96 protein-coding genes (1 of these 96 cut by a window edge) are annotated in these 115343 nt (G+C 43.4%); 28 read left to right on the top strand and 68 right to left on the bottom strand.

What is annotated here, in order from left to right:
• The 5 genes from argB to dprA form a co-directional block, all read left to right on the top strand.
• Window positions 1-556: the 3' portion of an acetylglutamate kinase gene (gene argB, locus DN752_RS02600; protein ID WP_112782538.1), read on the top strand. It extends 245 nt beyond the left edge of the window; the window shows 556 of its 801 coding nt (coding positions 246-801); the start codon falls outside the window, past its left edge; the stop codon is at window positions 554-556.
• A gap of 88 nt (window positions 557-644) precedes the next feature.
• Window positions 645-1706 (top strand): M20 family metallo-hydrolase, encoded by a 1062-nt coding sequence (locus DN752_RS02605; RefSeq protein ID WP_112782539.1) that lies wholly within the window; start codon window positions 645-647, stop codon window positions 1704-1706.
• A 362-nt stretch (window positions 1707-2068) separates the two neighbouring features.
• Window positions 2069-3403: an argininosuccinate lyase gene (gene argH / locus DN752_RS02610; protein ID WP_112782540.1), complete on the top strand. Its 1335-nt coding sequence runs from the start codon at window positions 2069-2071 to the stop codon at window positions 3401-3403.
• Between the two features lie 250 nt (window positions 3404-3653).
• Window positions 3654-4007: a MerR family transcriptional regulator gene (locus tag DN752_RS02615; protein ID WP_112782541.1), complete on the top strand. Its 354-nt coding sequence runs from the start codon at window positions 3654-3656 to the stop codon at window positions 4005-4007.
• On the top strand, window positions 3988-5112 hold the full coding sequence (gene dprA, locus DN752_RS02620) for a DNA-processing protein DprA (RefSeq protein ID WP_112782542.1): 1125 nt from the start codon (window positions 3988-3990) through the stop codon (window positions 5110-5112). The genes DN752_RS02615 and dprA overlap by 20 nt, the downstream gene beginning before the upstream one ends.
• Before the next feature lie 522 nt (window positions 5113-5634).
• Here the strand turns inward: dprA and DN752_RS02630 are convergent.
• Entirely contained in the window at window positions 5635-6480 is an 846-nt protein-coding gene (locus DN752_RS02630) for a hydroxymethylglutaryl-CoA lyase (RefSeq protein ID WP_112782544.1), read from the bottom strand.
• A gap of 1093 nt (window positions 6481-7573) precedes the next feature.
• Here DN752_RS02630 and DN752_RS02635 point away from each other — a divergent pair.
• Genes DN752_RS02635 through DN752_RS02655 form a run of 5 tightly spaced genes read left to right on the top strand, consistent with a single transcriptional unit; the run spans window position 7574 to window position 13839 of the window.
• Window positions 7574-10009, top strand: a complete 2436-nt coding sequence (locus DN752_RS02635; RefSeq protein ID WP_112782545.1) for a YfhO family protein — start codon at window positions 7574-7576, stop codon at window positions 10007-10009.
• Complete coding sequence (locus tag DN752_RS02640) at window positions 9993-10703, top strand: class I SAM-dependent methyltransferase (protein ID WP_112782546.1); 711 nt, start codon at window positions 9993-9995, stop codon at window positions 10701-10703. Before DN752_RS02635 ends, DN752_RS02640 begins: the two co-directional genes overlap by 17 nt.
• A 16-nt stretch (window positions 10704-10719) precedes the next feature.
• Window positions 10720-11577 carry a glycosyltransferase family 2 protein gene (locus DN752_RS02645; protein WP_112782547.1) on the top strand — a complete coding sequence of 286 codons (858 nt, stop codon included), beginning with the start codon at window positions 10720-10722 and terminating at the stop codon, window positions 11575-11577.
• Window positions 11578-11628: 51 nt separating this feature from the next.
• Window positions 11629-12345 (top strand): class I SAM-dependent methyltransferase, encoded by a 717-nt coding sequence (locus DN752_RS02650; RefSeq protein WP_112782548.1) that lies wholly within the window; start codon window positions 11629-11631, stop codon window positions 12343-12345.
• A 3-nt stretch (window positions 12346-12348) separates the two neighbouring features.
• Entirely contained in the window at window positions 12349-13839 is a 1491-nt protein-coding gene (locus DN752_RS02655) for a lipopolysaccharide biosynthesis protein (RefSeq protein WP_112782549.1), read from the top strand.
• Between the two features lie 62 nt (window positions 13840-13901).
• Here DN752_RS02655 and DN752_RS02660 read toward each other — a convergent pair whose 3' ends face one another.
• The 6 genes from DN752_RS02660 to DN752_RS02685 all read right to left on the bottom strand — a co-directional run bounded on the left by DN752_RS02660 (window position 13902) and on the right by DN752_RS02685 (window position 22611).
• A complete protein-coding gene (locus tag DN752_RS02660; RefSeq protein ID WP_112782550.1) occupies window positions 13902-15002 on the bottom strand; it encodes a DegT/DnrJ/EryC1/StrS family aminotransferase in 1101 nt (366 codons plus the stop codon).
• Window positions 14977-16287: a glycosyltransferase family 4 protein gene (locus tag DN752_RS02665; protein WP_112782551.1), complete on the bottom strand. Its 1311-nt coding sequence runs from the start codon at window positions 16285-16287 to the stop codon at window positions 14977-14979. The genes DN752_RS02660 and DN752_RS02665 overlap by 26 nt, the downstream gene beginning before the upstream one ends.
• Before the next feature lie 99 nt (window positions 16288-16386).
• Window positions 16387-17541, bottom strand: coding sequence for a glycosyltransferase family 4 protein (locus tag DN752_RS02670; protein WP_112782552.1), 1155 nt, complete (start codon window positions 17539-17541; stop codon window positions 16387-16389).
• Between the two features lie 164 nt (window positions 17542-17705).
• Window positions 17706-20654: an FAD-binding and (Fe-S)-binding domain-containing protein gene (locus DN752_RS02675; RefSeq protein ID WP_112782553.1), complete on the bottom strand. Its 2949-nt coding sequence runs from the start codon at window positions 20652-20654 to the stop codon at window positions 17706-17708.
• Window positions 20655-20822: 168 nt separating this feature from the next.
• Window positions 20823-22166: a DUF2254 domain-containing protein gene (locus DN752_RS02680; RefSeq protein WP_112782554.1), complete on the bottom strand. Its 1344-nt coding sequence runs from the start codon at window positions 22164-22166 to the stop codon at window positions 20823-20825.
• A 64-nt stretch (window positions 22167-22230) separates the two neighbouring features.
• Window positions 22231-22611 carry a VOC family protein gene (locus DN752_RS02685; RefSeq protein ID WP_112782555.1) on the bottom strand — a complete coding sequence of 127 codons (381 nt, stop codon included), beginning with the start codon at window positions 22609-22611 and terminating at the stop codon, window positions 22231-22233.
• A gap of 308 nt (window positions 22612-22919) precedes the next feature.
• On the opposite strand from DN752_RS02685, the gene DN752_RS02690 reads away from it, so the two are divergent.
• Window positions 22920-25556 carry a glycoside hydrolase family 2 protein gene (locus DN752_RS02690; protein WP_112782556.1) on the top strand — a complete coding sequence of 879 codons (2637 nt, stop codon included), beginning with the start codon at window positions 22920-22922 and terminating at the stop codon, window positions 25554-25556.
• Window positions 25557-25620: 64 nt separating this feature from the next.
• On the opposite strand, the gene DN752_RS02695 is transcribed toward DN752_RS02690, so the two are convergent.
• The 8 genes from DN752_RS02695 to DN752_RS02730 form a co-directional block, all read right to left on the bottom strand.
• A complete protein-coding gene (locus DN752_RS02695) occupies window positions 25621-26367 on the bottom strand; it encodes a DUF1835 domain-containing protein (protein ID WP_112782557.1) in 747 nt (248 codons plus the stop codon).
• 780 nt (window positions 26368-27147) lie between these two features.
• Window positions 27148-27576: a PH domain-containing protein gene (locus DN752_RS02700; protein WP_112782558.1), complete on the bottom strand. Its 429-nt coding sequence runs from the start codon at window positions 27574-27576 to the stop codon at window positions 27148-27150.
• Window positions 27573-28628, bottom strand: coding sequence for a serine hydrolase domain-containing protein (locus tag DN752_RS02705; protein ID WP_112782559.1), 1056 nt, complete (start codon window positions 28626-28628; stop codon window positions 27573-27575). The genes DN752_RS02700 and DN752_RS02705 overlap by 4 nt, the downstream gene beginning before the upstream one ends.
• A 429-nt stretch (window positions 28629-29057) precedes the next feature.
• Window positions 29058-29792 (bottom strand): flavodoxin family protein, encoded by a 735-nt coding sequence (locus DN752_RS02710; protein ID WP_112782560.1) that lies wholly within the window; start codon window positions 29790-29792, stop codon window positions 29058-29060.
• 304 nt (window positions 29793-30096) lie between these two features.
• Window positions 30097-31005 (bottom strand): helix-turn-helix domain-containing protein, encoded by a 909-nt coding sequence (locus tag DN752_RS02715; protein ID WP_112782561.1) that lies wholly within the window; start codon window positions 31003-31005, stop codon window positions 30097-30099.
• A 1-nt stretch (window position 31006) separates the two neighbouring features.
• Window positions 31007-31519: a hypothetical protein gene (locus DN752_RS02720; RefSeq protein WP_112782562.1), complete on the bottom strand. Its 513-nt coding sequence runs from the start codon at window positions 31517-31519 to the stop codon at window positions 31007-31009.
• Between the two features lie 167 nt (window positions 31520-31686).
• Window positions 31687-32640: an SDR family oxidoreductase gene (locus DN752_RS02725; protein ID WP_112782563.1), complete on the bottom strand. Its 954-nt coding sequence runs from the start codon at window positions 32638-32640 to the stop codon at window positions 31687-31689.
• A 112-nt stretch (window positions 32641-32752) separates the two neighbouring features.
• The gene (locus DN752_RS02730) at window positions 32753-34633 is read right to left on the bottom strand and encodes a mucoidy inhibitor MuiA family protein (RefSeq protein ID WP_112782564.1); all 1881 of its coding nucleotides are present in this window, start codon (window positions 34631-34633) and stop codon (window positions 32753-32755) included.
• Window positions 34634-34824: 191 nt separating this feature from the next.
• On the opposite strand from DN752_RS02730, the gene DN752_RS24335 reads away from it, so the two are divergent.
• A complete protein-coding gene (locus DN752_RS24335; RefSeq protein WP_162633082.1) occupies window positions 34825-35088 on the top strand; it encodes a hypothetical protein in 264 nt (87 codons plus the stop codon).
• Window positions 35089-35189: 101 nt separating this feature from the next.
• On the opposite strand, the gene DN752_RS02740 is transcribed toward DN752_RS24335, so the two are convergent.
• From DN752_RS02740 to DN752_RS02750, 3 genes are all read right to left on the bottom strand, one after another.
• Window positions 35190-35795, bottom strand: a complete 606-nt coding sequence (locus tag DN752_RS02740) for a hypothetical protein (protein ID WP_112782566.1) — start codon at window positions 35793-35795, stop codon at window positions 35190-35192.
• Between the two features lie 112 nt (window positions 35796-35907).
• Window positions 35908-36525 carry a TrmH family RNA methyltransferase gene (locus DN752_RS02745; protein WP_112782567.1) on the bottom strand — a complete coding sequence of 206 codons (618 nt, stop codon included), beginning with the start codon at window positions 36523-36525 and terminating at the stop codon, window positions 35908-35910.
• Between the two features lie 225 nt (window positions 36526-36750).
• Window positions 36751-37698: a DUF4625 domain-containing protein gene (locus tag DN752_RS02750; protein ID WP_112782568.1), complete on the bottom strand. Its 948-nt coding sequence runs from the start codon at window positions 37696-37698 to the stop codon at window positions 36751-36753.
• A 398-nt stretch (window positions 37699-38096) separates the two neighbouring features.
• Between DN752_RS02750 and DN752_RS24835 the strand changes: the two genes are divergently transcribed.
• On the top strand, window positions 38097-38243 hold the full coding sequence (locus DN752_RS24835; protein ID WP_245949434.1) for a hypothetical protein: 147 nt from the start codon (window positions 38097-38099) through the stop codon (window positions 38241-38243).
• Window positions 38244-38392: 149 nt separating this feature from the next.
• Here DN752_RS24835 and DN752_RS02760 read toward each other — a convergent pair whose 3' ends face one another.
• The 7 genes from DN752_RS02760 to DN752_RS02795 all read right to left on the bottom strand — a co-directional run bounded on the left by DN752_RS02760 (window position 38393) and on the right by DN752_RS02795 (window position 45079).
• Window positions 38393-39631 carry a hypothetical protein gene (locus DN752_RS02760; protein ID WP_162633083.1) on the bottom strand — a complete coding sequence of 413 codons (1239 nt, stop codon included), beginning with the start codon at window positions 39629-39631 and terminating at the stop codon, window positions 38393-38395.
• A gap of 118 nt (window positions 39632-39749) precedes the next feature.
• Window positions 39750-40472, bottom strand: coding sequence for an IS21-like element helper ATPase IstB (gene istB, locus DN752_RS02765; protein ID WP_112782570.1), 723 nt, complete (start codon window positions 40470-40472; stop codon window positions 39750-39752).
• 18 nt (window positions 40473-40490) lie between these two features.
• The gene (istA, locus tag DN752_RS02770; protein WP_245949435.1) at window positions 40491-42047 is read right to left on the bottom strand and encodes an IS21 family transposase; all 1557 of its coding nucleotides are present in this window, start codon (window positions 42045-42047) and stop codon (window positions 40491-40493) included.
• Window positions 42048-42482: 435 nt separating this feature from the next.
• The gene (locus DN752_RS02780; RefSeq protein ID WP_112782573.1) at window positions 42483-43481 is read right to left on the bottom strand and encodes a TolB-like translocation protein; all 999 of its coding nucleotides are present in this window, start codon (window positions 43479-43481) and stop codon (window positions 42483-42485) included.
• Between the two features lie 94 nt (window positions 43482-43575).
• Window positions 43576-43908 (bottom strand): helix-turn-helix domain-containing protein, encoded by a 333-nt coding sequence (locus DN752_RS02785; protein WP_008615527.1) that lies wholly within the window; start codon window positions 43906-43908, stop codon window positions 43576-43578.
• Between the two features lie 10 nt (window positions 43909-43918).
• The gene (locus DN752_RS02790; protein WP_112782574.1) at window positions 43919-44251 is read right to left on the bottom strand and encodes a type II toxin-antitoxin system RelE/ParE family toxin; all 333 of its coding nucleotides are present in this window, start codon (window positions 44249-44251) and stop codon (window positions 43919-43921) included.
• 231 nt (window positions 44252-44482) lie between these two features.
• On the bottom strand, window positions 44483-45079 hold the full coding sequence (locus tag DN752_RS02795; RefSeq protein WP_112782575.1) for a hypothetical protein: 597 nt from the start codon (window positions 45077-45079) through the stop codon (window positions 44483-44485).
• A gap of 706 nt (window positions 45080-45785) precedes the next feature.
• On the opposite strand from DN752_RS02795, the gene ltrA (DN752_RS02800) reads away from it, so the two are divergent.
• Window positions 45786-46859: a group II intron reverse transcriptase/maturase gene (ltrA, locus tag DN752_RS02800; RefSeq protein WP_245949436.1), complete on the top strand. Its 1074-nt coding sequence runs from the start codon at window positions 45786-45788 to the stop codon at window positions 46857-46859.
• Complete coding sequence (locus DN752_RS24840) at window positions 46856-47098, top strand: hypothetical protein (RefSeq protein WP_245949437.1); 243 nt, start codon at window positions 46856-46858, stop codon at window positions 47096-47098. The genes ltrA (DN752_RS02800) and DN752_RS24840 overlap by 4 nt, the downstream gene beginning before the upstream one ends.
• An 84-nt stretch (window positions 47099-47182) precedes the next feature.
• Here the strand turns inward: DN752_RS24840 and DN752_RS02805 are convergent, their stop codons facing one another.
• From DN752_RS02805 to DN752_RS02860, 13 genes are all read right to left on the bottom strand, one after another.
• Complete coding sequence (locus tag DN752_RS02805; protein ID WP_112782576.1) at window positions 47183-48208, bottom strand: hypothetical protein; 1026 nt, start codon at window positions 48206-48208, stop codon at window positions 47183-47185.
• 133 nt (window positions 48209-48341) lie between these two features.
• Window positions 48342-48560 (bottom strand): hypothetical protein, encoded by a 219-nt coding sequence (locus DN752_RS02810; protein WP_112782577.1) that lies wholly within the window; start codon window positions 48558-48560, stop codon window positions 48342-48344.
• Between the two features lie 580 nt (window positions 48561-49140).
• Window positions 49141-49350: a hypothetical protein gene (locus DN752_RS02815; protein ID WP_112782578.1), complete on the bottom strand. Its 210-nt coding sequence runs from the start codon at window positions 49348-49350 to the stop codon at window positions 49141-49143.
• Between the two features lie 186 nt (window positions 49351-49536).
• Complete coding sequence (locus DN752_RS02820) at window positions 49537-49746, bottom strand: hypothetical protein (RefSeq protein ID WP_112782578.1); 210 nt, start codon at window positions 49744-49746, stop codon at window positions 49537-49539.
• 262 nt (window positions 49747-50008) lie between these two features.
• Window positions 50009-50554, bottom strand: a complete 546-nt coding sequence (locus DN752_RS02825; RefSeq protein ID WP_112782579.1) for a hypothetical protein — start codon at window positions 50552-50554, stop codon at window positions 50009-50011.
• 157 nt (window positions 50555-50711) lie between these two features.
• The gene (locus DN752_RS02830) at window positions 50712-51230 is read right to left on the bottom strand and encodes a hypothetical protein (RefSeq protein WP_112782580.1); all 519 of its coding nucleotides are present in this window, start codon (window positions 51228-51230) and stop codon (window positions 50712-50714) included.
• A gap of 122 nt (window positions 51231-51352) precedes the next feature.
• The gene (gene ltrA, locus DN752_RS02835) at window positions 51353-52408 is read right to left on the bottom strand and encodes a group II intron reverse transcriptase/maturase (protein WP_211324216.1); all 1056 of its coding nucleotides are present in this window, start codon (window positions 52406-52408) and stop codon (window positions 51353-51355) included.
• A gap of 6 nt (window positions 52409-52414) precedes the next feature.
• Complete coding sequence (locus DN752_RS24715; protein ID WP_211324121.1) at window positions 52415-52573, bottom strand: hypothetical protein; 159 nt, start codon at window positions 52571-52573, stop codon at window positions 52415-52417.
• 709 nt (window positions 52574-53282) lie between these two features.
• The gene (locus DN752_RS02840; RefSeq protein ID WP_211324122.1) at window positions 53283-54317 is read right to left on the bottom strand and encodes a DUF2268 domain-containing putative Zn-dependent protease; all 1035 of its coding nucleotides are present in this window, start codon (window positions 54315-54317) and stop codon (window positions 53283-53285) included.
• A 476-nt stretch (window positions 54318-54793) separates the two neighbouring features.
• Window positions 54794-56050, bottom strand: a complete 1257-nt coding sequence (locus tag DN752_RS02845; protein WP_112782581.1) for a DMP19 family protein — start codon at window positions 56048-56050, stop codon at window positions 54794-54796.
• 118 nt (window positions 56051-56168) lie between these two features.
• A complete protein-coding gene (locus DN752_RS02850; RefSeq protein WP_112782582.1) occupies window positions 56169-57251 on the bottom strand; it encodes a tyrosine-type recombinase/integrase in 1083 nt (360 codons plus the stop codon).
• A gap of 88 nt (window positions 57252-57339) precedes the next feature.
• Window positions 57340-57969, bottom strand: coding sequence for a cation transporter (locus DN752_RS02855; RefSeq protein WP_112782583.1), 630 nt, complete (start codon window positions 57967-57969; stop codon window positions 57340-57342).
• A 430-nt stretch (window positions 57970-58399) separates the two neighbouring features.
• Complete coding sequence (locus DN752_RS02860) at window positions 58400-58771, bottom strand: hypothetical protein (protein ID WP_112782584.1); 372 nt, start codon at window positions 58769-58771, stop codon at window positions 58400-58402.
• A 211-nt stretch (window positions 58772-58982) separates the two neighbouring features.
• Here DN752_RS02860 and DN752_RS02865 point away from each other — a divergent pair, with 211 nt between their 5' ends.
• Entirely contained in the window at window positions 58983-59336 is a 354-nt protein-coding gene (locus tag DN752_RS02865; protein ID WP_112782585.1) for a single-stranded DNA-binding protein, read from the top strand.
• 969 nt (window positions 59337-60305) lie between these two features.
• Here the strand turns inward: DN752_RS02865 and DN752_RS02870 are convergent.
• The 5 genes from DN752_RS02870 to DN752_RS02890 form a co-directional block, all read right to left on the bottom strand.
• Window positions 60306-60938: a carbonic anhydrase family protein gene (locus tag DN752_RS02870; protein WP_112782586.1), complete on the bottom strand. Its 633-nt coding sequence runs from the start codon at window positions 60936-60938 to the stop codon at window positions 60306-60308.
• A 120-nt stretch (window positions 60939-61058) separates the two neighbouring features.
• Entirely contained in the window at window positions 61059-62708 is a 1650-nt protein-coding gene (locus DN752_RS02875) for a SulP family inorganic anion transporter (RefSeq protein ID WP_112782587.1), read from the bottom strand.
• A gap of 136 nt (window positions 62709-62844) precedes the next feature.
• Window positions 62845-63165 carry a hypothetical protein gene (locus tag DN752_RS02880; RefSeq protein WP_245949439.1) on the bottom strand — a complete coding sequence of 107 codons (321 nt, stop codon included), beginning with the start codon at window positions 63163-63165 and terminating at the stop codon, window positions 62845-62847.
• A 327-nt stretch (window positions 63166-63492) separates the two neighbouring features.
• Complete coding sequence (locus DN752_RS02885) at window positions 63493-64452, bottom strand: aldo/keto reductase (protein WP_317048516.1); 960 nt, start codon at window positions 64450-64452, stop codon at window positions 63493-63495.
• Entirely contained in the window at window positions 64412-65398 is a 987-nt protein-coding gene (locus tag DN752_RS02890) for an aldo/keto reductase (RefSeq protein WP_112782589.1), read from the bottom strand. Before DN752_RS02890 ends, DN752_RS02885 begins: the two co-directional genes overlap by 41 nt.
• A 189-nt stretch (window positions 65399-65587) precedes the next feature.
• On the opposite strand from DN752_RS02890, the gene DN752_RS02895 reads away from it, so the two are divergent.
• Together DN752_RS02895 and DN752_RS02900 are read left to right on the top strand one after the other, a co-directional pair.
• A complete protein-coding gene (locus tag DN752_RS02895) occupies window positions 65588-65980 on the top strand; it encodes a Dabb family protein (RefSeq protein ID WP_112782590.1) in 393 nt (130 codons plus the stop codon).
• A 405-nt stretch (window positions 65981-66385) separates the two neighbouring features.
• The gene (locus DN752_RS02900) at window positions 66386-69109 is read left to right on the top strand and encodes a tetratricopeptide repeat-containing hybrid sensor histidine kinase/response regulator (RefSeq protein ID WP_112782591.1); all 2724 of its coding nucleotides are present in this window, start codon (window positions 66386-66388) and stop codon (window positions 69107-69109) included.
• 866 nt (window positions 69110-69975) lie between these two features.
• Here the strand turns inward: DN752_RS02900 and hslV are convergent.
• Together hslV and DN752_RS02915 are read right to left on the bottom strand one after the other, a co-directional pair.
• A complete protein-coding gene (hslV, locus tag DN752_RS02910; protein WP_112782593.1) occupies window positions 69976-70518 on the bottom strand; it encodes an ATP-dependent protease subunit HslV in 543 nt (180 codons plus the stop codon).
• A gap of 306 nt (window positions 70519-70824) precedes the next feature.
• The gene (locus tag DN752_RS02915; protein ID WP_112782594.1) at window positions 70825-72495 is read right to left on the bottom strand and encodes a pyruvate dehydrogenase complex dihydrolipoamide acetyltransferase; all 1671 of its coding nucleotides are present in this window, start codon (window positions 72493-72495) and stop codon (window positions 70825-70827) included.
• 123 nt (window positions 72496-72618) lie between these two features.
• Between DN752_RS02915 and DN752_RS02920 the strand changes: the two genes are divergently transcribed.
• The 8 genes from DN752_RS02920 to DN752_RS02955 all read left to right on the top strand — a co-directional run bounded on the left by DN752_RS02920 (window position 72619) and on the right by DN752_RS02955 (window position 82664).
• On the top strand, window positions 72619-73578 hold the full coding sequence (locus DN752_RS02920) for a YheT family hydrolase (protein ID WP_112786400.1): 960 nt from the start codon (window positions 72619-72621) through the stop codon (window positions 73576-73578).
• Between the two features lie 26 nt (window positions 73579-73604).
• Window positions 73605-74303, top strand: a complete 699-nt coding sequence (locus tag DN752_RS02925; protein ID WP_112782595.1) for an SOS response-associated peptidase — start codon at window positions 73605-73607, stop codon at window positions 74301-74303.
• A gap of 198 nt (window positions 74304-74501) precedes the next feature.
• Entirely contained in the window at window positions 74502-75500 is a 999-nt protein-coding gene (locus tag DN752_RS02930) for a 3-oxoacyl-ACP synthase III family protein (RefSeq protein ID WP_112782596.1), read from the top strand.
• Window positions 75501-75509: 9 nt separating this feature from the next.
• The gene (locus DN752_RS02935) at window positions 75510-76079 is read left to right on the top strand and encodes a hypothetical protein (protein ID WP_112782597.1); all 570 of its coding nucleotides are present in this window, start codon (window positions 75510-75512) and stop codon (window positions 76077-76079) included.
• A gap of 101 nt (window positions 76080-76180) precedes the next feature.
• Entirely contained in the window at window positions 76181-77767 is a 1587-nt protein-coding gene (locus DN752_RS02940; protein ID WP_170134441.1) for a toxin-antitoxin system YwqK family antitoxin, read from the top strand.
• A gap of 291 nt (window positions 77768-78058) precedes the next feature.
• Entirely contained in the window at window positions 78059-79297 is a 1239-nt protein-coding gene (locus DN752_RS02945) for an ROK family transcriptional regulator (RefSeq protein ID WP_112782599.1), read from the top strand.
• 73 nt (window positions 79298-79370) lie between these two features.
• Complete coding sequence (locus DN752_RS02950; protein WP_112782600.1) at window positions 79371-81698, top strand: PIG-L family deacetylase; 2328 nt, start codon at window positions 79371-79373, stop codon at window positions 81696-81698.
• Window positions 81699-81788: 90 nt separating this feature from the next.
• Window positions 81789-82664, top strand: a complete 876-nt coding sequence (locus tag DN752_RS02955) for an ROK family protein (RefSeq protein WP_112782601.1) — start codon at window positions 81789-81791, stop codon at window positions 82662-82664.
• A 481-nt stretch (window positions 82665-83145) separates the two neighbouring features.
• On the opposite strand, the gene tnpA is transcribed toward DN752_RS02955, so the two are convergent.
• The 23 genes from tnpA to DN752_RS24340 all read right to left on the bottom strand — a co-directional run bounded on the left by tnpA (window position 83146) and on the right by DN752_RS24340 (window position 112990).
• Window positions 83146-83253, bottom strand: a complete 108-nt coding sequence (gene tnpA / locus DN752_RS25280) for an IS66 family insertion sequence element accessory protein TnpA (RefSeq protein WP_394337165.1) — start codon at window positions 83251-83253, stop codon at window positions 83146-83148.
• A 192-nt stretch (window positions 83254-83445) separates the two neighbouring features.
• The gene (locus tag DN752_RS02965) at window positions 83446-83769 is read right to left on the bottom strand and encodes a type II toxin-antitoxin system PemK/MazF family toxin (protein WP_112782602.1); all 324 of its coding nucleotides are present in this window, start codon (window positions 83767-83769) and stop codon (window positions 83446-83448) included.
• On the bottom strand, window positions 83760-84005 hold the full coding sequence (locus tag DN752_RS02970; RefSeq protein ID WP_112782603.1) for an AbrB/MazE/SpoVT family DNA-binding domain-containing protein: 246 nt from the start codon (window positions 84003-84005) through the stop codon (window positions 83760-83762). Before DN752_RS02970 ends, DN752_RS02965 begins: the two co-directional genes overlap by 10 nt.
• 368 nt (window positions 84006-84373) lie before the next feature.
• Window positions 84374-84664 (bottom strand): helix-turn-helix domain-containing protein, encoded by a 291-nt coding sequence (locus DN752_RS02975; RefSeq protein WP_112782604.1) that lies wholly within the window; start codon window positions 84662-84664, stop codon window positions 84374-84376.
• Entirely contained in the window at window positions 84661-85029 is a 369-nt protein-coding gene (locus tag DN752_RS02980; RefSeq protein ID WP_112782605.1) for a type II toxin-antitoxin system RelE/ParE family toxin, read from the bottom strand. The genes DN752_RS02975 and DN752_RS02980 overlap by 4 nt, the downstream gene beginning before the upstream one ends.
• Before the next feature lie 291 nt (window positions 85030-85320).
• On the bottom strand, window positions 85321-86043 hold the full coding sequence (gene istB / locus DN752_RS02985; protein ID WP_112782570.1) for an IS21-like element helper ATPase IstB: 723 nt from the start codon (window positions 86041-86043) through the stop codon (window positions 85321-85323).
• Window positions 86044-86061: 18 nt separating this feature from the next.
• Window positions 86062-87618, bottom strand: coding sequence for an IS21 family transposase (istA, locus tag DN752_RS02990; RefSeq protein ID WP_245949435.1), 1557 nt, complete (start codon window positions 87616-87618; stop codon window positions 86062-86064).
• 502 nt (window positions 87619-88120) lie between these two features.
• Window positions 88121-89008: a TlpA family protein disulfide reductase gene (locus DN752_RS03000; protein WP_112782606.1), complete on the bottom strand. Its 888-nt coding sequence runs from the start codon at window positions 89006-89008 to the stop codon at window positions 88121-88123.
• A 192-nt stretch (window positions 89009-89200) separates the two neighbouring features.
• Window positions 89201-90178, bottom strand: a complete 978-nt coding sequence (locus tag DN752_RS03005) for an HNH endonuclease signature motif containing protein (RefSeq protein ID WP_112782607.1) — start codon at window positions 90176-90178, stop codon at window positions 89201-89203.
• 3 nt (window positions 90179-90181) lie between these two features.
• Complete coding sequence (locus tag DN752_RS03010) at window positions 90182-90604, bottom strand: hypothetical protein (RefSeq protein ID WP_112782608.1); 423 nt, start codon at window positions 90602-90604, stop codon at window positions 90182-90184.
• 254 nt (window positions 90605-90858) lie between these two features.
• A complete protein-coding gene (locus DN752_RS03015; protein ID WP_112782609.1) occupies window positions 90859-91560 on the bottom strand; it encodes a CBS domain-containing protein in 702 nt (233 codons plus the stop codon).
• Between the two features lie 406 nt (window positions 91561-91966).
• The gene (locus DN752_RS03020) at window positions 91967-92479 is read right to left on the bottom strand and encodes a cupin domain-containing protein (protein WP_112782610.1); all 513 of its coding nucleotides are present in this window, start codon (window positions 92477-92479) and stop codon (window positions 91967-91969) included.
• A gap of 51 nt (window positions 92480-92530) precedes the next feature.
• Window positions 92531-94837: a GH92 family glycosyl hydrolase gene (locus DN752_RS03025; protein ID WP_112782611.1), complete on the bottom strand. Its 2307-nt coding sequence runs from the start codon at window positions 94835-94837 to the stop codon at window positions 92531-92533.
• Window positions 94838-95263: 426 nt separating this feature from the next.
• A complete protein-coding gene (locus DN752_RS03030) occupies window positions 95264-96673 on the bottom strand; it encodes a sugar MFS transporter (RefSeq protein ID WP_112782612.1) in 1410 nt (469 codons plus the stop codon).
• Window positions 96674-96871: 198 nt separating this feature from the next.
• On the bottom strand, window positions 96872-97753 hold the full coding sequence (locus tag DN752_RS03035) for an ROK family protein (protein WP_112782613.1): 882 nt from the start codon (window positions 97751-97753) through the stop codon (window positions 96872-96874).
• 32 nt (window positions 97754-97785) lie between these two features.
• The gene (locus DN752_RS03040) at window positions 97786-100080 is read right to left on the bottom strand and encodes a GH92 family glycosyl hydrolase (RefSeq protein WP_112782614.1); all 2295 of its coding nucleotides are present in this window, start codon (window positions 100078-100080) and stop codon (window positions 97786-97788) included.
• Window positions 100081-100797: 717 nt separating this feature from the next.
• Complete coding sequence (locus DN752_RS03045) at window positions 100798-102426, bottom strand: RagB/SusD family nutrient uptake outer membrane protein (protein ID WP_112782615.1); 1629 nt, start codon at window positions 102424-102426, stop codon at window positions 100798-100800.
• A 12-nt stretch (window positions 102427-102438) separates the two neighbouring features.
• Window positions 102439-104139, bottom strand: a complete 1701-nt coding sequence (locus DN752_RS24845; RefSeq protein WP_245949440.1) for a TonB-dependent receptor domain-containing protein — start codon at window positions 104137-104139, stop codon at window positions 102439-102441.
• Window positions 104136-105509, bottom strand: a complete 1374-nt coding sequence (locus DN752_RS24850; protein WP_245949441.1) for a carboxypeptidase-like regulatory domain-containing protein — start codon at window positions 105507-105509, stop codon at window positions 104136-104138. The genes DN752_RS24845 and DN752_RS24850 overlap by 4 nt, the downstream gene beginning before the upstream one ends.
• Window positions 105510-106464: 955 nt before the next feature.
• The gene (locus DN752_RS03055) at window positions 106465-107499 is read right to left on the bottom strand and encodes a LacI family DNA-binding transcriptional regulator (protein ID WP_112782616.1); all 1035 of its coding nucleotides are present in this window, start codon (window positions 107497-107499) and stop codon (window positions 106465-106467) included.
• A 504-nt stretch (window positions 107500-108003) separates the two neighbouring features.
• A complete protein-coding gene (locus tag DN752_RS03060; protein WP_112782617.1) occupies window positions 108004-109608 on the bottom strand; it encodes a SusD/RagB family nutrient-binding outer membrane lipoprotein in 1605 nt (534 codons plus the stop codon).
• 2 nt (window positions 109609-109610) lie between these two features.
• A complete protein-coding gene (locus DN752_RS03065; RefSeq protein WP_112782618.1) occupies window positions 109611-112730 on the bottom strand; it encodes a SusC/RagA family TonB-linked outer membrane protein in 3120 nt (1039 codons plus the stop codon).
• 113 nt (window positions 112731-112843) lie between these two features.
• Window positions 112844-112990 (bottom strand): hypothetical protein, encoded by a 147-nt coding sequence (locus DN752_RS24340; protein ID WP_162633084.1) that lies wholly within the window; start codon window positions 112988-112990, stop codon window positions 112844-112846.
• Between the two features lie 482 nt (window positions 112991-113472).
• Between DN752_RS24340 and DN752_RS03070 the strand changes: the two genes are divergently transcribed.
• Window positions 113473-114756: a DUF6600 domain-containing protein gene (locus tag DN752_RS03070; protein WP_112782619.1), complete on the top strand. Its 1284-nt coding sequence runs from the start codon at window positions 113473-113475 to the stop codon at window positions 114754-114756.
• A gap of 356 nt (window positions 114757-115112) precedes the next feature.
• On the top strand, window positions 115113-115292 hold the full coding sequence (locus DN752_RS03075; protein ID WP_112782620.1) for a histone H1: 180 nt from the start codon (window positions 115113-115115) through the stop codon (window positions 115290-115292).
• The last annotated feature ends 51 nt before the right edge of the window (window positions 115293-115343 follow it).

Genomic DNA, 115343 nt, shown 5'->3' on the forward strand with positions numbered 1-115343 from the left:
AATCGTGGCCAAACTCCAGCACTTGGAGCAAAATGCCATGGGCTTCACTGGAGCTGATGGCAACCTTATCCGCTCAGTGAAACGCCCTGTATTGGATATTGACTATGGGTTTGTGGGTGATGTAAAAGAAATCGACACGGAGTTACTGGATGTGCTATTGAAAAATAATATAGTCCCTGTTTTTTCCGCCATTACACATGATCGAAAAGGCAATCTCCTCAACACCAATGCAGACACCATCGCCTCCGAAATAGCCACATCCATGGCGGTAAAACATACGGTAAGGCTGTATTTTTGCTTCAATAAAGCCGGTGTACTGATTGATGAAAACAATGATGATTCGCTGGTCCCCAAAATCAACGAGGACATTTATGATGAACTCAAAAGAGATAATGTCATCCACAGCGGCATGATTCCTAAGCTGGACAATGCCTTCAGTGCCCTTCATAAAGGCGTGAGCAATGTGTGGCTGGGCAAAGCAGAAAACCTGATCCTAGCCTCCAAAGGCAAGAAATCAGGCACCGACATCGAAAGACACCGGTATGATCTTTATTGATCACCTTATATTAAGTTAAACAAATCCCCAATACCTTTCAAGTTTTAGATTGCTAGAAGGTATTGGCCCTAAAACTATCCACGGTTTCATGCAGCAGTTAAAGGAGGAAGCCAAACAACTTCTACAACAACTAATAGCGACCCCTTCCCTAAGTCGGGAAGAAGAAAACACCGCTCAGGTGCTGGCAGATTACCTGACCAAAAAAGGCGTACAGGTGAAGCGCTCACAAAACAATGTGTGGGCGACCAACAAGCATTTTGACCCTAAACTGCCCACTGTCCTCCTTAATTCCCACCATGATACTGTAAAGCCCAACAACGGCTACACCAAAGACCCGTTCAAGGCCATTGTGGAAGACGGCAAACTCTACGGACTGGGCAGCAATGACGCTGGTGGATGCCTTGTCAGCCTTATCGCTGTTTTTGTCCATTTCTATGACCGCAAACTTCCTTTTAACCTGATTTTGGCAGCTACTGCGGAGGAAGAAGTAAGTGGAAAAAATGGCATTGCCTCGCTACTGGGAGAATTTCCTACCATAGCGCTGGCCATCGTCGGAGAACCGACATTGCTCGATGTGGCCGTTGCTGAAAAAGGGCTGATGGTCATCGATGCCACCGTGACGGGAAAAGCCGGCCATGCCGCCAGAGATGAAGGCATCAATGCACTTTATGAAGCACTTCCCGACCTCAATGCACTTAAAGATTATACTTTCAAAAAAGTATCCGATTACCTGGGCGAAAGTAAAGTTTCGGCCACTATCATTCAGGCAGGATCACAGCACAATGTCGTTCCCGACAAATGCGTCTATACACTGGATGTCAGGGTCACGGACAGCTATACGCTTCAGGAGGCCTTGGATGAACTCCAGGAATTCCTCAAAGCCGACCTCCAACCAAGATCCATGCGGCTCAACTCTTCGGCATTGCCAAAAGATCACCGCATCTGGGAAGTGATCGACCAATTATCACTCAAATGCTATGGCAGCCCCACCCTATCTGATCAGGCATTGATCCCCTACCCCTCGATCAAAATCGGCCCCGGTGATTCTGCCCGTTCACATACACCGGACGAATTCATCCATTTGGAAGAAATAGACCAAGGAATCGAACGGTATGTGGCTATTTTAGATGCATATGCGAACTTGAAATAAAACACCAGGTGGTCAACGGAAGTTTGGTGGTCGGTGACCAAATAAATAGTGATCAGTAATCAGTGGTTAGTGATTAATGAACAGTGGTTGTTCTACTTACAGCTTAAAATGAAATCAAATTATATTCTTTATATTCATTTATGGAATACGTGAAAGCTTAAAAACCATTAAGAGAATTGACATGGAATATATTTAAGAAATCAATCGACAAAATGCTATGATGACTAAATCAGCATCATTCTGTAGTTAACAGCAAAATGAAATGGGACTGAATGGCGACCGATGAATACTGACCATCCCAAAAGGAAAAGATTGAAACAGCAGTTTTCGAATAAAATAACATTAACGACAAAAATCCCCCAATGAAACTTTGGCAAAAAAACACCACCAGCACCAAGGAAGTAGAACAGTTCACCATTGGACGTGATCCCGAATTTGACATCGTGCTGGCACCTTTTGATGTATTGGGTTCTTTGGCGCATGCCACGATGCTCGAAAGCATCAACCTGCTTACCAAAGAAGAGCTGACGACCCTTAGAAAAGGACTAAAGGAAATCTATCAGGAAATCCAGGAAGGTACTTTTAAAATTGACCCGGGGGTCGAAGATGTCCATTCACAAGTGGAGTTTTTACTGACAGAGCGCTATGGTGACGTGGGCAAAAAACTGCACAGTGGCCGGTCTAGAAACGACCAAGTAGCTGTGGACCTGAAATTGTACTACCGTGCGGTCATCCAAGAGGTACTGGAAGATGCCAAGTCACTCTTTGACCTACTGATCAGTTTAGCGGAGAAGCATAAAAATGACCTCATGCCGGGCTATACCCACACACAGTTGGCCATGCCGTCCTCTTTTGGGCTGTGGTTTGGTGCCATGGCAGAGTCACTGGCAGAAGACCTGGAACTCTGGCTGGCGGCTTACAATCTCGCTGACAGAAACCCGCTAGGTTCTGCAGCAGGCTATGGTTCATCGTTTCCATTGAACAGGACCATGACCACCCAGCTACTTGGCTTCAAGGACATGCACTTTAATGTCATCAATGCCCAGAATAACCGCGGCAAGACAGAAAAATCCATTGCCTTCGCCATGGCAGGGATGGCAGGTACGCTGAACAGGCTTTCGGCAGACATCATCATTTTTATGAACCAGCATTTTGGTTTTGTAAAATTTCCTGACAACCTCACCACGGGATCCAGCATCATGCCGCATAAAAAGAACCCTGATGTCTTCGAGCTGATCCGTGCCAAGGCCAATCAGATCCAAAGTGGCCCCCAAAACCTGATGATGCAGATGACCAATACCACCACAGGCTATCACCGTGACCTGCAACTACTGAAAGAAACGACCTTTCCGGATTTCGAAAAACTCAAAGACTGTCTGCAGATCACCAAGTTTATGCTGGAGCATGTCGAGATCAAATCAGGCATTCTGGATGATAAATTCTACAAACACCTCTTCAGCGTAGAAGTGGTCAATGAACTGGTTTTGCAAGGCATGCCCTTCCGTGACGCTTATAAAAAAGTAGGCCTCGACATCGAAAGTGATGATTTCTCACCACACCACGCTGTCAATCACAGTCATGAAGGAAGCATCGGACAGCTGTGCCTTGACGAAATCAAAGAAAAAATGGAAACATCTTTGGCGAAATTTGACTTTAGTGCCATCGAAGCGAGTTATCAGGAATTACTGGAAGCATAACCAATGGGATTGGAGCGGAGCAAGTTAATCAGCCTCCGCTTCGCTCAGCCTACGGTCTTCTTTACTTCATCGCTACTCGCGGATTACAAATTTCCCTTATCCGACATCCAGATCACATAGCTGGATGGGCAATAGTTATCTTTGCTCTTTCTTTTTATCTCTTTACACTGATCTTGCTACTAAATAACCACTTTCCATTGCCATCTTTATCCAAAATTCGTTATTTTGAGTTTTAAAACATTTTTGCCAAGTGCCGTACAAGGAAAGAGAAATAGAAAAGAAATACTACTCCATTGGTGAAGTAGCCGAAAAATTTAACGTAGCCACCTCGCTGATCCGTTATTGGGAAGGGGAGTTTGATATCATCAAGCCCAAAAAAGACAAAAAAGGCAATAGGAGGTTTACCAAAGAAGACATCGAAAAGATCGGCCTGATTTTTCACTTGGTAAAGGAAAAAGGCTATACGCTCCAAGGCGCCCAGGAAATCATTAAAAAAGACCAATACGAGGTTTCTGACAAAGCAGGAATGGTCAACCGCCTAAAAGAAATCAGGGATTTTTTGTCAGAAATCCGAAACAACATCCATGCAGAAGACAACTCATGAAACACTACTTTACACCATTGCATTAAGTCTGATTCCCAAATTGGGACCTTACGCCTTCAAGAACATCGTCAGTTATTGTGGGGCAGCAGCTAATTTTTTTACCATGCCAAAGGGACGGGCCGCAAAAATCCCTGGAATTGGCAGCAAGCTACTGGCTATCCGAAACCAAAAAGACACCTACCTAAAACAGGCCGAAAAAGTATTGGAGGATTGTGAAAAACACCAGATTACGATCCATACTTACCTTGACCCTTCCTATCCAAGCAGGCTGAAATCCTTCATGGATGCTCCTGTCCTACTATTTACAAAAGGGAGTATTGACCTCAATCCCAAAAGAAGCATCGGCATTGTGGGCACGCGGAATGCTTCTGATTATGGAAAAAACACCACCCGAAAGATCGTCGAAGGGCTGGCTCCTTTTCAGCCAACGGTCATCAGTGGCCTAGCTTATGGCATCGACATCACCTCACACAGGGCAGCATTGGAATTTGAACTCCCTACCATTGCGGTACTGGGCAATTCACTGGAAAGCCTCTACCCTGCCGCCCACAGAAGTACTGCTGAAAGCATGTCGGAAAACGGAGGAGGATTGATTTCAGAATATGCCGTTGGCACCGCAGTACATCCAAGTAATTTCCCCGCTCGAAACCGGATCATCGCTGCGCTATCAGATGCCCTGATCGTGGTGGAAGCTGCCAAAAAAGGTGGTGCGCTGATTACAGCAGAAATTGCCTACAGCTATAACCGGGAAGTTTTTGCCGTACCCGGAAACCTCCAAAACACCTACAGCGAAGGATGTAATAACCTGATCCGATCGATGAAATCCAGCATCTATACTGGTCCTCGCGACATCCAAGAAGCATTATCTTGGACCACCAGTGAAGAAAATGCTTCCCAAATTGCCAAAAGCAACATTGACCTCGATCAATATACAGAACAGGAACAGCACATACTCCGCATCCTTCTGGAAAAGAATCCTTTGGAAATCGACCAACTGAGCTGGCAAAGCCAACTTCCGGTCTCCCAAGTGGCTTCTCTCTTGCTCAACCTGGAATTTCAAGGTGTCGTCAAAGCACTTCCTGGCAAGAAATACCAGCTAGTTTAAAATCGGAATATCCATTAGCCTATCTATTTCGACTTGATCCGTCGCGGCGGACGCTTCCATAAACCGGGCAATGTCGTTTAGTTAAGAAGATTTTCCAATACGGATCGTCCATTGAGAGAATTATGGTTTTAATCCATGGCCTTTTTAAACATGTATAAAATGGATCCGCCTTGCAGGTATTGGGCGTTAAGAAATTAAAAAGTGGGCGGGCAAAATGGCAGGCTTGTTTGACGAAATGCTGCCCAAAAAGAATGTTGGCTGCTAAAAAGGAGGAGTTTGCCTGCATGAGGGGAGGTTATAATTTTAGGCCAATAGATGCACAGCGGCGGGGTTTTTTGGTTACTTTTTTGACCTGCAGCAAAAAAGTAACAAAGGTAAAGAGATGAAAACTATCTTGGGATTTAGCAAGAAAAATAATTAAACCAATATTTCCAGACACATACTAACTAAACAACATTGATAAACCGGATTAAAATCGGAAAATGCTAAGATTACAAAAAATCCGGTTATCCGTGAACAACCTTACTGGAAAACAAAATTAGCCAGCTTCATAGCCTCTCCAAACTCCTCTTTGTTCAGCCCAAAGTCTCCGTGGTTTTTCTCCAACACACCTATCAGCGTTTCCGTGGCCACATTGCCTACCAGCTCATCATTGGCCATCGGACATCCACCAAATCCTTTGATCGCTCCATCAAACCTTTTGCACCCTCCCCTGAGCCCCGCTTCTACTTTCGCGGCTATGCCTTCAGGTCTGCTGTGAAAATGGGCGCCAAATTCAATATGCGGAAAGGCTTCGATATTGGTCGTAAAAATCTTTTCAATCATGGTAGGCTCAGCCACTCCAATGGTATCGGACAAAGCGATGATCTTAACGCCACGTTCATCGAGTTTACCGACAAATTGGGCGACAATATCAGCAGAAAAGGGCTCCCCGTATGGATTTCCAAATCCCATGCTTAAATAGGTCACCAATGTCTTCCCCTTCACCTCACACATATTTTGAAGGTTTTCGACCAGCTCAAGTGCCTCGGTTATGCTCTTGTTGGTATTCCGCTGCTGAAAAGTCTCTGATATGGACAATGGGAAGCCCAAGTAATCGATCTCTTCAAATTGCATGGCATCTTGCGCACCACGGACATTGGCCACGATGGCCAGCAGTTTGGACTTCGAATGGAACAAATCCAGCAGGTCGAGTACTTCGGCGGTGTCGCGCATCTGCGGCACGGCCTTAGGACTCACAAAACTCCCAAAATCCACCGTGTCAAATCCTACTTCCAACAGCTGATTGATATAAGCTGCCTTGATGGCCGTATCGATAAATTCCGCACGTCCCTGCATAGCATCCCTGGGGCATTCGATGATTTTCATGATTGTAAATTAATGCGTTGATGACAGATCGAAGGTATAAAATTTATCTAACTATCCGGGACTTACTTTTAACCAATGTGGACGGTTTTTGAGTAACCACATTGGAGGGCACAATAGGGATGATTCACCGAATCAGCTCAGCGGAATTATCAGTGTTATAGTCTGGTATTAAGGGTAGGCCACAAAGGCTCTAAGGTCCTATGTTTTTTTTGAAATAGAGGTTCCAACTGCTTGACACCTCACATCCTAGTGTTTCGATAGCTGTGCTGTGGAACCACTAGCAGTGATTTTTTAACTCAAACTTGGTTCTTTCGGACTTGATTTGATATTGCCCACAAAAGGAAGATAGCTAACGTTATTTCTCCTACACTAAAACAATGAGATTATTTTTGATACTTACCATGGGCGTTGCCTAGAGCTAAGAATGTTGCGCCCTTTCAGGGCTTATTTTATGCTTGGCTTTTCCAGTTTTTGATTATACGCTTTCTTGTCAGTAGTTTTTATTTCTCGCGGAACGCACAGAAAACCTAAAATGAAACAACGCCTTTCCGTGATTTCTGTGAGGACCTATTTCATATCTCTGTGATTACTGGTATCATTGCGGATATACATAAAAACTAAAAAAGCTATGAAACAACGTCTCATAGCCTTAGTCAATTAATAATAAACCCATAAGTTAAATTTCGGACGTTGTCTCTGAGCAGTAAAGAAGTACTTCAACTACTTTCATCTTCACTACAACTCAAATATTAGACGCCAATCCCAACGCCCTTACATCCAACTAAGTTAATTATCCAAATTTATAATAAATACCCATACCAATCTTTAGTTATTAAAAATATTTTATACTTCAATATAAGATTTTTAAAAAAATTAAATAATTAGAAATAAGAAAAGTAATATACCGAAGCCTCTTACTCAAAATTTGGAGCTACATTCCGTTATCATTCAAGCATAAATCAAACAAAGATAAAATTGCCCAGATACAGGTACTGAACACCACATAACATCTCGCTCATTTTCCTTATTAGAAATCGCTATTAATTTTTAATTTGCATATCGTTTTGATATAGCGCTAACCAAACCAGCAAGCATGCAAGTCAACTTTAAGCAGCAAATTCTGCCGCACCTTTTAGGAATCGTTTCTTTTTATGTCCTGATCGTAATGTACTTCTCTCCGATCGTATTTGACGGAAAGATGATCTTCCAAAATGACATCCTCCAATGGGAAGGCTCCGCAAAGGAAATGATTGACTTCAGGGAGGAAACAGGCGAAGAAGGATTATGGACCAATAGCATGTTTGGCGGAATGCCGGCCTATCTGGTCAACACCGAATACCCTGGTGATATTTCCAGAGCGGTGATCAGCACGTTGACTTTAGGGCTTCCCCACCCCATCAATGGACTATTCTTTGGCATGGTCAGCATGTACATTCTACTACTGACGTTTCGGGTAAGGTCGGAGATTTCGGTCATGGGTGCTTGGGCATTTGCTTTTAATACCTTCCACATGCTCAGTCTGGAAGCAGGTCACAATGCCAAAATATGGGCCATTTGCCTCGTCCCGTTGATCTTGGCAGGGATAAACATGGCCTTTAACGGAAAAAAACTCTTAGGTGTCGCCATTACGGCCGTGGCCTTGATGCTGCAGATCCGCTTCAATCACCTCCAGATCACCTACTACACCTTGATCGTCGTCCTGATCTATGCCATTGGCCAATTAACGTATTATATCAAAGAGAAAAGATTGCCGGAATTTGGCAAAATCGCCGGAATCCTCATTATCGGCGGATTGATTGCTGTGGGAGCGAATGCCAATAGACTTATCTCTGTGCTGGAATACGGGAAATACTCCATACGAGGTGAAAAGCTTCTGGAATCCGCAGGAGACAATGAAGCAGGGTTGAGCAAGGAATATGCCTTTAGCTGGTCGCAAGGCAAATTGGAATCCCTCACCCTCTTGGTGCCCAACTTCTCCGGTGGTGCCAGCCAGGAAGGGATCGGGGCCGATTCCAATGCCGCTGAAGCACTCAGACAAAACGGCGTCTCTGGTGCGCAATTGTCCAATTTCCTTCAAGGAGCTCCTACCTATTGGGGTGACCAGCCCTTTACCGGAGGTCCTATTTACGGTAGTGTCATCATGGCATTTCTCTTTGTAATTGGTATTATTTACGCTCCCAAACGGTTTAGGAATATCTTTGTGGTAATCACCGTGCTATCACTTATGCTGGCTTGGGGCAATAACCTTGCTTGGTTTAACTACACCTTATTCGACATACTTCCCGGCTACAATAAATTCAGGGCGGTTTCCATGGCGCTTGGGATCACCTTGTTTGCAGTGCCTGTTTTAGGATGTATTGGCTTGGAACATTTATACGCAGACCGCAACCAACAAAAGAAAACCAAAGCCCTATTGCTTTCCGTTGCCATCGTGGGTGGATTTGTTTTGTTATTGATCCTATTGGCTGGAGTTTTTGGATTCAAAGGTGCCGCAGACGCCAGCTTCCCTAGCTGGCTGACAGATGCCCTGCGTGAAGATCGCAAAGCTATGCTGCGTAATGATGCCCTTAGAAGCTTAGCTTTTATCCTTCCCAGTGCCTTGCTGATCTTCTTTGCTATCAAAGGCAAAGTCAACTATCTCTATGCTACCTTGGGAATTGCCATTTTGGTCGTCGCAGATGTATGGACAATCAACAAACGCTACCTGAATGATGACTCTCTGAAAAAAAGCCCAAGTGAAAGTTATTTTGCCCCTACTCCTGCCGACAAAAAAATCATGCAGGATGACGGCTACTTCAGGGTGCTCAACCTCCAGAACACTTTCAAAGAAGCCAGAACAAGTTACCGCTTCCAAAGCATCGGAGGTTACCATGGTGCCAAAATGAGACGTTACCAAGACCTGATCGAAAGGGTACTACAAACAGAAATTTCCGGCTTTGTAAAGAAAGCCCAAGAAGGCAATTTTGACTATGCCAATCTCCCTGCACTCAACATGCTCAACACCAAATACATTCTGGCTGGCAATAGCGAAAAGGCAGTTTTCAAAAACCCAGAAGCCAATGGACCGGCATGGTTTCCCCAAGAAATCGTAGCAGTAGGTAGCAATGATGAGGAAATAAGTGAAATCCCGCAAATCAACACCAAATCCCAAGCCACGGTCAATACCAACGAATTCGAGGCGGAAGCTGGTGCAGGAACGGTTTCTATCAAAAACCACCAACCCAACAAGTTGGAGTACACCGTCAATGCATCCAAAGCGGGGCTAGTGGTATTTTCCGAAATCTATTATCCAGAAGGATGGACAGCCACCATCAATGGTGAAAAAACAGAAATAATACGTACCAATTACCTATTAAGAGGACTGTTAGTGCCAAAAGGTCAGTCGGAGGTGTCATTTAAATTTGAACCAACCAGCTATTATCGTGGTTCTTTTATTGCGGTTTCATGCCAATATTTTATTATATTACTCTTGATTGTTAGTCTTGTTTTACCGTTTACCAAATTCGCTAACTATGGAAGAAAAGGATAAATACATCAGTTTTTATGATCAATTTTCTACTGATTCCCGAAAAAAGGAAGTCAGTGCACTGAACGTATATATTCTGGAAAAACTAGTGGCAGAAGGGCTTAAATCCAACCACAAGATCGTCGAAGGAGGCTGTGGGCTAGGTGAACTGAGTCATTTGCTGGCCAATAAGGCCAAAAGCGGTAAAGTCCTCGGGGTAGACATCAACGAAGACACCGTCCAACGTGCATCAGAACTTTGGAAAAAACAAAAGAACCTGTCTTTTGTAAAAGCTGAGATGAAGGCTTTTGAAAACCGGGGGGAAACGTACGACTTCTTCGTCCTCACCGACATCCTACAGCAAGTATCGACGGATAAACATTTGCGTCTCATCGAAGCCGTAAGGAGGCATTCCCATGAAGACACCACGGTTTTTATCCATCTACCGACACCTCGGTTTTCTGAATGGCGTGCACACAATGATCCCGAAAGTCTCCAGTTTATCGAACCTTCTGTGAACATAGCTGGACTCGTCGAAAGCCTCACGTTGAACGATTTTTACCTTGAAAAAGCGGTTTCTTACAGTGTCTTTTACGAAGAAAACGATTACCAGTATTTTATTTTCAAGCCACTTACAAGAATCGCTGCTCCTACTCCAAAGAAAAAGTGGGCAAACCTCAAAGAAAAATTGCCAACCAACTTATTGGGCTTGCTATAGTAAGCCCGCTCCAGCCATGCTAGACTACTGTGTCATTATTCCTGCGCACAACGAAGCGCAGTATATATCCTATTTGCTTGATTCCCTTACCAAGCAGTCACTCCTCCCCAGGCAAGCAGTCATCGTTAACGATAATTCCACAGATCAAACAGCGAGTATCATCGACCGATATGCGAATGACTTCCCTTGGATCACCAAGGTCAATAGCCAGACGGAAGCTTCCCGCCTACCGGGCAGCAAAGTAGTGGCGGCTTTCGAAAAGGGAATGGAGGAGATCAACCAGCCATTTGATTTTATAGTAAAGTTGGATGCTGACCTTATTCTTCCGTTGGATTATTTCGAAAAGATCTCAGGTTTTTTTCAAACCAGCCCCAATGCAGGCATCATTGGAGGATTCGCTTATGAAAAGGAAGGTGATCAATGGAAGCTCAACCACCCCATGGGCAACGACCATGTCAGAGGAGCATTCAAGGCTTATCGTAAAGCGTGTTTTGATAAAATGAATGGATTGCGATGCTCGATTGGCTGGGACACCATGGATGAGCTTTTGGCACGCTATCATGGGTTTGAAGTAATTACTGTTCCAGAGCTGAAAGTCAAGCACCTCCGCCCTACGGGCTCTTCCTATTCCAAAAAAGCTAAATATATGCAAGGGCAGGCCATGTACAAGATGCGCTATGGATTTGGCATCGCTTTCTTATCCATGGCAAAGGTCAGCTGGAAACAACAAAAACCGCGGTACCTCTGGGACAGCATGATAGGATACATCACTTCGTTTTTTGATAAGACCGAAAGGGCTGTCACTAAAGACGAAGGCAAATTTATTCGTTCTTATAGATGGAAAAACATCTTTCAAAAGATCAGCGGTAAATAACCCGATTTTTTATAAGTTTGACCACCAAAAGCAAACGGTTCCTAATCAAGCATGGCAAATCCCATCATCGAACAACTAAAAATAGCCCAACAAAAAAGTATCCTTCCCAATACCAACTGGCAACGAGACAAAAGTGCCGGGCTGGAATACTTCCGCTACAGGCTTTGTCGCCCACTGATAAAGGGGGTGTTTTATACCTACAGATGGTGGAATAAACCCAGCCCTTGGTTTGCTCCTTCCGCTGTCAACTTTCTGAAAAAATGGCTGGAACCGGAAATGGTAGGATTGGAATTTGGCAGTGGAGCCAGTAGCAAGTTCTTTGCTTCCCGGGTCAATAAACTGGTGAGCGTAGAGCACCATGAAGGCTGGTACACCCATGTACACCAGTGGATGGATGAAAATGGTCTGGAAAACATCGATTACCGATTAATTACTGAAAAAGAAATCGATGAACCAAAAAACCTCCCCGCCTTCTTCAAAACGCATCAATTAACCAAAAAAGACTATCCCTACAAAACAGAGTTTTGGGACTATTTCCATGTGGCAGACGAGTTTTCAGATGGGTATTTTGATTTCATTTTGGTGGATGGACGCGCCAGAGTGGCCTGCCTGCTCAATTCACTTCCCAAACTCAAATCCGGCGGACTGATGATTCTGGACAATTCCGATCGGCCTAGCTATCAGCTTGCCTATAGGGTGTTGAAGGATTGGGAGCATTTCACCTGCACCACGGGACTCTCGGACACCACTTTTTGGATCAAACCATAACCTATGGGCACCATCAGGACACAGTCTTCACAAACGACCATCATCGCCTATGCAGGTATCCTGATCGGCTTTGTCGGTTCTGCATTACTGCGTCCTAAAATCCTCTCAGAGGGTGAAATTGGCATGCTCCAACTGGTGCTAAATACTACTGCTCTTTTTGCTTCCATCTTTACCTTGGGCACCAACCTCACCACCCTCAAGATGGTACCGGAGTTCAAAACCAAGCCTGAAAAGAAAAGAAGTTTCATTACTTTTTCACTATTGGTGGGAATGGTGGGTTTACTATTGGCGGTACCCGTTTTTCTACTTACCAAGACATTTATCTTCCAAACCCAAGATGGGGGATTTGAAGGATTTGACTACAATAATGAATTTTACCTTGGTATGCTAGTGGTCATTGGCTTTAGGATTTTCCAATACATTCTGGACGCCTATCTCCGCACCAATCACCAGCCACTTCCTGGTGTGATCGCCGAGAGCATCATACAAAAGGCGTTGCCTATTCTTGGCTTGGTGTTTTTTTATTTTCACTTGATCAATTTCCAGCAACTCATTTACCTTAACCTGGCCATTTTCATCCTTCCAGTCACCATCTCCTTCGTCATGCTAAAGCGTGCCAAGGTATTTACTCTTGGAAAGCCGGGGCCTTTTACGCCGGATGAAAAAAAGACCATTGCCGGAATCTCCTCCTCGGGAATTTTGGAAATCTTAAGTGGTGGTTTGGTCCTGTACATTGACACCTATATGGTACAGTGGCTGATGGGTGAAGCTGCGGTGGGCGTCTATACCACACTGTTCTTTTTTGGCGTGGTCATCAGTGTCCCTGCCAAAGCCATCAGGAGAGTATCTATCGTGACCATTTCAGAATCCATGGCGCAAGGTGACTATTCCACGATCCAGTCGATCTACAAAAAAAGTAGCCAAACATTGCTGGTGGTAGGAGGACTGTTGTTTTTGGGCATTTGGTGCAATCGCTACAGCGTAGGAGCCTACCTTGGAGAAAGCTACGCCGTGGCTATCCCCATCTTGCTTTACATTGCGCTGGCCCAGCTGGTGGATTGTATCACCTCGGTCAATTACCAAATCATCGCTGTATCGAAGCACTATTATTATAATCTGTTTATGGGCTTCTTGACCCTTGCCTTGCTGATCACTACCAACTACCTCCTGATCCCGATCATGGGTGTCATCGGTGCGGCGGTGGCTTCACTTATCATTATGACCCTGATCAATGGCCTCCGCTACTTCTTTCTCCGTCAAAAATACCAGCTCAGCCCATTCACCACCGAAAACCTCAAAACCATCCTGATCATAGCGCTGGTATGGGCAATAACGGACTGGATTCCGAATGTTGAAAATATTTACCTCAATTTGATCCTAAAAGGAGCCACCGTACTGCTCCTGTACATCCCCGCAGTATATTTCACCAAATGCTCCCCAGACTTCAATGTCGTGGTCAATAAGTACTTGAGAAAAACCGGTATCGATCTGTAAACGCTGGCCAAGGACTCATTATTTAGATCACAACTCCAAAAAAAGCCTTCCGACTTTAGACCTTACCTTATTGAAAAAAATCGTTGTACCTCCTCACAGACTCTCCTTACATCATCTTCGTGAAGATAAGGATGCAAGGGAAGTGAAAGGGTGAGATTGGAAAGCCTGGAGGCTACAGGGAACTTCTTATTCACTTCAAAAGCCTCCGTGGAAGGAACGGGAAGCGGGTAGTGCACAGCAGTACCAATTCCCCTTTCTGCAAAATAGGCCTTCAGCGCATCCCGCTGCTCGGTCTGTACGGTAAAAAGGTGGGCATTGTGCTCCTCTTGAAGAATACCTGACGGGACAGTCATCCTCTTTAGGTGCTGCAGATGGTCGAGGTAGACCTTTGCCAACGCTTTACGTTTTTGCTGCCAGACCGTGAAATAGGAAAACTTCACGTTTAAAAAAGCCGCTTGAAGTGTATCGATTCGGCTATTTCTCCCGATGACTTCATGGGTATCCCGACGAGGTTGTCCGTGATTGGACAGCAACCGTAACCTCTCTGCCAATGAAGGGTCATGGGTACTCAATAGTCCCGTTTCACCAAGTGCACCGAGGTTTTTGGTAGGGTAAAAACTAAAGCAGCCAATAGCTCCAAAGGCACCTGCACTCCTGCCCTTTTGGAACGCCCCAAAAGCTTGTGCCGCATCTTCTATCACGTGGATTCCAGTATTTACGGTTAGCTTGAGCAGCCGCTCCATGTCTACCATTTTTCCATAGAGATGCACGGGGATGATGGCCCTTGTGCGAGCAGTCATCAAGCCAGGAAGCTGTAATAGATCCATCAGGCCATGACCATCCACATCGCAAAAAACCACCTTTGCGCCCACCATGCTGACCACTTCCGCTGTGGACACCCAGGTCAACGCCGGCACGATCACCTCATCGCCGGGACCAATCTCCAACGCTCGCAATGCCAGCTCCAGTGCGTCCGTTCCATTGGCGCAGGGGATGGCGTGAGGTACGTTTAAATACTCCCGCATCGTTTTCTCCAGCGTATCAACTTCCTCGCCGCCAGAAAACAGGCCTTTTTCCAACAGTTTGGCAAACTTCGACTTCAGCTCATCGGCCAGGTCGGCGTGCATGGGCGCTAGTTCAAGAAATGGAATCGATCTGCTCATCAAGCAACAGGGCTAGTTTTTTGGTCAATGTCTTGCGCTCAAAGCGCGTAATGTCACGATCGGCCGAAGTCTCTTCTTCCATCAAAGCCTGATCAGTGAGGTATTGCCTTACTCCGGGCACATCTTCGTGGGAAAATACACGACCTGCTCCGGCTTCGTTGATAATCGTGGCAGCATCCCCTTTTGGATCTCCCAAGGCTACGATATTTCTCCCCGTGGCAATGTACTCAAACAATTTTCCAGGGATATTTCCCTTTGCATTCTTGGTGTTCGTCAGGATCAATAGCAGCATGCTTGAACGTTCGTAAAAAGCAAAAACCTCCTCATGAGGCACATATCCTGCAAATTCCACTCGCTCCGAAAGCCACGGATCACCTTCGATATAGTGCGTGACTTTTTCACTTACGCGCCCCACAAAGGTCAGCTTCACCTCTCGGTCACCCGCTTCGAATGCAGCTTTAAATGCTTCCAAAAAGGGTAATGGATTGCGTATAGCGTCGATGATCCCGGTGTAAACAATCTCCAACACCTTGCTTTTATCTTGCTCCTTTTTGAATCCAACAGGCAAGTCGTCAGAATCAAAACCATTCGTGATCAGATCGATGCTGCGACCTGCAATCTTCTGCAGTTCTCCTTTAAAGGTGGGTGAAATCGTCACTACCTTTTCGGCTTCTTTGAACACCGACTTTTCTAGCTTCTCATGTCTTCGACGGATACTTTTCATCATCGGAAGGGTATCCAAAAACTCCCAAGTGGACCACGGATCCCTAAAATCTGCAATCCATGGCAACCCAGTCTTCCGCTTCAGGTTACGTCCGATCAAGTGCATACTGTGGGGCGGGCCTGTGGTGATGATGGCCTTGATATTGTTGTTCTTTACAACGTCCTCCAAAAACTCCACAGATGGCTTCACCCAAAAGACCCTGGGATCTGGTACGATGGCATTGGCGCGAAGCCAAATTGCTGTCTGATCAAACCAATTTTTCTTCCGCTTTTCGATCAGCTTGGAAGGATCGGCTTTTTTGCCTTCTTTCTTTTTCTTCAAAAAACGGAAAACCCCATAAGGTTCCCAAATGGGGAATTTGATGATCTCCCAATGAGGGGAAACCTCCTTGTTCATCGTCTCATCTTTTAGCTCAAAATCAGGATTCTCCGGTGTAAAAATCACTGGCTCCCAGCCAAAATCAGGTAAGTATTTCGCAAATTTCAGCCAACGCTGTACGCCAGACCCAGCGCTTGGTGGCCAATAATAAGTGATGATCAATACCTTCTTGGTGTCTTTCATAGGGTAAAGATAGAAGGTTATTGGAAGAATGTAGATTCGAAAATTGTAAAATTCGGAATGGCTATGCAGTCAGCAATCTATAGTTTACTGAATACTTGGTTACTGATGCCCGGTCAATCTGTGGTATTTTTCCAAAATCAATGCATGCATCCTTCTTCTGTCGAACTTTTCGACCACTTCCTTGTATAATGTATCCGCCAATACCTGCATCGATTCTCTCTTGACATAGGCAAATTCCAAGGCATCTTTCAGCACCGACACGCTCTTTACCGGAAATACCAACCCGGTTTTCTTGTTGCGAACGATGTCCGTATTGCCAGGGATATCAGAACAGATCACCGGTACCTGCATGGCTCCTGCTTCCAAAATAACATTTGGAAAACCCTCCCTGTGAGAAGCATGGACCAGCACATCGGATATGGCCAAGTAGTGCTCCACATGGTCTGACCAACTCACCTGCACAATTCTGGGGTGATCTTCTATTTTCCGAATGACATCTTCATCCACCGGGTCCAAGTGCTGCTCATAATCGCCCAGCAGTACCAATTTGGACTTATTTACGATCCTGGATTTTAAGAATGCCTCCACTAATTCCTGGATACCTTTGTCCTTCACCAGCCTTCCTACAGCCAAAATGATAAAATCATTCTCCCCGGGCATCACCCGCATCGTGGCTGCCACTAAGTGGTTTTCTTTCAAATTTTCTCGGCTAAAACGAACGAGATCTACACCATTGGAAGAACCATTGCCCAGCACTTCCAGCTTTTCCGGTCGGGCCAGTTGCTCTTTTTCTATAAATGACTTGAGGGACAGGGAATTTGGCCAGACATGTGTGGCATATTTAAAGGTCCACCGTTCAGCATTTTCCAGCATTTTACGTTTGTTGTCTTTGGTCACCACATAAGGTAATCCAGCCACAGTATGAATCCGGGTCTTCACTCCTGCCAGCTTCGCCGCCAGCATCCCCAATAGTCCGGCCTTCGGTGTATGGGTATGGACAATATCCGGCTGCTCGCTCTTTAGGAATTGGTACAGCTTCCAGAGGCATACCAAATCCTGCAAAGGCGTGATCTGTCGAGTAAATGGAATGCTTTGGTGCTCGCATCCCTCTTTGGCAATGACTTCATTGACTTCTTTTCCATCTGCACTTACCATCTGCACATCCCACCCAGCGGTCTTCATGTACTTCATTTGACCCGAAAGCAGCAACTTTAGTGAAAGGGGAACAGTGGTAATCCGTATCAGCTTTGGCATGAACTTTTACTTTAAAAGCACAAATATATACCTAAAAAGTGAAGGAATATATTTTATTTGGTGAATAATAACAAGAACAAAAGGGACACCCTCAAATATGTTACCAAAGAACAAAAAATAAGTATAAAAGATTGGCAGGTGTAAAAAACCTGCCAATCAAGGGATTACAATCCTGCAGCTTCAAACAACACCTCCACTGGATGTAAGGCTTTTTTACCAGTCCCATCTGCGATTTGATGTCTACAGCTAGTCCCGGGAGCTACCACCACCGTGGCCTCATCGGCCTTCCGAACAGTGGGGAAAAGCACCAGTTCGCCCACATTCATGCTCACCTCAAAATGCTCCTCCTCATATCCAAAGGAACCTGCCATTCCACAGCAGCCGGAAGGTATCGTTTCTAGGTGGTAATTCTCCGGTAATGTCAACAGCTTTTGGGTAAAAGACACAGAAGAAAGGGACTTCTGGTGACAATGGCCATGAAGCAAAATCTTCTTGCTGGCTTTGGTAAACTGCTCAGCAGAAATGTTTCCACGCATGGCTTCTTTAGCCAAAAACTCGTCCACCATCATGCTATGGCGCTTCAGCTTTTTGGCATCATCTACTAAATCCTGGTTCACCAAACGAGGGTATTCGTCCTTGAATGTCAGGATCGCTGATGGCTCCACACCTATCAGGGGCTCATCCAAAGTCACCTTATCTTTAAAAAGGCTGACATTCTGATTGGCCATCTTTTTTGCCCTGTCCAACAGCCCTTTGGAGATCGCCCCCCGTCCACTTTCCGGATGATCGGCCATCTTCACCTCGTATCCCAGATGATGCAGGAGCTTGATGGCCTTGATGCCGATTTCAGTATCATTAAAGTTGGTAAACTCATCGCAGAAAAAGTTCACTGCCCCCACTTTCTTGGATGGGGCAGGTAGATTGTTGTAGTGTTTTTTGTACCACTTTCTAAGGTTGACTTTGGAAATCGTGGGTAAGTTTCGCTTTTCGGCCACGCCTAGGACCTTCTTCATCATACTTCCTGTAGACTTATTGGTCATCAGAAAATTGGTCATTCCCGGCACCAAGCTGCCCAGTTCATTCAGGTTATTGATATAAGCAAAGGCCTTGCTCCGCAGCGGTATGCCGTGTGTTTTGTGGTATTGGTGAAGAAACTCCGCCTTGAGGCTGGACATGTCCACATTGGAAGGGCACTCGGAGGTACAGCCTTTACAGGACAGGCAAAGGTCCATTACTTCTTTGATCTCCGGATGGTCAAATGGATTGGGCTGGGTATTTTTGGTCAAAAACTCCCGCAATGTGTTGGCACGACCACGGGTGGTGTCTTTTTCGTTCTTGGTTGCCATGTAGCTCGGACACATCGTACCACCAGAAACAGGTAATTTTCGACAATCCCCAGATCCATTACACTTTTCAGCTGCCCGCAAAATCCCTCCCACATGGCCAAAATCCATCGTGGTCTGAAATTCCGGTGTTTCCATGTCACGCTCATAGCGCAGGAAGCTGTTCATCGGAGCCGTGTCCACGATTTTTCCGGGATTGAAAATATTATTGGGATCCCAGGATTTCTTGATCCTGCGGAAAAGTTGATAATTTTCTTCCCCGACCATGATGGGGATAAATGCCGCCCTCACTCGGCCATCACCATGCTCACCACTGAGTGATCCATCGTATTTTTTCACCAGTTTTGCGACCGCCTCGGTGATTTTATAAAAATCCTCCACATCCTCGGACTTTTTCAAATCCAAGATGGGACGCAGGTGAATTTCGCCAGCTCCAGCATGGGCATAGTGTACCGGCTTTTGGCCATAGCCTTTCATGATCTCCCCAAATTCGGCAATAAAATCGGCAAGATCGTCTATATCCACAGCCGTATCTTCAATACAGGCCACGGCTTTTCTGTCCCCGGGAATATTGGCGAGCAAGCCAAGCCCTGCACTTCGTAGTGTCCACACATTTTTGGTCCGCTCACCTGTGATGATCGGGTAGGCGTACCCTAATCCGGCCATCTTCATGGCATCGATCATCTTTTGGGCTTGCTGGAGCGCTTCTTCTTCTGTCTCTCCCCTAAACTCCACCATCAGGATTCCCTCCGGATCGCCTTCCACGAAGTAACGGTTCTTACTTTGCTCGATATTCTCTTTGGTGCAGTCCAATATGATTTTGTCCATCAGCTCACAGGCTGTCGGATGGTGCTTCATCGCCAGCTGGGTCGCCTTCATGGACTCATGGATCGTCCCAAAATGGGCAGCTACCACCACATCCTTGGGTGCTGGAAGCGGATCCAAGTGGATTTTGATTTCGGTAGTAAATGCCAGCGTTCCTTCCGATCCACACAGTAATTTACAAAAATCAAAAGCCGTATCCTTCTCCGAAAACACCGCGGTCTCCAACAAATAATCCACCGCATACCCCGTGTTGCGGCGCTGAATAGAGGGCTTGGGAAATTGCTTTCTAATATTCTCCTGATGAGCTGGCTGACTGAGCTCTTCATAAATCTCCTGATAAAGCTTCCCTTCTAGGTCATTTTGCTTCCTTTTATCTTCAAACTCCTCTTTCGAAAGCTGGCTGAAAGTCACCTCAGACCCATCACTCAAGATGGTCTGCAATTCGAAGGTGTGCTCGCGAGTGGAGCCGTAGATAATGGAGGTGGTTCCGCAGGAATTATTTCCCACCATTCCACCGATCATCGCCCTATTGGCAGTCGATGTCACGGGGCTGAAGAAATACCCATGGGGTTTTAGGAAAGCATTTAGCTCGTCCCTGACCACACCTGGCTGTACCCGTACCCAGCCTTCTTGTTTATTGAATTCAAGGATTTCGGTAAAATATTTCGAAACATCCACCACGATGCCATCTCCCACACACTGCCCCGCCAGAGAGGTACCTGCTGTTCGGGGAATCAGGGATGTTTTGTGGGTGTTGGCAAAATGGATGAGCTTTTTGATATCATCTTTGGTCTTTGGTAAGGCTACCGCCAAAGGTAATTCCCTGTACACCGAAGCGTCTGTCGCATACAGGGTTCTCATGAGTTGATCGTAATGTAAATCACCTTCCAATTCTTTGGCTAATTCAGCCAAAAAAGGTGACAAATTCGCTGGTTCGTTAGACATGCCATAAAATTAAAACAGTTCGCGCAACTAATAAATAATAAAATGAAATATCTGAGGAAAAAAGTCGATAGTCCACCGCCCACTTACCAAGGTAAGCCTAGGACAGCCCTGCTGATTGGGCTAACTGCCAACTGAATAGGAATTATAAATATGGCCCATCTTGAAACGTTATGCTTTATCTTTTTGGCTGGCATGGGCCGAAGTATCCAACTGCTGATAGCGCTCTTCCAGGTCATTAAAGTCATTTCGTTCGCCAAAGTGCTGCTTGGCCGCTTGATGGATCATTTTTGCATGTTTTAAGATCACCCGTTTGTGCTCAGGCCGCTGTGACAAGTTATGGATGGTGACCATAGCGCCCATCAGATGAATAAGGACAGCGGGACTACTTTGCCCAAATTGGCGAATCTGGTTAAATGCCACACTGACTACACCATCAAAGCTCATTGTATTTAGGATCAAGCGGAGTTTTTTGTCTTCATCAAAACGATATGGCCCCGGCAAATCCACTGCTGTCAAATAGCAAATGGAATCGGTCAGTTTGTCAATGCACGTGATGGCCGTATAGGGGTCATTTACACCTGGGGACAGTGCACGGGAAGCCACTTCCACCATTTGCCTCACGGCAAATTCACTGTCTTGGGTCGAATTCCTCTTGATGCCTATAATGAGCACAGATAAAAGCCGGCTTTCAAATCCTTCTTCCAACTCCTTCTCACCATACACTGTAAAAACTTCCTGCCCCTCCACCAAAAAATGACCGGCATGTTTTTTCACTTCGATAAAGCCTTCTATTTCCTTCGCAAGATTGATCAACCGTTCCCTGTTGACTACTTGGAGGTAACCGCTCCTTTTTACCTTATAGACCTCCTTATAGCGGGCATTTTGCTTTAATCTTTCGATTTTTGAATCAGCAATGTCCAGTACCTCTTCCTCCTCTTCTGCCTTGGGAAACAACCTCCGAAAGTGATGGTTCAAACTGCTATTGACATTAGAAACCACTTGGTCAGCTTGGATACTTATGGAAATGTGGTGAATAAAAATCACCAAGAGAAAAATATTGACCAAGGCCAAAATAATGGAAAAACCTACCGAAATAGTCGGCAGAAACTGCAAACTATCACTGGACTTAACAGTACTCAGCACTACCAAGCAATACGTAAAAGTGGCAATGTAAGACCCCAAGACCACCTGATTGAGCTTATCATGCATGAAATTCTGCAAAAGTCTCGGACCAAACTGGGAGGATGCCAAAGTCAAGGCTACCAATGTGATGGAAAACACCGTACCCGCCACGCCTATCATCGCCCCAGCTATGGTGGACAATACACTTCTGGCAGAATCTGCACTCCCGATCAGAAAATAGCTGAAAACCCCAGAAGGCTCTACTTTTACCGCATCATCCAAAAAAACCAATCCAAATGCTGCCAAAATAGCACAGAGGATAAGAATCAACGGTACAAACCAAAAGCTGGATTGGATATTGGACCAAAAATAAATGAGTTTTGCTTTCAATTGTTGATCATTTTATGGTTACTGTTTGAAAATCACCTTCGGTTGATATGGCCACAAAGGAAAATTATTGGGATACGTGAGATAGTAGGTTGATCGTCGATCCACTGGGCTCTTTCACAAAAAAACGCCTGACACCCCAGCTCTCATCCCGAATATCATAGATAATAGGATAGTTCATGTCCTTGGCACGCTGGTACATCATGTCAATATCCGAAACTTCCACGGACATAAAGACCGCTTCATTATTGACCGGAACGCCGCCTTCATGTTTGAAAAGGTTGATTTGGGCAGTGGGATTCTCCGTGGAGACGAATGTCACCACCCAACCTAAATCCATGGCCAGTTCCATTCCTAAAAACTCAACGAAGAATACTTTCGATGCCTCTACTTGATCGGAATAGATATTTGGGACAATTCTTCGTATTCCCACTCTTCCTTCTTTCATGGTTCATGTAGGTTTTGGTCTTCAGAAATAAGCTAAATTCCTCCTCCACAGCTACCTCTTATTTGCTGTTTCGTTATTGTTCAAAATCAAACTAACAAAAAAATCTCAATTCCACCTCCAAAAACCTCTCTAAATACCCACTACCATTTTTTTCAAAAAAGTGCTTCCCTACCCTTTCCAAAAAAACGACCTACTCTAGTTATTGAAATTTTTATATTAATAAGGCATTCAAAAACACCTTTTATCAAATAACCCAATGTATTTATTCTATTTTTTCGTTAATTTTATCACTAACCTACACCAACCTTATGAAAACTACCTTTCAGGTCCTAAAAGTCTGTTTGTTATCGCTTCTATTTGTTCAATTTGCCACGGCTCAGCAGCGATATGAACTCAATACAGATTGGTATTGCCATCCAATAAAAGACACTCAAGCAAAAGGCCCAGTACTATCCCAGATTTCCTTCCCACTTCGGGATTGGATGCCAGCCACTGTTCCCGGCACGGTACTCACCACCCTGCTCAACAACGGCAAAGTACCCGATCCCTTCTACGGCCTGAACAATGAAAAAATCAAGGATATTTATGACACGGGAAGGGAACATTATACGTATTGGTTCGTCAACGATTTTACGGAAACCGCCCAAACAGGAGAACAGGTATGGCTGAATTTTAGGGGGATCAATTACAGCGTTGATATTTTTCTCAATGGCCAAAAGGTAAACCAAACTCCATACAAAGGCATGTACCTGCGTAAGCAGTATAACATCACCAAATTTCTCTCCAAGGACGGCAAAAACCGATTGGCAGTATTGGTACATCCAGCTGACCATGTAGGCAATCCCAATGGCGGACAAGGAGGCGACGGCACCATCGCAAAAGGTGTAGCCCTCCAATATACTGCCGGCTGGGACTGGATCCAGCCAGTGCGTGACAGAAACACCGGAATATGGGACAAGGTATTCGTCGAAAAGACCAAGGCTGTCAACCTCAAAAATCCCCACATCGTCACTTTGGTAGACGGTCAGCGTATGCCCGGGGCAAAACAGGATCCTGCCACCATCCAAGTAACCACCGAACTGCAAAACACCCAAGACAAGCCCATCAAGGGAACCCTTCAGTATACCCTAGAAGGAAAAACTGTCAGCACGGAAGTCACGTTAACGTCACAGGAAACAGCAGAAGTAGCTTTGCCCGATCTCACGTTGGAAAACCCAAAGCTCTGGTGGCCGAATGGTTATGGGGAGCAACCCTTATACGATATCGACCTTCAGTTCATCATGGGCGAGGAGATTTCTGACCACGAAAAAGTCACCTTTGGCATACGTGAAATCCAGACGGAATGGAACGATCACACCCGCAGTAAACAGGTCGCTGTCAATGGCCAAAAGATCTTTATCAAAGGAGGCAACTGGATCATTTCTGATGCCATGCTGCGATTTTCGGAAGAAAGGTACGACGCCGAAATCCGCTTTCATAAAGATATGAACCTTAACCTGATCCGTATCTGGGGCGGGGCTTTGCCTGAGCGGCCTGAGTTTTACGAGGCTTGTGACAAGTATGGCATGCTGGTCATTCAGGACTTTTGGATGTCCGGTGACTGTAATGGAAGATGGCTGGACCCGAAGAAAAAAGAAGATCAATGGACGCGCCGGCAATACCCTGATGACCACGGGCTGTTCATCGAATCTGCTGCGGATGTCGTAAAAATGCTTCGAAATCACCCTTCCCTAGCCATGTGGTGCGGAGGAAACGAGATCACCCCTCCTGCTGATATTCTCAAGGCCCTTAAAGAAGACGTCTTGCCAAAACTGGACGGCACGCGCTGGTTTATCGATTATTCCAACTCAGATGAGATGTCCTATAATTTCAAGGGAGGCAATGGCGATGGTCCCTATGGTATTCAGGACATCTCCACCTTCTGGGCAGAAAAAACCTGGCCCTTTAATTCAGAAGTCGGCTCTGTCGGTACAGGTGATGCCGTATCCCTCAAGCGCTTTATTCCAGAAGAAAACCAGGTCATCCCAATCGAAATGGACGGCACGGAAAAGGTGCGGGACGAAGTCTGGAGCTATCATAAATACATCGATTATGGCGATGCCATGGAGCCTTATGGCACTCCATCAGACATGGTGGATTTTGCCACCAAGGCACAATTGGTAAATTATAACCAGTACAGAGGACTAATCGAAGGGTTTTCTGCGCACATGTGGGACTGGTACACGGGGGTGATCATCTGGAAAACACAAAACCCTTGGACTTCCCTACGGGGCCAAATGTATGATTACTACCTGGATCCCAATGCTTGCCTGTACGGATTGCGCACCGGCAGTGAAGTGCTTCATGGGATGTACGATCCCGTTAAGGGCAATATCATGATCGCCAATAATACCTTTGAACAGCAACACGACATCATGCTTCGCGTGACGGCTTATGACATGGAGGGCAACGACCAGCAACTTACACAGGTATTTTGCTATATCGAACCATCCAGCGTCCGCCTGATCATGTCGTTACAACAGCGCATACAAGAACTCAGCGCTGAAAAAGGCATGTTCCTTTCTGTCCAACTGCTCGACACAGAGCAGGAAGTCCTCAGCGACAATTTCTACTGGCTACCAGATGCAGCGGGTAATTACTCCGGCCTACAAAACATGGCCAAAGCTCCTGTCCAAGCAAAAGCCACCAAAATAGCAAAGGATAAAATAAAACTGCAGCTGACCAACCCATCTGGAAATACAGTTTCTTTCTTTAACCGTATTTCCCTCATTGATGCCTCCACAGGAGAACGACTGCTGCCTACCTTCTACAGCGATAACTACGTTTCTTTGGTGCCAGGGGAAGAAAAATCCATCACCCTCACGTATGCTGAGTTGGAAAAGATCAATGCCCAAATTGAAATTGGTGGGTGGAATGCCCCAAAGCAGCTCGTCCAGATTGAATAGATGATTGATCAATCAAGGAAGAGCAGGAAATGATGGTTACATTCACCCCTGCTCTTCCTTAATATTAGATTTCATCAAAAAGCCGCTTCACTTGCAAATCACCAAACCCATAAATGCTCTCCCGCTTGTGGAATTCTTTAAAAACAGGCACAAACTCCTTTGTCCCCAATTCCTTCATAATTTCCAGTAATGCCTCTTTAGGCCTTCCAAGGTGATCTCCTTTGGGAATCCTGGCCAGATGTGCTTCCACCGCAGTAAGAATAAAAGGAAAAACGTCCTCCAATTCCCGTGCACCTTGCCATAGCAATTCACAATCATTAGCTTGGTACCTGTCCCAGAGCTGGGCTATCTTGGCCACCTGCTTGATTTCCATCCGATCCTCAAAAGCCTTCTGGAGCCCCTTTTGATCAAGCCCCGCAAAACCAAGAAAAAGACTCGTCTTTGGCCTGACCAAATACACCTTGCATTGCGGTATTTGGTTAAGCAGTAAATTTACGACAAACCAAAAATTAACTTGACAAAACAGGTCCTCTTCAAACCATAGATAAATGGAAGATCCGGGCGGAATTGAGCTGATTTTTTCCAATTCAGCCACCGTTTTCCTATAGTAGTCCTCTTCCGAAAAACCACCATAAGCGTCGGCGATAAATGCCGCCCTTTTGGCGAAAAAATCTTTTAAATTTTCACTTTTTACCTCACCATCTATCAAACATTCACGCATGACAATCACTTCCCCAGCGACTTCTTTGGGAAAGCGGTCTTTGAGTGCATCGCCATTAAGAATGTGATATTGCCCCTCTATTGGAGTCATCTTTGTGAATGTTGGGCAGTGGAATCGGTCGTTGCTTCTCTCTTCCTAAAAGTCCACTTTACCTTTTTCCAATTGGTAAACAAGGCTGCGAATATCATTTCTATCAGTACGGCCATAATTGAAGTGTTTTTAATTTATTATACGTAAAAGTTAATAATAATTGTTCATTTTATCGGCCACTCAGGGCAAATGCGTCTAGTGTTTCGAAAGGAAATAATTTTCATGGAGGCATTGCTATCATCCGTGCCGCTGGCACTCCTTCTGGAGGCTGGGGAGATGTCAAACCTCCTGCGGATGAATCCGCAGGTTACAACATTCATCGTGCCGCTGGTACTTTGCATCGATTTGTGCATTGGGAATCGCAGTAGCCTAGCTTGCTGAATGTCGAGATAGGCTGAAAGATTGATTAGTTGATTTGGATGCTAAACAGGGTTAAAGAATTTTATGCGTTAGCAACGGAGCATCCTGTTTAATCCGCCTTTGGCGAAGGGTCATGTAGAAGGTGCAGGTGGTCACCTGCACCAAAAATATTTACACACAAAAGGGTGAATTCCATAGGAACGGCAGATATAAATGCTAATAGGAACATTTTTTAAATGCGTTTGCCCTGATCAGCCCAGGGAAATCGCTTTTAACTCCATGAAGTTATTTAATTCAGGCAAAAAGAGTCAGACCGAGCGGACCTGTCTATCATCCACCAGGTAGAGTCGAGGTCCAACGTCTAGCCTTCGACTCCGCTCAGGCTGACATCTCTTTACTAATAGTTTATAAGCGATTTTCCTACTGATCAGCCACTACCTTAATCGTTGGATTAATGCCCAACAGGTCGGTGACCATTTCATCATTATCCACTGGAGCAATGTACAGCTCATCATAGGTATTATACTTCACAATAAGCCCTTTTCTGGCCAATGCTGGCTTGATGCCGACCCATAAGGTTTTTCCTGGTTGGATTTCCTTAATGACAGAGACATCGACCTTTCCCCTCAAAAAACCCGAACGATATATTAACCATCCATTTTCGAGCCTATAGGAAGTGTCCAAATAAGCCCAGCCCACCAAGATCAATGGAGCAAGCATTGGCAAAATCATCGTCGGGCGCTCCATAAAAGTTGCTCTATCCATGACAATCATCATAACTGGCAAGATGATAAATGCGATCAACAAATACCGGATGTATCCGCTTCGGTTTGCTTTATGGATTTTCATATTCCAAGGCTATCTTTTGTTTCTCTTCTCACTATTTTCACAATACGGCTGTAGATGATTTCCGACAAGTTCCAGTTATATCCTTCAAAATCAACCGTATTGGTAAATTGGATGATTACCGTATCGATATCCTTGTGGTATTTTGCGATGGTTTGGTAACCAGGAATCAAGCCCGTATGGTCATACCGGTAAAGGGAGGAATAAATTCCCTGCTCTTTTTCATCCTTGAACATTGTCCCTTCGTTCAGTGCCCTCAAAAACATCCCTAAATCTTCTGCTGTAGCCAATATGGAGTCATTATCATCTGTTTTCAGGTCCCCATCATAACCGACATAATATCCGCTCATGACCTCATCCAGCTCCACATCATGGATCGAGCCAAAGGTGTTCTCAAGATGGAGTGGATCCAGGATTTCCGTCTTGATGTATGCAAAGCGGTCTTGGCCAGTAACTTTTTCGATCAATTCGGCCAAGAGTAAATAATTGGTATTGCTGTATTCAAAATCCTGTCCGGGCTTAAAATCAGCAGGTAAATCCAAGATCAATTCCAACCGGTCTGCATTATTGGCTTTTGGTGCCGCCCAATAATTGAACGTGTCCGTATAATTGGGAATCCCACTTCTGTGCTGCACCAACATGCGTATGGTAATGCTGTCCGCATTTTCGATCCGTCCTTCCAAATTCGGAAAATAATCCACAAGCGTCTTGTCCAAGGACAACCGCCCTTCAGTCACCAATTTGGTAATGGCCACGGCAGTATAAAGCTTACTGACACTGGCGACTTTAAACAGCGCGTGGGGATCTGCGGGAATCTTCTCTTCGGTGTTTTTCCAGCCTGCAGCATAAAAAGCAGGCGGCCTTCCGCCTTCATCCACATATACCACAATACCGTCAAATCCCAGCTCTGTAGCCTTTTCGACCTGTTCTGCTACCGTATCCGGCAAGGGTACTACCCATGCCCAAATCAGGATCCATGGCACATAGAACAGGGAAATAATCGTCCCTATGGCCAAAATCACCCTGACGATTACCTTGATTTTGCTCTTTTTCATCTGTTTTGTTTTGGGAGAATTGACCCAATCTCCCAGAAGTTATTCATTTCATTGCTGGTGACAGGACCTTCCAAAGGTTCGGTCACCCTTTAAAGGCATCCTTCACCTGGGTTTTCCTGATCAATCTTAGTGGAAAAACGCCAACTCACTCCACAAACTGCCCTTATCAGCCAAGACCTCACCTATTGTGCAGGCGAGAGGAGTTTTTCTGGCTCCACCTTTAATAGTAAAAGTAAATACGTCGTTATATCCGTTCATTTTTCAACTCGTCTTATGCATTAGGAATCGTCATAGCCTGTTCCGATAGCTATCGGATAGAACTGAAAGTACAAGAAAATCAGTTAGTTTGGAGATTCGAGAGCACAGCTAGGCGGATCAGGTCTCAAGAGATAGGCTAATGCATATTCCGGGACTGACCACCGTGGAGTGTTACCTGTATTCCGGGTTTTCAAATTCCCAGCGAGCACCATCATCCCAGTCTTCCCTTGAGTTACCATAATTGGGATACCCATTATTGGCTTTTAACATCGCTGCCAAATGGAGTAAATTATAGGTCATAAAAGTGGTATTTCTGTTGGTAAAATTACTATCAAAACCAACAGGAGTATCCAATTTTTCCCCATTCCACTCCTTATCCCCATAGCTTGCTCCTGGCCCTACTTCACCGATCCAGCCGCAATCTGCTTGGGGTGGAATAGAATATCCAAGATGCTGAAGGGAGTAAAGGATGCCCATCGCACAATGCTTCACTCCATCCTCATTGCCCGTAATGACACAGCCGCCTGCTTTACCATAATATATGTACTGCCCTTTGTCATTTTTCATACCACTCATCGCATACAGTCGCTCTATTAACTTCTGGGTAACGGACGACTTCTCTCCGAGCCAAATGGGAGTCCCTATCACTAAAATATCAGCCTCAATAATTCTCTTAAATAAATCCGGCCATTCGTCCTCGTCCCAGTTATGGTCCTTCATGTCCGGATATACACCATTGGCTACTTGATGGTCCACTAACCTAATAAAATCCGTCTGGACATTTTCATTCTTCATGATACGCTGTGAAACCTCCATTAAGGTAGCAGTATGGCTCAGTTGGGGAGACTTTTTCAGGGTACAATTAACAAATACCGCTTTTAAATCACTGAAGTCATTCTTTTTCATATTGTCTATTTTAAAAAAACACTAAACCCGATTTATACAATTTCAGATCGCAAACCTAAAGGCCGTGGCGTAGATAGGCCAATTCATATTTCGCGATAAAGTCCCTCCCCTATCCACTGCAATAGCTTATGTATTAAGATAGTGTTTTTTGCAGACTAAACCATCTGTATGGTAGGTTTTTACAAAAGTCGACCGGTTGAAAAAGGATAAATCTCAACCCGGTTTATGCAAATCCTATTAACCTGAAAAGTTTTCTCATAAAAAATTTCATTTTCAAATGTTCAACAGTGGTAAAACATGAACGTCAGATTTTATATTGTTCTCTGTACTCCGTTGGGCTGAGGCCTTCTTTTTTTTTGAATAATCTCGAAAAATATGGAGGGTATTCAAAACCCAATTCGTAAGCCACTTCAGCAACTGATTTACTGGGATTTAGCAAAATATTCTTGGCCTCATCGATCAGGTACAATTGCAAATGCTCGGTTGACGTTTTTCCTGTTTCTTTTTTAAGTGTATCGCTTAGGTAACGCTGCGAAACCGACAGTTGATTGGCGATTTGTTCTATGCTGGGTATTCCGCTTTCCTGCAATTGCCCAGAATCAAAATAGTCCTCTAACTGCTGATTAAACTGCTCTAACAAATCATTGGAAAGCTCTTTTCGATTGATAAACTGCCTTTCGTAAAAGCGATTGGCGTATTTAAAGAGAGTGCTTAGTTGTGAGATAATAATGTCCTTGCTGAATTCATCATGATTGTTGTGGTATTCAATATCAATACTCTCCACGATCGCCTCCATCTGCTTTTCCTCCTTGGGTGAGAGATGTAGTGCCTCGTTGGCCGAATAAGAAAAGAACCCATATTTCTTAACCTGATGTGCCAACTCCGTCCCTTTGAGAAAATCCTCATGGAAGTTTATCGAAAAGCCTTTTTGCTCAAATACCACGCTGCTATCCCATTGCAGCACTTGTCTTGGGGCTATGAAAATCAATGCACCATTGGTAAAATCATACCGCGTCCGTCCGTAGTTTAAGTCCCCTTTGACGATTTTTTTCAAGCTTATAGAATAGCAATCGTTGGTGATTGGCGGAGAGCTTGCTTTTGGGCAAGGCAAAAAACCCTCGCCCACGGCAGAAAACACACTCAACATCGGATGCTCTGGACGCGGAAGTTCTAGGTAATCCAAATAGGCGGACAATGTTTTAAAATGCTGCATTTTATTTTTTCAACTCTTTATCTGCTTTCAATAGTTGTTTTTGGTAAGCTTCAATTCTGCCATGCGCAGTCCCGTCAATCAACAAAATAACAACCAACATGGCAATAGCTGTAATCATACTGGCACGCCAAATAGGCGAGTTTACAAATAAAATAACGAGGGAACACACCGCAATTATAATGGGAACGGCCGTAAAAACGACGTTTTTATATTCTTTTAAAGTACTTTCGGAACGTACGAGTTCTGAATCCACAAAGGCAGCAGCATCACTATTAAAGGCCTTTTCGAACTGTGTAATCCTTGATTTATTCGTAAAAAACAGCCCTAGCCCAATTATTAACAGTAATGTCCCTGCCACCAATGTTGGAATAATGTAGGCTCTGGCTATATCGGTTTTTCCCAATTGCCAAAACCCAAGGCCTGCCGCCATAAACCCCACTCCAAAAAGAATGAAAAATGGTGTTGAAAAAAGCTCGGCTTTTGCCCAATCTATTGATGCTTTTAAAATATCCATGATTTGTGTATTGATTCGCACTATGCATTGGCCACACCTTCCTCCAGAAGCAGACAGGCCGGCGCACAGGGTCCTGGTCCGAAAGCTACCGCATACGTTATTATACTGATCCACCGAGACAGGCCACACTACCACTAATGCACAGTGCGGGTTTAAGATGTACTAATTTATAAATTCCACTTTAATCCTGTCGCTTTTTCGGATACTTCCCACAGTTTTTCTGCTATAGCTTTATCTTTTGCGTGGGCTTCCAGTATGCATTCTCCTACTGGGCCAGTCCAGTAATTTTTTCCAGTAGGGCCATAAAAGCTACCTTGGTCTAAATTTGGTTCTGTGGCACACATTAATTCAGGGTAAGAACCTTTTTCAGCCGACTGTACCAATGGAGATAACTTCATCAGTTGCCAAATGAAACGTGTCATTAAGCTACCGCTCGTTTTGATCAGTGATGTTCTTGAGGCGCCAGGATGACAAGCATAGACTTGTACATCAGTCTTGCCCGCCTTTTTCAACCTCTCTTGTAACTCATAGGCGGTCATTATCTGCGCTAATTTACTCTGGCTATAGGCATCATTTCCAGTGTAGCCATTGTCCCAGTTCATATCCTCAAACTTGATGGTTTTAATGCCCATTTTATAGCCTTCACTGCCTACAACCACTATGCGTCCTTTGGATTTTTGAATCAATGGAAAAAGCAGTGCTTGTAGTGCAAAATGCCCATAGTGGTTTACACCAAGCTGACTTTCAAATCCATCAACCGTAAGCTTCCGATCGGGCACTTGTGCAATGGCACCATTACATATCAATGCATCGATACGTGGCACTTTTTCAAGTACCTCTGCCGCTGCTTTTCGTACAGAAGCTTGTTCTGCCAAATCCATGAGAATAAATGTGGTTTCTATATCATTGCCCAATTCATTTTTTAAGGTCGAAATGACTTCCGCAGATTTTTTAGCATTACGGTTTAGCATCACCACTTTTGCTCCCTTGGACAGCAATATGCGGGAAGCTTCAAACCCAGTACCACTTGTAGTCCCCGTTATGAGGTATGTTTTGCCCTTGAGTGATCCAATTCTCTCTGGTGTCCATCCCTTTTTTCCAAATTGATTTTTAGTGCTCATCTCTGTTTTATATGTTGTTGATACAAAGATCAGTACAAAATCCAGGACCTGACTTATACAGAATTGCGAATGATAGATACTTTTTGGTTTTACTTAGCCCAGTATATTGATTTCATTCCAATAGTACTTTTTCTTTCTTGGGATATTTCACCTCATAGCTTAGGTCCAATTCCCTTTGTTGTTGAGGTTGAAGTTCAAGTTCCCATGTCACTTCGCCAGTTTTTTCGTCCAGTTTACCGTTCGAAAGCTCAATAGGTGATACAGAAATGTCGCTAATTGCTGCGACTGGAAGCTGATCGAAAAGTGTCAAATTGATGTTCTGGGATTTTTTGTTCCGAACAACAATCTCATATCCTCGACTTTCGATCTTATTGCTACCAATCGTTCTTCGCTTGGTAAATTCATCAACCTTTTCACGGCCAATTACGATGCTCTTGTCTCTTCCCAATGAAATGTTTAAGGTATCATCCATTGAGCGAGCATCGAGGATCGATCGGCCTACATAAGCGTCCTCAAAATATAAATTCGCCTCCCCCTCAAGTAAGTTGTACTGGTCCCAATTGATTACCCGGGCAATTAGGAAAGCATCCAAATCAAGTTTAGGGACGGCATAATATTCATAGATTGTTTCTATTTGATAACTGTTCAGATCAACTGAAAGCTTTTCACCGTTTGACTTTATAGAATAGGGTTCATCTACTTCAAACTCCACAGTTGTTTGATTTTCTATTGTAGAGGTCGTAATCACATCAGCCTCACGAGCGACGCTACTTGCTCCTCGTATTCTGATACCAGCACTCTTTCCCTGAAGTTCATTAGGTGCACCATATCCCGTGACAACAATTTCTTCCAAGGCCATTACATCAGGTTCCAGCCTAGCATTGATTTTCTGTGAAGTTATTGGCAATTCCTGTGACACATATCCGACAAAAGATATGGCCAAATGAGTCACCCCATTAGGGAGAGTCAAAGAATAATTACCATCTATATCCGTAACTGTCCCTACAGTGGTGCCTTTCACTTGTACAGCTACGCCAGGTAGTGGCAGGCCATTTTCGTCTACTATTACGCCAGAAACATTTCGCACTGAATTAGAGATCATTCCATAGGCTGATCGGTTTAGGATCGTATTGCGGGCATAGTTTAAATGCCACGTTTCTAGTTCAGGGGCAACCCCGCTTTGATTTGGATCACCATTTGATAGTTTTAGTCTGACATTCTCCCAATCCACTCCAGTATTTTGGTAAATATCTGCTTTGTATTTTAGTTCCAATGGCAGATCGACACTGGCAACTCTCACGTCGTATTTGGGATACCAACCAACATTGGAGACTAAATAGGAGATCTTGAAATCACCGCTGACCTTGCTCTTGGAGTCTATCCTTATTTCAATTTCGCTTGTTGGTAATCCATCGTTTCCTTGTACGCTGGAGATTTCTTGTTTGATTTTATCTTGTTCCTTGTTCAGTTCCTTGATTCTGAGTCTAGTCTCGATTTCATCTGTTTTGATAGATGTCAGTTCTCGGTCATAAAACTCAATGGCCTGCTTAATTTGGGTTAATGAAGCTCCAGAAGTTTCTCCTCCTAGGTTTTTATTTTTATCAAGAAGACTTTGCTTTTCTGAAAGTATTTGAAGTCTTGATTCAGCTGTAGAAACTTCATGCTCTATCGATTCTATCTCCTTTTTTAGGCTGTCTATTTTCTCATCTTTTTTTAATGAGTTAAGGTAGTTAAGCTTATGGTTCACAGACAATATTGTAAAATCACCCGTTGCTTTCACTTGGACGCTTTTGTCATCTATATGTGGAGAAAGTGATTTTATAAGCACCATTGATTTTCCTGGAGGGATATCAAGGTCTCCACTACGGCTGATTAGTCCGCCTTTGACATAAATGGTCACTTGATCAATTTTGGTTTTGAGCTCCCTTTCGGTGAAGGATTGTGAAAAAGTTTGATGAGCCAGAAGCAATGCAAATAGTGTAAGGTATTTCATGATCTCTTTCTTTATGAGATGGAAGATAACTCTAAACTCCAATAAATGGACAAAAATATTTTCTTTGAAAAGCAATACATACCATTAAACACATGGTTTATTTTGTTTTTTTCGCACCTAATCTACCAAATACGAATTAAAAATACGAAAGGGGCATACCTTGGTATATCACTATTTATAAACCGTGTAAGGTGGCTTTTTTATTCCGTAATATTTCTCAATTCACTTCTGAAGTTATCTTTATCAATCAATTTCCCGAAAAACAAACTATTCGCTTGATCCTTGATATCAATAGCTTTTTGCAACGTATCAAATTCTGTGTTCTCAGTTCTTCATTTTCTGGAAAATCCCACTCAACTCTGTTCACCATTTGGGCAAACGATGTCTTACCTAAAAGTAGTAATATGATTATTATCCCTCTCATTTTTCAGCTTGTTGCCAGTGGTATCGGTTAAGAATAGTTGCGGGGTTTAACATGAAACTTTGCAGGTTCGCTCCAAACAGAATATCCACTTCTCAATAGTTATCAACGCTCAGGAATAGCGAGAACAAGCAATTACTTAAGGTCATTATTGGCAATTGGTCCTATTTCTTCAGTCCCTCTTATTAGTATTTCCTTCCTTTTTTTTAGGTTTTCGGCCGTTTTTGTCTTTAGCCTAATCAGATTGACTTCTGTATTTTCAGATGTTTTTACTTTTTGAACAATAATTGATAATATAAAATTTTCATCTACTAAAGTTCTGTCTTTGCTATTTTCTATGATCTTTTCGTCAATTTGATAGATAATGGGATTTTCATTCAATTCTAAATATTTATCGCAAAGCCCTTCCAATGTCAGGAAATTTGGTTTGTAATCAGATTTCATCTTTATTAAAACCTTTCCGTAATATTCATTGCCATCTATTTCATATTTCTCTTTTTTGATTTCCAATGTCTCCGTTTTATCAGGACTTATAAAACTCAAAACTTCTAGATTTCCAATAAACTTTTCGTCTATAAAGACCCCTACTGGTTTTTGGCCGGATTGAAATTCACTTGAGTTGTCTGAATAAAAAACGTTCACTTCTGAGCCCTCTGGTTTATCAGTGGACTTTTCAGAAATACCCTGGCAAAATGAATTAAATGTCAGGAAAAATAATAGAAATGCAAAAATGGCTCTCATGTTCAATTATTTATGATTCAAATTTAGACTTTGCTTAGGCATATTAAAATCGAAAATGAGCGATGGATGTTTTTCAGCCTCTAATAAGAACCTCTGCGGTTTTGTGCAACAGTTATTTTTTATTCTTCAGTTTCTCTTTTCGTTTTGCTATTTTGCCCAATTTAAACTCTCTACGTTGTTTGGTTATTTCATAAAGGACAATGCCTGTTGAAGTCCCCAAGTTCAGGCTTTCAATTATTCCGTACATTGGGATATTAATACAAGCTTTGCTATTTTTTACAGCCCTTTCGCTAATTCCTCTTGACTCGTTTCCGAACCAAACAGCAAGCTTCATTTTAGTATATTTCCCTTCATGTAGTACGATGTTCTTTTGTCCTTTCAGGTGAGGAGATGTGACCATTGACACAAACCCATTTTTGTCCAAATGATCAATGCATCCTTCTGTGCTACTAAACTTCTTAACAAATGACCATTTAATAGCAGAACCCGATGTTTTGGTGAGCATTACGTCAGTCCTCATTTCTTGCCAATCGTCAGGAACCTTATCTCGACTATCGATGATGTAGAGCTTTTCAACTCCTAAGGCATTGATATTTCGAATTGTTCTTCCAATATTTTTATAGTCTTGAGGTTCTTCTAGGACAGCGATCAAATTTTTACAACGAAATTCCTTTATCGCACCAGCTTTCTTGCGAAGAGAACTCTTTTCTTTCGTCTCGTTGTTTTTCATTTCTTATTAGTGTGGCTAGCGGTCTGGTCTGTTTATAACCGTCAGATACGAGTAAATATACAGAAAGATTTTACGAGTAACAGACGTTAGCAATTACGAGCGGATTCGCACGTAGTGGAATCCGCCGTAATTACGGTTATACCATGTGTTCTAAGGAAATTCCTTTTTGGTTTATAAAATCCAGTCTCCTTCTTCTTTATTGTTTTACTAGAAATATTTCCCAGTCTAAAATCCCTTTAATTCAAATTCTATATAGTTAAATGTACTTCTATTGTAGGTAATATTGGTATAAACTACACCATAGTAATACGTGCCATTTTCCCAGTCCTTACCTTCAGTAATTGGATTTGGCTCCGGAACATTATTGTCTTCAGTAGCACCTACTTCAAGAGGAAGACCATAATTCCAATGGCCGGTATCCCTATTGTTTTTCAATGTCATAACTTCTTCGTCACCCGAATGCTCCACTACTTCTGTAACAATAGCTTTAGAAAAATCGATAGCTTCTATCGTCTCAGGTTTATGGTTATGGCTCTTTTTTATTAGTAAGCTATACATAATTCCATCACCTTTAATCCCCCCTATTTGTATCGCTGACCAGATAGATTCATCTTTCCTAAAAAAAGCACCATCAGCGTCTCTGAATTCACCATTATTATAAAAATTATTAAAACCTCCGTTACCGTCCACATCAATTTTGTCTATCCCAAACACGCTTATATGTGGGTTTACCTCAGGGTAGTCGGAAGCGTCAATTAAATCGATACTGCTAATTTCTTCTAGGCTTGTTCCATTTTGGTCTACAACTGTAATGATAAAGTTATAGCTACCTTTGGCGGCATCTGTTGGTATGTCAAAATGTTGATGAATTTTAGGGTTTTTCAATCCTTTATATTTATCCCATATCTTTTCAAAAGACCAATCGTGAGAATAAGTTTCATCGATTTTTTGCTCCATATTTATTTTAACCATTTCCACTTTATCCCCTGCAATTATTTCTGCGTTAAAATGAAAATCCTCTCCAATTACTCCAAGCTCATTATTGTGAAGCCCCACCTCTATATTAGACACAGTTGGTAAAGGCAACTCTATTTCAGTGTCATCATGGATACAAGAAGTAAGATTCAGAATTGGAAATAAGAGTAATACGTGTAGTTTTAAGTTTAATTTCATTCTGTTTTGTGTTTAAATTAGCTATGCTTTTATATACAAAATAATGGATGTTAGCTATTAGTTTTTTCACGAACGAATAGTTAACACCTCAATTATGCAATAATGTTGCATTATACTAAAAAACCTCCGTTTATAACGGAGGTTTTTTATTTAATTCATAACACATACACTTTTCATATCCGGGATATTCCCTGCATTTCAAAAGCTTAATGTTGATTACAGCGATGCTGGGACATGCATTCGTCTCTACATATATGACTGGAAAATAACAATGCACCAAAATCGGTAAATAGGAATACACCATTTTTGGCAACAATAATACACCAATAAGTTTCCCACTGGGGCATGCCCCAGTGGGAAACTGCACTAATTTGCTAGTCTACCAAAACTAGCACTTTATGAATGTGTATTTGAAAAAATTTATGGTTTATTTTGAGATCCACCGCCTTCACCGGGGAGCTTTGGGCCAGTATAGAGGGCGGGAGGAGCGAAAACGCAAAAACCTTATCAGATTGGGGGTAGACCAAGACCAAGCCTATGCTTGAAGCCGTACCAGAAAAGGAGGGCAGTGGCTCAAAGCCCAATTCTGATCACGACTATCACTTTGTCACGCCTGAGAAGAAAGGGAATGGTGTGTGAGCCTCAACCTGAGCCAGTTGGCTCAGGTCGGGCTACTCGACTGTAGAGCGTTTTTTTATTCCATTTCTTCTATCGGTATTTGATTTTTTGAGTTGCTTATCAAAACTGCATAATCAATAAAGTCCGTAGTTGGTTTATTTTTCAGGGTTTTTCTATTGCTTTTCTTTAAAAACAATTTGACCTCAATTAAGTCTGTTCCTTTTTTATATGGAGAGTTTTCACCGTTCAGTTTGAACAAGGTAACGTCCGATAGTTTTGTCTTCTTTAGGTTTTTTATGCCTTTAAAATATTCTTTCCAATAATCTCCAATACCAAAGCCTTTCTCTACCGTGTAAGCTTCGTAATCTCCATTATCATCATAAATTTTATCCCAAAGCACCTCACTTTTAGTCAAGTAGCCCATAACAGTTATGACATTATTTCTATCGTAAACATTTTGTTCAATAATTCTTGTAAAGAAAGGAGCTGAATTTTCTTCACGTTGCTTTTCTATGTGAAAAAATCCGTATTTAAAAAATTGCTTTTTATTTCCTAAAGTAAAGATGTTTTTTAGGTATACATAATTGTCAAAAATTATTTCTTCCCGTCCTTTTTCTGTGTCAAAATTATATTTGAAATTTTTTAGAATATGATGGAAACTTATGGTGTCTGAAATCTGAATGGAGTAAACGCTTTTGTTTTCTTCGTAATCGCTTATGAAGTTTTTTAGAAGTTCTGTAGTTTCTTTATTTCGAGTGCTGAAATTGATTTCTTTGTTATCAAATTTTGTTTGCAGTGCTGTTTTTAGTTTCCAATTTTGAACTTTATCAATCAAAAGTAAAATGTGTTTTATAGGAAATTGATATTCAGCAATAGCATCAAAACCAAGAACTTTTATAGGATTTTGGGGATAAGTTTTATTCAGTAGCCTTAATTTTTTCCAATGTTCAAATGTTTCAACTGTTCCTTCTTGATTAACGATGGTTTGGAATGCCAATGTCAATTCTCTTAGAAGCTCTTCGTTTCCTGTTTCTAAATATTGTTGAAAGAAAAATGCTTGACTATAACTTGTTTCGGGAATATAGTAGTCAATCAAGCCTTGTTTTTTTAAACTTTTAATTAGCAAAATTTCGGCTTCATAAGTTTTGGCACTTCCGTGATAAGCGCCAAATCCCATGATATTAAAATCTTTTTGAGGGAATTCAAATTCTGTCGAGGTTAAATCAAATCGATTGTTTTTTAAATATTCTTTTTTTGACTGTCCAAAAGTTAGAATAGATGAAATGCTAAAAAGGAGAATTAAAATTTTGCTCATTATTTTTTTATTTGGTCTTCGTTCTGTTGGATATTCCGGTCGATGTTGACCCCTGTTCCGGTGATATTGACCCCTCTGCAGAGGCTGTTTTGGTAGTATAGTCAGAAGACTGACAATTTTACATTTTTTTTCTGAGACTTTCCCCTTTTAACACGATTCTGTAGGAGGCGTGCACCAACCGGTCAAGGATGGCGTCCGCTATGGTCGGTTCACCTATTACATCATACCAGCTTGAGACAGGGAGCTGGCTTACAATAACAGTGGATTTTTTACCATGTCTGTCTTCGATAAGTTCCATAAAGTCCATTTGTTGTTGTTTGTCCAGGTGTGTGAGCCCGAAGTCATCCAGGATAAGCAGGTCTGTTCTGGCCATTTTATCGAAGAACTTGAGCACGGTACCGTCCAACCTTACCATCTTGATTTTGAGCATAAGCTTCTGGGTATTGAAGTAGGCGACCTTTTTGCCGTGCACACAGGCCTGATGGCCGAGGGCCGAGGCCAGGTAACTTTTTCCGCAGCCGGTGGCTCCCGTGATAAGTACCGCATCACCATGTTCCATATATTCCCCGGTCGCCAGTGTTGTCAGGAGCATGTCATCCAGGCCCCTGGTCCTGTCCAGGGAAAGTTCTTCCAGGGAAGCCCTGTAACGGAAGCCCGCATTGGATTCCAGTCTTTTGAATCTCCTGTTGTCCCGTTCCTGTTCTTCTGCCTGCAGCATAAGCTCAAGGCCTTCGGTAAGGGAGAGGCTTTGGTTTTTACGGGTCTCCTGTAATGTTGCCCAGGTCTGGCGCATGCCATGGAGCCTGAGTTTGATAAGTTGTGTTTCGATCGGGTTGGGCATAGTTGTTTAAAGTTTAAGTTATCGTTGTTCGTTGTAATATGTTCTTCCCCTGACGTTGCCGTGTTTGGGAAGTTCCTTGCCGGAGGCTTCCGTTGTGGCTTCTGTCATATTGTTTTCCAGCATGTTCTTGATAAAGCCATAGCTGTATTGATTGTACTCCATGGCGATATTGCAGGCCTTGTCCAGCCGCTGTTCATCCACCTTCCTGGCCAGGGCAAGTAAGCCGTCACAGGTCCTGTAGAGTTGCTCAGGGTACCTGTCCTGCTTAAAGATCAGGGCAATGTATTTGGCGAAGGTATTGGAGTATTGGGCAGCTTTGTCGCGGTAATACGCCGGACTTCTGTCCCTGTAGTGTTGGTGTTGGGAACACAGGTGTTCTTTGAGTGTGGAATAAGGCCCTTGCTGGAAGCCCCTGCCGTGTATGGCCACCCGTTCCCCTTTATGGAACACATAGAGCATGCTGCGGGTGTAGACCACCTTTACCTTCTGGCCTATCAGGGAATATGGCACGCTGTAATAGTGCTTGTCCCGGGACAGGTAGACGTGGTTGTTCTTGGCTACCGTCAGTTCGGCATAATGCCTCAGCTCGAAGCGCTCCCCGGGAAGCTTTCCCAATAAGTGCTTCTCATCGGCCAGGAACCTTTCCTCCCTGCAGTAAGGCTTTTGCTGCATACGGGTCTGGTTATGGGCCTTCACCTTTTCGGCAATGGCCCGGTTCAGGCTGTGTATGTCGAAGAATTGGACGTTCCTGAGCTTGGCATATACCCGGGAATAGAGCACCTTTACCTGGTTTTCCACCAATGCCTTGTCCTGCGGTTTCCTTGCCCTGGCAGGCACTACGGCCGTGCCGTAATGGTTGGCAAAGTCCTCCAGGGCCCGGTTGATACCTGGCTCATATTTGTCGGCCTTGTTTACGGCCGCTTTTAGGTTGTCAGGGACGAGCAGCTGTGGCACCCCTCCCAGCTGCTCCATACAACAGCCCAGGACGTGCAGGAAGTCGGGGATGGTCTGGGAGGGCACAGCCATGGCAAAGGCATAGTCCGAATAGGGCAGGCAGGCCACGAACAGTTGGCACCTGATCTCCTCCCCGGTCTCCCTGTCTATGTAGCAGATGGGCTTGCCCGCAAAGTCTATATACAGCTTCTCTGCCGGTTTATGGTCAAGCACCATGGAAGGCTTTGCCCTGGCCACCTCCTGCTGGCCAAGGTGATAACAAAACTGGCTCCGGCCATACCCTTCGGGGTAAGATTCCCTGTATTCCTCCCATAGAAGGGTTTTGGTCACCCCTTTACGCTTGAGTTCTTTTTGATAATAAGGGAGGTTGGCTATAAAGTGCTCGTAACGGGGGTCTTTATAGGACGGATCCCCTGAAAGGAACAGCTTCTCAACTTCGGGGTCTTCCATGGACAGCAGCTTTTTGGTTGTAAGCCCTGTCTTCCTGTTGTTTTCCAGCAGCTTGTCAAGCTTGAAAAGATAGCTTTTTACCGTGTTCTTGCTCATGTCCAGCATACGGGCAATGGTTTTGATACCGTTGCCCTGCTGCCGTAAAATAATCATCTGTTTGATCTGACTCATCGGTTTTGGTTTTCCTGCCATCGGACTATACTTAGCGGTTTTTTAAAATGTCCGCTAAAAAACCAAAACAACTCCATAGAGGGGGCAACTTGCTCCGGAATCCAGGATCCAAAGGGGTCAGCTTGCTCCGGAATCAGCTCAATATTATTCTTCAGGGGGTCAGCATCCGCCGGAATGGCAGGCGGTTCCGGCACCTAAAGCCACTTCGGTACTTGAATTATTGCCTGGATCCAAGGGGTCAACTTGCTCCGGAATATCCAGTTCTGTCAAATTGGCTATAACACAGAGCTATCGGCCATATGTCCGCAGCTAGTGAATAGCACTAAAGAAGTAAAATCTGCAGAAGCTCACAACGGTTCCATATGACACTGCGTTCTGAAAGTAAAAATCTCCTGCGAGGAAAAGTTGGTAGAAAGCACTGATACATATGCCCGATCAGCGACTATTAGTAGACGTTTTGTTTTCCTCGATTGCCTTGTTTCTCAGTCTTTCAATAAATGATGTTGAGGTATAATAGATATTCCAACTCCCGTTATCAAATGATTCCGACTTAGTTCTGAAAGGAGCAATTGGCTCAGCAGGTTTTGGTTCAAAGTCATTAAGCAGCCGGTTACTTGCGAATATGAATAATTTTCCATCTGTTGTCACATAGGGACACTGTTCTCTCGCTTTTGAGTTTATTGGTTCTCCTAAGTTCATAGGGGGAGTCCACTGGTTGTCAATGTTAAAGCTTATGTATAGATCAAGGCTCCCAACAGTATTTTCTAAGTTGGTTCCTCTAAAAATCAAATAATCTTCTTCTGGAGAAATAAAGGGGTCTCCGACGCTTGCATTTAAGTTTATAACATCTGGTAACCTTTCAACTAAGTAGGTTGAGTCAGTTTTGATACCTTTATAAATGTCTCCGTTAGACCAAGTGTTGAAATAGATATCTCCTTTTTTAGTTAAAGAACTATAATAATCACCAGTTTCGGTTAGAGGAACTAGCTGAGGTTCAGTCCATAGATCGCTATTTTTTTCTACAAACCATATATTGTTTCTTTCAATATTAGATGTGTCAGAGGTTGGTCTATTTGAAGTAAAGTAGAGTCTTGATCCATCTGGTGAAAATATTGGATCGACTTCAGAGTATTTACTTGAAAACTCAACAAAACTTGGCTCTGTCCATGTGTTGTCTTCTTTTAGTTTTAAGCTTACAATTTGTCCTCGGTTGGGGAGTAGTAAAGTATAATAGAATTCTTTACCATCTGGTGAAAAAGTGCCATTGTATTCATAGAGGCTCGATGAAATTACTCCAGGAGCAAGTAGTTGAACTGAGTCAGATGGGGCAAGTCCAAAAAATGGATCTGACAAAGTTTCTACCTCATTTTCAGTTCTTGAGACACACCCAGCAATCAAAAGAGTCAAAGCAAGTTTAGCTATGGAATTAATCATGTTCACGGTTTGGCATGCCTACTAACGGTCTGTGTATGGCGTCGTAGCATCCCGTGGGGTGCTATGCACTATACACCTTGTTGCCAGTAGTGCTTTATGCTACTTTAAATTCCGATTCGTTCATTTCAACACTAAATCGAACATTTGCTTTTAATGCTCTGAATACTTTTAAAATCGTTTCGATAGTTACGTTTTTAGTATTTCTTTCTAATTTAGAGATTTGTGATTTTTGAACTCCAATTAATTCTCCGAGTTGTTCCTGGGTCAATTTTCTTTCTTTTCGGACAGACTTTATCATATCTCCAAGAACTTCCATTCGCAAGTCAAATTCGTATTTGTCACGTTCTGGTGTTCCAACTTTTCCAATGTCCTTGTCCTTCATTTGGTCAAGTGTCATCATTTTCATTTTTTTATTTTTCGTTGCCATAATTTTAAGTTTATTCATCAAAATATTCAGCTCTAATTTTCAATGCTTTCTCAATTTCTACTTTTGGAACTTTACTTACTTTTTTTATCATTCCGTGTGTCGATAACACAAGTGTTTCGGTTTTATCAGTTTTGTCCCAAAACGCAAAGAGTCTGTATTGAATTCCTTGATAAAGTGTTCTAAATTCCCAAATATCATCTGTCAGTTTTTTAAACAGTTTTGGGTCATTTTCGAGTTTAGCTTTATCCAAATTATAGTAGATTTTCTTTTTGGCTTTTAAATCTAATTTTGACATAAATTCAATAGCTTGTTCAAGAAAAATTACTTCAAATTTTGGTTTCATTCAGTTCTTTTGTCGTTTTATTTTAACAAAGATAACAAAAAAGTTGAATTATATGGAAACTTTTGGTGATTTTGTCCGCATTGCGCACAACGGTCTCGTATAACCGTCAGTTACGGGTTAAAGTTAAACAATCTTTCGGCAGAGACCGACGGTAGCAATTCCGAGTGGATTCGGACGTAGTCGAATCCGCCGTAATTGCGGTTATACATTGTTGTACAACGTATTTTATTTTCAGAAAGAACTTACCTTTATCGGAATACCTAATCTTTCATAAAGTCCTTTATATGTTTTTATTTTAATCAAATTAGATTCAATAGTAAGGTCTTTGGTTTTGAGTTGTATTTTCATTTCAACTTCCAAATCGCCTTCAGAATGACTTATAGTGTTAGAATGAAATAAAATGTATTGATTTGGTGCTAATTCCATTGTCCAGTAACTGTTTCCACAAGATGAACCAAAAGTCGTATGAAGTGTTTCCCATTTTTTATCTTTTTCAACTTTTGTTTCTAAATTTCCGATAGTTGCATCTATTCTCGGAATTTTGATTGTATCATTTGTGAAGTTGAATAAATAAACTTCCATATAAATTCCTTTATTTTCCGCGACGATTTGATAATCTTTCGAGATATGCATAAAAACACCTTCTTTAGTTTCAAGGCTTTTTACTAATTCAGAGCTATAATCGATTGATTCAGTTTTTTTAAACCAACCGTTTATATCTCTCCAAATAAAGTCCATTTCGAAATTCATTTTTTTATTCGAAGTTTCTTGAGCATTTAAAGAAATTCCAATTCCAATGAATAATATTGTTAATAGTATGTTTTTCATATGTTGTACAACGTCTCGGCTAAACGTAGTGGCGGATTTAAGACCACCAACTTTTCAATTTAGACCAAAAGCTTGTTTTATTATTACTGGTTTCAATTACCGACTCACCCGCCATTACTTTTGAGCCATTGTGTGTGCCTTGAATGGTGAATATAGGTCAAAAAGTTGACCGTTCCAACGGGTGAAAGTCCCTTAAGCGCGGGAGTCGTTACCCGAAGCCAAGCAAGTGGCAAGGTGGTTTGGAGTAATCCATGCACTGAAGTAAGCCAGACTGCGGTGTCTGAACTGACGAACAGAGCCTGTCCCGGCTAAACGGGAAACCACATACCGAGGCTATGAGGTCGGATGAGGCAACACATCATGCCAAAGTCCAAAGCCCTGAAAAGGGACCGTACCAAAACAGTAGATGTGGCAGGGTTAGGCACAAGGATATTCACCTTACCGAGGGAGGTCTCTAGACGTCTGGAACGTCCAAGAGAAGTCAGCCGAGGTCATAGTAGCTGGAGGAACGAGCAGGGATTGCCAAAACCATACCCCTGAAGGACTCACAGAACAGCGAAGGACTGAACATTGGATTACGTCCAAATTCGATAGGGAGCAACATTTGGGGCAGCCCTATCTTAAGCAGGACCGAGCGTGAAGAAATGATCCCATAGGATCATTTTAGCAAGGGGCCGGAATGCAGGGGAGGTTAACAGATTAAATTATGATAGAAAAAGTACTCAACCGTAAGAACCTCTACAAAGCCTACCGACAGGTAGTGCGAAATAAGGGTTCGGCAGGGGTGGACGGCATGAAGGTCACCGAACTGATTTCCTATCTGGAAAGCAACGGGGACAGTATTGTCACATCCATCCTGAACCACACGTACGTACCGAAACCTATCAAGGGGGTGGAAATCCCCAAGAGTAACGGAAAGACAAGATTGCTTGGAGTTCCCACAGTGGTAGACAGATGGCTCCAACAGGCGGTAAGCCAAGTGCTGATGACCAAATACGAACTTACGTTTGAGGAACACAGCTACGGCTTCCGCCCTGAAAAGAATATCCACAAGGCGGTTTCACAAGCACTGAAAAACATCAATGATGGCTATCAGGACATCGTGGACATCGATCTTAAGGGATTCTTTGACGAGGTTGACCACTCGACCCTACTACAGTTCATTTACCAACGGGTAAAATGCCCGACTACCATGCGGCTTATCCGAAAGTGGCTGCGTGCACCCATCCAGATCAATGGAAAACTGCACAGGCGTCGAAAAGGCATGCCACAGGGCTCTCCGATAAGCCCGCTTCTTTCCAACATCCTTTTGGATGTTCTGGACAAGGAACTGGACAGGAGAAACCTGAAATATGTGCGTTATGCTGACGATTTCAGCATCTACACCAAGTCAAAGAAGGAAGCCAGAAAAGTGGGCAACGAGATTTACCTCTTTTTGAGGAACAAGCTCAGGTTGCCCATCAACAGGGAGAAAAGCGGTATCCGAAGACCCTCCAACTTCGAACTGCTGGGACATGCATTTGTCCCAGCATACCAGAAGGGGGCCAAAGGAAAATACCAGTTGGTGGTGAAGAAGAGCAGTTGGGAATCCCTCAAACGTAAGCTCAAGCAGATCACCAAGAAAACCAGACCTTACAGTTTTGAGGAACGGTTGAAAAAGCTGGCAGAGGTCTGGCGGGGATGGGTAAACAATTACCGTCTTGCCAGTATCAATGCAAAACTAAAAGCCATGGATGAATGGCTGAGAAACCGGCTTAGATACTGTATCTGGCATGATTGAGGACAAAGCGGGAGCTTTGGGCCAGTATAGAGGGCGGGTTTGAGCGAAAACGCAAAAACCTGATCAGATTGGGGGTAGACCAAGACCATGCCTACGCATGGAGTAGAACCAGAAAAGGAGGATGGGCAGTGGCTCAAAGCCCGATTCTGATTACCACTATCACTTTGTCACGCCTGAGAAGAAAGGGATACGAATCCATGCTTTCCTACTATCTCAAATCGCAACCTACAATCCAGTAAACCGCCGTATACAGCCTGTACCGATGACTATCGGTAAGACCCGTACGTATGGTGGTGTGAGAGCCTTAACCTGAGCTACTTGGCTCAGGTCGGGCTACTCGATTGTAAGGCGTTTTTCATTCTTTCATTAAATTCTTTTGGTTCGTCAATATGTAGTCCAAGTAGATTAAATCTCTTTTTCATACCATAAAGTCCGACTAATTCGTTCTCCTTTTTCAAGTGAATTATGACATTATGACTTTCAAGTTCTCCAAGTGGCGAAAGTGTTTTGGTCAATTCTTCTTTTTCTAATGACTTTCTTGAGAGTTCAACTTTGTCAATGTCTGAAAAGGGAATATCAACTTCATTTAAAATGCCATATTTTAAAGTTAAACTGTCTTTGTTGATTGAAATAGGTCTTTTGGAAAGTGATTTTGCAAATCCGAACACTTGAATAGCAGTGTAAACACTTAATGCCGTTAAAATCCAAGCAGCAACTATACTCCAACGAGCAAGTAAGAAATGAAGTGCAACTGTTTCAACGGCAATAATTAAAATGAACGCATAAAAAAGAGCAGGTGTTCCGCTTTTTTTATGATAAGTAAATTCATCATCATTCGTTTCTCTTGTTTTCCAATTTATGAAACCATAGTAGAAAACGGCAACTTCTGTCGCAAATGGTAATACAAGTTTTTTGGGAAGAATTTCGCTACAACCCTTTTTTAAGGTATCATAAAAGTCTGGTGTTGCACTTTTCAGTTCTTTGTATGTTTTAACGGTTCTACGGACTTTAATTATAACAAAAGTTAATATTGAGATTTCAATTACTGGTAAAGCCCAAGTTTTGAAGATTGATAAATATGTTTGACTTTCTTGCGGTAAAAAATATGAACCGACTAAAAGTCCAATTATCATAACTGGAATAACTGTGGTATTAGGTATTTTGGATTTTCGGATTAGCAGAAAGTAAACAAATGGAACCGTCAAAAGTAGGTCAGCCGTTATTGCAAAATTCAAAGTATCATTCCCATTTAGAAATGAAGACTTCATTAGCAAAATTAGAATGCCTAAAAGTAAAAGAGGAATTCCAAAATTGATAAGATTACGATTTATTGGTATTGTTCCGTTCATATCGTTTTTTTTTTATGCCTTACAACGCCCTGTGTAGAAGCAGTAGCAGCCTTTATTCCATCAATATCCCGAAAGCAACTACCTTTGAGCAGCGACTTACGCTTCCTGCCTGAACCAAAAAAAGCTATTGTTTCTACACCTTGTTATAGTGCGTTTGTTTTGTTTCCGTTATCAGTTTTCCTTTTTGGACACTTGATCCAGCCAAGGTTTTTCCACAGACCTCAACTGTCAGGGTGACCTTCTTTTTCCCAATCTCCCCCTCCTTTCGGCTTCCTTCAATCGCTCCCCTCAAATCGACAAAACGGGAGCCGAAGCCCCTCTTCTTCCCTCCTCCTTCAATCTCCTTTTTCAAAACCCTTCAATGAGCCGCCAAAAACATCGCTAAGTGATGCTAAAATGCTCACCCCAATGCGCTATAACGCCCTGTGTAGAAGCAGTAGCAGCCTTTATTCCATCAATCTCCCGAAAGCAACTACCTTTGAGCAGCGACTTACGGTTCCTGACTGAACCAAAAAATGCTATTGCTTCTACACCTTGTTATAGTGCGTTTGTTTTGTTTCCATTATCAGTTTTCCCTTTTGGAACCTTGATACAGCCAAGGTTTTTGCACAGACCACAACTGTCAGGGTGACCTTCTTTTTTCCAATCTCCCCCTCCTTTCGGCTTCCTTCAATCGATCCCCTCTAATCGACAAAACGGGAGCCGAAGCCCTCTTCTTCCCTCCCCCTTCAATCTCCTTTTTCAAACCCCTTCAATGAGCCGCCAAAACCATCGCTAAGTGATGCTAAAATGCTCACCCCAATGCGCTTATAACGCCCTGTGTAGAAGCAGTAGCAGCCCTTCTTCCATCAAAACCCCGAAAGCAACTACCTTTGAGCAGCGACTTACGGTTCCTGCCTGAACCAAAAAAAAGCTATTGTTTCTACACCTTGTTATAATGCGTTTGTTTTGTTTCCGTTATCAGTTTCCCCTTTTGGACACTTGATCCAGCCAAGGTTTTTTGCACAGACCACAACTGTCAGGGTGACCTTCTTTTTTCCAATCTCCCCCTCCTTTCGGCTTCCTTCAATCGATCCCCTCAAATCGACAAAACGGGATTCGAAGCCCCTCTTCTTCCCTCCTCCTTCAATCTCCTTTTTCAAAACCCTTCAATGAGCCGCCAAAACCATCGCTAAGTGACGCTAAAATGCTCACCCCAATGCGCTATAACGCCCTGTGTAGAAGCAGTAGCAGCCCTTCTTCCATCAAAACCCCGAAAGCAACTACCTTTGAGCAGCGACTTACGGTTCCTGCCTGAACCAAAAAAAAGCTATTGTTTCTACACCTTGTTATAGTGCGTTTGTTTTGTTTCCGTTATCAGTTTCCCCTTTTGGACACTTGATCCAGCCAAGGTTTTTTGCACAGACCACAACTGTCAGGGTGACCTTCTTTTTCCCAATCTCCCCCTCCTTTCGGCTTCCTTCAATCGATCCCCTCAAATCGACAAAACGGGATTCGAAGCCCCTCTTCTTCCCTCCTCCTTCAATCTCCTTTTTCAAAACCCTTCAATGAGCCGCCAAAACCATCGCTAAGTGACGCTAAAATGCTCACCCCAATGCGCTATGACGACCCGGCTATGCGCAGTGCGGGATTGAAAAGTCGAAACTTTCAATCTGGCACAAACGGTAGCCAAAGCTGCGTTTTGTGTTTTAAATTTATTCAACAAAAACGTCAAAGCGGAGCTTTGGCGGAATAGAATCACCGACCTTTCGGTTATTACCTCAGCCCGCATTGCGTATAGGTATTGTTGTGTGCTGGCTTTTATTTTTTCCAAAATTCCCACCAATTTTTGTCTTTGTTTCTTTCTCTAGTTACAATTTCTTGAGTGTCAATTCCCAAAGCCGTTCTTGCGTTGTAAGCAGTCAAGTAGTCAGAATGGTCAATGTAACTCCGTATTTTTTCCTTTATTCTACTATCCTGAAATTGTGACAAATAATGAAATATAGTTATCCGAGAATACTTGTCTTTTACATTGTCAAATTCTTTAAGCGCCAAGTCTTTCATTTCAGTATCTCCACCTTTAACTTCATTGATATAGCTTGCCCAAATAATCTTCGAGGTTGCACTCTTAGCTGAATTCAGTCTTTTATTCAAACTCGTCAGAGAATCTGTTGATTTCAAAATTGCGAGAGTTTCGCCTATTAACTCGTCATCTTTTGTTTCAAGCATTTCAATGAGTCTTTTCTCAACTTCTCGTTTGTCTTGGTCAGTTAAGTTCAGAACTAAATGCTCATTACTAAATCCATTTCGGTGCTGATAGTCGGCAGGTGGAATTAGTTCTTTGATTATTTGGTTAATAGTTTTCACTTCGTTTTTTCAGCTTGCACACAACGTTTTGCATATGGCTTGTGGCGGTTTCGAAGCACTTTCCTGTCCATCAAAACCAAAGCTAGCTACTAAGCGAAAACCTTGCTGGCAGCCGTTCACCCGCTATAAGCTATATGCGTTGTTGTGCCACGTTTTTTTATTTTTCTTTCAATTCTAATTGAGGATAAACGACTTCTTTTATGTAGTCCATTATCCAATCGTCAGCTTGTTTTAATTGGTAAATCCGCTTATTCAATTCTTTAATCACTCGTTCTTTAAGGTTTTCGTCCTTTTGTTTATTGTCATCAATGGTGTTGTCGTAAACTATTACGCAAAGAGCGTCCATCAGTAAATTTCTTTTGTGGTCGAGTAGCGCAACGTTGTCGAGAATGTTCAAGATATTATCTAAGTACTTCTCGTCAGCCAACAGAAGTTCTTCGTCTTGTCCCATTAAATACAATTCAGGATTTGTCGCCCATTCTTTTAACAATTCAAAGTCCAAGTCAGGAGTTTGGTAATAGATAATAAATTTTGTGGCTGAACATTTCTTACAGTTCTTTCCAACGACTTCATTGATATCCACAAGTTCGAAAGCCGCTTCTCTTCTTGATACGCTAATTTGCTCTTTGCTTCCGCAATTAGAACACTCCCTTTCTATGGTATAGCTGTCTTTCATTTTAATGTGGCACAATCGGGTCACGCAGGGGAATCTCACCCCCACGTTCCCACAGAACCGTGCATGAGACTCTCACCTCACACGGCTCTTCATGTTTATAAATCGCTCGGTACTAAATGTACCTAAGGTCGAGCCAATTTCCAGTGCTCGAATAAGCCGGGATTGGTTCTGTATTTTTGCTTCAGCCATTTTACAGCTGCCATCTTGTACAGTTCTTTTTCCCATTTCACCCATTTGAGCAGCCTCTGGTTGAGTTGGTTCCACACGTAGCGCATGGTTTCACCTCTCAGCTTGTGATAGTAGTTGATCATCCCCCTGATAATGGGATTCAGTCTTTGGGCTACCTCCTCCAGCGGTCTTCGCCACTTGTGGATGCCCATGTTCCTAAATTTACCCAGTATCGATGTTCTGGATTTGATGCTTACAAATGTCCCCGGCAATAGCATGCCCCGGCCTTTAATGGTTTTCATGGATGGTTTGATGGTAAAGCCCAGAAAGTCATATTTGCGGGGATATTTGGTCTCTGACCATCCCCGCAGGTTGACAATCTTTGTCTTCACCGGATGCAGCTGTAAATGACAGGCCTCCATACGCTTGGTAATTTCCCTGAGCATATATTGCGCTTGCCTCTCCGTTTTGCAATGCACCACTATATCATCTGCGTACCTTTCAAAAGGCTTTTCCGGATGATGTTTTGCCATCCACCGGTCAAAGGTCACATGCAGAAAGAGATTTGCCAGAAGTGGGCTGATGACCCCGCCCTGCGGTGTACCTGCCTTTGTCCGGATAAATTTTCCTTCCGCCATGATCCCTGCTTCCAACCATCGTGACACATACAGGGCCACCCACTTGTCCTTGCAGTAATGCCCCAGTGCTTTCATCATCAGCTCATGGTCTATGTTGTCAAAGAACCCCTTGATGTCGAGGTCGACCACAAAGTCATGGCCGAAACAATTCCGCTGTGACTGTCTTACTGCTTGATGTGCGCTTCTGCCCGGCCTGTACCCAAAGGAGCTTTCATGGAACAACGGCTCCAGCTGTTTCTCAAGATGGTGACGTACCACTTGTTGGGCGATACGGTCGAGCAGGGTGGGAATACCGAGTTTCCGGGTACCCCCGTCTTTTTTGTCGATTTCCACCCTTCTTACCGGCAGGGGAAAATAGCTGCCGGAGGTCAGCCGGTTTCATAGTCTGTACAGGTGGGAAGATCGATCCCTGTCGAGTTCCGCCCAGCCCATCTCATCTATGCCCGAACCGCCTTTATTGGCTTTTACCGCTTTGTACGCCTCCCATACCATCACTTTGGTAATCGGTTGCGATTTTGTCTCATAATAGTCTGTCATCCCAATTATATCATTGGTTGTAAACCGGTCTGAAACCAAACATGCCCGGCCCTTCGCTCCATACCCATTACAGGTACTTCATCACTACTACGACCGGGTCTGCCACCCATGCCTCACCCAACCACGGGTGCGGGTTTCCTCTCTCGATTTGGCCCGGCGGCATGGATTTCACTTGTTCCTTAAAACAGCCTGCATATGCGTCCCGCCAACTTAACCCCGGATGCCGCGTACCCAGTAATTAGGTCTCCGGTACGCTTGATCATAGGTACAACCGTAATTACCTATTTTTGACATCATATCTTGCCTGACGAGGCTTCATCATTGGTTCACTTTCGTTCGACTCACATATGCACACCTACAGGAATCTTTGTTCCCGTTTTTCCTTATCGCTCACCACAACACCGTTTCCAGACGTCGCAGCATAAGGTGGTTTGGTGACCGCCCCTAAACGCCGTCACCGAGAGGCCTACTCTCATCTGTTTTAAAGCACCAACAATCAAATTATTGTTGTTCAAGTCACACACGGTCAAGGCTATACGTAGTGCGGGGTTAGAAAAACGAAAGCTTTCAAATTTGCACCAACGGTAGCGAGCCGTTTTTATGTTTATTATTTTCTTGCAATAAATATACAAACTGCGAGCGGAATAAATGCTACAAACTTTAGGTTAGCTATTCAACCCGCATTACGTGTAGCCAATGTTAGCAACAGTTATTTTAGTTCGTTTATAAATAGTTCATATCCACTTTGTTCAAGTACGTTTTCAACATTTAATTCGTAAATATCTTTCCAACTATCTGCTCCGTTTTTCTCCACGTATTTTTCTATTATTCGGAATCCTAACCAATAGTTAAGACTTTTTGGTGCATTTTTAAACAATTGCTGTTTATCATTCCTTAACAATCGGTTATCACCACTTTCATCATCGAAGTACTGCTTTAATTCATTGAATAACTGCCTTTCGTGTTCTAAATACCAATTCCAGTCGCTTTCGCTCATATTTTCTACAGCTTCTTGTTTTGAAATTTGTCCATCGAAAAATACCCACGTAAAATAGCAAGCAAATCCCTCATCGATAGTTTGTCTTAATGCCGAATTCTTTTTTGGGTCATTTTTTCGGAAAGGTTCATAAGCGAGATGATTTAATTCGTGAGGAATTCCTTTTTCTATTGTGTATTCAATATCCTGTTCTTTATAATTTAGCTCAATACAAAATTGGTCGTTGTCACAACCACCAAATAATATTCCAGTTATTGGTGTAAATAAGATACTGATTGTCGATTCTACCTTATGTGGCACTAATAGATTGAATTTAGTGAGGTTGTTCTCTAAAACAGAGTCAAGTTTCATATTCACAAGCGTTTCTGCTCTTTGGTCAAAAAAGGCTTTGTTTTCTGGATAGAGCGTTCTATTCCATTCAATCATCCCTTTTGTCGTTTTAAATTTATCGCTGTTTTCTTCTCCGAAAATCATTCCGTAACAGTTGTCCCAAAGTGCTTGGTGAGGTCGATAAACCTTTTCGACAATCATTGTACTGTCGTATTCAACTCCTTGGTGAGCCAAAACCTGGCTTTTAAATAGGTTTTTGATTGTTATCCCTTGAATACTTATGCTGTCCGATAAATTTTTGATTTTCTCAATATAATCGGATTCACCAATTTTCGGACTATTCTGTTTTTTGTTCTCTTTACAAGAAAAATGCATTAAAAAAATTCCGATTATTAGTATTTGCAGAATTTTCTTCATAATTGTTGCTAACGCCCTGTGTAGAAGCAGTAGCAGCCTTTATTCCATCAATATCCCGTAAGCAACTACCTTTGAGCAGCGACTTACGGTTCCTGCCTGAACCAAAAAAAAGCTATTGCTTCTACACCTTGTTATAGTGCGTTTGTTTTGTTTCCGTTATCAGCTTTCCCTTTTGGACACTTGATCCAGCCAAGGTTTTTGCACAGACCACAACTGTCAGGGTGACCTTCTTTTTTCCAATCTCCCCTCCTTTCGGCTTCCTTCAATCGATCCCCTCAAATCCACAAAACGGGGTTCGAAGCCCCTCTTCTTCCCTCCCCCTTCAATCTCCTTTTTCAAAACCCTTCAATGAGCCGCCAAAACCATCGCTAAGTGACGCTAAAAGCTCACCCCAATGCGCTATAACGTTCCGTGTATGGTGTCGTAGCATCCCGCAGGGTGCTATGCACTATACACATTGTTAGCTGTAGTGTTTCTTATTTTTTATATTCTTTTCGCGATTTTTCAACTCCATTTTCATAAATAACTTCATATTTTAAATTTCCATCTTCATCATATGATTTTGTTATTCCATGTTCCTTTCCTTCTTTCATCTCTTGGTACAAAGACAGTTTATTATTGTTATATGTGTATTGCTTTCCGTGTCTTTTATATTCCAAATACTCTTGTTCGTTTCTTTGAGTATATCCTTCCCAATATGTGTTCTCATTTATATATAAACCTGTTCCGTCTTTAAGAATTTGAGTTCCATCTTCTTTCCAACAGTTTTGTACAAAAAATTCTTTGTTAATGAATTCAGTCTCACTTTGCATTTGACCATTTGCATAATATCTTATCCATTTTCCATCTCTCTCATCTTTTGTGATATAAATTTCTGTAGATTTTAGATTTCCATTTTCGTAGTAATGGGAATGCAGCTTACCTTTTGGATTTTGAGAGATTGTTATTGAAAATTTATTGTTCCCATTTTCAAAATACTCAGTTTTTATACCTGTTTGTTCTCCATTTAGATAGTGAATTTCGTCTTTTAGCTGTCCATTTTCAAAGTAGCTTCTAAAGATGCCAGATATGGTTCCGTTCTCCAGTGGGATTATTTCTTTTACGCTTTTGTTTGTGTGGTAAGTCTTAAGTTCACCAGAAAAGCTTAAGTTAAATTCGTTTCCATTTTCGTCAAGACAAATTTCATTCGGATTGCTGCGGATATAATTCTCAATGTTTTTCATTGTTTGATCATTGAGATTATAGTATTTATCGTCTAGTTCGTCAAAATCCTTTATTTCTTTATACAGGTTGCTAAACTCCTCTAATCCGCCTTTCCTGGCATCTTTTATTTTTTTGTTCTCTTTTAAGTAAAGTTCATAAGACCGATTTACAAGTTCAGCCATTTTATCATCACCAATGTGTTTCAGTCCTTTTATGATTGTAGGCACATACTTTCCATAGTCATTATAATAGAATTGTGTAAAACCACCATTGGTAACTTGGGCATCTACATACCACCAGTAATAAAGTGCTTTCTGTGCATAGGATAATGTGTTTCCCTTTTTTAATTCACCTTTTCTATCTTGGATATATTCAGAGATTGGTTCGAGAACGAACCATCCAAAGTCAAATCCTGTCAATTTGAAAAATTCCCCTGTGTTTAATTTTGGACGAAAATGTTTCGATTGATCAAATTCCCAATAGGGGTCTTCTTTCGGTTGATTTTGCCCGAAAAGGTTAAAAATGTTCATTGTCAATATTATTAAAAGAAGATTTCTCAATTTCTCGTTTTTCCATTACAGCTAACACTTATATAGAAGCAACCCTATTGCCTCTATATCCATTAAGTCTGCACTAAGATAATCGTTTTTATAAATTATCAAGCGGACTTTTGATCGTTTTGGCCGAAATCCCTATTACATGAGTGTATATTTGGGTGGTCTTGGCACTTTCGTGTCCCAGCATTACCTGAACCTGCCGCATATTGATCCCTTGCTCCAAACAGTGGGTGGCAAAACTATGGCGAAGCGTATGCAGGGTGGCCCACGGATCCACCTGCGCTCCTTCTGCTGCCCGTCGAAAGACCATCTGAAGACTCTTCACAGCGTACTGTCCCCCTTCTTGCCCTTCAAATAGCCAGTAGGATGGTTTGTACTCCTTATAGTACGATCGGAGTAGTATAAGTAACTTTTGTGACAGAATGGTCCGCCGATCTTTCTTTCCTTTGGCTCCTTTGATAAAGATATACCCCTCATCTGACCGGATGTCCCTTACTCTAAGCTTAATCAACTCTCCTGCCCTTAATCCCCCACCGTACACTGTATGAAGCATGGCTTTGTGTTTTAGGTTCTTCGGAAAACTGATGAGTCTTTTCACTTCTTCTTGACTCAATACATTTGGAAGCCGCTTCGCTTTTTTGGGCCGCTGTAGATCGTAATATTCCCTTGGAAGCCCCAATACATGCTCATAATAGCATTTTATTGCGTTGATTGTTTGGTTCTGCTTGGTGCCAGATATTCCGTAGTGCTGGATCAGACCTGCCATATAGGACTCTATCGATGCTTTATCAAGTGTGTTCAGGTCTTTTCCCTCATGAAACATCAGAAACTGCCTGAATTCACTTACATACGTGCGTATAGTATGGCCACTATATGCCTTAAGCAGTAGTTTTTCTTCATATATAGCCAAGATATCAAGCGAAGATGAGGATAGCTCACGATGGGGAAAAGCCGGTTTGGTGTTCTTTTCGCATACCTTCACGTCATTGCCCAAAAGCCCCTTGAGCCAACTGAGGTTCTCGGCAGTGTTCCGAATACTCCATAATTTCTGCACGGGATGATAAAAACTGTCCTCCTTGTCCTTGACAGCCTCTCTTACGGCCTTCATGGGATAGGGAATAAAAAACTTTATTCTTCCTGCTTTTGGGTGTGGATGATAGATAATAGGATCCATATGAAAATAAAGTCAAAAAAAATCATCCAAACGGTCGTTAACCGTTTACTTCCGAATGTAAACGGATAACAACGGATAAACCACCCTGTCAGTCACAACCACAATACCGATCACTATTGGCCTTTTGGAAACATTCTCGGCCTTCATTAAAGGCAAAATAAGCCAGCCCCAAGGTACCGATACTATCCACATAAGGGATCCCTAGCCATTCGTATAGCCCACTGCTGACCAGTAGGATCACCGACATATAGACACATACCAGCGTGCAGTTGGCATCCGCTAGGATCGGATCGGACTGGAGCTGCTTCCCTACTCTTCGCTTCCACAGCACCAATGCCCACATCACCAAAATGGACACCCCAGAAATGACCACGCCCCAAAAAGTGGTGATCGGCTGATGGCCAGTCCAAATGTTATAAAAGCTCGATATAACCAGACCGGCAACCAAAATGTAAAATGCAAACCCCGTAATCCTTAAGGCTGTCCGTTCGAATTCATCTCTTTTGCTCCCTGGATGGCGCTGGATCCTGGTCACCATATGACCAATCCCCAAACCAGAAATCACCTCAATAAAACTGTCTGTCCCAAAACCAAAAAGCGCCAGGCTTTCACCTTCAAATCCCAAATAGGTCGCCAATAATCCTTCCGCCAAATTATACACAATCGTAAAAACAGCGAGGCCAAAAGCTACATTATACAGTTTCTTGTCTCCTACCATTTCATCTGATCCTGTTCACCTGCTGCCAAGATATCTAAATTCCCTTGTCATTTCAACCCCCTTTTTCCTTTTCAGGTCGCAAACCATAGACTAATGCCTATTTCCATCTAACTTCAGAAGGAATTTATTTCGCGGAATTTGGTATGGCTATAGGGAGGTGTATAACTATCCTTTCAGCCTGCATGGGAGAATGTTTTTGGACACATTCCCCAAGGCCTTCAGCCATAATGACTAAAATCGATTTTATTTAAAATAAAACCCGTTCATAAGGCTCTCGCTTCATTCCTCCACTTGGGGTTAATATCCCATCTAAAAGTACAGGGTAAATTGATCACGGAATTTCCCCTATTGTGCCCTCCTATATTCCAAATATGGCTTTCTAATAAGTTAGCTACTTAAGGTTTCTTTCTCAATATCTTGCAATCCGGCTTCAGACATGCTCACGGACCTTTACGATCAAAAACCAGTCGCTGTCTAGTTGGAGATAGCCATAATCATAGCAATAGATATAGACATCTCCCTTTTTATTGATGTACCGATGGGTGTGGTATTTAAACTGAAAGCCTTTGAGGAGCAGTTGCTCCCTAGAGATGCGCATGGTCTCCTTCACATCTGACAGTGCCAACTCAAGGATTTTTCGGTTCTTCTTCAGGGCATTGTTGATCTTTCGGACCGTTTGGTACCTTCCGGACTTGAGGTGGTTGTTATAATGGCTGCGGCAAAAATCATCACAGAACTTTTTGTCCGACCTCCCTTGGATGGGCTTTTGGCAATTCAAGCATTTCTTCTCTTCTAAAAACATGACGTACTCCAATTAATAAAATCAAAAATGAAAGGAATATACACATTTTCATCCGCTTTATCAACCGTATATACCCGACTGTATCCGTTTACAAACGACTACAAACGGCAGCAAACGATTATCACCCGACTATTTCCCTCCCATCTTATCAACTTTGCCATATACTAAAACATTACTAATCATTTAATATTTCACTAAAACAACATACATCATGAATACACTTCGAAACAAAGTACAGTTGATCGGAAGATTGGGCGCCAAGGCAGACTATAAAGTCCTGGACAACAACAACGCCATGGCCCGCCTCAGCCTGGCCACCAACGAAACCTATAAAAATGCCAAAGGTGAACGTGTGGAGGACACCACTTGGCACCAACTGGTCGCATGGGGAAAAGTCGCCGAAATCATCCATAAATACACTGACAAGGGCACCGAAATAGCCATAGAAGGCAAACTGATCAATAGAACCTATACCGATTCGAAAGGGGAAAAGAAATACATCACCGAAGTACAGGTCAAGGATGTAGTTCTCCTGGGCGAAAAAAGCGGTGTTTCAAATTCCTGACCAAGCACTGTTAAGGCTGTTTTCACACCACCTATTGGAGTTATTATTTACAACGTGATGACCTTAACCACATTAGATACATAGGCCACAATAGGATTAAACCCGGTTTATGCACCCGTTGCCGTTGTTACGACAGCTGTGCTGCGGAACCACTAGCATTGAGTTTTCTAACTCAATACCACCTATTGGAGTTATTATTTACAACGTGATTATCTTAACCACATTAGATACATAGGACACAATTGGCCTAGGGGGATTTCAAATCCAGAACAGCACAGTTCATGTATTTGTGGCAGCAGGTGTGCATAAACTGGGGTAAAACACAAACGGCCAGTCCTTTGTGACGTTGAGGCTTTGTGGCAAAACACAGCATCAATAAAGCCTCGTCACAAGGATGCTAGCTATTGCTTTTCTGCTTGCCTCCATAAAAAGAGAGGCCATTTCCTAAGAAACGGCCTCTCTTAAACCCGGATTATGCATTAGGAATCGTAGTGAGAGCTGAAATTGCAAGAAAATCAGTTAGTTTGGAGGCATTAGCGTAGCACCGCTACGGTTATGCCGAAAACTAAAGTGAAACGGCTGATTTTGAAGCAGTTTAAGGTCGCAACAGATAGGCTATTGCATATTCCGGGTTAAATTATAGGTATACGTAATCGTGTCAGTAATAGAAACAACTTATATCAAACGCTAAGTTTCCACGACCGTGGCCTGATAATCGTCATCTATGATCGATTATTTGCCTAAAGTGATCAGTCAAGTTGCCGTTTTGGCAATAAAGCGTATAATCAGATTTGATTATACGCTTTATTGCCAGTAGGTTTTATTTCTCATGGAACACACAGAACTCCCAGAATGAAATAAGGCTTTTCTGAGATTTCCGTGTTTTCTGTGAGCACCTATTTCATTTTCCTGTGATTACTGGTATCATTGCGGATAATCATATAATCAAATTATAAATCAACCTGTTCCTTACTTAAACATCTCTTTGGTGATGCTCACTTCTCCAGTTTCCACATCATAGTAAGCTCCTGCCAGACCAATTTTGCCCTCTTCAAAAAGCTCCTTCAGGACATCACTTTTGTCCAAAATCACATCCATGGTATCGACGACATTTTGCTTGGACACTTCCTCTACAAAAGCAGGATCAGTATGCTCCTTATCGGATTTATCGCTCACCTTTTTGATAGAAGGGTTCACTTTTTCCAAAAGCCCCGTTAGATTTCCCATCTTCACTTCCGAGCATGCACCGGTCACTGCCCCGCATTTGCTATGGCCAAGAACTACGACCAGCTTGGATCCTGCCACTTTGCAGGCATATTCCATGCTGCCCAGAATGTCTTCGTTGGCCACATTGCCAGCGATCCTCACACTGAAGATATCTCCCAACCCCTGATCAAATATCAATTCTGCAGAAGTCCTACTGTCAATACAGCTCAGTACGATCGCAAAAGGCCACTGTCCATCGCGGGTATCGTTTACTTGATTAAGCAGATGTCTGTTTAATTTAAGGTTACTTACAAATCGTTGGTTCCCTTCTTTCAAAAACTCCAGTGCTTTTTTGGGAGTTACTGATGCCTGGGTTTCCGCAGTATGTGCTTTCATGTTGTTTGGTTAGTTTAGTTAATTATTCATTTACTCTTATCCGTATGCTCCCCTCTTGGCGCAGCAAGCTGCTCCCAAGGGGGATTTTGCCGATACGGACAAAGCTTCTGTAATACTAATTTAGTTATTATTTCCGTTGATCAAGTCAGAGATCACTTCTCGATGTGATGTTTTTCCTCTTTTTCGGTAATTAATGATATTTTTATGTTCTGTAGAAACGTGATTGGATTCATCCGAATCATTTTCGAGATTGTAGGCATCTTTAAAACCTACCAGTTTCACGGAAATCTCTCTTTCGCGTGCTTGGATATTTTTAAACTCCCTGATCAGTTCCAACACATCATGTGCCACATAAACGGTGTCTGAAGCATCGATAACGACCTTAGCTCCATCCGGAATATGATTCAGTGTCTGTTTGATGGCAGCTTTGTTGAGGAACGATACCTCTTGTGCCAAGTCCACATGGATCACATCGCCGTCCTGATACCCTTCTTTGTTGAAGTAGTAAACGCGTCTGGCATTTCCCCGGAGGATGAAGAAAACACTGATCACAAGTCCTAATGCCACGCCTTTTAGCAAGTCCAAAAATACTACGCCAGTAAGTGTGGCGATAAACGGAATGAACTGGTATTTCCCTTGGTTCCAGAAGTACTTGAACGTGGCCGGATTGGCCAGTTTATAACCGATCATCAGCAAGATCGCCGCCAACGTAGCCAATGGGATTTTGTTCAAGATAAATGGAATGGTCAATACACTGATCAAAAGAAAGATCCCGTGGATTACTGCTGACATCTTGGATTTTGCCCCTGAATTAACGTTAGCGGTAGTTCTCACCACTACAGATGTCATGGGAAGACCACCGATCAGACCACTTATTATATTACCGATTCCTTGGGCTTTCAGCTCTACATTGGTATTAGTGACACGCTTCATGGGATCCATACGGTCTGCTGCCTCGATACACAGTAATGTCTCAATGGAAGCTACCACAGCAATGGTCGCCGCAACAATCCACACCTCTGGATTTCCGATCTCCGAAAACTGCGGCATGGTAATCAATCCCTTGAATTCTTCCGGGGTGGTAGGCACTGGTAGACTTACCAAGTACTTTTCTCCTATGGCCAAGGCACTTCCGCTCATGATAAAAAGCTCATTGACCAATACACCCGCTACTACAGCGACGAGCGCTGGAGGCACGAGCTTAAGCCGCTTAAGGGCCGGTACGCTTCCCCAGGCGATTAAAATAAACAGGGAAATAGCCGTCACCAAGATCACGCCCATCTTTACATCCATAAAGGAAGCGGCCAATCCAGTGAAAATCGCAAACCCAGAACCGACATCCGCATCGGAGCCCAATGCCACTGGAACCTGCTTAAGAAAAATAATTACACCAATACCTGCCAACATGCCCGTAATGACATTGCTTGGTATGTAGTTGGATATACTACCGGCTTTGAGAAACCCAAGGGTAAGCTGGATCAAGCCCGCCAGAACCACGGCAACCAAGAAAATCTGGAAACCGCCCAAATCCTGAATAGCTACGATCACAATCGCTGTCAGCCCTGCAGCCGGGCCAGAAACACTTACGTGGGATTGGCTCAGCAGTCCTACTACTATACCTCCCACTATTCCTGTAATAATCCCCGAAAATAACGGTGCTCCTGAAGCCAAGGCAATTCCCAAACACAGCGGGAGAGCTACAAGGAACACCACCAATCCTGATGGAATATCTGATTTAAGGTTGGCAAAGAGATTTTTCACCTTCGTCATAAAATTTATTCGTTTTGATAATTTTTCGTAATCGATTGATACGTGCCTTTATGGATGATAAAGCACATGATGCATCACATTTTTGTCAATGGTGCATGAGGCATGGGAAGTTCCCGCCTATAGTAACAAATAAAGATTATGACAACTCGGGAGGTGGGCAAAACTGATCCCCGAGCACAAAGGCGTAGCCGTTTTCCCTGTGAATCCCCTCTCTCCTCTCTTCTTCATCCAATATCATAGACAAAACAGTAGGATCTACCCGCTTAAAAAATGATGATTTTTCTGATTGGTGATTTTCAGAACTTTCCTCCTCTTCTTCCACAACGGAAAAATACATCGACACATCAGCCCGGCTATCGACCATCGTAACGACCATAGGCGTAAACATAAAGCTGGTGAACAACACCAACAGCATGGTTGCCAGACTCTTTCTGATATGTAGGCTGCTTAAGTTCAAGTTAATTCGCAAAAATCACTAAGTAATTCTACGTCAAAAGTAGGGAAAAGTTCACAGAAACAATAACAACATCCCATTTATACTTTCGTGTTTTATACATTTTTTAGAATTTTCAATCAAACCATCTTTAACAAAACCATTTTCAATATTGACCATAGCAAAAGAACCAAACAAATCACTTGCAACACTTCAAATCAACAAATTTCCACTACCTGTTCATCAAAGGCCGCAATAATTTCCCAATCGTAGTTCTTTGCCTGCGTGTATGAATAAACCGGAATAAACTATCCGACACCATCTTACCCCTGTAAAATCAACTGATAATATCTATCTGTGGCTCTCGTAAAAATTCGGCTGCAAATCTCCTTTAAGCTGACGAATGAGATCGATCACCTCTTCTCCTCCGTCCAAGACTTCCAAGGACGCTGTCAACTGCTCGCCAGTTCTAATCCCCGAAACCACCGATGCCACAGCCTTGTGCTGCAAAGGGTAATGCAAAACTGCCTTCCTGATGGTCTGAAGATTACCGCAAAGTCCCTCAAGTTTTTCCTTCACCTGTCTTACTTCTTCCGCTGTCCAATTGAGGTACTCTTTGGCCGGTTTGTCCAAGAGGAGGCCCTTTGCGTAGGCGCCTCTCACCAAAACACTAATGTCATTCTTTGCCAGCAAGTCCAAAACAGCCTCTTCGGGCCTTCTGTCCAATAGACTGTATTGCATCATTACTCCGGCGATATTGGACTTTTCTATGTACCGCTGGATGACATTGGGACGAATAGAAGAAATCCCATATTCCCTTATTTTTCCTTGCTCTTTTAGCAATTCAAACGCCTCGATGGTTTCATCAATAGGGTCGTCTATCGTACCACCGTGCAGCTGGTAAAAATCAATATAATCGGTACCCAATCGCTGAAGGCTTTTGTCAATCGCTTTAAGGATATAGGACTTCGTGGGATTCCAATCCCAACCACTTCCATCGGCTCTCAGCTCGTTGCCTACTTTGGTAGCGAGGACCACATCCTGTCTTTTCTCCTTTAAGGCCTCTCCTACTACTTTTTCATTTTTGCCTGCATCATACAGGTCTGCTGTATCAAAATAATTGATCCCATGCTCGATCGCTTTATGGATCAAATCAATATTTTCCTTGGTGGTGCCATTTAGCGACATGCACCCAAAGGACACTTCGCTGATTTTGATCGAGGATTGCCCAAGTTGATTATAGCGCATAGTTGGTGTTTTGTTTGTGGTTTTACCAGAGGTGATGTACTTCTGCTTTAATATAGGTATCATAAATGGATTTTACAGCCTCCATTTGCTCTTGACTGAGCGCAGGGTGTCCTGCCGCCAAGATATTGGCCTTTACTTGCTCTTCCTTGGAAGCTCCAGGAATGACAGTGCTTACTTCGTCATACATCAGTATCCATCGTAGCGCCCATGCTGCCAAGGGTTCTTTTTCACCAAACACTTCTTTCAGGGCCTCCACTGCCTCTAGCCCCCTGTCAAAATCCACCCCAGAAAAGGTCTCTCCCTTATCAAAAGCCTGCCCCTCTCTATTGAACTTCCTATGGTCATTTTCCTCAAACTCCCTTCCTTTGTTCATCTTACCGCTCAGCAGTCCGCTTGCCAACGGCACACGGGCGATAATGCCTATATTCTTTTGCTTGGCCTCCTCAAAAAAATGATCCGCCGGCTTCTGCCTAAACATGTTGAAAATTAATTGGACGGTCTTCACATTGGGATAGGCCATCGCCATTTGGGCTTCCTGTACCTTTTCTACACTGACCCCTAGGTGCTTTATCTTACCTTCATCCTTCAGGCGGTCAAAGAGCCCAAAAATCTCATCTCTCCTATATACTTCTGTTGGTGGACAATGAAGCTGTATCAGGTCGAGTGCCTCTATTCCAATGTTCTTCAGGCTATCCTCTACATAGCCCCTCAACGCCTCAACAGTGTACCCTTCACTGGTATGTGGACTGATCTGTCGGCCGCACTTACTGGCCACATAAATTTCTTCTGACCGCTCTTTCAGCAGCTTTCCTACTGCTGCCTCACTTAATCCCGCATCATAAACATCTGCCGTATCCAAAAAATTGACCCCGTGGTCAATGGCAGTATGTAGTATCTTGGAAGCCGCTGACTGGTCAAAATCACCTCCCCAGCCTCCTCCTACTTGCCAAGTGCCAAGGGAGATTTCTGAGACCTTCATGTGGGTATTTCCTAGTTTCCTGTATTTCATATGTACACTACTATTTATTACTATTTTTTTTACATTAGTAAGAACAAAAGAACACAAAATCAAATTTACCGATGTGTGTCTTATGAAAATTTCACTTTATTGGTGTTTCTTTACAGTTGAATACATCAAATCAAAGTCGAATTAATTACCTACTTTTTTTATTGTAATATTAAAAAAGATATAACAACTATGAAAACCAGAAGATCATTTCTTAGCGGAATCGGAGTTCTTGGAGCAAGTATTTTCCTCCCTAAAACCGTTAAAGCAGCACCAGCAAAAGATTTTATGATACACCAAGTTTATTTTTGGTTAAAAAACCCAGAGAAGGACATGAAGAGCTTTTTGAAGGGCTGTGAGGACCTCATCAAAATCGACAGTGTCAAAAAAGCCTACATAGGAAAACCTGCCGCCACCTCTCGTAGAGAAGTAGTAGATCACTCTTTCCACGTCTCCCTGACGGTCCAATTCAAAAACATGGAAGACCATAACATCTATCAAATTCATGAAACACATAAAGAGTTCATTGCCAAACATGAGGACAAGTGGGAGAAAGTCCAGGTATATGATACCAAAATCGAGTAATCCAAAAATCATTTCTGTTCGTACTTGATTTGTACTTAATCAGACCATCTTCGAGATTACTAAAGGTTCATGGATACTCCAACACCTCAATGGGACATTAAACCCGGATTATGCGTTAGGAATCGTAGTGAGAGCTGAAAGTGCAAGAAAATCAGTTAGTTTGGAGGCATTAGCGTAGCACCGCTACGGTTATGCCGAAAACTAAAGTGAAACGGCTGATTTTGAAGCAGTTTAAGGTCGCAACAGATAGGCTAATGCATATTCCGGGTTAAAGGCTACATTATCCCAAGGTGGACATCGCTATCCATGAACCATTCTTCTATAAAAAATATCGTTTAGGATTACTTATGTAGCAGTTTAATCCCTGAAAAAATAACTGGTCTCAAACCTCTCAAATAGCATCGAATGAAACTAGGACGTTTCATATTAGTCCTTTCCTTTTTTACCCTCGTCATGGCAAATACAGGTGTTTCACTCCAAGTGACTTCACCGCAAGTAGTCCTGTCCTTTGAAGGAAAAATAGACAGTTTGAACAACTGGGCAGAAAGAAACAGTGAAAGGGATACAAAATTAGCACTGAACAACTCACTTCTTGCCCTAGACCAAGCAAAAAAAATCAATTATAGCCTAGGCGAGGCTGAAAGCATGATCAACTTGGGCTGGATCTACTACCGAATGAATGAATATGCTTTGGCCATAGAGTACGCCTTTAAGGGGCACCAAAGCATCATTTCCCTCAATAATCAGCGACTATTGGTCAAGTCACTATTTAACATTGGTGCCATCTACAGCGGAGGACTGGATCAATACAGCGAAGCTCTTAGCTATTTTGAACAGGCATATAAAAAAAGCAAACCCCTCAATGATTCGATCCTGACAGGCCGCGCCCTGAACAACATCGCCTGGATACTCAGTCAAATGGGCAGGTACGATGAGGCCAGGGATTTGATTACTCCCTACATCAAAAAGAAAAAAGAGAACTTTCTCTCCGCCTTTGCCCACAGGACATTAGGAGATATCGAAGTGGCCGAAGGTGACACCACTGCTGCCATCGGTAATTACCTGGCCTGCTACATGGCTCTTGATGCAGAAAAAGCCTATTATTTTACTACGGTGAGCTGCATCATTAGGCTTTCCAATCTGTATATGGCCAATGGCGACTATTATAAAGCAAAACTATACCTGGACAAGGGCAAAAAAATCAGCCAGGACAACCAGTACCGTGAACACATGGTGAGCATCAACGAAATCTATGCAAGGTACTATGAAGCCATGGGCAACTGGCGGCAAGCGCTCAACTTCCAAAAGGAATACAATGCACTCCAAGATAGCCTTCGGGAAGAGCTAAATGCAAAAAGCATGGGGCGCCTTGAGGCGAAATTTGACTTTGACCAGCGCCTTGATGCCATCAATACCGAAATGGCCCTCAATGAAAAGCTCATCAACGAAAAGCTGGCCCAACAGATCTTTAGAAGGAATATATTCCTGGTAGGTTTTATCCTTATGATCATCTTGGCCACCTTTATCCTTTTCAGTACATACAAGGTGCGCAAATCCAAACAACAAGCTGAATCTGCCAACCGTGCAAAATCAGATTTCATTTCCAGTATGAGCCATGAAATCAGGACTCCCCTAAATGGCGTAATTGGCTTTTCGGAGTTACTGGCTTCTACTTCATTGGATTCCAGCCAAAGACAATATATCAATCTCATCAACCAATCGGCCAAATCCTTGATGGAAATCGTCAATGATATTTTGGACTTTTCTAAAATAGAAGCAGGAAAACTGGAAATAGAAAAATCTCCTACAGCCATATACGATCTAGGAATAGAAGCCGTCAACCTGATCGCATTTCATGCCCATAAAAAACAATTGGAATTGATACTGGACATCGACGAGGATATCCCCGTATCCGTCATGGCCGACCAGTTGCGCCTAAAGCAAATCCTCATCAACCTCCTGAGCAATGCGGTAAAATTCACTTCCCACGGAGAAATTCTCCTGAAAATAGCCTTCGTCGAAACCCACCCTACGGGAGAAGCTACCCTGAGATTCATCGTAAAGGACACCGGTACCGGTATCAACAAAAAAAACCAAGCAAAGATCTTCAGTGCTTTCACCCAAGAAGACTCCTCCACCAGTCGCAAATTTGGGGGAACTGGACTTGGCCTGGCCATTTCAAAGAAATTGCTTGAAATGATGGACAGCCAAATCCACCTCGAAAGTGAAGTAGGCAAAGGAAGTACTTTTTGGTTTGATTTAGACCTAGTGGTATTAAAGAAAAAGGCGGATTCCTCACCCCTTGAACTATTGGATGACCTGAAAATCCTAATCATCGAAAACAACCGCACACATGCCCAAGTCATATCAAACATCGTTGGCCAGTTAAATGCTACGATAAAAATCGCTGATGGAGAAGATGCTGCAAAAGCCATCCTTACAGAAGACAGTGGTATTGACCTCATCTTGGTAGATCAAAACCTCTACAATTTCAATGGAATTACGCTTGTCAAAAAATTAAAAGAGGCTTCTTTTATCGCACCTTCTACCAAGGTAATCCTAATGCACAATGCCTTTGTGAAGGACATCTCCTTGCCTGAGTATATCGATGCCTACCTTATAAAACCGTTCAAAAAACCGGATTTTTTGGACATTGCTAAAAAAATATTCAGTGACGACCCCAGCCTCAAGATAGATACTCCTCCCCATTCTTCCTCCAAAGAGGTGGAAGAACTAAAAGGCATTTCCCCTACCATCCTCATTGCCGAGGACAATATGGTGAATATGATCCTTACCAAAAAACTGTTGACTTCGCTCATTCCTAAAGTAAACCTCTTAGAAGCCAAAAACGGCAAACAAGCCGTAGAAGTGTTCAAAAACAACGAAGTAGACCTAATATTTATGGATATCCAGATGCCTGTGTTAAACGGCTATGAGGCTACCAAACAAATTCGAAACCTAGAAAACACTGACACCCATATTCCCATCATCGCACTGACAGCAGGCATCCTCAACAATGAAAAGCAAAAAAGCCAAACGGCCGGGCTGGATGATTTTACGGCCAAGCCCATGGACAAAAAAGCCATTACCAAAATACTCCTTCACCACCTCTCCCAACAGGTGAGTTGACCACTAACCTCAGTTCGATTATAAAATCGTTCCGTACAGTGGCCGGAACATGAACTGCGAGCCTGTCTGTCTGGAGCCAAACAGGGCTTAAAAACCTGAGCTCGACTTATTTTTAGCATTAAAAGCGTCATAGCGAACCCTTTTTAGGTGGATGTGGGTTGGAAAAGGGTGTGGCAACTCGCCGCGGCGAGCTGCCACGGCTTCCACCCGCTCAGGCCTCCCTCTAAGCCTCGCAGTGACGGTTTTATAATCGAACTGAGGTTAAAAGGAGATTTCAGGGATGGAAAAGGGCCTACCTTGGCAAACCAGGGCCGTCAGGCTAACGCATGTAAGTTGCTGAAAATCTATATCATTATTGATGTTTGTGCTCTTCACAAATGGCCTAGGGGGATTACAAATCCCCATTATTCCGGTTCGGGATTCCAAATCCCGAACAGCTAAAACAGCTAAGTTGATGTATTTGTGGCAGCTGGTGTGCCAATAGCAACTTAAACCCGGAATATGCATTAGCCTATCTGTTGCGACCTTAAACTGCTTCAAAATCAGCCGTTTCACTTTAGTTTTCGGCATAACCGTAGCGGTGCTACGCTAATGCCTCCAAACTAACTGATTTTCTTGCAATTTCAGCTCTCACTACGATTCCTAACGCATAATCCGGGTTAAACTGACGGCTATGGCTTGGCAGACAGGCGCGCTAAAACGTAAAATAACCGCCATCGCGAGGAGGAACGACGAAGCGATCTCTCCTCTAAAAACGAGATTGCTCCATTCGCTTAGTATGACGTTTTCAATACTAAAATTAACTCGAACTCAGGCTAGTGGCTCATTGCTGTTCATTTCAAACCACTTACCGGTAACGATCAAATTCAACCCGTTACCTTCTCGACCACCAAATTATGGTTGGTGTAAATACAGATATCAGCCGCTATATTTAGGCTTTCCCTGACCATTTCTTCAGCAGAAAGCTGTGTCGCAAATTTCTTCAGTGCCCTGGCGGAAGACTGCGCATACATGCTCCCCGAACCGATGGTGGCGATTCCCATATCCGGTTCGATCACATCACCGGTACCGGAAATGATCAGCACGTCATCCGCATCGGCCACAATCATCATGGCTTCCAGCTTACTCAACATCCTGTCGGTCCTCCATTCTTTGGCCAGTTCCACGGCTGCCCGTTTCATATTGTTACCATAGGCGCCGAGTTTCTCCTCAAACTTTTCCAATAATGTAAAAGCGTCTGCTGTGGAGCCCGCAAATCCGGTGACTATCCTCCCGCCCTGTAGTCTTCTCACTTTGTTCACGCTGCTTTTGGCTACGGTATTTCCCAGTGTGGCCTGGCCGTCTGCTCCTATGACTACTTCTCCATTATGCTTAATGGCCACTACGGTGGTGGATCTTAATTTTTCCATGTTTGTTTAATATTGTAATGTTGAAAAGCTTGTAATGTTTAGGGATCAAATGGTATCGCAGCTAAAGCCAAGTTTATTTTCAGTATCAACCAAGAGTCCCTTGGCTGTCCCTATTTTCCCGTAGGGCTTTGGGTGATTTTGTCTTGACTCTTTTCTCTATCTCTACCTCCAGCTACTAACCGCGCTCCCCTAAATACTTCACCCGAACTGGGCAAAAACCATACTAAAAGAAAAAGCCCTGTCAGTATTATACTGAACAGGACTTTTTGACATATTTTGACAGCACATCTGTGCTGAACATGCAATTTAAATCAGGATTCTTACGGGGTCTTCCAGTAATCCCTTAAGGGTTTTGAGGAATCCGGAACCTACAGCGCCATCTACCACTCTGTGGTCACATGACAAGGTTACTTTCATGACATTGCCTACCTGCATCTGTCCTTCCTTCACGACCACTGTTTCCTTGATTCCGCCTACTGCCAGGATACAAGCATCAGGTGGATTGACAATAGCGGTAAATTCTTCAATGCCAAACATTCCAAGATTGGAAATAGTAAAGGTATTGCCTTCCCAATCTTTAGGCTGCAGTTCTTTGTTTTTGGCTTTTCCTCCCAAGCTCTTGGCTTCTTGGGAAATCTGTGACAAGGTCTTGCTATCTGCAAAACGGATCACCGGTACCAAAAGTCCTTCCTCTACCGCTACGGCCATACCTATATGGACGTGTTCATTGTAACGGATCTTATCTCCTAGCCAGCTCGAATTCACTTTTGGATGTTGTTTCAAGGCAGCCGCCACCGCTTTGATCACCATATCATTGAAGGAAATTTTCACCGGAGCGATTTCGTTCATGCTCTTACGCGCTTCGATTGCCTTGTCCATATTGATCTCCATGGTCAAGTAGAAGTGCGGAGCACTGAATTTACTCTCTGCCAATCGCTTGGCAATGGTTTTCCTCATCTGGGAAACTTTCTCTTCAGTATAAGACTCCTGTCCTACCGCTGCAGGTGCAGCAGCTCCAGACTGTGCAGCCGGTGCAGATGCCGGATCAAAACTCTCTACGTCTCTTTTGATGATTCGTCCACCTTCACCTGATCCATTGATCAGTGAGATATCCACGCCTTTGTCCTCTGCCAGTTTCTTGGCCAGTGGAGAGGCTTTTATTCTTCCATTGTCAGTAGAACTACTGGAAGAGCTTGAGGTCTTTTCTGCTCCTTCTTTCTTTGGTGCTGGCTTGGATTCAGCCTTAGGCGCTTCCTTCTTTTCCTCCTTGGCAGCTGGCTTTTCTTCACCGCCTCCATTGGACTTTTGCTCATGTGCTTTTAGAAGCTTCTCATAATCAGCCCCTTTTTCACCAATCACGGCGATCACTCCGTCGATCGGAACACTATCTCCTTCTTGGACACCGATATGCAATAGCACGCCATCATCATAAGATTCCAGTTCCATAGTGGCTTTGTCGGTTTCTACCTCTGCCAAAATATCTCCGGATTTTACCTCATCACCTTCTTTTTTCAACCAAGAAGCAATAGCGCCTTCCTGCATGGTATCACTCATCTTCGGCATGGTGATCAGGTTGGCATTGACATCAGATGTATCGATATCTTCAGCAGGTGCACTTTCCTCGCTGTTGTCAGATTTTGCCTCGTCTTTTTTCTCCTCTTTGGGTTCTTCTTTACTAGAGTCTGAATCTCCAGAACCTCCTTCTTCCACATCCTTGAGCAGGTCGTCGATGTTTTCACCTTCTTCGCCAATAATGGCGATCACCCCATTTACAGGAACGGCATCTTTTTCTTCCACTCCTATGTGCAACAACACCCCTTCATCATAAGACTCCAGTTCCATGGTGGCTTTGTCGGTTTCTACTTCCGCTAGGATGTCCCCAGCTTTTACATCGTCTCCTACTTTCTTTAACCAAGCTGCGATCACCCCTTCTTCCATGGTGTCGCTCATTTTGGGCATTCTTATTACTTCGGCCATAAGTTTTCTATATCCTATTCAATTTTACGCAAGTCAAAAATAGTTCTTAAAATATCTTTATTCAAATTTAATAATGGTAATTTCATGACTGCAAATCATGAAAACGTTTCGATTCTTGCTAAAATGCCTTTGATCAACAACACCTCCTATGCCGGACCGCCCGTATTGTTTAACGGTCACTTACAGACCATCTTCCCGGCACTTTTTAGAAAGAACCTCTCCTTACCCTTTGACAGAGAAAGAATTACCACTCCTGACGGAGACTTCCTCGATCTGGATTGGCTGTGCCAAGATAATAAAAAACTTGTCATTATCAGTCATGGTCTGGAAGGAGATAGCCAAAGACCTTATATGAAAGGTATGGCCAAACATTTTTTTCAAAATGCTTACGACGTACTCTCCTGGAACTTCCGAGGCTGCAGTGGATCGCTTAATAACAAGCCTTTCTTTTATCATTCTGGCGCTACGTATGACCTGCAAACTGTGGTCTCTCACGCAGAGGACAGGTATGATGAGGTATATTTGATCGGTTTTAGCCTTGGAGGAAACTTGACCCTAAAATACTTGGGAGAACCTCAATCCAAAAACCCGAAAATCAAAAAAGCAGTAACCATATCCGTCCCCCTCCACCTCAAAGGCAGCTGTAACAAGATCAGTACAGGAGAAAATATCATCTACTCCAATCGGTTTTTGAAAACACTGAAGGAAAAGGTGCGAAAAAAAGCGCTGATGTTTCCCGGTGAGTTATCGATAGAAGGCTTGGACCAAATAAAAACCCTCAGGGATTTTGATGATAAATTTACCGGCCCTATGCACGGCTTCAGGGATGCCCACCACTATTATGACGAGTGTTCATCCCTCTTCTTCCTTGACGGCATCACCATCCCCACACTCGTCCTCAATGCCCAAAACGACCCATTTTTGAGCATCGAGTGCTTTCCTGTGGACAAGGCCAAAAGGCTTGAAAAGGTATTCATGGAGTTTCCTGCCATTGGAGGGCATGTAGGTTTTAGCCCCAGAAAAAGAAGAGAAATCTACTGGTCAGAAAAAAGAGCATTTGAATTTATCGATTCGGATGATTAATTTACACAAAACTCCCACGAGACATCATGTGTGAACGATATTCCTTAGCCACGAACAAACAAGATTTGGAAAACCGATTTGAATCGGAGATGTTGGACAACTTCCAACCCCGCTACAATATAGGCCCTACCCAGCTGCTGCCAGTAATTACCTCTGATAGCCCACGGGGATTTTCACACTTTTATTGGGGAGTAACCCCCGAATTCTCCAAAAATAAACCTGTATCGCTAAAATACATCAATGCCCATGCTGAGACGGTCCACCTCAAGGCCTCCAGCAAATCCGCCTTCCAAAGACGCCGGTGCATCATTCCTGCCGACGGCTATTATGTATGGAAAAAAGTGGGCAAAAAAACCAAGATCCCCTATCGCATCACCTTTCATGACAAGCGTCTTTTTAGCTTTGCAGGGATCTGGGAGGAATTCGAAAACGAAGCCGGCAATATTAACCATACATTTTCCCTGCTGACCACTGAGGCCAACTCCCTCCATAAAGACTTTGGTGACCGAATGCCGGTGATCCTAGAACGAGAGCAGGAAAAAATCTGGCTGGACAAATTTAAAGGAACTGACCAGTTACTCGCCATTCTAAACGGCCAGGACGCTGATGCCATGACCGCATTCACGGTCTCCCAAATGGTCAACCAGATCAATGTGGATTCGGAATACCTCATCAAAAAAACAAGCCCCATGGACCAGTTTGGAAATTATACGCTCTTTGGTTAATTGAAGGCTTACAGGTCGGCCAGTTAGAACATTAATCCATAATCCTTTTCAGTCACCAAGGCACTCTTAAGAAGCCTGTCGGCATCCGATTATTTAAATTCTCCATGAGATTTTGCCAAAGATGGTGCATATTTGTAGCATTGTCATGCTAAACACTGACGATCACTTAGCCTAAAGCTGTATATAACCTGATTGATCATGAAAAAATCCAGAATAATCGGTGTGGGACATTATGTCCCCGACAATGTCGTCACCAACCACGACCTCACCAAGATAATGGACACTAGTGACGAATGGATCGTGGAAAGGACCGGCATCAAGGAAAGGAGATGGTTTACACCTGGAGTGGACACCGTCGCCAATATGTCGACCAAAGCCAGTAAAATGGCCGCTGAACGAGCCGGTATCGACATCAAGGAAATTGATTTCATTATTTTTTCCACCAGTACACCTGATTATTTTGCTCCGGGAAATGGCGTACTCCTACAGAGGGAACTTGGCCTCCAGGGCATTGGAGCTTTGGATATCAGGAACGCTTGTTCTGGCTTTATATACGGACTATCCGTCGCGGATCAATTCATCAAAACCGGCATGTACAAAACCATCCTGTTGGTAGGTGCTGAAATCCAATCATCGGCCCTCGACAAAAGCACTGCGGGGAGATCCAATGCGGTGATTTTTGCAGATGGAGCGGGTGCTGCCATCGTCCAAGCCACCGAAGGAAGCCATCAGGGTATCCTGTCGAGCCACCTGCATGCGGACGGTGACTATGCCGAAGAGCTTTACCTCAAGGATCCTGGCAGCAGCCGGGAGACCAGACTGTCACCAGAAATGGTAAACGACGACAGTTTCCGTATGCAAATGAACGGCAATGTGGTCTTCAAACATGCCGTCGTCCGTTTTCACGAAGTGATAAAAGAGGCCCTTACCGCCAATGACAAAACCGTGGACGACCTGGACCTGCTCGTTCCCCACCAAGCCAATCTACGGATCAGCCAGTTTATCCAACAGCAATTTGGTTTGGCTGACGAAAAAGTATTCAACAATATCCAGCGTTACGGCAACACCACTGCGGCCACCATCCCCTTGGCCCTGAGCGAAGCTTGGGACCAAGGAAAAATCAAGGAAGGTGACCTCCTCTGCCTGGCAGCTTTTGGTAGCGGCTTTGCTTGGGGATCTGTATTGCTTCACTGGTAACCCCTGTCCATGGAAGACCAAAAAATCAACTTAAGAATACTTGAAGATGAAGCGTTGTTCCTGGGCATCCATCAGCTGAAGGATCAATTTGTCTCGGTATTTTCGGCAGTAGCCAACAACATCCAAGAACAAGAACTCGAAGCCTTTCATCCCCTTCAAAAAGGCAAGAAAATAGCCAAGGGCAATGAGTTGCAACATTGTCCCTATCAAGTCTTGGACCTGGTGAGGAACTTCGACAAATCGCAAGGGTTTAATATCAGGTTTCTCAACTGGTGGGGCCACGGCCTTTATGTTTTGGTGTTTTTTGGAAAAGACCGTCTTCCTGCAGCAGGTGTCCATGAGAGTTACATAGCGCATGGATATGAGGTATGCCTGACGGGATCTCCTTGGGATTATAAAGCTATCGTAAAACATCACCGATCCACCCAAGAAGTCCAGCCCAAAACTCTCCGTGAGCATGTCAGCCATTTCCAGCACCTGCAGTTTATCAAACATATCCCGTACACAAGAGGTATTGAAAGGCTTCAAGATGACATCTATGCAGAATGGGGGTGCTTAAAGAAGTTTCATCATGTCTAATGGCTTTTTTTAAAGAATTAATTCTAATTTAGAAACTAGAAAAGAACAGAAAACGTAAACCCCACATACAAAAAAACTTTCAGAAACGCGTTATAACTCCCATGAAGTATCTTTTTATAATATGTTGTTTTTTGGTGAGTACCAGTTTGGTCTACTCCCAAAGAAAAGCTGTACAAATATACAACGCCGACTCCACAGTAGTGGCTTCTGGAGTAGTAGAAAATGGCAAAATGGAGGGATTATGGCAATTGACCTCTCCCAAAACCAAGAAGCTTCTGGAGGAAGGCTACCTCAAGGCAGGCAAAAAGGATGGGCTATGGACTACCTACCATTCCAATGGCACCAAGCACATCGTCGCCGAATACCGCAACAATAAACTTACAGGGCCTCTAAAGGAATACGACGAAGAGGGCTACCTCTTGGTGGACGCCACCTACAAAGACAGTGTAGCTGTAGGAGAATACAAGGAATATTACGGTGCCACTGTGGCACAATACGGCTTCAACCCTAGCAAAAGAAGAAAACGCGAAGGCCAATTTAAAAATGGACAGCTAAATGGTGAGTGGCTCTCCTATTATGAAAGTGGACAGCTGGCCATCAAAAGCACCTATAAGAACGGTGAGCTGAATGGTGCTTATTTGGAATATAGCCGTGAAGGTCAACTCGTCGTAGAAGTCAACTACGTGGACGGTGAACCTGATGGTGACTTCACTCGATACTCCATCGACAATATCGTAGAACAAACCGGTGAATACATGCAAGGGAAAAAAGTAGGAAAGTGGACCACTTATTTCCCCGGTACCAAAACGGTGGCCGCTGAAGAAGAGTATGATGATAACGGCTATAAATCAAGCACTTGGAAGTACTATTACGAAAATCGCCGATTGGCTCGTATGGAGCGGTATGAAAATGATATCCCTGTAGGTACCTGGGAAGAATACTTCCCCAATAAAAACCTTGCCAAGCGCAAAACCTATGAGCTAGGGATGCCTACTGGTGAATATGAAGAAAACCATGAAGACGGAGAACCTTCTGTACGTGGCCAATACACCAATGGGGTAAAATCCGGGCTGTGGAAAAGCTATTACACCGATGGCCAGCTGTATTCTATTGGCGAGTATAAAAACGGGGTAAAATCTGGGCTGTGGAAATATTTTAACAAAATAGGCATCCTAATCGCAGAGGGGGAATATGAACTGGGCTCTGAACACGGTCAGTGGTTTTACTACTACGATGGTGGCCAGCTAAAATCTGTAGGCAGCTACTTTTATGGCTTTGAAGAGGGTACATGGGGGCTTTTCTATGACAACAAAAAACTCACCCAAGAAGAAGAATGGAGCAATGGCAGACTAATGAACGTCAGCGAGTACCATTCTTATGATGGCAATAAAACCCTTGATAAAGGCACCCTTAAGAACGGCGAAGGTACACGTTACACCTACTATGTCAATGGCACCAAAGAATCAGAGGGCACCTATCATTTTGGTAAGCAAACCGGAAAATGGACTTACTACCATAACAATGGTAAGATCGCCTCATCCGGAAACATGGAAGACGGCAAAAAAGAAGGCCGATGGAACTATTATACCAGGTCGGGCAAACTCAGTGAAATCATCACTTTCAATGAAGATGAAATAGTCCCAGACAAACTCCCCGAACCTGACCTTCCTTTCCAAACATTTGAATAAATCACTTGCCGTGGCTCAGTTTTCACCAAAAGCCACGGCATTTTTCATGGCCTAAGGCTCCAATATTTTTCAAAATTTTAACATTTCAGGGCAAACTTCACTTATCCAACACGTTACAAGCTCCTATTTCAGTATTATTTTAGTGCATTTCTTTACAATCTCTCGAATTATCGTGCGCACCAAACAATATTTTAACGGAAACACATAAATCTTTTTTAATTTTTTTATAGAAGTGTTTTTTATATTGGGGTATATTTTGTTTATTTGAATACCCTAATAAATAAAATACACATGAATTTAATCGATCCAAAAAAGAGCCTAGACGAAAAAGAAGGAGTAGTAGAAATAAAAAACTACCTCAACAAAATCAAGATCATTAAAAATCTCTATACCAATGGCAGCAACACTGCCAGTGAGATTTGTAATGAAGTAGGTATTAGTTTGCCCACAGTCAACTCCCTGCTTACAGACCTCATCAAATCAGGTCAACTGGTAAAACAAGGGCGTGCAGAGTCCCAAGGCGGGAGAAAACCCGACTTGTATCGACTGGCGCAAGATTCTTTTTACGTACTGGCACTAGATATTAGCAAATTTGTGGTTCGCGCAGCCATCTACGACAGCTCCAATAAAGCGGTTACCGAAACGGGGCTGTTCAAAATCACCTTGAACAACGAAAAATCGACGTTCGATAAGATCGCCGATTTCATGGAGACCTACATGAAAGAATCCGGTATTCCGCTGGACAAAATCATCTCCATAGGCATGTCAATGCCCGGTTTGGTAGACTCTGTCAATGGCATCAACCACACCTATTTGAAATTTGGCAAGAAAAGCCTTGTAGAAAATTTTGAAGCGCGGTTCAACAGAAAGGTGTTTATAGAAAACGATGCCCGAGCCATGACATTGGCAGAATTTAAGTTTAGCCAAGACCAAAAGTACAATAACGTACTGGGTATTTTCGTAGGCTGGGGAATTGGCCTTGGGATCATCATCGACGGCAAACTTTACAGAGGTGGCGCCGGCTTTGCAGGTGAATTCAGCCACTCCCCTATTTTCGAATCACGTGAAATCTCCTGCACCTGTGGCAAAAAAGGCTGCCTGGAAGCAGTGGCTTCAGGCACAGCCATGGTAAGAATGGCAGAAGAAGCCATCCAAAAAGACAGTGACTCCATCCTCAGCCGAATGGCCAGAGAACGTGGAGAAGGCATTGATCCTTCCCTCATCGTGGATGCTGCCCTTGCTGGTGACCAGCGAGCGATCACCATCCTGTCCGATGTTGGACTGGACTTAGGAAGGGGAATTTCGATCCTTATCCAGTTACTTAATCCAGACCTGATTATAGTCGGAGGCAGTGTGGCAGAGGCCCAACAATACCTCATCACGCCCATTCAGCAGGCCCTTAACATCTTCAGTATGGCCAAGTCCCGTGAAAAGTCGGAACTGACCTTGTACAAGCTCGGAAAGGAAGTTGGCCTCTTAGGAGGGGTAGCTGTAGTGATCGAAAATATATTTGAAGATATTATAAACTGATCCAAGGAGCTGTGGACACTACATGCCCGAGGATCATTTTCAACATAGCATTAACATAAAAAACAATTCTAATATGCTAAGCAACTATCCTTTATCGGAAGTAGAAAAATGTTACTTAAAAGCGTCAGGTGTCGAAGAGATCACCACAAAGATCCCTTACCTGACCGTGGACAATTTCCCTAAACTTGGGTTATTGACGGCATGTAGGTTCCTAGAGTGGGCTGCTCACAACCCTGATGGGGTAATCAGCTTACCAACTGGCAAAACTCCTGAGTTTTTTATCAAATGGACCCAATTTCTGCTTGAGAATTGGGATAGCAAAAAGGGCAAGCAAATCCGGGAAGAGTACGGTATGAGCGACCTCAAAAAGCCGGTCCTAAAAGACCTGCATTTTGTACAAATCGATGAGTTCTTCCCTATCTCCTCCTCGCAGCATAACAGCTTCTACCATTATGTAAACAAGTTTTACATTGATGGTTTTGGACTAGATCCGAAAAAAGCCTTGCTGATCAACTCCGATGAGATTCCATTGGCCGAAGGCAAACACTTTTCGGAAGTCTTTCCAGACCTGAAAGTTGACCTTTCGCTGAGGTTTAGAGAAGCCAGCAATAGACAAGAAAAACTACAGCAAGAATCTATCTTCCTGATCGATAAATGGTGTGGTGAATTCGAGCAAAAGATCCGGGAAAAAGGAGGCATCGGCTTCTTCTTAGGAGGAATTGGCCCCGATGGCCACATTGCTTTCAACACCCGGGGATCTGATATTTTCTCCACTACAAGGCTCACAGAAACCAACTTTGAGACACAAGCCGTAGCTGCTGGTGACCTCGGAGGGATAGAAGTATCCGCCAACCGACTGGTCATCACCATTGGACTGGACACCATCGTCTATAATCCTGAAGCAGTAGGCATTATCATAGCTGCAGGGGAAGCCAAAGCACAGATCGTAAAAGATTCGCTGGAGACAGACCTGACCAATATTCACCCTGCCACCGTACTGCAAAAGCTGAAAAACGGTCGCTTTTACCTTACCCAAGGAGCAGCTTCCAAACTGACAGACAGCATCAATACCTACTACAAAACCGGCGAATGGACACAGGCCAAAACGGAAAAGTCCATCCTCGAACTATGTAAGAAACTAGGTAAATATGCCAGCAGACTGAAGCTGGAAGACCTGAAAAACGATCCGTATACTTCACTGATCCCTGGCCTTTCAGAAACCACTGTTGCTTCCGTGATAGAAAGTACTATCGAGAAGCTGAACAGAGGCATCGAAAAAGAGGAAAATGAAGTACTCCTTCATACCGGGCCACATCATGATGATATTTCCTTGGGGATTTTACCTCATATCACCAATCAACTGAGCGAAAAAACCAACGAGGCCCACTTTTCGGTATTGACCTCAGGCTTTACCGCAGTGACCAACACGTTTGTAATAGACACCTTGCTGCACACCAAGAAGCTACTGGACGAAGACCAGATCCAAATGGTCAACTATGAAGACTTCTTCCAGACAGGCTACAAACTTAAGATGGACAAGGATGTGTACCATTACCTGACCAGTGTGGCCTCCGAAGAGCCCGAGCAACAAAAAAGGGGGCTTTGCCATCGAGTGGTAAGAGCCGTTGTGGAAGTCTTTGACGTTAAGAACACCCAAAAGCTCCGGGAGACGATCAATGATGTATTGAGCATCCTTAAAAACTCATATGACGGTGAGAAAAACCCACCAAAAATCCAAAAACTGAAAGGTATGATCCGTGAGTTTGAGGAGGAGTTGGTATGGGCTCACTTTGGAGTGAAAGTAAGAAATGTACATCACTTAAGGCTTGGTTTTTATACTGGGGACATTTTCACTGAGCAGCCTGATAAAAAACGGGATGTGGAGCCTATCGTAGAGATGTTTCGCGAGATCAATCCTACCAAAATCAGCTTGACACTGGACCCGGAAGGAAGTGGTCCTGACACGCACTACAAAGTACTTCAGGCTACTGCTGAGGCGGTACGCCAGTGGAGCAAAGAAAAAGACTTGAGCGACCTGCGCATCATCGGTTATAGAAATGTATGGTTCAAATTTGAAGCAGCAGAATCCAATGTCATCGTACCGGTTTCATTAGGTGACCTTTCCGTTATGGAAGACTCATTTGCCAATTGCTACCTAAGCCAGGTAAATGCCTCCTTCCCTAGCTACGCCCACAATGGTAAATTCAGTACACTTGCCAAACGTACATGGGTCAACCAACTGAACGACGTGCAGTTGCTGTTAGGAAAAGACTATTTTTACCAACACGACATGGCCAAGGTAAGGGCCAGCCACGGTTTGATCTTCTTCAAGGACATGAATGTAGAGGAATTCATTGCCCATGCCAGGGAACTGGAAAAATCCATTGAAGGGATGATCTAACCTCAGGCCATAAACCTTACGCCTGATAATTATTAAGGTATCCGAGGGCGAAACTGCCTTCGGATATCTTTGGTTTTTAAACGTAGATACATGAAAAAAAATCGGCTGATTCTGGGACTTGATATTGGAGGGACATCTATTAATGCCGGTATTATGAAAGATGGGGTACTGATCGAAAAGCGGGAAATCCGCACACCTTCGCAGGAACCTCAAGAAGTAATACTATCGACCATAGCTGACTTCATAGCGTCCTACTTTTCCCACGAGATAGATGGGATAGGCATTGGCATACCTGGTTTGGTGGATGCTGAAAATGGCATCGTTTTTAACCTAGAAAACATCCCTGCTTTTAACAAAGTAGCATTGAAGGATTACCTGGAAAAAAAACTGGACAAACCAGTATACATCAATAATGACGCTAATTGTTTTGCCCTAGGTGAATACAAGTTTGGCGGTGCCAACAAGCACAAGCATATCGTTGGGATCACCCTGGGGACAGGCATAGGCACTGGCGTCATTACCAACGGAGAGCTCTACCCGGGATATATATGCGGAGCAGGCGAATGGGGAGGTGTACCTTATGGAGATAGCAATTTTGAAAACTATTGCAGCAGTAAGTTTTTTAGAAAACTCCATCACACCACCGCAAAAAAACTCGCCGCCAAAGCTGCTGAAGGAGATAAGGAAGCACTCGAACTGTTTTATGAATATGGTACACATATCGGTAACCTGATCAAGTACATACTGTTTACCTATGCTCCTGAAGCCATTGTCATTGGTGGGTCCATCAGGAAAGCATTTCCTTATTTCTCCAAAGGAATGGAGGAAACAGTGAAGACTTTTCCCTACTCTTCCATTAGCGACAACCTCACTATATACACTTCATCATTTGATGATTCGGCCATTATGGGAGCTACCGCTCTGGTAACAGAAGCAGAAGCCCATATCGCCAAGGTAGTCAAATAAAAAAGCTGTCTCATAATCCAGTTGTCAATCCCCTTCCAAATGGGGTTTTCGACGATGATACTATATGGGACAGCTTTTTTCCTATTTTAGTACCTGACTGCTTTCCTTTCTATAAAGGAACGGTAAATTTAATTACTGTCACAAGGTCACCAAGACACAAAGCGCTCAGTATTTTTGGATAGTCATTGCTTTTTTCACCCGGATCTTAGCTGTTCGGGATTTGTAATCCCGAACCGGAATAATGGGGATTTGAAATCCCCCTGGGTCATTTGCGAAGAACGCAAACATCTATGTGGATATAGATTTTCAGCAATTTACATGCATTAGCCTGACGGCCATGGCCGATACGGAAGCCATGATATGCCCCAGGGCAAACGACTTTAGTGTTTTGAAGGGAAATAGCTATCATCCGTGCCGATGGCACTCCTTCGGGAGGTTGAGGAGAGCTCAGTAACCACACAACACGGGGTTAATAGTATGGTTACAATTTATGGAAACCGATCCCTTTTTGCTCACTGAAGGATTTCTGCGTCAGGCCGCTGGTCTTGTACTCTTTGACAAGGGCGGCCATTTCTTCTTGTAGGTTCATAACTCTTGCTTTTTCCACAAAGCTATGCGGTCAAAGCACGCTATGAAACATGTACTTTACAAGGTGGTTACAAACAAGGCCATAAAATCGGGAAATATATTATTGCTGTGCTGAAAAATGGGGAGATGGCGGAAAGGTAAAAATTGGGTTGGTTAAGTGAGAATGCTTGGTTATTGGCATTAGTACTTTATTTCAGTCCACAAAAGTTTCTTTAATAACGTCCTTGCACTTTTCGATTTCATCATATGTCAGACTTTCGAAAACCCTAATTATTCTAGTTTTATCAACTGTCCGAATTTGATCAATTGCAATCATTCCTTTTTTTCCATTGTGCTTTACATAAACTCTGGTCGGGTATTTTTTTAAGTTAGTTGTCAATGGTGCAAGGACAATTGTGTTGAGATATTTATTCATTTCATTGGGAGAAATGATAACACAAGGTCTTGTCTTTTTTATTTCGCTCCCAACCGTTAGATCAAGGTTTACAAGGACGATTGAATATTGTTTCAATTCCATTCATCAAGGTTTTCGTCATTGAACACATCATTCATCAGAAGATTATCATCTCCATTTTCACTCATTTTCTTAAATTCCTTTTCCCAATTTTCTCTTGGTGTAGCGACAGGCTTGAGAATGATTTGTCCTTTTTCGAGGATAAGTTCAACTTTGTCCTTGATATTATACTTTTCCAATATGGTCTTGCTCAATCGAAGTCCTTTTGAATTTCCGATTTTGATTATTGATGTTTCCATAATTCCTTAAATGTTATTACAAAGTAAATACATTTAAGGAATTATCAAAAGTCATTCCGTTTTGATGCCAGCGACGGTTTGTGTATGGTGCGTATCCTGAAGGCTATGTGAAGCCTACAAAGCAGGCAAATACGCCGACTAGCACCGGATTTTTAAGGCCCACCGCCAAAATCACAAAAGAGAAAAAAACTTTCCCCATAATTACCCTTTCCCAGCATCACTCGTTCAACGGTTTTCAGCTTGGAGACGGCGGGCACTCAGAGCTGTTCGCTTCAAACTTTCTCTTAGCTTTTTAAAATACTGATTTTCATATTTCCCCAGTACCGCCCGCTGTATCCAAGGTGATGTTATAGCGCGTATTTCCTTTATCAGATCTCAATAGAAATTTTCACTTTTCCCCCAAGGCCTTTTTCTACAATTTCGAAAAGCGTTTTTAGGGTCAAATTGCTTCCATTGTTCTCGACCCTTGATATATAAGTTCTTTTCTTATCAACCAATTCCGCTAATTGCTCCTGTGTCAAATTCTTGTCCTCTCTGGCTTTTTTTAAAAGCAATCCAATTTTGAATGACTCAAAATCCCTTTCCAATTCATCTCGGCGGACAGTTCCCTGGCCACCATAGACATCATCTTTTATTTCTTTCCAACTTTTTGTGTTCATGACTTTTTATTTTTTTTCTTTTCCACCTCTTTTTCGGCATAGTAATCATTCATCAGTTTACTGGCCTTTTCAATTTCTTGGATAGGTGTTTTTTGTGTTTTCTTCTGAAAACCATTAAGCAGAATTACCAGCTTGCCTTCATCAAAAAAGCAAAATACTCTCCAGATATTTGATCCTAACTGAACCCGGGCTTCATATAACCCTTTCTTCGTCTTGATAGCTTTCAAGTACGTTTCCGGTACTCTTTCCAGGGTTTCTATAGCCTCAATGACCTTATAGATTTTGTTTTGAACTTTCTCTGTCTGCTTTTTTAGAAAAACCTCAAAATGGTCTTGGTAGGCTATGACTTCCCGTACTTTGTCCATAAAACAAATGTAACTTAAAAGTTACTATTTTCAAAATAGTAAAAAGCTGATTGATTGTAAGTTGGTGTCTTCAAAATGCGCTATAACACCTTTATATCCACTATAATCGGATATTACCGAAAATTTATTTGCTGTAAAACACCCTAAATGGGGTATTAATTAGTTAATCGATTTTTGGGGAAGTTTACATGTCCTAAAGCTGGATATTCCGGTCGATGTTGACCCCTGTTCCGGTGATATTGACCCCTCTGCAGAGGCTGTTTTGGTAGTATAGTCAGAAGACTGACAATTTTACATTTTTTTTCTGAGACTTTCCCCTTTTAACACGATTCTGTAGGAGGCGTGCACCAACCGGTCAAGGATGGCGTCCGCTATGGTCGGTTCACCTATTACATCATACCAGCTTGAGACAGGGAGCTGGCTTACAATAACAGTGGATTTTTTACCATGTCTGTCTTCGATAAGTTCCATAAAGTCCATTTGTTGTTGTTTGTCCAGGTGTGTGAGCCCGAAGTCATCCAGGATAAGCAGGTCTGTTCTGGCCATTTTATCGAAGAACTTGAGCACGGTACCGTCCAACCTTACCATCTTGATTTTGAGCATAAGCTTCTGGGTATTGAAGTAGGCGACCTTTTTGCCGTGCACACAGGCCTGATGGCCGAGGGCCGAGGCCAGGTAACTTTTTCCGCAGCCGGTGGCTCCCGTGATAAGTACCGCATCACCATGTTCCATATATTCCCCGGTCGCCAGTGTTGTCAGGAGCATGTCATCCAGGCCCCTGGTCCTGTCCAGGGAAAGTTCTTCCAGGGAAGCCCTGTAACGGAAGCCCGCATTGGATTCCAGTCTTTTGAATCTCCTGTTGTCCCGTTCCTGTTCTTCTGCCTGCAGCATAAGCTCAAGGCCTTCGGTAAGGGAGAGGCTTTGGTTTTTACGGGTCTCCTGTAATGTTGCCCAGGTCTGGCGCATGCCATGGAGCCTGAGTTTGATAAGTTGTGTTTCGATCGGGTTGGGCATAGTTGTTTAAAGTTTAAGTTATCGTTGTTCGTTGTAATATGTTCTTCCCCTGACGTTGCCGTGTTTGGGAAGTTCCTTGCCGGAGGCTTCCGTTGTGGCTTCTGTCATATTGTTTTCCAGCATGTTCTTGATAAAGCCATAGCTGTATTGATTGTACTCCATGGCGATATTGCAGGCCTTGTCCAGCCGCTGTTCATCCACCTTCCTGGCCAGGGCAAGTAAGCCGTCACAGGTCCTGTAGAGTTGCTCAGGGTACCTGTCCTGCTTAAAGATCAGGGCAATGTATTTGGCGAAGGTATTGGAGTATTGGGCAGCTTTGTCGCGGTAATACGCCGGACTTCTGTCCCTGTAGTGTTGGTGTTGGGAACACAGGTGTTCTTTGAGTGTGGAATAAGGCCCTTGCTGGAAGCCCCTGCCGTGTATGGCCACCCGTTCCCCTTTATGGAACACATAGAGCATGCTGCGGGTGTAGACCACCTTTACCTTCTGGCCTATCAGGGAATATGGCACGCTGTAATAGTGCTTGTCCCGGGACAGGTAGACGTGGTTGTTCTTGGCTACCGTCAGTTCGGCATAATGCCTCAGCTCGAAGCGCTCCCCGGGAAGCTTTCCCAATAAGTGCTTCTCATCGGCCAGGAACCTTTCCTCCCTGCAGTAAGGCTTTTGCTGCATACGGGTCTGGTTATGGGCCTTCACCTTTTCGGCAATGGCCCGGTTCAGGCTGTGTATGTCGAAGAATTGGACGTTCCTGAGCTTGGCATATACCCGGGAATAGAGCACCTTTACCTGGTTTTCCACCAATGCCTTGTCCTGCGGTTTCCTTGCCCTGGCAGGCACTACGGCCGTGCCGTAATGGTTGGCAAAGTCCTCCAGGGCCCGGTTGATACCTGGCTCATATTTGTCGGCCTTGTTTACGGCCGCTTTTAGGTTGTCAGGGACGAGCAGCTGTGGCACCCCTCCCAGCTGCTCCATACAACAGCCCAGGACGTGCAGGAAGTCGGGGATGGTCTGGGAGGGCACAGCCATGGCAAAGGCATAGTCCGAATAGGGCAGGCAGGCCACGAACAGTTGGCACCTGATCTCCTCCCCGGTCTCCCTGTCTATGTAGCAGATGGGCTTGCCCGCAAAGTCTATATACAGCTTCTCTGCCGGTTTATGGTCAAGCACCATGGAAGGCTTTGCCCTGGCCACCTCCTGCTGGCCAAGGTGATAACAAAACTGGCTCCGGCCATACCCTTCGGGGTAAGATTCCCTGTATTCCTCCCATAGAAGGGTTTTGGTCACCCCTTTACGCTTGAGTTCTTTTTGATAATAAGGGAGGTTGGCTATAAAGTGCTCGTAACGGGGGTCTTTATAGGACGGATCCCCTGAAAGGAACAGCTTCTCAACTTCGGGGTCTTCCATGGACAGCAGCTTTTTGGTTGTAAGCCCTGTCTTCCTGTTGTTTTCCAGCAGCTTGTCAAGCTTGAAAAGATAGCTTTTTACCGTGTTCTTGCTCATGTCCAGCATACGGGCAATGGTTTTGATACCGTTGCCCTGCTGCCGTAAAATAATCATCTGTTTGATCTGACTCATCGGTTTTGGTTTTCCTGCCATCGGACTATACTTAGCGGTTTTTTAAAATGTCCGCTAAAAAACCAAAACAACTCCATAGAGGGGGCAACTTGCTCCGGAATCCAGGATCCAAAGGGGTCAGCTTGCTCCGGAATCAGCTCAATATTATTCTTCAGGGGGTCAGCATCCGCCGGAATGGCAGGCGGTTCCGGCACCTAAAGCCACTTCGGTACTTGAATTATTGCCTGGATCCAAGGGGTCAACTTGCTCCGGAATATCCACTAAAGCCTACAAAGCAGGCAAATATGCCGCTCAGGTACCGGATTTTTGAGCTCAAACCTCCAAAATCACAAAAGAGAAAAAAAGCTTTCCCCATAATCACCCCTTTCCCAGCACCACTCGTTCAACACTGTATTCATGCCTACCTGCCAAGCTAGGCCAATCTACCAAAGGCTCACCCTACATTGCTTGACAGGTTTGGCCGTTCCGGCCATGCGAGTGCTTGGTTATTGGCGGTAGTTTTTTATTCAGTATTATTCATTTCCGTTAAGTGTTGGTCAATTTCTTGCCAAATATTTTCATTTCCTCCTTCTTTGTAAAAAGTTATGTTTTTATTATTGTCAATTATAATGTTTTTAGGGTAGGAATTTCCAAATAAAACCCTGTCATTTTCAGAAATGAAAGTTATATCATAATCAAATTTATTTTTTTCCAAAAAACCAGATACTTTATCTTTTGAGTCATCGGTTATTGATACAAACCTTACCTCTTTATTCGAATATTTGCTGACTAATTTATTCAATCCTGGAATTTCTTTTCTACAAGGTGCACACCAAACAGCCCACCAATTAACAACAATAGTTTGTCCGTTGAGGTTATCTAAATTGAATTTCTCTCCGTTAATATCTGTTAGTTCAATAGAAGGAAATATTCCCCCTTTAACTAGAGGTTTGTCGATTGTCAGAACAGTCAACGAGTCGGTTAAATCGGCTTGATCAAGCCAAGAATAAACAATTTTATTCGCTGTTGTATCTAATTCTTTTATTCTTAAAGATACTCTGCGTGTGGAATTGTCAAACGCTATGTCAATATCATTCTCTCGTGCATTTTCTGAACCTTGTTTAAAATTAACCGTGGTAAATTGTTTTAATTGATTGTTTGAAGCTAGTGCAATCCAATTTCCTGATTGTTTTCCCTGCTTAAGATATCCAACATAAATATCGATTGAATCATTAGTAGATTCTAAAATGGAATGGCTTAAAATTTTTAAGGGTAAATCCTTTTCAATAGGTTTTAAAATTTCAGGAAAACCTTCTTGAAACTCCGCAGTTTTATATGAACTTTTTTGTTCTTTCTGACAACTACATAAAAATGTTAATATTAACATCGAAAAAAAAATATTTTTCAGCATTATATGTGGTTTAAATTGTTGTTAACGGTTACGGACAAGTAGCCGGAACAAAGACCCGGACTTGTCGGTTTAACCTTTTTATTACTTGATTTTCTAAATTACACTTTTTCTGAAAAACCTGCTATTTGCTATAACCGATGTTGGGCGTTCGGCATTATTATTTGTATTAACTGTTATTCATTTAGTTCAGTTTTAACAGTAATCATCAAAGGTGTCTCCACCTGTCCATTCTTTTCCTTGAGCAAGGGTAAATTGTTTTTCAGCACCATCTTTCTTGAAAAAACTCCCAAGATTTGTATGAACAAACAAATCGTTTTCATAGGTCACTTGTGTTAAAGACCAAGGTTTCATGGCGTTCTCATTCCTACTCTCACACATTACCCACAAAGTATCTTCGTCTTCAGATATTGCGAAATCAGAAATTATTGAGTTTGAATATTGGTCCCGTGAAAAGATTTCTCCTCCTTTTAAGTTTTCAGTATAGTAATGAATGGGATTGGCAGTGTTATTTTGTGAGCAAAAGGGGAATTCAGAGGGTGTTTTCCAATTTTTTTGGACAGCACTTGGTGTTAGTGATTCAGTTAGAGTGTTTTTCTGAGCACGATTATCTGTTTGTTGTCCTAGATTTGAAAACACCCATTCGCCTAATTGACCACCTTTTGGAATTTTTCCCTGTTTAGCCCAATTAAGTAAATTATTCTTTGTACTCTCTGATTCTTCCATTGTAACAGTTCTCATCCATTCAAAGTTTTGTTCTAGCTCGCCATCTAGCGGTTTACAAGGGTTTGAAAGAAAATTGTCAATGCTACCATATTTATAAACTATTCTTGATAGAGTGATCGGGTTAAGCAGGATGTTTTCTAATTTCGTTATCCATCTTAAGTTTTCAGGTCGATTATTTTGGCGGTTTGTGTCTATGTGGTCAACTATGTGTTGTGCTGTTGGTGGTTTTCCAAGGAAAGCGTAAGCAACAATTCTGTGAACGACCTCAGAAACTATCAACATATACCCATTATTGTTCGGTTTGCCAAAAGTCCATATATTATCATACTTGCGTTGACGTTTGTCATTCCGAGCGTGACGTAGTATAGCTCCATTATCCCTGACAGAGTAATGTTCGTCTTTATAAACGCAACGTTTTTCTATTTCAAAATCGTCTAAGGAAACCATACTTCATTCTTCAATTGGCCCAATAACTGAAACAATCCCCCTTTTGTCAGAATCCATAGACCATTGAACCTGATATACTAATCCATCGATTTGGTCAAGTAACAAGAAATTGTATACATTTTCGGTCGGGTAGAGTGTAAATCTACCATTAACCTCTTTTTCTTCATCGAAAACAAGCGGAAGTGAATTTAAAACTAACTCACCTGTATTATTATCGTCTTCTATACTAAAATGTACTTGCCACATTTTGCCGTTACGCGTATCCAATTTAATAAAAGTCCAATAATTTTGAGTCGGAAACAATCGATATGTGGCTATTTCAGAAAATTGTCCCTGTTGAAGTTTAGTATTTTGTCCGCTTTGATTTTGAGCAAATGAATTGATTACAAAGAATCCAAAAATCAATGTAAGAAATGTCGCCTTCATATTTTCTGCTGTTCATGTTTAATTCTATCGGGGTGTCTTATGCTGGCGCACAACGGTCTCGTATAACCATCAGTTATGGGTTAAATTAGCAATTATTTTCGGTTTAGCACAGACCTTAGCAATTCCGAGTGGATTCGGACGTAATCGAATCCGCCGTAATTGCGGTTATACATTGTTGTCAGTTTATACCTCCCTCCGGTCGGCATAAACTGACAATGGGCGGGTGGCTCCGCCCGCCCATTGTGTGCAGTTTTCTATACCAAGTTTGCAATATCTTCTATAGTTATTAGTCCCAATAATTTCTCATCTATTTCCCCAGAATGTGTTATAAATATAACATCTAAATTCCGTTGTTTCTTGTTGATTTGATTTATAAACAAATCGTAAGCCTCATAGATTGATGTATTTCGAGAAACGAATTCATAATTTTCTTTGAACTCTATTTCCGATATTAAATCAGCTACTTTGACATTTTCAATTATTATTGTACCGTCTTCATCCAATTGAGATGATAGCCAACGAGAAATTGTGTTGTTATTTATTAATTCACAAACATTTTCGTTGTCGTCAAAAACAGGAAATTGAGAAAATGAATGCTTTTTCATTTCCACAAGGATTTCGTTTATAAATTCATTTTTCTTTGCTCCTAAAACTTGAAATTGAAATTCAGGTATTACTTTTTTCGGATTGCTTATCTTGTCAAAAAGTTCCGAAATTTGGGAAACGGTCGTATCGTGCGGTTCAGCAATTGCTTTGTTACCAATTTTAGGATTATGTACTATGGCATTTCTTAATTCTCCAAAAGATAAAAGTTCATCCTTATATCTTTGAGCCACTTTATTTTTTGTGTTTTTGACTTTTTGCGAAAAATTCACATACGAATCGTAATTATCCGATTTTTTCAGATAATTATCAATTTTGTTATAAATGTCTAAATATTTTTCTGAATTCGTCATTTTTCAAATTACCCACAACGCCTTTATATCCGCTATAAACGTTTACATCCGACTAAAATCGGATATTCTCGAAAATTACCGAAAATTTATATGCTGTAAAATACCCTAAATGGGGTATTTATTCGTTGATTGGGAATTTTGCAGAAAATGTAAAATAAGCCTGCTTACTGCCGCTATTCACCACCTACACACCTACAGCCAAAACACCGTCGAGACTGCCCCAGCGCTTGTCCACAAACCACATCCGACGCCCTGTTTGGCTTTAGACAAGCCTGTAGTGACGGTGTCTAAACTGGTCTCTCTAAGAAACGAAGGGAAAAGAAAAACCCCTACAGTTTCTTCTGAAGGGGTTTTTGGGAGAATTCGATCTACTGTCTTTTATCTCTCATTTATTTTCTCACAGCGTTTACTTCCGCTGGAAGTCATCCTGTACGCGGACGATGTCTTCTTCATTGGATGGGTTGGACGGGTCGGTGTGCATCCAGATTTCGGCCACTACGCCCCAATTGTCCATGCCTACCAAGCGGTGTCTTTCGCCTTTGGCAAGTTCTACCACTTCTCCCAATACCAACGGCTGCAACTCCCCTTCTTCGTCCGTCGGGCTGGTCACGATGCCGCCTTCTCCGCCTACCAATTTCCATATCTCGGCTCTTCTGTGGTGATATTGCCAAGAAAGGCGCTTTTCTGGTCCTACAATCAAGATCTTTGGACTTAGCTTTTGCTGTAGCTGCTCTTCTGAAAACTCCACGCTGGCAAAAAACTGTGTCCTGAATTTGGCAATCTGGCTTTCATCAATCACAAAAAAACCGCCCCAAGGCCTTTCTCTATCCTCTGCGGCTACTTCATATCCGTTAAAATCCAACCAGTCTTTGATCTGCTTAAAAATGGCTTCCTTCGAAGCGTTCTTTTCTATCTTCATATTGTTCTACGGTTTAATAGATTTGCTCTTAAAATTAGGAATTGCTATAGATTAATCCTTGGAAAAAATCTTTTTATTCGGCCTTCTTTTCATAATAAATGTCAATTTGCCCCCTTTTATGATATCTGCATGCTGAATAAACGGCTCGCTCAGCACTTCCCCATTGAGGAGCACTTTGCTCACATACACATTTTCCTCCGATTGATTTTGGGCTTCTACGGTAAATGTATTGCCATTTTCCAGGTTAATCGTCGCCTCTTCCACGAGAGGACTTCCCAAGGCATAATCCACCGATCCAGGCGCTACGGGATAAAAGCCCAATGCGCTGAACAGGTACCATGCACTCATCTGGCCGAAGTCATCGTTTCCTCCAAGCCCATCGGCACCGGTTTGGTACATGGCTCTCAGGATCATCCGAATTTTGTCCTGGGACTTCCAAGCCTGATCCGTCCAATTGTAAAGGTACACTACATGGTGTGACGGCTCGTTACCGTGCACGTAATTTCCGATAATGCCCTCCCGGGAAATGTCCTCGGTATTGGCAAAATACCTGTCAGGCAAATCCATACTGAAAAGGGAATCCAAATGCTCCACAAACCGCGTATCCCCTCCCATCATACCGATCATTTCCTTTGGTGCATGGGGTACATACAAGCTGTAGTTCCAGGCATTGCCTTCGATAAATCCCTGACCGTGGGTATCCAGCGGATCGAAACCTTGCTTCCAGTTCCCGTTCTTTAGCTTGGGACGCATAAAACCTGATTGGTGATCAAATACATTTTTATAGTTCCCTGCACGTTCGGCAAATTCCCCGGCAATATCTTCTCTTCCTATTTTCGTAGCCATCTGGGCGATGGCCCAATCGTCATAGGCATATTCCAGCGTTTTGGACACTGAAGCTCCACTCACGTCCTCGGGCACATAGCCCCTCTCCATATAAGCACCGATCCCATCAAAATAAGCGGTCTTAGCCGTGGTGACGGAAGCATTAAGGGCATGGTCCAGGTCGGAAGTCACCGTTCCTTTGACCACCGCATCGGCAATGACCGAGGCACTGTGATAGCCGATCATGCACCAGTTTTCATTGGCATAATGTGACCAGATCGGCAACATCGGATGGACACTTTGGTCAAAATGCGCCAACATCGATTTTACCATATCACGGTTTCTAGCTGGCTGCAGCACGTTAAACAGCGGATGCAAGGCCCGGTAGGTATCCCAGAGAGAAAAACTGGTATAATTGGTAAAACCTTCGGCCTCGTGTATATTCATGTCCAAGCCGCGGTATTTTCCGTCCACATCACCATAGACCGTTGGCCCCAAAAAGGCATGGTACATCGCCGTGTAGAAATTTACCTTATCTGTGTCCCGGATGGTGTTTACCTGCACCTTGTTCAGTTCTTTGTTCCAGCTGTCGACACCTGCTTGATGAATGGCATCGAAGTCCCACCCGGGGGTCTCTTCCTGCATGTTTTTGATGGCTCCTTCCGTACTCACGGGTGAAATGGCCAACTTGGCGATCAGCTCATCACCGTCCTCTAGGTCAAAATCAAAATATGCCCTGATCTTCCTTCCTGCGATTTCGGGAAAATTCTCTGATTCGTTAAATCGCCCCCAAAAACCTCGATAGGCCTGCTTATCATCATATTTTTGATTGCCATAATGGGCAATTGGCTTGTCAAAGGAGAGCGCAAAAAACACTTTCCTGGTCCTTGCCCAACCTGTGGTCTCACGAAATCCGGTAACCAGCGTATCATTCTCGACCCGCATAAAAGTCCAGACATTCTTATCTTCATAATTGTAAATTCCAGACATCAGGTCCAAGATCACATGGGCATCTTCGCCTCCAGAAAAGGTATACCGATGCACCCCTACCCTTGTGGTGGCGGTGAGTTCTGCGTTGATACCATAATCGTCCAGCTCCACTTGATAATAGGCCGGGGAAGCATTCTCACGATCATGGGAAAACCTCGAACGATATCCCGAGTCAGGATCAGCTTCTGTACCGGGATTAAGCTGTAAAGGCCCACTGGTAGGCATCATCAAAAAATCGCCCAAGTCAGAGTGCCCTGTCCCACTAAAATGGGTATGGCTAAAGCCAACAATCGTGGCATCATCATACTGGTAGCCGGCACAATAGCGATATACTTCTGGATTGTATCGCCCATTTACTTCGTAAGGAATCGTATCTGTATCAGGACTCAGCTGTACACTGCCAAACGGCACCGTCGCCCCTGGATAAGTATGCCCCATTTTGGCCGTTCCGATCATGGGATCCACGTATTGGCTAAGGTCTTCTTGCGCTTGGATGCTCCAAGCCATGATGCCCATAAGACTTGTTAATAGTATTTTTTTCATTGGGTTTCTATTCTTTAGGTAATAAAAAACACTGCAGTACTTAACATTAAGTAATGTAAAAGGCTATATATACTCTTTCTTCACAACCATAGGTACCCCCTAGCCCCCTAAAAGGGGGAAATTGCAAATGCTAGTCGACGACAAGTGTCCTTCTTAATCCGGGGGCTGAGCGGAGCCGAAGCCCTTTTTCGAAAGCCCCCCTTCGACATCCTCAAGCCACCAATCTGGAACAGCCTCGATAAGCTTAATGGAGTCAGAGACTCAAGGTGCCTTTCTCTGGCAGAACCCAGCACAACCGTAGGTACCCCCTAGCCCCCTAAAAGGGGGAATTTTTGAACGGTGATCGATGACCTAGCCACGGTATTAGCCCGAGGGCTGAGCGGAGCCGAAGCCCTATCGAAAGTCTCAAGACTCCCTACTCAAAACTCAACTCTCCTCTACCCGATACCCTTTCACACCATAAAATACGATATAAAGATAACAGGCCAAAGGCACAATAAAGGATAGCTGGACACTTCCTGTCAAATCAGCCATCAACCCTTGCAATAGCGGCACAATTGCGCCACCTACTATCGCCATCACGAGCAATGAGGAGGCCTGCGCCGTATACTTCCCAAGGCCCTTGATCGCCAATGAGAAGATAGTTGGGAACATGATAGAGTTGAACAATCCCAGGGCTACGATGGACCAAAGGGCTAATTGTCCAGCCGTCAATATGCCAATGATCAGCAATGCGATTCCTGTAATGCCAAAGAGCCAAAGGGTACGGTTTGGGATAAATTGGCCAATGATGATCACCAAAATATTCAAGGCGATAAAAGCCAGTGCATAAAGCGCCATTTCCCCGCCATACACGTAGTGAATGGTCAGGTACGAAATCGCCGTGATGCCACCAATGATCAAGAACCGGTTAAGGTTCTTTTTGAAATCGGCTAATGCTACAGCACCAAAAAACCTTCCTACCATGGCTCCTCCCCAAAAAAGGGCCAAATAATGGCTGGCTTCTGCTTCGTCCAATCCGGCAATTTCCGGCAGCCGTGCGAAGTTGATCAAATTACTTCCCACCGTTACTTCACCACCTACATAGGCAAAAATCGCCCCTATTCCCAAAAACAAGTGCCGATGTTTCAGGGCACCACTGTCTGAGATAATTACTCCTTGGGAGCCGATTTCGGGCAACTTGAACAGCTTAAAGATCAAGGCTATCAGCAACAAGGTAACCGCCAAGGCCACATAGGGCATTTTTACCGAATCCGCGCTAATCTCCACTTCCCCGATCGTCCCAAAAATCAGGTAACCGCCGATCAAAGGAGCAATGGTGGTGCCCAATGAGTTAAATGCCTGTGTCATGTTCAATCGGCTGGAAGCACCAGAAGGCTTCCCCAAAATGGTCACATAGGGATTGGCAGCGATCTGCAAAATGGTAATCCCTGAAGCCAACACAAACAAGGCAAACAGGAAAAACCCAAAACTCACCAGACTGGCAGCTGGATAGAAAAACAGACAGCCCACTGCGGAAATCACCAAACCAAGGATAATCCCGTTCTTGTAGCCTATCCTCCCAATCGGATCCCCCTTGGTAATGGAAATCAAGTAATACCCAAGGGAAATAAAGAAGTATGCCCCAAAAAAAGCCGTCTGGATCAGCATGGCCTGCCAGTTTTGCAAGGTGAATACTTGCTGTAGATGGGGAATCAAAATATCGTTCATGCAGGTGATAAATCCCCACATAAAAAACAACATGGTGACCAAAAACAATGGCCCCATATATTGCTGACCGGAATCGAATTCTACGTTGTGATCTTCGGTCTCTTTTGAAACGCTAACTGATGCCATGGGCTTATTAGTTATTGGGTTGAATGGTAAATTAAGTTATTGGGACACAGTTTGATGTTTAGTCAATAGTCCACAGACTCGCTGGTAAGGATTTGCAATCCTAACTATCCATTAGCAGGGTCATATAATCCACTAGCTGTTCGGGATTTGCAATCCGGAACATCCGATAACAGGGAATTGCAATCCCATATTTAATATCTACTTATAATCTTCCTTTTGGACCTTCCAGCTACATGCCGCGCCGATCAGCGCCGCTTGCTCTCCCAGTTCGGTAATTCTGATAGGCGTAGCCAAGCCAGCACGGTCAAGCTTTTCCTTTACAACGGGCAAAAAAAGCGCTTCAGCTTTTGAAATATTCCCCCCAAGTACAATGACCTGAGGGGATTCTTTTTTGATAAAGCCTATGAGAAATCGGGCTAGGTTTTCACCAAATTCCCTGAAAATACCTGCTGCATATGCTTTGTTTTCTTCCTCTAAAGTCAGCTCTCTGACTTCGGCTATTGCCTTACCGGTTTGCTTCCGATAAGCCTCCACAAACCATCTTGTGGAGACATAGTCCTCCACGATACTCCCTTGGAATGGACTGCACCATAAAGCGGCATCTTCTGCAAATTCCCCATGATACCGTGAACTTCCCAGTCCCGTCCCAAGTGTCAGGCCAATGGCATGGTCAAATGATCGGGCGGCACCACTGGCCACTTCTCCCTGAAGAAAACAGGCAGCGTCATTTTCGAAGTGAATGCTTTCCGAATCACAGCCTAGCGCTTCTGCAAGCACCTTTTTCACTTCCAAGCCATACAAGGAGGTGTATTTCCCTTGCTGCTCGATCAGTGATATCCCATTGGGGTAATCAAACGGCCCCGGCATGGCGATGCCAACCTTAAGGTGCTGCAGGGAATATCCCGGAATAGCTTCTATGGCCCTTTTCCATTCATCGATAATAGAGACAGCGCTACCGGAAGAATCCACCTCCCTTCTTACCAAAGAGGCCTCATCCAACACATTGGTATCAAGGTCCACCAGTCCTGCGGTAATGTGAGACCCACCGATATCTACTCCTACTACATTTCTTTTGTTCATCTGTGATCGTTGCTCTTGTAGTGATCTGCCTTTTATTCGTTAGAGAGTGAAAAAGGAACGTCACCTTTTTTAGTACCTCGCTTTTTATTGGGAGTGGCGGACATATCGAAGTCCAGCTGGGCACCCTTCATCAGCTCCTTGTGGCTTAGCCAGTTCTTCGAGTAGCTTTTTCCGTTTACCTTCAGCCCGTCTATGTACCGGTTTTTTGCGCTGTTATCCGGAGCATTGATCACTACTTCCTCACCATTCTGAAGCGAAAGGGTCACCTTCTTAAACAGTGGCGCACCGATCACATACTCGTCCGTTCCTGGACATACGGGATAGAAGCCCAAGGCAGAAAACACATACCAAGCAGAAGTCTGCCCATTGTCCTCATCACCACAGTAGCCGTCTGGCGTAGGCATATACATGCGGTTCATGGTCTCTCTCACCCAGTGCTGGGTCTTCCAAGGCTCTCCTGCATAATTATAGAGGTAAATCATATGCTGGATGGGTTGGTTGCCATGGGCATATTGTCCCATATTGGCGATCTGCATCTCCCTGATCTCGTGGATCACCCCTCCATAGTAGCTGTCGTCAAATACCGGCGGCAAGGAAAAAACCTTATCCAATTGTCCTACAAATGCTGATTTTCCTCCCATGAGATCGATCAGCCCTTGTACATCATGGAAAACCGACCAGGTATAGTGCCAGCTGTTTCCTTCAGTAAAGGCATCTCCCCATTTGAAAGGGTTAAATGGCGCCATAAATTCACCATTCTCGTTCTTACCACGCATCAGCTTGGTTTCGGGATCATACAGCTTTTTGTAGTTCAGACTTCTTTGCTTGTACAGCTCAATTTCCTCTTTTGGCTTGTCCAAGGCTTTTGCCAATTGGTAGATGGTAAAGTCATCGTAGGCATATTCCAGCGTTCTCGCGGCATTCTCATTGATGCCTACATCGTAAGGCACATAGCCCAATTCTTTGTAGTATTCTGCCCCTGCACGCCCCACAGCGGTCAACGGACCAGCATTATTGGCGCCGTGAATCACGGCTTCATAAAGTGTCTCGATATCATAATCGTAGTCTCCTTCGTATTTCAGGAAAGCATCTGCCACTACGGAAGCAGAATTATTGCCCACCATCACATTCCGTAGACCGGGGCTGGCCCATTCTGGTAACCAACCACTCTCCTTGTAGGCATTGGCGAGGCCTTCCTGCATCTGAGCATTCAGCTCAGGATACATCAAGTTCAGGAAAGGAAACAATGAACGGAATGTGTCCCAAAAACCCGTGTCGGTAAACATATAACCCGGCAGCACTTCACCATTATAAGGGCTGTAGTGCACCACATTGCCATCGGCATCGTATTCAAAGAATTTTCTTGGAAACAATAGTGACCGGTATAGGCAAGAGTAAAAAGTCTCCATTTGGTCTTGGGTACCACCAGAGACGTCGATACGGCCGAGCTGCTCATCCCAGGTTTTTCTTCCTAGCTCTTTTAAGGCATCAAAGTCATGATTTCCGATTTCCTGTAGGTTGATAGCTGCTTGTTCATAGCTGATAAAAGACGAGGCCACTTTGGCATTCACCACTTCACCTTTTGCTGTCTTGAAGCCGATAACAGCTCCTGCGTGATCGGCGTCTGCTTCGAGTGCCTCCTGAAGGTTGCCGTCTTGGAAGGTCTTGGTAAAGGTGAACTCCTTATCAAATTCCACCACGAAATAATTGCGGAAATTATCCGGCACACCGCCGCTATTTCGCGTGGTATAACCGATAATTTTGTTTTCTGCTGGAAGGACCTTTACGTAAGACCCTTTGTCAAAAGCATCCAATACCACAAAGGCATCCTCCGTCTCAGGAAAGGTAAACCGGAATCGGGCGGCCCTTTCTGTGGGCGTGATCTCTGTGGTCACATCATGGTCTGCCAAGTATACACTGTAATAATACGGCGTCACGGTCTCCGCCTTATGGGAAAACCAGCTCTGGCGCTCTTCTTCTTTAAATTTGGGCTCACCCGTCACAGGCATGATCGAGAATTGCCCGTAATCATTCATCCACGGGGAGGGTTGGTGGGTTTGTTTGAACCCTTTGATTTTGGTAGCGTCGTACATGTAGGCCCATCCATCTCCCATTTTCCCCGTTTGGGGCGTCCAAAAATTCATCCCCCAAGGCATGGCAATAGCAGGATACACATTGCCATTGGATAAACTGTAATCCGAATCCGTACCCATCAGGGGCTTGGCATAGTCCACTGGATGGTCCACGTTCTCGACAAGATCAGACTGCCCATAAGCTACTACGGCCATGGTCATCATTGCCAAGGTGTTGGTCAAAAATTTCTTCATTGTATTGGTGATTGGTTATTTAGTTATTTGATTTTCTAGGGCAAACCGCCCATTACCTAGCCAAATAAGGGGAGCATCCATCGAACAATCATAAACCATCATTCAACAGAAACACTAGTAAATAATACTTCACGCCTTGTATTCAGTTCTTGTAATATTACAAATATATTATCTAAACATTAAAAAGCTAAACCCTTTTAGTTTTTATTTTCGATTAACTTATTAGGGTGATTGTAAAATTCACAAACTGATAAAATAGTTACTTTTCCATTATTAGGTAAAAAACCTAATAAAAGTATTTGATATTACGCTTTCTTGCCAGTAGATTTTATTTCTTACGGAACGTACAGAACACCCAGAATGAAATAAGGCTTTTCTGAAATTTCCGTGGTTTCTGTGAGCACCTATTTTATAGTCCTGTGATTACCGGCGTCATTGTGGATAGTTATTTAAAAATAACTGTTCATGGAAAGAGATTGTCATCAGGAGCTGTAGTCTTGGGTTACAGATCCTGAAGAGTAATCACCCGTAGCGGACAGCTCACCATTTGTAATTAAGGCTCGGGTATCCGTGGCCACATTCGGCAGCTCCTTGCTAACTAAAAAAAGCCACAGATGCACAGATGGTCGATGGACAGCGATGCTTGGTAGGCAATGTCCATCTTTTATCCGTGAATCCGTAGCTTTACTTTTTTATATAACCTTAATTTCTACCCGTTTACTGGCTATAGCCAGGGTTTTGGGTGAGATTGGGATTCAATGCCGTTTGGACATGAGGAATGGGGAACAACTCCCTATTGGGGTCGTTAGTAGCCTCATGATCCCACCAGCTTCCCTGTGTAAATTCTCCAAAACGGATCAAATCTGTCCTTCTCTTGCCCTCAAAAATAAACTCCCGGCCACGTTCAGCAAGCAGTTCTTCCAAGGTCAGCGTAGAAGTGGTGTACATTGCGTCTGCCCAATCGGCCTCTGTAAATGCCCGCTGTCTGCTGGCATTGATCAGGTCCACGGCCTCTTGCGTGGCAGTACCACCATTTTGGCGCATAATTGCCTCCGCTTTGTTGAAATACAGCTCCGTTAGCCGGTAGATGATGTAGTCATTTTCCCAGTAATTTTCATCATCCTTGGTACCTGAACGGTATTTATTGAAGCGGGCACCACTGTTTTCTTCTCCTTCGGTCATACTGCCTTCACCCGTAGCGCCTTCACTGTTTCTACGGATGGTATTCACATATTCCAATGGCTGGCCATCATACTCCTCTGTACCAAGTACAGGTTCGTTGGTCCCATACTTATATTGTGTACCGAAGAGGAACCACTCCTGTTTTCTCAGGTCATTTTCCTGATAGGCATCAAAGGCAGAAGGAATCACCACGAAAGCATTCCAGCCACTGAAAGTAACATCCCACACTTCAGACATATTGGTATAGCCTACATAAAAACCTCCCCAGTTAAATTCAAAACCGCCTTTTCGGCTAAAAGCAAACTGGAAGATATTTTCTGGTGAGGTATGATTGGTATTACCAAATGGCCCAAGGATATCAGGGTCCAGTGCCATAGTACCGGTGAGGCTTCCCCCTTCTCCATCGATCACCTTATCACTGTACTCGATAGATTTGTCATACATGGCAGTACCCGTCCATTTTTCAGCATTCAGATAGAGCTCAGAGAGCATGCTATACCCGGCTGCTTTGGACACCCTGCCCACCATCTCTTGCGACAGCTGCTGCAACAGTTCCACATTGTCCAACAACTCCTGCTCCACAAAAGCAAAGACCTCTTGCCTGGTGGCCGTTGGTGGATTTATGGGCTCTCCCACCGTGGTTACGATAGGCACATTGCCCCACATGTCCATTATTTTCAGATAATGATACGCATGCATAACCCTTAGCTCTGCTAAAATGGACGCTTTATCGTCCGACGTCATTCCTATGCTTTCAAAATCAAGCTCTTCCAAATCCGCAATTACTGAGTTCACATAGCCTAATCCTTCCCACATCAATGCCCATGAACCTCTCAACCTTGGCTCTTGTGAGGTCCAGGTGTGATAATGCATCCGGATATGATCTCCTCCATCATATCCATGACGGCCTTTCTGAGGCCAAGCTACTTGATCTGCGGCCATTTCACCGTGATAATAGTACCCGCTCTGCCCGGTAGGCGCTAACCAGGCCTGCATATGGGTAAACGGCCGAAGCACTCCTTCCATCACCTCTGTTTCATTGCTATAGAAGCTGTCTTTTGTTAGTTCATTGTAGACAGTTTCATCCAAATCCATACAGGATACCGTTCCCAATATCGCTGCAGGAGCAAGTATTCCTACTATTTTATTGATGTATTTTTTCATGATTTCCTCGCTTTAAAATCCAACTTTTAGACCCAACGCAAATGATTTTGTTCGAGGGTAAAATCCCCTACCATCTATACCGGTGTTCAGACCAACATCTTGTAACTCAGGATCTATACCAGAATAGCTGGTAATCGTCAACAAGTTTCTCCCTGTAGCGTACACCCTCAGGTTCCTGAAATACTGACTGTTCAGTTCAAAATTATAACCCAATGTTATATTATCCAGCTTCACAAAACTGCCGTTTTCCAAATAGTAATCTGAATACTGCGGATCGTCATCGAGGTCGGCGTGGGTAGTGATCGCACTTTCTAACAGGTTATTTGGTAGCCATTTCATGTTACCGAAATACATCTCTTTGGTGTTTAGAATATCAAATCCAAATTTCCCCCTGAAGAATATGGAAAGGTCAAAATTCTTATACGTAAACGTATTGTTCAATGAAGCCATATACTTCGGAACACCGTTACCGATGACCGTAAGGTCCTCTGTGGTCATGTCCCCTGCTTCACCAATCGAACCATCTGCTTTGTAAAATTGCCACTTGCCATCTTCGGAAAATCCTGCAAACCGCTTCCCATAAAAGTTCCCGATAGGGCCGCCATCTTCTATCCTAATGGCATTCCCAAGATTTCCGGGACTTGGCAAACCTCCTTCTTCAATCCATGAAATCGTAAAGACATCATTGGAAAGTGACGTCACTTTGTTTCGTTGCGTATTGGCAGTAAGATCAGCTCTCCAGCTAAAGTCAGTATTCTTTATTATGGTAGAAGTCAGGTAAAGCTCAATCCCTCTATTGTTGATACTACCAACGTTTGTCAAAAGTTTATCCTTGGCATATGCTGGCTGTTGGGAGGTGTATTCATAAAGTAAATCTACCGTTTCCCTATTGTACAAATCCAGGGAACCTCCTAGTTTATTATTGAACAATAAAAAGTCAAACCCTAAATTCCACTCTTTCTTCTTTTCCCATCTCAAGTCGGGGTTCGGGTTCCTTGACAAACCGTAAGTTTGATAATAAATCCCTTCCTGAGGATATACCCCTCCTTCAGAAAGCGTGATCAACGATTGATAATTATCTATTCCTTGGTTTCCGGTAACCCCATAGCCCAATCTTACTTTTAAGTTATTTACCGCTGAACTGTTAGCGAGGAAACTCTCTTTGGTCAATTCCCAACCTACGGATACCGCTGGGAAATTTCCCCACTTATGGTTGGCACCAAACCGAGAAGAACCTTCTCTTCTTAAGGTCGCTTGCACAAAATACTTTTCTTGGAATGCATAACTCGCTCTTGCAAAAAAGGCTATCAAGGTATTGTCTTCTTTGAAACTATCCATCCCTGGACGAGGAAGTTGTGTATTGTTAATAGCACTACCTGCGCTCAGGTTCCAGTCAAGAAAGCCATCCGTCGTAAAACCATTATTGTTAACATTGAACTCTTCTGTCGTAAAGTACTGGTAACTGTAACCAACGATGGCATCGAGCGAATGATCGGTATTGAAGATCTTCTTATAGTTTAGGGTACCTTCAAAGGTATTGGACCAATCCAAGTGGTTGAACTTAGAAGCATAGCCCATCCCTTGGTATTCAGATGTGGGACGGTTGGCGAAGTCATTCATCGACTGGTAATACCGGTCATTGTAATTGTTCCGGATATATGCACCAAAAGCGGAAGCTTTCAGCCCATCGATGATTTCATATGTCAACCTCATATCCCCGAGAAGGTAGACTTGTTCCGTTCATCGACCCGATTGGCATAGCGGGAAAGGGGATTGTAATTGTTATAGGCTTGCGTCTCTACATATGATCCATCAGGGTTAAAAATCGGAGCTGTGGGGTTTCGCTGAATGGCCTGCTCAAAGTCCCCACCTTGTCCACCTAGCCTGTTGGCATCACTGAAGTTGACCGCCAGATTGGATGCCAAGGTAAGTTTGTCCTGAAATCCCGTCTGACTAAAGCTAACCCGGCCACCAAATTGTTTGTTGCTGTTTTCCTGCGCAATTCCCTCGGCACCATTATAATAAAACGAAGCCCTGTAAGTGGAATTTTCGCCACCACCTGACGCAGCAAAATTATGGTACTGGCTAAGGTTCTGTTTGTTCAGCAATCGATCATACAAGTCTGTGGAGCTACCAAGGTCATTACCTTCGTCGATCAAGCCTTGATCGATCAGGCCGCGATATTGGTCTGCTGTGAGGAAGTCTGGCTTCCTGTCCACATATTCCCGTTGGAAATAGGTCGAATAATCAAACCGCGATTGTCCTGCTTTCCCTTTTTTGGTGGTAATGAGAATTACCCCGGCATTGCCTCGGGTACCATAGATGGCCGCAGCAGAACCGTCCTTCAGTACATCAAAGGAAGCAATATCATCCTGCTGAAGCAGGTCCAAACTTCCCCCGGGGATACCATCGATAACAATCAATGGACTGGTCGTGCCCACTAAAGAGGTCAAACCCCTCAACTGGATATCTGTGGTTCCATTGGGGTTGTTTCCTTGGGGACGGTTGATGTTCAGGCCGGCCACCTTGCCTTGGATCAGCTCCATCGGTGAGCGCATACCACCCTGCACAAAGTCATCCTCCTCCACATTGGCCACCGCTGAAGTAATCTCCCGCTTTTTCTGTGAACCATAGCCGATCACCACAAATTCCTCCAAGGACTCGGTATTGGAAGTCAACTCCACATCAAGGGCCGACTGACTCCCCACTGGAACTTCCTGACTGGCCATCCCAATAAAGCTAAAGACCAAAACGGATTCATCGGAGGCTACGGTGATCTTATACTTGCCGTCCAGGTCTGTCACGGTACCATTGGTAGTACCTTTTTCTAAAATGGATACGCCCGGAAGGGGCTCACCGGATTCATCGGTCACGACACCGGTCACTTCCTTGGCTGTGTTTTTAAAAAACGAAACACCATCTGCGGCGCCCGCTTCACCTATTACAAAAACTGCTTCTTCCGCCTGTGTGACGGAGCTGATTGCTCCGGAGAATAGCATCATCAAAACGCCTCCTCTCAATGTGCGAAAGCCAATACTGCTGCCGCCGCTCCTGCGACCAACAGCTGGTAACTTTTCTTTCATTTAACTTTGGGTTTTTAGGTTAACAACTAATTTTTATCGATCTGCACCATCAATGAACATTTTGCATAAATGAACGGTAATAGTGCCTAAAAATATCTAATAAAGCTAAACCCTTTTAGTCAAAAAGAAAAGTCGATTTAGCACTACGTAGTCCCACTAGTTTTTTGGTTCAAAAAAACAACGTCCGAATACGAACAAAAAAAAGCGTTTTACAACCTGTAAAACTCAATTCATACATCAAGCCTAAAAATCCAATTTAATCTTTTTATAATTTTAAAAGGAAAGTGATCAACTTTAGCTATTGAAATAATACTTCCATTAATAGCCTATCTAAAAACCCCTTACTTTGTTATAAATGTGTAAAATCAGCCTATCCAACATACATTATTTAGTTTAAAAAATTTAGAAAGCCCAGTCCTACTAAGTAGTTAAAAAGACCAAGAAGCATTAGTTTATATAAAAAATATTATTTTGGATATTTATAAATTAAAAAAATCAAAAAAAGCAACTAATCCCCATATCAAACATTCCAGCATGTCCCACATTAAAAACACCAAAGATAAATGAAAAAACGCAAGGAAATAGCCATGAAGCAGCGTCACAAAACTCTAGGAACCCAATACCTCATACTATCCCAAGAAAAGCTCCTTCATCTATATTGGAATAGCCACTCTTCACCTCAGCTCGATTAGAAAACCGTCTCCGTACAGTAGTCGGAACATGCACTACGAGCCTAGAAGCCAAAGGCAGGCCTGTCTGGAGCCAAAGGCAAGCTTGTTTAGAGCCAAACAGGGCTTAGAGGGAGATTTAAGGGGTGGAAGCCGTGGCAGATCGCCGCAGCGAGTTACCACACCCTTTTCCAACCCACATCCTCCTAAAAAGGGCCCGCCTGGGCAGACAGGTTAGTAATGACGGTTTTAATACTAAAAATAAATCGAGCTCAGGTTCCTAGTACTCATTTCACTGTTTTATTCGTGGATTCTCGTCCTTTCAGTGATGCTTGTAATATTATCTTGCTGGGTTCTCTTTTATCTTGCTCGGTATTGATCATCTTTAACATAGACTGTATGAGGCTTTGTGCAATTTCCTCCTTCGGCTGTTCAATACTAGAAACCGATGGTGTATTGAATTTAAAAAACTCGTTGTCATCAAAGGCTATAACCTGAAGGTCGTCAGGTATCTTTATTTTTAATTGCTTCACCACCTGCATGCCTTTCATTGCCAGGTAATTGGTAGCATAAAAAACAGCCTCCAAGCCCTGATTGGTCTCAAAGTAAGCCTTCATTACTGCCTCTGTTTCTTGAGAAGAATAGGTATCATAGGGAATTTCCAAAATTCTCTCTTCCAGCCCATGTTGTTTACACATTTGTATATAAGCTTCTCTCCTGTTATGCATCTGGGATTGGTCTGAATCAATGGTCACAAAACCAATGTTTTTTAAGCCATTTTCCAAGAACAAATCCAGCCCTTGCTTAGCCCCTTGGAAGTTATCGATCACCACATAACTACAATCTACCTCCGGCAAGTACCGGTCAAAAAGAATCAGTGGATTCCTGTCCTTGGACAACTCGGTCAAAAATCCAGCATCCATCCCTACTGGCGGAGTAAGGATATACCCATCCACTTGTAGGTCCCTAAACATACTGATCAAGCCCATGGTCTTGACCGGATCGTTATTGGTGCTGGAATAAATGATCTTATAGCCATCCTTAAAGGCACGGTCCTCGATCATCTTGGCGATGGTCGCAAAAAATGGATTGGAAATATCCTCTACCATAAACACGATGATATTGGATTTTCCCGTCCTGAGGCTCTTGGCCAGTTGACTTGGCTGGTAACCGATTTTCTTTACATAAGCCTGTACTTTATCGATCAGTTTTTGGCTGATCCTGTTTTCCTGGGCTTTGCCATTCAAAACAAAGGAAACTGTGGTTACTGAAATATTCAGCTCCTTCGCAATGGCTTTTATGGAATGTTTCTTTTTCTGCATTCTTAGTGGTTATACGAAAACTATCTAACTTTTTTAAGTGCTAATGAAATTTGATAAATACCAAATATAGTTGTTTTTAAACAATATAATAGCGAACAACTCGGACGGAATCAAGCCTGATGTACATTTCAAACTCGAAATCAACGCCGAATGGTTGGTGTATATTTGGTTTCTCTGGTTCTATTTGATTGACAGTGGGCAACTATTTCTCTTCCTCAGTTCCCGCGTATTTTATTTCCTACCGCCCAACACCTGTTAGGCGCACCCATTTTGTACAGGTTTTAAAACGATCATAGATAAAAACCATAATTCTTTCAATGACCGAACTGAAAAACCTTCTTAATTAAACGGTATTGAAATCGAGTTAAAAGGTTTTAGATAATGGAATATAAGGTTTTCAAAAATTGGATGAAAATTTTCAATAGAATTTCACCCAACAAAAAAGGCTGCCCTATTTCGAGGACAACCTTTTCGATTGGTGCTAGTTCATCGCAACTTATTCTATTAATTCCCTGGATCCCACCATATAGTGGTCGTCCAAGTATCTCCTCCCATATTGGAAATGGCATCACTTAAGTTTTGGGAATTGGTCGTCCCTTCAGAGGATGGATAAACCTGCCTCCGGGGAATTTCTCCATTAGAGAAGTTTCCGGTATAATTAACCGGGGTTAGCACAGGGTAACCGGAGCGTTTCCAGTTGTTCCAAGACTCCACAAAATTGGCCAAGAGTCCGGTAGTGGCCCAGATCTGTTCATTGATCATTTCCATGGCGGTCTGTGGTGAGCTCATATCCAATGGATGAGCAGCCACATAGGCATTCGCATCAGCACTGGAGACAGTGCCTCCACCGAATTTGCCAATGGTGGTCATGGCTCCCAACACACCTGCCTCATAATGTTCTGCTGCTGTTCCCGGGACATTATAACCCCGTACCGCCGCTTCTGCCAGTAATAGCTGAACCTCCGCATAGGTGAGGAAGAAAATCGGCGCATCCCTATCCCGATAGATCCCCGTCGGTCGGGAATAATTGCCGATAGGCGCCATATCATCCCCTTCTCCGGTACTACCCGGGTAGTTTGGCTCCTTTCCAATATCAGTAGTTTGTCCTTTGAGGTCATAGCCATTGGGCATTCCGATCTGCACAGCTGGGTCATTGTTTCCGACCACATTTCCATTTTTATTAGCAGCTAATCCTGCCGGAGGCACTTCTGCGATTACAGGCAATCGCGGATCGTCCGTAGCTTGTAGAAAATCGATCATTGTCTTTGACCAGCGTACTTCATAGATGTCGTCCTGTACATTCAGGGCATTTGCGCTGGAGTTGGCATAGCCGTTGTTCTGATCAGAAAACATCAGCGCTTCATCAGCATCCGAGGCAAAGACTCCACCAGCAACGGCTTTTTCCACATAGCTCTGGGCAGATGCAGGATCCACCTCCACCATCCGCATGGCCATTTTCAGCATCAGGGAATAACCGAATTTTTTCCATTGGGCAATATCCCCACCATAGATCACGTCGTTGGTGATTTCATCGGTACCAGTTCCCAAGGTATTGATGGCATTTTCCAGGTCAGCCAGCATGCTCATGTAGAGCACAGACTGCTGATCGTATTTGGGCTGTGTGAGTCCTTCCTGCCCCTGCAATGCCTCCGTATAAGGAATGTCACCATAAATATCCGCTACAAAAGACAATGTCAGGACTTTCATAATATCCCCGACGGCATTGAGGTTGGTATATCCCTTCTCCATGGCCAGCTGCTGCATCTGGTTGATCCTGGACGCTGCTTGATACCCTTGGTTCCATACGCCTTGGATATAGTTATTGGTGCTGCCAGAAATCACGTATTTATCGGCATTGGAGTAATAGTTGGCACCTCTCGTAGAAGTAGAAGCCAATACTTGCACCCACATGCTCTGAAAAAGGATCGAACCTGTATAGCCTGTCACCATGTTTCCATAATTATAGGACACCGTAGGCAAAATCAAATTCGGTTCAAAGAGATCGCCATCGGCTCGATTGGGGTCGGTGTTGATTTCTTCAAAATCACTATCACAGCCGGCAAAAGCCACAAACAAACCTACCAGCATAAAACTTATATATCTTTTCATGATCAATTCAATTTAAATTTAAGGTTGAATCCGTAGGATCTTGTACTTGGTAAACTGGTTCCTTCGATACCTGTATAGTTGATATTAGAGCCAAAAGAGGCCTCAGGATCGATATTCTCAGCATGACGCATCAGAATCGCCAAGTTTCTCGCCACCAAAGACACGTTCAGTCCTTTGATTACCGGTGTATTGGCAAACCATTTATCGGGCATGGAATACCCCAAGGTCAGCTGTCTCAACTTGATAAAATCGCCATCTATCACACTTGTACTTGTCACATTTTGGGCAAGTGCTTTATAATAATTCTCTGCCGTTGCGGTATTGCCGTTTGTGGTCACCCCTTCTTCTCTGCCCACCAAGGTGCTTTTATTTAGCCCTCTCCAAGTGGAATAATATTCCGTAGCAGACAGCACCTTGTTACCAAAGCTATAATCTATCAAGAACGAAAACGAGATGCCATTATAGCTAAACGTGTTGTTCCATCCGCCATAGAACGTCGGAAGCACAGACCCGTAGTTCTTTAATTCGCCTCTCATTGGCAATCCTGAATCATCCACCATGATGGTTCCATCCTCATTATAAGCATAATCATAGGCCCTGATCTGGGGACCAGACTCTCCTACTACAAAAGCCGTCACGGCATCTCCTAAGGTTGCTCTATTTTGGCCAAGGGTGATGGGGTTATTGTCAGGCCCGGTGCTGAGCACTTCGTTTTTCACACTGGTCATGTTAACAGAGGTATTCCAAGAGAATTTTTGTGTTTGCACAGGCACACCTGTTACCAAAACCTCCAGTCCTTTGTTGGACACCGAGCCGGTCGCCACCACCCCATTATTAAAACCGGAAGTGATGCTGTAGGTCGCATTCATGATCTCATCATGAGTGGTCTTGGTAAAGTACGCTATATCAAAGCTCAACCTGTTTTTAAAGAAACTCAAATCCATTCCGAGCTCAACTTCGTCCGTCGTGAAAGGCTTCAGGTCTTCATTTGGTAAAGAAAGTGGAGCTGATCCTGCGGGGACTCCGTTAAAGGCATTGGCAGAACTGTAATAGAACTTCGTCTGATAAGGCTGGGTAGGTTCTCCACTGGTCACTGCATAAGATGCCCTAAGCTTTCCAAAGTCCATCGCATCGATATTCAACAGGCGGTCAAATACAAACGCCAAGGTCACCGAAGGTGAAAAGATACTGTTATTTTCAGGGTTCAGTGTACTGTACACGTCATATCGTCCAGTAGTGGTCAAGGTCAAGAAATCCTTGTAGCCAAATCCCAATGAATAATAAGCGGAATGCACTTCTCTCTCTCGATAAACGAGGGAGTTATTATTGCCTCCCTCCGGAGTATAAGTCCTGTTAAAAATCTCCGTATTATAAGGAGAATACAAATAAGGCAGCACGAACCGACTACCACTTAACCCAATCGACTCGAATTTATTTTTCCGCATGTTCACCCCTGCCAAGGCATCTAACTCGATATCTTCTGTAAGGTCTACAGTGGCACCAAGAAGACCGTCAATATTAAGTTCAGCACGTGTCGATTGACCTCTTGCATTCAAAGCCCCTTGCATATCAGCTGTATAGGCCAATCCATAGGGCTCCACGGTGTTCACTTTATCATTGGACACGTCATTTCCCAACCGCACCATCGCATAGATATCAGGCGTGAAGCTATACTTGGCAGACAATGCGGAAATGGTCCGGTTTCTTTCAAGGTCATTGATTCCCTTTTCGGTAATAAAATACGGATTGGTCACATAAATATCATCACTGAATACTGTTTCTGCTCCTGTCTCAGGATTATAGCCTGGAGCAAAGATGTTGTGGTCGACATTGGGTGCCAAGAACAAGAAGTTGTTGGGATTTCTAGGGCCATCACTGAGGTGAGGAATATTGGTCGACAGCTGATTGACATAGTTTACCATGGCGGTAATGTTCAGCTTATCGGTAATATTCTGCTCCACATTTAAGTTGATGGTCTTCCTGTCCATTCCGCTGTTTGGCACGATGGCATTGGCATCTAGATTGGAAAAGGAAAGCCTAAACGCCCCGTCTTCCCCCAATCCCTTCGACACAGAAACGGTATTGGTAAAATTAGTACCTGTCCTGTAAAAATCGATATAATTTTCACTAGCAGGTGAATAAGGGTAGTTATTACCATCAAAGCCAATCACTTGGCTGCCATCCATCTGGGCTCCCCAGGCCGAGCGCCCCGTGGTCTGGGCATCACTGGCCGTAGTGGGCTTGAGTCCGCCAGTTCCTTGCCCATAGACGTTTTGGAAATCAGTAAAATCCACCGCCTGCTCAGTCATGAAGTTCATCGTGTAATCCAAGGACCATTCTCCTCCTTTTTTACCTGCTTTCGTGGTAATGAGGATTACGCCGTTAGAGGCTCGTGACCCATAAAGTGCCGAAGCTGCCTGTCCTTTCAGAACGGTCATGGACTCGATATCATCCGGACTGAGGTTACCGATACCATCGCCATTGTCACTACCACCCCACTGGCCAGCAGATCCTCTTTGGGTGTTGTCCATCGGAATACCATTGATCACATAAAGGGGAGACCCTGATCCACTGATGCTCGGAAGTCCCCGGAGGGTAATCTTTGAAGTCCCCCCTGGCCCACTGTTGGTACCTTTAACGACCAGCCCTGCTACCCGTCCAGCTAAGGAGTTGGCCACATTTGTTTCCCGGGCTTGATCCAAGGCTTCACTGCCCACTTCGGTAACCGAGTAACCAAGTTTCTCCTTTTCTTTACTGATCCCGAGCGCCGTTACGACCACTTCGCCCAGCTCTTCAGCATCTTGGGAAAGAGACACATCGATCGTATTTTTTCCTTTAACGGAATATTCTTGGCTCATATAACCTATAAATGAATACACCAAAATGGCATCTTCAGGAACATTGTTCAAGGTATATTGACCATCCAAATCAGTGGATGCACCTGTCGTGGTGCCTTTGATAAAGACATTGACTCCAGGAATTGGCTCTCCACTATCTGCATCAGTGACCGTACCAGTGATGGTTTTGGTCTGGGATGCACTCGTCATCGACTGGGTTTGGGCTATTAAAAATTGCCCTCCCACCAACACCATGAAAAACATGGTAAGTAAAATTTTTCTCATAAGAAAATAGGGTTTAGATTAAGCTTTAACCCGGAATATGCATAAACAGGGTTAAAACAGTTTTTAATTATTTACTCCAATGCACATGGCATTCACCTTGAAACACCCAACCACTATTGATTATACATCCCTATGCCAGTAAGGTAGTTGGACTCGTCTTTTGTGGTGGATAATCGACCACTGATGGCGGTAGACAGACTACAGCCGCTACTACTTAGCACCTGACTTAGACTATTGTGGATATTGGCAAGATTTCGCATAATCAAAAAACAATTTTACCAGATCGGCAATCACTAGCCTGTACCAATAAATTGTACCAGCGGAAAAATACTTATACAAACATATCATTCCCCCATTTGTTCGGTGGTTTCCGTCATCATTATTAAAGTTATAAAATTGACAATAAATACAAAACACTTATTTGTTTTTTATATTTTGTACAATCAAAAAGAACATTATTTACTAAAAAATACACCTATTAATTGTAATTTTTAACTAACTATCGAAATTAATTTAATTTCATATCATTACACGACATCCTTTAACAAATACTTCTGTCTCCCTATATCATTTTTATAGGTAAGTATAAAAATCAGTTGTTTTTAAAACTGTAAATCTATTTAGCAGGTTTCATTTTTACATATTCATCCAAATTGGAACGGTTTTAGCTACGATAGGAAGTAAGGCGATTGACCCCGCCCAACCCAACCAACCTATTATTAACTATTTAAACCGCAATAAAATGAATAAAGCAAGAAACTTAAGATGGACAGGTATATCGCTGGTTTTGTGGTTGGTATTAGCATTGAATTCTACTAACGCGCAAGCTGAAACCCCTAATGGAGTATCCTTCCAGGTCTTCTATGATGAACTCTCACCTTATGGTGACTGGGTCAATGACCCAAGACATGGTTATATCTGGCTGCCCTATGCCGATAGGGATTTCCATCCATATGGGACTAATGGACACTGGGTCATGACGGAATATGGTAACACTTGGGTATCCTATTATAATTGGGGATGGGCACCATTCCATTATGGACGATGGACGTATGACCAGTATTACGGATGGGCTTGGATTCCTGGCTATGAATGGGGACCTGCCTGGGTAAACTGGCGAACAGGTAACGGATATTATGGCTGGGCGCCATTAGGCCCTGGGGTATCCATTAATGTAAACGTGAGGATTCCAAGCTATCACTGGGTTTTTGTACCTAGGACCAGGTTTATGAACAGACACGTGTACCGCTATTACGCTCCGAACAGAAATGTGGTCAATATATATAACAGGACTACCATTATCAATAATACTGTAGTGCATAATAATAATCGCTATGTGGGCGGTCCAAGAAGAAGGGATATCGAACGCTATAGCAGGAGATCTGTGGATGTTTATCGCATCAATAATTCCCGAAATGCAGGCAGGACCAGTCTTTCGAGATCCCGAAATACCCTTGAGGTCTATCGACCCAATTTAAGGACTGCTAGAAATGACAGAAGGGCTACAGCAAGACCCTCTCAGGTAACGTCTCCAGAAAGGGCCAGGGCAAGCCGATCCAATGTGACCAGAGGTCGCTCTGGATATAATTCCCGAAATACGTCGGCGTCGCCATCAAGAAGCAACAATAGCCGAACAACCAATAAGGCGGTTTCCCCTTCCCGTAGGTCCACTAGCCCTACTTATGGCACGAGAGGATCATCCGGGACTAATAATTCCCGCAGCGCTACAAGTACTTCTAGAAGCAATAGTAAGACATATGAGCAACCATCCCGAAAGACCAATTCTCAGGCAAGACCAACAAGGTCTCCATCAAGTAGGGAAGCTGCACGCCCCTCTACATCGAGGAGCAGTACCTCTAGGTCTACCACTTCTCCATCGAGAAGCAAGAGCAGTTCTTCTGTAGGCAGAGGCAGCTCATCAAACGTCAGCAGATCGACTGGATCAACTTCTCGCAGCTCAAGCAGCAGAAGTAGCTCAAGCAGTTCTTCAAGAAGTGGAAGTAGTCGTTCGAGAGGAAATAATTAAAAAAAGCAATAGATTTTAATGTTAGGTGATAGATTACTGAAAAGTACGACCGGAAGTCTGGTCGTACTTTTTTAAGCTGCTAAAACAAGGACAGAGCGTTCCTCGAGCAGCCTCCACACCAATAACCATCAGACTATGAGTAAGTTAACTACAAAAACCAACAAAGAAGCAAAAAGGCAATTATAAACAGCCTTTATCACTAAAGTTAAATTTTAGTAAAAAACACCCCAAAAAGGGCAAATAAGCCGAATAAATCGATTAAATTAAATGCTAAATCTCGTGAAAGGGCTATTGAAAAATAAATAAACTCCCTATATTCACGTTTTTAATGACATAAACTTAAATAATTTAACACTATGAGCAGATTCACAGAAGTAAAGGAATTAGTTGATTCTCTAGAGGATGATTTCGAAAAATTCTACGAAAAAGGTAACAAAGCTGCTGGTACCAGAGTAAGAAATGGTATGCAAGCCATCAAAACACTCGCTCAGGACATCAGAAAAGAAGTTACTGACATCAAGAACTCCGGTAAATAATCCTATTTACCAATAGCATTAAAAAAACAAAAAGCCGCTGACTATCACGTC

This window comes from Echinicola strongylocentroti (genome assembly GCF_003260975.1).
In the GTDB taxonomy this organism is placed as follows: domain Bacteria; phylum Bacteroidota; class Bacteroidia; order Cytophagales; family Cyclobacteriaceae; genus Echinicola; species Echinicola strongylocentroti.

Excerpts from the sequence above, each read along its gene's own strand:
- DN752_RS24715 (WP_211324121.1), bottom strand. The coding sequence starts at position 52,573 with ATGACAGACTATTATGAGACAAAATCGCAACCGATTACCAAAGTGATG.
- DN752_RS02860 (WP_112782584.1), bottom strand. The coding sequence starts at position 58,771 with ATGTTTTTAGAAGAGAAGAAATGCTTGAATTGCCAAAAGCCCATCCAA.
- DN752_RS02895 (WP_112782590.1), top strand. The coding sequence starts at position 65,588 with ATGAAAACCAGAAGATCATTTCTTAGCGGAATCGGAGTTCTTGGAGCA.
- istA (WP_245949435.1), bottom strand. The coding sequence starts at position 87,618 with ATGAGTCAGATCAAACAGATGATTATTTTACGGCAGCAGGGCAACGGT.
- DN752_RS02690 (WP_112782556.1), top strand. The coding sequence starts at position 22,920 with ATGAAAACTACCTTTCAGGTCCTAAAAGTCTGTTTGTTATCGCTTCTA.
- DN752_RS03065 (WP_112782618.1), bottom strand. The coding sequence starts at position 112,730 with ATGAGAAAAATTTTACTTACCATGTTTTTCATGGTGTTGGTGGGAGGG.
- DN752_RS02925 (WP_112782595.1), top strand. The coding sequence starts at position 73,605 with ATGTGTGAACGATATTCCTTAGCCACGAACAAACAAGATTTGGAAAAC.
- DN752_RS02730 (WP_112782564.1), bottom strand. The coding sequence starts at position 34,633 with ATGAAATACCTTACACTATTTGCATTGCTTCTGGCTCATCAAACTTTT.
- DN752_RS02805 (WP_112782576.1), bottom strand. The coding sequence starts at position 48,208 with ATGAACGGAACAATACCAATAAATCGTAATCTTATCAATTTTGGAATT.
- DN752_RS02745 (WP_112782567.1), bottom strand. The coding sequence starts at position 36,525 with ATGAAAAACAACGAGACGAAAGAAAAGAGTTCTCTTCGCAAGAAAGCT.
- DN752_RS03035 (WP_112782613.1), bottom strand. The coding sequence starts at position 97,753 with ATGAACAAAAGAAATGTAGTAGGAGTAGATATCGGTGGGTCTCACATT.
- DN752_RS02970 (WP_112782603.1), bottom strand. The coding sequence starts at position 84,005 with ATGGAAACATCAATAATCAAAATCGGAAATTCAAAAGGACTTCGATTG.
- DN752_RS03060 (WP_112782617.1), bottom strand. The coding sequence starts at position 109,608 with ATGAAAAGATATATAAGTTTTATGCTGGTAGGTTTGTTTGTGGCTTTT.
- DN752_RS02920 (WP_112786400.1), top strand. The coding sequence starts at position 72,619 with ATGCCTTTGATCAACAACACCTCCTATGCCGGACCGCCCGTATTGTTT.
- DN752_RS03040 (WP_112782614.1), bottom strand. The coding sequence starts at position 100,080 with ATGAAGAAATTTTTGACCAACACCTTGGCAATGATGACCATGGCCGTA.
- argH (WP_112782540.1), top strand. The coding sequence starts at position 2,069 with ATGAAACTTTGGCAAAAAAACACCACCAGCACCAAGGAAGTAGAACAG.
- DN752_RS02940 (WP_170134441.1), top strand. The coding sequence starts at position 76,181 with ATGAAGTATCTTTTTATAATATGTTGTTTTTTGGTGAGTACCAGTTTG.
- DN752_RS02710 (WP_112782560.1), bottom strand. The coding sequence starts at position 29,792 with ATGAAAAAGAATGACTTCAGTGATTTAAAAGCGGTATTTGTTAATTGT.
- DN752_RS02750 (WP_112782568.1), bottom strand. The coding sequence starts at position 37,698 with ATGAAATTAAACTTAAAACTACACGTATTACTCTTATTTCCAATTCTG.
- DN752_RS02630 (WP_112782544.1), bottom strand. The coding sequence starts at position 6,480 with ATGAAAATCATCGAATGCCCCAGGGATGCTATGCAGGGACGTGCGGAA.
- DN752_RS02975 (WP_112782604.1), bottom strand. The coding sequence starts at position 84,664 with ATGAACACAAAAAGTTGGAAAGAAATAAAAGATGATGTCTATGGTGGC.
- DN752_RS03010 (WP_112782608.1), bottom strand. The coding sequence starts at position 90,604 with ATGAAGGCGACATTTCTTACATTGATTTTTGGATTCTTTGTAATCAAT.
- DN752_RS03020 (WP_112782610.1), bottom strand. The coding sequence starts at position 92,479 with ATGAAGATAGAAAAGAACGCTTCGAAGGAAGCCATTTTTAAGCAGATC.
- DN752_RS02850 (WP_112782582.1), bottom strand. The coding sequence starts at position 57,251 with ATGGATCCTATTATCTATCATCCACACCCAAAAGCAGGAAGAATAAAG.
- DN752_RS02950 (WP_112782600.1), top strand. The coding sequence starts at position 79,371 with ATGCTAAGCAACTATCCTTTATCGGAAGTAGAAAAATGTTACTTAAAA.
- DN752_RS02915 (WP_112782594.1), bottom strand. The coding sequence starts at position 72,495 with ATGGCCGAAGTAATAAGAATGCCCAAAATGAGCGACACCATGGAAGAA.
- DN752_RS03045 (WP_112782615.1), bottom strand. The coding sequence starts at position 102,426 with ATGAAAAAATACATCAATAAAATAGTAGGAATACTTGCTCCTGCAGCG.
- DN752_RS02845 (WP_112782581.1), bottom strand. The coding sequence starts at position 56,050 with ATGAACATTTTTAACCTTTTCGGGCAAAATCAACCGAAAGAAGACCCC.
- istB (WP_112782570.1), bottom strand. The coding sequence starts at position 40,472 with ATGCCCAACCCGATCGAAACACAACTTATCAAACTCAGGCTCCATGGC.
- DN752_RS02685 (WP_112782555.1), bottom strand. The coding sequence starts at position 22,611 with ATGAAAGAAGGAAGAGTGGGAATACGAAGAATTGTCCCAAATATCTAT.
- istA (WP_245949435.1), bottom strand. The coding sequence starts at position 42,047 with ATGAGTCAGATCAAACAGATGATTATTTTACGGCAGCAGGGCAACGGT.
- DN752_RS02700 (WP_112782558.1), bottom strand. The coding sequence starts at position 27,576 with ATGAAAATCCATAAAGCAAACCGAAGCGGATACATCCGGTATTTGTTG.
- DN752_RS02695 (WP_112782557.1), bottom strand. The coding sequence starts at position 26,367 with ATGACTCCAATAGAGGGGCAATATCACATTCTTAATGGCGATGCACTC.
- DN752_RS02865 (WP_112782585.1), top strand. The coding sequence starts at position 58,983 with ATGAATACACTTCGAAACAAAGTACAGTTGATCGGAAGATTGGGCGCC.
- DN752_RS02660 (WP_112782550.1), bottom strand. The coding sequence starts at position 15,002 with ATGAGCAGATCGATTCCATTTCTTGAACTAGCGCCCATGCACGCCGAC.
- DN752_RS02655 (WP_112782549.1), top strand. The coding sequence starts at position 12,349 with ATGGGCACCATCAGGACACAGTCTTCACAAACGACCATCATCGCCTAT.
- DN752_RS02725 (WP_112782563.1), bottom strand. The coding sequence starts at position 32,640 with ATGAGCACTAAAAATCAATTTGGAAAAAAGGGATGGACACCAGAGAGA.
- DN752_RS02650 (WP_112782548.1), top strand. The coding sequence starts at position 11,629 with ATGGCAAATCCCATCATCGAACAACTAAAAATAGCCCAACAAAAAAGT.
- DN752_RS02670 (WP_112782552.1), bottom strand. The coding sequence starts at position 17,541 with ATGCCAAAGCTGATACGGATTACCACTGTTCCCCTTTCACTAAAGTTG.
- DN752_RS02900 (WP_112782591.1), top strand. The coding sequence starts at position 66,386 with ATGAAACTAGGACGTTTCATATTAGTCCTTTCCTTTTTTACCCTCGTC.
- DN752_RS03015 (WP_112782609.1), bottom strand. The coding sequence starts at position 91,560 with ATGACGAATTCAGAAAAATATTTAGACATTTATAACAAAATTGATAAT.
- DN752_RS24835 (WP_245949434.1), top strand. The coding sequence starts at position 38,097 with ATGAATGTGTATTTGAAAAAATTTATGGTTTATTTTGAGATCCACCGC.
- DN752_RS02830 (WP_112782580.1), bottom strand. The coding sequence starts at position 51,230 with ATGAAAGACAGCTATACCATAGAAAGGGAGTGTTCTAATTGCGGAAGC.
- DN752_RS02675 (WP_112782553.1), bottom strand. The coding sequence starts at position 20,654 with ATGTCTAACGAACCAGCGAATTTGTCACCTTTTTTGGCTGAATTAGCC.
- DN752_RS02930 (WP_112782596.1), top strand. The coding sequence starts at position 74,502 with ATGAAAAAATCCAGAATAATCGGTGTGGGACATTATGTCCCCGACAAT.
- DN752_RS02760 (WP_162633083.1), bottom strand. The coding sequence starts at position 39,631 with ATGAGCAAAATTTTAATTCTCCTTTTTAGCATTTCATCTATTCTAACT.
- DN752_RS02720 (WP_112782562.1), bottom strand. The coding sequence starts at position 31,519 with ATGGATATTTTAAAAGCATCAATAGATTGGGCAAAAGCCGAGCTTTTT.
- DN752_RS02635 (WP_112782545.1), top strand. The coding sequence starts at position 7,574 with ATGCAAGTCAACTTTAAGCAGCAAATTCTGCCGCACCTTTTAGGAATC.
- DN752_RS03005 (WP_112782607.1), bottom strand. The coding sequence starts at position 90,178 with ATGGTTTCCTTAGACGATTTTGAAATAGAAAAACGTTGCGTTTATAAA.
- hslV (WP_112782593.1), bottom strand. The coding sequence starts at position 70,518 with ATGGAAAAATTAAGATCCACCACCGTAGTGGCCATTAAGCATAATGGA.
- DN752_RS02855 (WP_112782583.1), bottom strand. The coding sequence starts at position 57,969 with ATGGTAGGAGACAAGAAACTGTATAATGTAGCTTTTGGCCTCGCTGTT.
- DN752_RS02715 (WP_112782561.1), bottom strand. The coding sequence starts at position 31,005 with ATGCAGCATTTTAAAACATTGTCCGCCTATTTGGATTACCTAGAACTT.
- DN752_RS02875 (WP_112782587.1), bottom strand. The coding sequence starts at position 62,708 with ATGACGAAGGTGAAAAATCTCTTTGCCAACCTTAAATCAGATATTCCA.
- DN752_RS24850 (WP_245949441.1), bottom strand. The coding sequence starts at position 105,509 with ATGAAAGAAAAGTTACCAGCTGTTGGTCGCAGGAGCGGCGGCAGCAGT.
- DN752_RS02840 (WP_211324122.1), bottom strand. The coding sequence starts at position 54,317 with ATGAAGAAAATTCTGCAAATACTAATAATCGGAATTTTTTTAATGCAT.
- tnpA (WP_394337165.1), bottom strand. The coding sequence starts at position 83,253 with ATGAACCTACAAGAAGAAATGGCCGCCCTTGTCAAAGAGTACAAGACC.
- DN752_RS03070 (WP_112782619.1), top strand. The coding sequence starts at position 113,473 with ATGAATAAAGCAAGAAACTTAAGATGGACAGGTATATCGCTGGTTTTG.
- DN752_RS02935 (WP_112782597.1), top strand. The coding sequence starts at position 75,510 with ATGGAAGACCAAAAAATCAACTTAAGAATACTTGAAGATGAAGCGTTG.
- dprA (WP_112782542.1), top strand. The coding sequence starts at position 3,988 with ATGCAGAAGACAACTCATGAAACACTACTTTACACCATTGCATTAAGT.
- DN752_RS24845 (WP_245949440.1), bottom strand. The coding sequence starts at position 104,139 with ATGAGGTTGACATATGAAATCATCGATGGGCTGAAAGCTTCCGCTTTT.
- istB (WP_112782570.1), bottom strand. The coding sequence starts at position 86,043 with ATGCCCAACCCGATCGAAACACAACTTATCAAACTCAGGCTCCATGGC.
- DN752_RS02955 (WP_112782601.1), top strand. The coding sequence starts at position 81,789 with ATGAAAAAAAATCGGCTGATTCTGGGACTTGATATTGGAGGGACATCT.
- DN752_RS03025 (WP_112782611.1), bottom strand. The coding sequence starts at position 94,837 with ATGAAAAAAATACTATTAACAAGTCTTATGGGCATCATGGCTTGGAGC.
- DN752_RS02740 (WP_112782566.1), bottom strand. The coding sequence starts at position 35,795 with ATGAGAGCCATTTTTGCATTTCTATTATTTTTCCTGACATTTAATTCA.
- DN752_RS02795 (WP_112782575.1), bottom strand. The coding sequence starts at position 45,079 with ATGAAAAACATACTATTAACAATATTATTCATTGGAATTGGAATTTCT.
- DN752_RS02980 (WP_112782605.1), bottom strand. The coding sequence starts at position 85,029 with ATGGACAAAGTACGGGAAGTCATAGCCTACCAAGACCATTTTGAGGTT.
- DN752_RS02780 (WP_112782573.1), bottom strand. The coding sequence starts at position 43,481 with ATGATTAATTCCATAGCTAAACTTGCTTTGACTCTTTTGATTGCTGGG.
- DN752_RS02645 (WP_112782547.1), top strand. The coding sequence starts at position 10,720 with ATGCTAGACTACTGTGTCATTATTCCTGCGCACAACGAAGCGCAGTAT.
- DN752_RS03075 (WP_112782620.1), top strand. The coding sequence starts at position 115,113 with ATGAGCAGATTCACAGAAGTAAAGGAATTAGTTGATTCTCTAGAGGAT.
- DN752_RS02705 (WP_112782559.1), bottom strand. The coding sequence starts at position 28,628 with ATGAAAAAGAGCAAAATCAAGGTAATCGTCAGGGTGATTTTGGCCATA.
- DN752_RS02640 (WP_112782546.1), top strand. The coding sequence starts at position 9,993 with ATGGAAGAAAAGGATAAATACATCAGTTTTTATGATCAATTTTCTACT.
- DN752_RS02885 (WP_317048516.1), bottom strand. The coding sequence starts at position 64,452 with ATGATACCTATATTAAAGCAGAAGTACATCACCTCTGGTAAAACCACA.
- DN752_RS02890 (WP_112782589.1), bottom strand. The coding sequence starts at position 65,398 with ATGAAATACAGGAAACTAGGAAATACCCACATGAAGGTCTCAGAAATC.
- ltrA (WP_245949436.1), top strand. The coding sequence starts at position 45,786 with ATGATAGAAAAAGTACTCAACCGTAAGAACCTCTACAAAGCCTACCGA.
- DN752_RS03030 (WP_112782612.1), bottom strand. The coding sequence starts at position 96,673 with ATGGCATCAGTTAGCGTTTCAAAAGAGACCGAAGATCACAACGTAGAA.
- DN752_RS02870 (WP_112782586.1), bottom strand. The coding sequence starts at position 60,938 with ATGAAAGCACATACTGCGGAAACCCAGGCATCAGTAACTCCCAAAAAA.
- DN752_RS02665 (WP_112782551.1), bottom strand. The coding sequence starts at position 16,287 with ATGAAAGACACCAAGAAGGTATTGATCATCACTTATTATTGGCCACCA.
- DN752_RS24340 (WP_162633084.1), bottom strand. The coding sequence starts at position 112,990 with ATGCGAAATCTTGCCAATATCCACAATAGTCTAAGTCAGGTGCTAAGT.
- DN752_RS03055 (WP_112782616.1), bottom strand. The coding sequence starts at position 107,499 with ATGCAGAAAAAGAAACATTCCATAAAAGCCATTGCGAAGGAGCTGAAT.
- DN752_RS02790 (WP_112782574.1), bottom strand. The coding sequence starts at position 44,251 with ATGAAACCAAAATTTGAAGTAATTTTTCTTGAACAAGCTATTGAATTT.
- DN752_RS03000 (WP_112782606.1), bottom strand. The coding sequence starts at position 89,008 with ATGCTGAAAAATATTTTTTTTTCGATGTTAATATTAACATTTTTATGT.
- DN752_RS02965 (WP_112782602.1), bottom strand. The coding sequence starts at position 83,769 with ATGGAATTGAAACAATATTCAATCGTCCTTGTAAACCTTGATCTAACG.
- DN752_RS02605 (WP_112782539.1), top strand. The coding sequence starts at position 645 with ATGCAGCAGTTAAAGGAGGAAGCCAAACAACTTCTACAACAACTAATA.
- DN752_RS02945 (WP_112782599.1), top strand. The coding sequence starts at position 78,059 with ATGAATTTAATCGATCCAAAAAAGAGCCTAGACGAAAAAGAAGGAGTA.
- DN752_RS02785 (WP_008615527.1), bottom strand. The coding sequence starts at position 43,908 with ATGGCAACGAAAAATAAAAAAATGAAAATGATGACACTTGACCAAATG.